The sequence below is a fragment of the Sinomonas gamaensis genome, from assembly GCF_005876955.1.
In the GTDB taxonomy this organism is placed as follows: domain Bacteria; phylum Actinomycetota; class Actinomycetes; order Actinomycetales; family Micrococcaceae; genus Sinomonas; species Sinomonas gamaensis.
The window spans coordinates 169,761-284,019 of the sequence record NZ_SSCL01000001.1 but is presented as its reverse complement, the minus strand read 5'-3'; the positions used below and the strand labels follow the sequence as shown (position 1 = coordinate 284,019).

104 protein-coding genes, 6 tRNA genes, 1 pseudogene and 1 riboswitch (1 of these 112 running past the window's edge) are annotated in these 114,259 nt (G+C 68.0%); of the genes and pseudogenes, 37 read left to right on the top strand and 74 right to left on the bottom strand.

What is annotated here, in order from left to right; all coding sequences use genetic code 11:
- Positions 1-94 precede the first annotated feature (94 nt).
- Entirely contained in the window at positions 95-766 is a 672-nt protein-coding gene (locus tag E5679_RS01345; protein ID WP_138413293.1) for a hypothetical protein, read from the top strand.
- Positions 767-2,491: 1,725 nt separating this feature from the next.
- Here E5679_RS01345 and E5679_RS20700 read toward each other — a convergent pair.
- The 17 genes and pseudogenes from E5679_RS20700 to E5679_RS01265 all read right to left on the bottom strand — a co-directional run bounded on the left by E5679_RS20700 (position 2,492) and on the right by E5679_RS01265 (position 14,169).
- Entirely contained in the window at positions 2,492-2,659 is a 168-nt protein-coding gene (locus tag E5679_RS20700; protein WP_171042198.1) for a hypothetical protein, read from the bottom strand.
- Positions 2,643-3,329 (bottom strand): hypothetical protein, encoded by a 687-nt coding sequence (locus E5679_RS01340; RefSeq protein ID WP_138413292.1) that lies wholly within the window; start codon positions 3,327-3,329, stop codon positions 2,643-2,645. Before E5679_RS01340 ends, E5679_RS20700 begins: the two co-directional genes overlap by 17 nt.
- Before the next feature lie 193 nt (positions 3,330-3,522).
- Positions 3,523-3,738: a helix-turn-helix domain-containing protein gene (locus E5679_RS01335; RefSeq protein ID WP_138413291.1), complete on the bottom strand. Its 216-nt coding sequence runs from the start codon at positions 3,736-3,738 to the stop codon at positions 3,523-3,525.
- Positions 3,739-3,970: 232 nt separating this feature from the next.
- Positions 3,971-5,383 (bottom strand): recombinase family protein, encoded by a 1,413-nt coding sequence (locus tag E5679_RS01330; RefSeq protein ID WP_138413290.1) that lies wholly within the window; start codon positions 5,381-5,383, stop codon positions 3,971-3,973.
- 11 nt (positions 5,384-5,394) lie between these two features.
- Positions 5,395-6,868, bottom strand: a pseudogene (locus E5679_RS01325) (YifB family Mg chelatase-like AAA ATPase); the annotation flags it as partial.
- Positions 6,865-7,221 (bottom strand): YraN family protein, encoded by a 357-nt coding sequence (locus E5679_RS01320; RefSeq protein ID WP_138413289.1) that lies wholly within the window; start codon positions 7,219-7,221, stop codon positions 6,865-6,867. The pseudogene E5679_RS01325 and the gene E5679_RS01320, both read right to left, overlap by 4 nt.
- 103 nt (positions 7,222-7,324) lie before the next feature.
- A complete protein-coding gene (locus E5679_RS01315) occupies positions 7,325-7,648 on the bottom strand; it encodes a DUF2469 domain-containing protein (protein ID WP_043127802.1) in 324 nt (107 codons plus the stop codon).
- Positions 7,649-7,652: 4 nt separating this feature from the next.
- On the bottom strand, positions 7,653-8,387 hold the full coding sequence (locus tag E5679_RS01310) for a ribonuclease HII (RefSeq protein ID WP_420821023.1): 735 nt from the start codon (positions 8,385-8,387) through the stop codon (positions 7,653-7,655).
- Positions 8,388-8,394: 7 nt separating this feature from the next.
- The gene (gene lepB / locus E5679_RS01305) at positions 8,395-9,162 is read right to left on the bottom strand and encodes a signal peptidase I (RefSeq protein WP_249335872.1); all 768 of its coding nucleotides are present in this window, start codon (positions 9,160-9,162) and stop codon (positions 8,395-8,397) included.
- Complete coding sequence (lepB, locus tag E5679_RS01300; protein ID WP_138413503.1) at positions 9,159-9,824, bottom strand: signal peptidase I; 666 nt, start codon at positions 9,822-9,824, stop codon at positions 9,159-9,161. Before lepB (E5679_RS01300) ends, lepB (E5679_RS01305) begins: the two co-directional genes overlap by 4 nt.
- A gap of 6 nt (positions 9,825-9,830) precedes the next feature.
- Positions 9,831-10,193, bottom strand: coding sequence for a 50S ribosomal protein L19 (gene rplS / locus E5679_RS01295; RefSeq protein WP_138413287.1), 363 nt, complete (start codon positions 10,191-10,193; stop codon positions 9,831-9,833).
- Between the two features lie 233 nt (positions 10,194-10,426).
- Positions 10,427-11,212: a tRNA (guanosine(37)-N1)-methyltransferase TrmD gene (gene trmD, locus E5679_RS01290; protein WP_138413286.1), complete on the bottom strand. Its 786-nt coding sequence runs from the start codon at positions 11,210-11,212 to the stop codon at positions 10,427-10,429.
- On the bottom strand, positions 11,213-11,749 hold the full coding sequence (gene rimM / locus E5679_RS01285; protein ID WP_138413285.1) for a ribosome maturation factor RimM: 537 nt from the start codon (positions 11,747-11,749) through the stop codon (positions 11,213-11,215).
- Between the two features lie 103 nt (positions 11,750-11,852).
- Complete coding sequence (locus tag E5679_RS01280; RefSeq protein WP_138413284.1) at positions 11,853-12,095, bottom strand: RNA-binding protein; 243 nt, start codon at positions 12,093-12,095, stop codon at positions 11,853-11,855.
- Position 12,096: 1 nt separating this feature from the next.
- Positions 12,097-12,498 carry a 30S ribosomal protein S16 gene (rpsP, locus tag E5679_RS01275; protein ID WP_138413283.1) on the bottom strand — a complete coding sequence of 134 codons (402 nt, stop codon included), beginning with the start codon at positions 12,496-12,498 and terminating at the stop codon, positions 12,097-12,099.
- A 182-nt stretch (positions 12,499-12,680) separates the two neighbouring features.
- On the bottom strand, positions 12,681-13,142 hold the full coding sequence (locus E5679_RS01270) for a hypothetical protein (protein ID WP_138413282.1): 462 nt from the start codon (positions 13,140-13,142) through the stop codon (positions 12,681-12,683).
- A gap of 136 nt (positions 13,143-13,278) precedes the next feature.
- Positions 13,279-14,169 (bottom strand): VOC family protein, encoded by an 891-nt coding sequence (locus E5679_RS01265; RefSeq protein WP_138413281.1) that lies wholly within the window; start codon positions 14,167-14,169, stop codon positions 13,279-13,281.
- A gap of 94 nt (positions 14,170-14,263) precedes the next feature.
- Positions 14,264-14,371, top strand: a riboswitch (TPP riboswitch).
- A gap of 6 nt (positions 14,372-14,377) precedes the next feature.
- On the opposite strand from E5679_RS01265, the gene thiC reads away from it, so the two are divergent.
- On the top strand, positions 14,378-16,144 hold the full coding sequence (gene thiC, locus E5679_RS01260) for a phosphomethylpyrimidine synthase ThiC (RefSeq protein ID WP_275092533.1): 1,767 nt from the start codon (positions 14,378-14,380) through the stop codon (positions 16,142-16,144).
- 105 nt (positions 16,145-16,249) lie between these two features.
- On the opposite strand, the gene ffh is transcribed toward thiC, so the two are convergent.
- Positions 16,250-17,830 (bottom strand): signal recognition particle protein, encoded by a 1,581-nt coding sequence (ffh, locus tag E5679_RS01255; protein WP_138413279.1) that lies wholly within the window; start codon positions 17,828-17,830, stop codon positions 16,250-16,252.
- Between the two features lie 88 nt (positions 17,831-17,918).
- Here ffh and E5679_RS01250 point away from each other — a divergent pair, with 88 nt between their 5' ends.
- Positions 17,919-19,424: a glucose-6-phosphate dehydrogenase gene (locus E5679_RS01250; RefSeq protein ID WP_138413502.1), complete on the top strand. Its 1,506-nt coding sequence runs from the start codon at positions 17,919-17,921 to the stop codon at positions 19,422-19,424.
- On the opposite strand, the gene E5679_RS01245 is transcribed toward E5679_RS01250, so the two are convergent.
- The 4 genes from E5679_RS01245 to E5679_RS01230 form a co-directional block, all read right to left on the bottom strand.
- Positions 19,417-19,755 (bottom strand): P-II family nitrogen regulator, encoded by a 339-nt coding sequence (locus tag E5679_RS01245; RefSeq protein WP_138413278.1) that lies wholly within the window; start codon positions 19,753-19,755, stop codon positions 19,417-19,419. The two genes, E5679_RS01250 and E5679_RS01245, sit on opposite strands and share 8 nt — an antisense overlap.
- Complete coding sequence (locus E5679_RS01240) at positions 19,752-21,158, bottom strand: ammonium transporter (RefSeq protein WP_138413277.1); 1,407 nt, start codon at positions 21,156-21,158, stop codon at positions 19,752-19,754. The genes E5679_RS01245 and E5679_RS01240 overlap by 4 nt, the downstream gene beginning before the upstream one ends.
- 259 nt (positions 21,159-21,417) lie before the next feature.
- Positions 21,418-21,756 (bottom strand): P-II family nitrogen regulator, encoded by a 339-nt coding sequence (locus tag E5679_RS01235; protein ID WP_138413276.1) that lies wholly within the window; start codon positions 21,754-21,756, stop codon positions 21,418-21,420.
- A complete protein-coding gene (locus tag E5679_RS01230) occupies positions 21,753-23,129 on the bottom strand; it encodes an ammonium transporter (RefSeq protein WP_138413275.1) in 1,377 nt (458 codons plus the stop codon). Before E5679_RS01230 ends, E5679_RS01235 begins: the two co-directional genes overlap by 4 nt.
- A 221-nt stretch (positions 23,130-23,350) precedes the next feature.
- Here E5679_RS01230 and E5679_RS01225 point away from each other — a divergent pair, with 221 nt between their 5' ends.
- A complete protein-coding gene (locus tag E5679_RS01225; protein ID WP_138413274.1) occupies positions 23,351-24,610 on the top strand; it encodes an MFS transporter in 1,260 nt (419 codons plus the stop codon).
- Here E5679_RS01225 and E5679_RS01220 read toward each other — a convergent pair.
- The 8 genes from E5679_RS01220 to coaD form a co-directional block, all read right to left on the bottom strand.
- Positions 24,566-27,871: a fibronectin type III domain-containing protein gene (locus tag E5679_RS01220; RefSeq protein WP_171042197.1), complete on the bottom strand. Its 3,306-nt coding sequence runs from the start codon at positions 27,869-27,871 to the stop codon at positions 24,566-24,568. The two genes, E5679_RS01225 and E5679_RS01220, sit on opposite strands and share 45 nt — an antisense overlap.
- A gap of 168 nt (positions 27,872-28,039) precedes the next feature.
- Positions 28,040-29,260: a signal recognition particle-docking protein FtsY gene (gene ftsY, locus E5679_RS01215; protein ID WP_138413272.1), complete on the bottom strand. Its 1,221-nt coding sequence runs from the start codon at positions 29,258-29,260 to the stop codon at positions 28,040-28,042.
- Between the two features lie 13 nt (positions 29,261-29,273).
- Positions 29,274-32,882, bottom strand: coding sequence for a chromosome segregation protein SMC (smc, locus tag E5679_RS01210; RefSeq protein ID WP_171042196.1), 3,609 nt, complete (start codon positions 32,880-32,882; stop codon positions 29,274-29,276).
- Positions 32,883-32,963: 81 nt separating this feature from the next.
- Positions 32,964-33,923: a bifunctional DNA-formamidopyrimidine glycosylase/DNA-(apurinic or apyrimidinic site) lyase gene (mutM, locus tag E5679_RS01205; RefSeq protein WP_138413271.1), complete on the bottom strand. Its 960-nt coding sequence runs from the start codon at positions 33,921-33,923 to the stop codon at positions 32,964-32,966.
- A 2-nt stretch (positions 33,924-33,925) separates the two neighbouring features.
- A complete protein-coding gene (gene rnc, locus E5679_RS01200) occupies positions 33,926-34,663 on the bottom strand; it encodes a ribonuclease III (RefSeq protein WP_138413270.1) in 738 nt (245 codons plus the stop codon).
- 28 nt (positions 34,664-34,691) lie between these two features.
- Positions 34,692-34,895: a 50S ribosomal protein L32 gene (gene rpmF / locus E5679_RS01195; RefSeq protein WP_138413269.1), complete on the bottom strand. Its 204-nt coding sequence runs from the start codon at positions 34,893-34,895 to the stop codon at positions 34,692-34,694.
- Positions 34,896-34,924: 29 nt separating this feature from the next.
- Complete coding sequence (locus tag E5679_RS01190; RefSeq protein WP_138413268.1) at positions 34,925-35,455, bottom strand: YceD family protein; 531 nt, start codon at positions 35,453-35,455, stop codon at positions 34,925-34,927.
- 103 nt (positions 35,456-35,558) lie between these two features.
- Positions 35,559-36,047: a pantetheine-phosphate adenylyltransferase gene (coaD, locus tag E5679_RS01185; protein ID WP_138413267.1), complete on the bottom strand. Its 489-nt coding sequence runs from the start codon at positions 36,045-36,047 to the stop codon at positions 35,559-35,561.
- A gap of 51 nt (positions 36,048-36,098) precedes the next feature.
- On the opposite strand from coaD, the gene E5679_RS01180 reads away from it, so the two are divergent.
- Complete coding sequence (locus E5679_RS01180; protein ID WP_138413266.1) at positions 36,099-37,295, top strand: aminotransferase class I/II-fold pyridoxal phosphate-dependent enzyme; 1,197 nt, start codon at positions 36,099-36,101, stop codon at positions 37,293-37,295.
- A complete protein-coding gene (locus E5679_RS01175) occupies positions 37,292-38,068 on the top strand; it encodes a spermidine synthase (RefSeq protein WP_138413265.1) in 777 nt (258 codons plus the stop codon). The genes E5679_RS01180 and E5679_RS01175 overlap by 4 nt, the downstream gene beginning before the upstream one ends.
- A gap of 20 nt (positions 38,069-38,088) precedes the next feature.
- Here E5679_RS01175 and E5679_RS01170 read toward each other — a convergent pair whose 3' ends face one another.
- The 6 genes from E5679_RS01170 to thiL form a co-directional block, all read right to left on the bottom strand.
- Positions 38,089-38,277 (bottom strand): hypothetical protein, encoded by a 189-nt coding sequence (locus tag E5679_RS01170; RefSeq protein ID WP_138413264.1) that lies wholly within the window; start codon positions 38,275-38,277, stop codon positions 38,089-38,091.
- Between the two features lie 32 nt (positions 38,278-38,309).
- Positions 38,310-38,693, bottom strand: coding sequence for a hypothetical protein (locus tag E5679_RS01165; RefSeq protein ID WP_138413263.1), 384 nt, complete (start codon positions 38,691-38,693; stop codon positions 38,310-38,312).
- Positions 38,690-39,301, bottom strand: coding sequence for a 16S rRNA (guanine(966)-N(2))-methyltransferase RsmD (gene rsmD, locus E5679_RS01160; RefSeq protein WP_138413262.1), 612 nt, complete (start codon positions 39,299-39,301; stop codon positions 38,690-38,692). Before rsmD ends, E5679_RS01165 begins: the two co-directional genes overlap by 4 nt.
- A 62-nt stretch (positions 39,302-39,363) precedes the next feature.
- On the bottom strand, positions 39,364-41,592 hold the full coding sequence (locus E5679_RS01155) for an ATP-dependent DNA helicase RecG (RefSeq protein WP_138413261.1): 2,229 nt from the start codon (positions 41,590-41,592) through the stop codon (positions 39,364-39,366).
- Positions 41,582-42,523 carry a DAK2 domain-containing protein gene (locus tag E5679_RS01150; RefSeq protein ID WP_138413500.1) on the bottom strand — a complete coding sequence of 314 codons (942 nt, stop codon included), beginning with the start codon at positions 42,521-42,523 and terminating at the stop codon, positions 41,582-41,584. Before E5679_RS01150 ends, E5679_RS01155 begins: the two co-directional genes overlap by 11 nt.
- 34 nt (positions 42,524-42,557) lie before the next feature.
- Complete coding sequence (thiL, locus tag E5679_RS01145; protein ID WP_249335870.1) at positions 42,558-43,574, bottom strand: thiamine-phosphate kinase; 1,017 nt, start codon at positions 43,572-43,574, stop codon at positions 42,558-42,560.
- 77 nt (positions 43,575-43,651) lie between these two features.
- Between thiL and E5679_RS01140 the strand changes: the two genes are divergently transcribed.
- Positions 43,652-44,236, top strand: coding sequence for a DUF3515 family protein (locus E5679_RS01140; RefSeq protein ID WP_138413260.1), 585 nt, complete (start codon positions 43,652-43,654; stop codon positions 44,234-44,236).
- 24 nt (positions 44,237-44,260) lie between these two features.
- Here E5679_RS01140 and E5679_RS01135 read toward each other — a convergent pair whose 3' ends face one another.
- The 6 genes from E5679_RS01135 to leuC form a co-directional block, all read right to left on the bottom strand.
- Positions 44,261-45,391 carry a D-alanine--D-alanine ligase family protein gene (locus tag E5679_RS01135; RefSeq protein WP_138413259.1) on the bottom strand — a complete coding sequence of 377 codons (1,131 nt, stop codon included), beginning with the start codon at positions 45,389-45,391 and terminating at the stop codon, positions 44,261-44,263.
- Between the two features lies 1 nt (position 45,392).
- Positions 45,393-46,400 (bottom strand): NAD(P)H-dependent glycerol-3-phosphate dehydrogenase, encoded by a 1,008-nt coding sequence (locus tag E5679_RS01130; protein ID WP_249335895.1) that lies wholly within the window; start codon positions 46,398-46,400, stop codon positions 45,393-45,395.
- A gap of 62 nt (positions 46,401-46,462) precedes the next feature.
- Positions 46,463-47,254 (bottom strand): lysophospholipid acyltransferase family protein, encoded by a 792-nt coding sequence (locus E5679_RS01125; RefSeq protein WP_138413257.1) that lies wholly within the window; start codon positions 47,252-47,254, stop codon positions 46,463-46,465.
- Positions 47,251-48,573, bottom strand: coding sequence for a UDP-N-acetylglucosamine 1-carboxyvinyltransferase (gene murA, locus E5679_RS01120; RefSeq protein ID WP_138413256.1), 1,323 nt, complete (start codon positions 48,571-48,573; stop codon positions 47,251-47,253). The genes E5679_RS01125 and murA overlap by 4 nt, the downstream gene beginning before the upstream one ends.
- 141 nt (positions 48,574-48,714) lie before the next feature.
- Positions 48,715-49,314, bottom strand: a complete 600-nt coding sequence (gene leuD, locus E5679_RS01115) for a 3-isopropylmalate dehydratase small subunit (RefSeq protein ID WP_138413255.1) — start codon at positions 49,312-49,314, stop codon at positions 48,715-48,717.
- A 32-nt stretch (positions 49,315-49,346) separates the two neighbouring features.
- Positions 49,347-50,783 carry a 3-isopropylmalate dehydratase large subunit gene (gene leuC, locus E5679_RS01110; RefSeq protein WP_138413254.1) on the bottom strand — a complete coding sequence of 479 codons (1,437 nt, stop codon included), beginning with the start codon at positions 50,781-50,783 and terminating at the stop codon, positions 49,347-49,349.
- Positions 50,784-50,902: 119 nt separating this feature from the next.
- Here leuC and E5679_RS01105 point away from each other — a divergent pair, with 119 nt between their 5' ends.
- Positions 50,903-51,622, top strand: coding sequence for an IclR family transcriptional regulator (locus E5679_RS01105; RefSeq protein ID WP_138413253.1), 720 nt, complete (start codon positions 50,903-50,905; stop codon positions 51,620-51,622).
- A complete protein-coding gene (locus E5679_RS01100; protein ID WP_138413252.1) occupies positions 51,622-52,158 on the top strand; it encodes a DUF1697 domain-containing protein in 537 nt (178 codons plus the stop codon). Before E5679_RS01105 ends, E5679_RS01100 begins: the two co-directional genes overlap by 1 nt.
- Positions 52,159-52,228: 70 nt before the next feature.
- Here the strand turns inward: E5679_RS01100 and E5679_RS01095 are convergent.
- The 8 genes from E5679_RS01095 to E5679_RS01060 form a co-directional block, all read right to left on the bottom strand.
- A tRNA-Glu gene (locus E5679_RS01095) sits at positions 52,229-52,301 on the bottom strand.
- A gap of 72 nt (positions 52,302-52,373) precedes the next feature.
- Positions 52,374-52,446, bottom strand: a tRNA-Glu gene (locus E5679_RS01090).
- 47 nt (positions 52,447-52,493) lie between these two features.
- Positions 52,494-52,565, bottom strand: a tRNA-Gln gene (locus E5679_RS01085).
- Between the two features lie 73 nt (positions 52,566-52,638).
- A complete protein-coding gene (locus tag E5679_RS01080) occupies positions 52,639-53,418 on the bottom strand; it encodes an HAD family hydrolase (protein WP_138413251.1) in 780 nt (259 codons plus the stop codon).
- Complete coding sequence (gene gltX / locus E5679_RS01075) at positions 53,411-54,928, bottom strand: glutamate--tRNA ligase (RefSeq protein ID WP_138413250.1); 1,518 nt, start codon at positions 54,926-54,928, stop codon at positions 53,411-53,413. The genes E5679_RS01080 and gltX overlap by 8 nt, the downstream gene beginning before the upstream one ends.
- A 54-nt stretch (positions 54,929-54,982) precedes the next feature.
- On the bottom strand, positions 54,983-55,771 hold the full coding sequence (locus E5679_RS01070; RefSeq protein ID WP_138413249.1) for a fumarylacetoacetate hydrolase family protein: 789 nt from the start codon (positions 55,769-55,771) through the stop codon (positions 54,983-54,985).
- Between the two features lie 93 nt (positions 55,772-55,864).
- Positions 55,865-56,977 (bottom strand): branched-chain amino acid aminotransferase, encoded by a 1,113-nt coding sequence (locus E5679_RS01065; RefSeq protein ID WP_138413248.1) that lies wholly within the window; start codon positions 56,975-56,977, stop codon positions 55,865-55,867.
- A 98-nt stretch (positions 56,978-57,075) separates the two neighbouring features.
- Complete coding sequence (locus tag E5679_RS01060) at positions 57,076-58,128, bottom strand: 3-isopropylmalate dehydrogenase (RefSeq protein WP_138413247.1); 1,053 nt, start codon at positions 58,126-58,128, stop codon at positions 57,076-57,078.
- A gap of 257 nt (positions 58,129-58,385) precedes the next feature.
- On the opposite strand from E5679_RS01060, the gene E5679_RS01055 reads away from it, so the two are divergent.
- Positions 58,386-59,351: a type IV toxin-antitoxin system AbiEi family antitoxin domain-containing protein gene (locus tag E5679_RS01055; RefSeq protein ID WP_138413246.1), complete on the top strand. Its 966-nt coding sequence runs from the start codon at positions 58,386-58,388 to the stop codon at positions 59,349-59,351.
- Positions 59,352-59,433: 82 nt separating this feature from the next.
- Here the strand turns inward: E5679_RS01055 and metG are convergent, their stop codons facing one another.
- The 6 genes from metG to ilvD form a co-directional block, all read right to left on the bottom strand.
- Positions 59,434-60,993 carry a methionine--tRNA ligase gene (gene metG, locus E5679_RS01050; protein ID WP_138413245.1) on the bottom strand — a complete coding sequence of 520 codons (1,560 nt, stop codon included), beginning with the start codon at positions 60,991-60,993 and terminating at the stop codon, positions 59,434-59,436.
- Positions 60,994-61,127: 134 nt separating this feature from the next.
- Positions 61,128-62,723, bottom strand: coding sequence for a phosphoglycerate dehydrogenase (serA, locus tag E5679_RS01045; protein ID WP_138413244.1), 1,596 nt, complete (start codon positions 62,721-62,723; stop codon positions 61,128-61,130).
- 170 nt (positions 62,724-62,893) lie between these two features.
- The gene (gene ilvC, locus E5679_RS01040; protein ID WP_138413243.1) at positions 62,894-63,919 is read right to left on the bottom strand and encodes a ketol-acid reductoisomerase; all 1,026 of its coding nucleotides are present in this window, start codon (positions 63,917-63,919) and stop codon (positions 62,894-62,896) included.
- Positions 63,920-63,957: 38 nt separating this feature from the next.
- Positions 63,958-64,470 (bottom strand): acetolactate synthase small subunit, encoded by a 513-nt coding sequence (ilvN, locus tag E5679_RS01035; protein WP_138413242.1) that lies wholly within the window; start codon positions 64,468-64,470, stop codon positions 63,958-63,960.
- Between the two features lie 3 nt (positions 64,471-64,473).
- The gene (locus E5679_RS01030; protein WP_138413241.1) at positions 64,474-66,348 is read right to left on the bottom strand and encodes an acetolactate synthase large subunit; all 1,875 of its coding nucleotides are present in this window, start codon (positions 66,346-66,348) and stop codon (positions 64,474-64,476) included.
- Between the two features lie 320 nt (positions 66,349-66,668).
- Positions 66,669-68,396, bottom strand: a complete 1,728-nt coding sequence (gene ilvD / locus E5679_RS01025) for a dihydroxy-acid dehydratase (RefSeq protein WP_138413240.1) — start codon at positions 68,394-68,396, stop codon at positions 66,669-66,671.
- Positions 68,397-68,486: 90 nt separating this feature from the next.
- Between ilvD and E5679_RS01020 the strand changes: the two genes are divergently transcribed.
- From E5679_RS01020 to E5679_RS01010, 4 genes are all read left to right on the top strand, one after another.
- Positions 68,487-68,972: a hypothetical protein gene (locus tag E5679_RS01020; RefSeq protein WP_138413239.1), complete on the top strand. Its 486-nt coding sequence runs from the start codon at positions 68,487-68,489 to the stop codon at positions 68,970-68,972.
- A gap of 97 nt (positions 68,973-69,069) precedes the next feature.
- Positions 69,070-69,201 carry a hypothetical protein gene (locus tag E5679_RS21395; protein WP_275092532.1) on the top strand — a complete coding sequence of 44 codons (132 nt, stop codon included), beginning with the start codon at positions 69,070-69,072 and terminating at the stop codon, positions 69,199-69,201.
- Positions 69,202-69,323: 122 nt separating this feature from the next.
- Complete coding sequence (locus E5679_RS01015; protein ID WP_138413238.1) at positions 69,324-70,046, top strand: hypothetical protein; 723 nt, start codon at positions 69,324-69,326, stop codon at positions 70,044-70,046.
- Positions 70,047-70,148: 102 nt separating this feature from the next.
- Positions 70,149-70,616 (top strand): hypothetical protein, encoded by a 468-nt coding sequence (locus tag E5679_RS01010; protein ID WP_138413237.1) that lies wholly within the window; start codon positions 70,149-70,151, stop codon positions 70,614-70,616.
- A gap of 171 nt (positions 70,617-70,787) precedes the next feature.
- On the opposite strand, the gene E5679_RS01005 is transcribed toward E5679_RS01010, so the two are convergent.
- Both E5679_RS01005 and E5679_RS01000 read right to left on the bottom strand, forming a co-directional pair.
- The gene (locus E5679_RS01005; protein WP_138413236.1) at positions 70,788-74,126 is read right to left on the bottom strand and encodes a response regulator; all 3,339 of its coding nucleotides are present in this window, start codon (positions 74,124-74,126) and stop codon (positions 70,788-70,790) included.
- A 7-nt stretch (positions 74,127-74,133) separates the two neighbouring features.
- The gene (locus E5679_RS01000; RefSeq protein WP_138413235.1) at positions 74,134-75,222 is read right to left on the bottom strand and encodes a SpoIIE family protein phosphatase; all 1,089 of its coding nucleotides are present in this window, start codon (positions 75,220-75,222) and stop codon (positions 74,134-74,136) included.
- Positions 75,223-75,395: 173 nt separating this feature from the next.
- Here E5679_RS01000 and gvpJ point away from each other — a divergent pair, with 173 nt between their 5' ends.
- Entirely contained in the window at positions 75,396-75,845 is a 450-nt protein-coding gene (gene gvpJ, locus E5679_RS21670) for a gas vesicle protein GvpJ (RefSeq protein WP_171042195.1), read from the top strand.
- A 52-nt stretch (positions 75,846-75,897) separates the two neighbouring features.
- Here gvpJ and E5679_RS00990 read toward each other — a convergent pair whose 3' ends face one another.
- The 5 genes from E5679_RS00990 to E5679_RS00970 form a co-directional block, all read right to left on the bottom strand.
- Positions 75,898-76,455, bottom strand: coding sequence for an NADPH-dependent FMN reductase (locus tag E5679_RS00990; RefSeq protein ID WP_138413498.1), 558 nt, complete (start codon positions 76,453-76,455; stop codon positions 75,898-75,900).
- A gap of 31 nt (positions 76,456-76,486) precedes the next feature.
- Positions 76,487-76,558 (bottom strand) — tRNA-Gln (locus tag E5679_RS00985).
- Positions 76,559-76,634: 76 nt separating this feature from the next.
- Positions 76,635-77,063 carry an Hsp20/alpha crystallin family protein gene (locus E5679_RS00980; protein WP_138413233.1) on the bottom strand — a complete coding sequence of 143 codons (429 nt, stop codon included), beginning with the start codon at positions 77,061-77,063 and terminating at the stop codon, positions 76,635-76,637.
- A 78-nt stretch (positions 77,064-77,141) separates the two neighbouring features.
- The gene (locus tag E5679_RS00975) at positions 77,142-77,564 is read right to left on the bottom strand and encodes an Hsp20/alpha crystallin family protein (RefSeq protein ID WP_138413232.1); all 423 of its coding nucleotides are present in this window, start codon (positions 77,562-77,564) and stop codon (positions 77,142-77,144) included.
- A gap of 258 nt (positions 77,565-77,822) precedes the next feature.
- Positions 77,823-77,895, bottom strand: a tRNA-Lys gene (locus tag E5679_RS00970).
- 174 nt (positions 77,896-78,069) lie between these two features.
- Here E5679_RS00970 and bcp point away from each other — a divergent pair.
- The 7 genes from bcp (at position 78,070) to E5679_RS00935 (ending at position 87,158) form a co-directional block, all read left to right on the top strand.
- Complete coding sequence (bcp, locus tag E5679_RS00965; RefSeq protein WP_138413231.1) at positions 78,070-78,555, top strand: thioredoxin-dependent thiol peroxidase; 486 nt, start codon at positions 78,070-78,072, stop codon at positions 78,553-78,555.
- A gap of 132 nt (positions 78,556-78,687) precedes the next feature.
- Positions 78,688-78,772, top strand: a tRNA-Leu gene (locus E5679_RS00960).
- Between the two features lie 100 nt (positions 78,773-78,872).
- The gene (locus E5679_RS00955) at positions 78,873-80,528 is read left to right on the top strand and encodes an ABC transporter substrate-binding protein (RefSeq protein WP_138413230.1); all 1,656 of its coding nucleotides are present in this window, start codon (positions 78,873-78,875) and stop codon (positions 80,526-80,528) included.
- A 130-nt stretch (positions 80,529-80,658) separates the two neighbouring features.
- Entirely contained in the window at positions 80,659-82,149 is a 1,491-nt protein-coding gene (locus E5679_RS00950; protein ID WP_138413229.1) for a malate:quinone oxidoreductase, read from the top strand.
- Between the two features lie 89 nt (positions 82,150-82,238).
- On the top strand, positions 82,239-85,445 hold the full coding sequence (locus tag E5679_RS00945) for an efflux RND transporter permease subunit (protein ID WP_138413228.1): 3,207 nt from the start codon (positions 82,239-82,241) through the stop codon (positions 85,443-85,445).
- A gap of 103 nt (positions 85,446-85,548) precedes the next feature.
- Positions 85,549-86,685 carry an LLM class flavin-dependent oxidoreductase gene (locus tag E5679_RS00940; RefSeq protein WP_138413227.1) on the top strand — a complete coding sequence of 379 codons (1,137 nt, stop codon included), beginning with the start codon at positions 85,549-85,551 and terminating at the stop codon, positions 86,683-86,685.
- Positions 86,682-87,158 carry a MarR family winged helix-turn-helix transcriptional regulator gene (locus E5679_RS00935; protein WP_138413226.1) on the top strand — a complete coding sequence of 159 codons (477 nt, stop codon included), beginning with the start codon at positions 86,682-86,684 and terminating at the stop codon, positions 87,156-87,158. Before E5679_RS00940 ends, E5679_RS00935 begins: the two co-directional genes overlap by 4 nt.
- A 38-nt stretch (positions 87,159-87,196) precedes the next feature.
- On the opposite strand, the gene E5679_RS00930 is transcribed toward E5679_RS00935, so the two are convergent.
- Both E5679_RS00930 and E5679_RS00925 read right to left on the bottom strand, forming a co-directional pair.
- On the bottom strand, positions 87,197-88,003 hold the full coding sequence (locus E5679_RS00930) for a transglutaminase-like domain-containing protein (RefSeq protein ID WP_138413225.1): 807 nt from the start codon (positions 88,001-88,003) through the stop codon (positions 87,197-87,199).
- A gap of 17 nt (positions 88,004-88,020) precedes the next feature.
- The gene (locus E5679_RS00925; protein WP_249335869.1) at positions 88,021-88,833 is read right to left on the bottom strand and encodes a hypothetical protein; all 813 of its coding nucleotides are present in this window, start codon (positions 88,831-88,833) and stop codon (positions 88,021-88,023) included.
- Between the two features lie 42 nt (positions 88,834-88,875).
- Here E5679_RS00925 and E5679_RS00920 point away from each other — a divergent pair, with 42 nt between their 5' ends.
- Positions 88,876-89,529, top strand: coding sequence for a DUF1684 domain-containing protein (locus E5679_RS00920; RefSeq protein ID WP_138413224.1), 654 nt, complete (start codon positions 88,876-88,878; stop codon positions 89,527-89,529).
- Positions 89,530-89,601: 72 nt separating this feature from the next.
- Positions 89,602-90,084 carry a GtrA family protein gene (locus tag E5679_RS00915; protein ID WP_138413223.1) on the top strand — a complete coding sequence of 161 codons (483 nt, stop codon included), beginning with the start codon at positions 89,602-89,604 and terminating at the stop codon, positions 90,082-90,084.
- A gap of 75 nt (positions 90,085-90,159) precedes the next feature.
- Here the strand turns inward: E5679_RS00915 and E5679_RS00910 are convergent, their stop codons facing one another.
- From E5679_RS00910 to E5679_RS00885, 6 genes are all read right to left on the bottom strand, one after another.
- Positions 90,160-91,317: a cysteine desulfurase family protein gene (locus tag E5679_RS00910; protein ID WP_138413222.1), complete on the bottom strand. Its 1,158-nt coding sequence runs from the start codon at positions 91,315-91,317 to the stop codon at positions 90,160-90,162.
- A complete protein-coding gene (gene nadC / locus E5679_RS00905; RefSeq protein WP_138413496.1) occupies positions 91,314-92,216 on the bottom strand; it encodes a carboxylating nicotinate-nucleotide diphosphorylase in 903 nt (300 codons plus the stop codon). The genes E5679_RS00910 and nadC overlap by 4 nt, the downstream gene beginning before the upstream one ends.
- A 46-nt stretch (positions 92,217-92,262) precedes the next feature.
- Positions 92,263-93,894, bottom strand: coding sequence for an L-aspartate oxidase (nadB, locus tag E5679_RS00900; protein ID WP_138413221.1), 1,632 nt, complete (start codon positions 93,892-93,894; stop codon positions 92,263-92,265).
- Positions 93,891-95,201 carry a quinolinate synthase NadA gene (nadA, locus tag E5679_RS00895; protein ID WP_138413220.1) on the bottom strand — a complete coding sequence of 437 codons (1,311 nt, stop codon included), beginning with the start codon at positions 95,199-95,201 and terminating at the stop codon, positions 93,891-93,893. The genes nadB and nadA overlap by 4 nt, the downstream gene beginning before the upstream one ends.
- Positions 95,198-95,956, bottom strand: coding sequence for an NUDIX hydrolase (locus tag E5679_RS00890; RefSeq protein ID WP_138413219.1), 759 nt, complete (start codon positions 95,954-95,956; stop codon positions 95,198-95,200). Before E5679_RS00890 ends, nadA begins: the two co-directional genes overlap by 4 nt.
- Positions 95,957-96,399: 443 nt before the next feature.
- Complete coding sequence (locus tag E5679_RS00885; RefSeq protein WP_138413218.1) at positions 96,400-96,870, bottom strand: Lrp/AsnC family transcriptional regulator; 471 nt, start codon at positions 96,868-96,870, stop codon at positions 96,400-96,402.
- A 248-nt stretch (positions 96,871-97,118) separates the two neighbouring features.
- On the opposite strand from E5679_RS00885, the gene E5679_RS00880 reads away from it, so the two are divergent.
- From E5679_RS00880 to E5679_RS00830, 11 genes are all read left to right on the top strand, one after another.
- Entirely contained in the window at positions 97,119-98,507 is a 1,389-nt protein-coding gene (locus E5679_RS00880; RefSeq protein WP_138413217.1) for an amino acid permease, read from the top strand.
- 271 nt (positions 98,508-98,778) lie between these two features.
- Positions 98,779-99,804, top strand: a complete 1,026-nt coding sequence (locus E5679_RS00875) for a thiamine pyrophosphate-dependent enzyme (protein WP_138413495.1) — start codon at positions 98,779-98,781, stop codon at positions 99,802-99,804.
- Positions 99,797-100,831, top strand: a complete 1,035-nt coding sequence (locus E5679_RS00870; protein ID WP_138413216.1) for an alpha-ketoacid dehydrogenase subunit beta — start codon at positions 99,797-99,799, stop codon at positions 100,829-100,831. The genes E5679_RS00875 and E5679_RS00870 overlap by 8 nt, the downstream gene beginning before the upstream one ends.
- Entirely contained in the window at positions 100,824-101,153 is a 330-nt protein-coding gene (locus E5679_RS00865; RefSeq protein ID WP_138413215.1) for a biotin/lipoyl-containing protein, read from the top strand. The genes E5679_RS00870 and E5679_RS00865 overlap by 8 nt, the downstream gene beginning before the upstream one ends.
- A gap of 39 nt (positions 101,154-101,192) precedes the next feature.
- Positions 101,193-102,002 carry an alpha/beta fold hydrolase gene (locus tag E5679_RS00860; protein ID WP_138413214.1) on the top strand — a complete coding sequence of 270 codons (810 nt, stop codon included), beginning with the start codon at positions 101,193-101,195 and terminating at the stop codon, positions 102,000-102,002.
- 65 nt (positions 102,003-102,067) lie between these two features.
- On the top strand, positions 102,068-103,603 hold the full coding sequence (locus E5679_RS00855) for a fumarylacetoacetate hydrolase family protein (protein WP_275092531.1): 1,536 nt from the start codon (positions 102,068-102,070) through the stop codon (positions 103,601-103,603).
- Positions 103,600-104,322 carry a GntR family transcriptional regulator gene (locus tag E5679_RS00850; RefSeq protein WP_138413212.1) on the top strand — a complete coding sequence of 241 codons (723 nt, stop codon included), beginning with the start codon at positions 103,600-103,602 and terminating at the stop codon, positions 104,320-104,322. Before E5679_RS00855 ends, E5679_RS00850 begins: the two co-directional genes overlap by 4 nt.
- Positions 104,323-104,354: 32 nt before the next feature.
- Complete coding sequence (hpaE, locus tag E5679_RS00845) at positions 104,355-105,860, top strand: 5-carboxymethyl-2-hydroxymuconate semialdehyde dehydrogenase (protein WP_138413211.1); 1,506 nt, start codon at positions 104,355-104,357, stop codon at positions 105,858-105,860.
- A gap of 25 nt (positions 105,861-105,885) precedes the next feature.
- Positions 105,886-106,980, top strand: a complete 1,095-nt coding sequence (gene hpaD / locus E5679_RS00840; protein WP_138413210.1) for a 3,4-dihydroxyphenylacetate 2,3-dioxygenase — start codon at positions 105,886-105,888, stop codon at positions 106,978-106,980.
- Positions 106,981-106,982: 2 nt separating this feature from the next.
- Positions 106,983-107,768: a 2-oxo-hept-4-ene-1,7-dioate hydratase gene (hpaH, locus tag E5679_RS00835; protein WP_138413209.1), complete on the top strand. Its 786-nt coding sequence runs from the start codon at positions 106,983-106,985 to the stop codon at positions 107,766-107,768.
- On the top strand, positions 107,753-108,598 hold the full coding sequence (locus tag E5679_RS00830; protein WP_138413208.1) for an HpcH/HpaI aldolase family protein: 846 nt from the start codon (positions 107,753-107,755) through the stop codon (positions 108,596-108,598). The genes hpaH and E5679_RS00830 overlap by 16 nt, the downstream gene beginning before the upstream one ends.
- 26 nt (positions 108,599-108,624) lie before the next feature.
- Here E5679_RS00830 and E5679_RS00825 read toward each other — a convergent pair whose 3' ends face one another.
- The gene (locus tag E5679_RS00825) at positions 108,625-109,215 is read right to left on the bottom strand and encodes a DnaJ family domain-containing protein (RefSeq protein ID WP_249335868.1); all 591 of its coding nucleotides are present in this window, start codon (positions 109,213-109,215) and stop codon (positions 108,625-108,627) included.
- Positions 109,216-109,281: 66 nt separating this feature from the next.
- On the opposite strand from E5679_RS00825, the gene E5679_RS00820 reads away from it, so the two are divergent.
- Complete coding sequence (locus E5679_RS00820) at positions 109,282-109,971, top strand: phosphoribosyltransferase (protein WP_138413206.1); 690 nt, start codon at positions 109,282-109,284, stop codon at positions 109,969-109,971.
- A gap of 120 nt (positions 109,972-110,091) precedes the next feature.
- Here E5679_RS00820 and E5679_RS00815 read toward each other — a convergent pair whose 3' ends face one another.
- Together E5679_RS00815 and E5679_RS00810 are read right to left on the bottom strand one after the other, a co-directional pair.
- On the bottom strand, positions 110,092-111,624 hold the full coding sequence (locus tag E5679_RS00815; RefSeq protein WP_138413205.1) for an APC family permease: 1,533 nt from the start codon (positions 111,622-111,624) through the stop codon (positions 110,092-110,094).
- A gap of 139 nt (positions 111,625-111,763) precedes the next feature.
- Positions 111,764-113,794 (bottom strand): primary-amine oxidase, encoded by a 2,031-nt coding sequence (locus E5679_RS00810; RefSeq protein WP_138413204.1) that lies wholly within the window; start codon positions 113,792-113,794, stop codon positions 111,764-111,766.
- Between the two features lie 113 nt (positions 113,795-113,907).
- Here E5679_RS00810 and E5679_RS00805 point away from each other — a divergent pair, with 113 nt between their 5' ends.
- Positions 113,908-114,259 carry the 5' portion of a TetR/AcrR family transcriptional regulator gene (locus E5679_RS00805; RefSeq protein ID WP_138413203.1) on the top strand. 233 nt of this gene lie beyond the right edge of the window, so only the first 352 of its 585 coding nucleotides appear in the window; its start codon is at positions 113,908-113,910; its stop codon lies off the right edge, out of view.

Genomic DNA, 114,259 nt, shown 5'->3' with positions numbered 1-114,259 from the left:
GCCACGCCAGCGGCGCAACAGCGACTTCTCAGCGGAATTATCTGGCGTGCCCCTTAGGCTGACGGAGCAGACTAGGAACTTAGACAGGACAACGATGGGGAACGGCGCGGACGACGCAAGGCTGGTGGCAGACGCGGTCACGAAGTACATCGGCAGCAAAGAGAACTGGCCGCGGTCCAGCGGCTACGGCGAACGGATTGATCTGGCGCTTATCAACGCCGTCATGAGCATTCAGGCGCGTTTTGGCAGCCAGCTTCCCGATGGGTCATTCAACGGTCTGCGCGGAGCCGTCGAGCGCTACCGCGCAGCCCACGCAGACCTGACCGGTGACTGGTTCCAGAGCCTCGCCGCCCAAGAGGAGTCAGCGCTGCTCTCCGTGCTCACCCGAAGCAAGTTCAAGACGGGCAAGACGAAGGCCGCGGCCGTCATCGAAGCCGCCCAGGCCTTCCTCGATGCCGGCTTCAAAACCCGCGAGGGGATCATCGATGATCTCGCGGGCGCAGAGAAGGCCTACCGCAGCGTCAGCGGGCTCGGCCCATGGACATTCCAGTACTTCACCATGCTGCTCGGTGTCGACAGCGTGAAGCCGGACATCTGGATCACGCGTTTCGTTTCGCGCACGGTGCGTCACGAGGTTTCCGCATCCACAGCCTTTGAAGCCGTCAGCGAGGCTGCTGAACTTCTCGAGACGACCCGGACTGAACTCGACCACGCAATCTGGGCCTACGGCAACACGAGCGGCCTACGCGATATGCCGAAGCTTTAGTCGCGCTCTTCGGCCGGTTCAGCTCAGCTCATCCGCGTCGACGGCACCTACGAGCAGCTCCCGGCCCGGGGCCTTGGCCCTCGGGCTCCAGCTCGGCCTATCCAGACCACGAGACGGCCCTCGGCCCCGGCAAGATCCTGTCCTTCACCGACGGGCTCCTTGGACCTCGACCGGGGCACGCAGGCCACCCCGGAGAGCGTCGCCGCGGTTCGCCGCGCCCATCTTCACCCACCGCGAGCCCAGTTCCCGTAGCCGATGTCCGTCCGGACGCTGGCCTGGGGAGTCGCGCCCGAGGACAACATCAGGGTCGCCGCCCTCCACCCGCCCCAGGCCCTGAGGGTTCAGAGGGCCCGCGAAGTAAATCACGACGGCGGAGCTGGAGATGCAGCTCCATATATGGTGCCGCGGTACATCGGCCGCTGCGAGATGGAGAGCCCGCCCAGGGCGATGTCTTCTCGCGCAGCATGACCTAGACGGTGCGGCGCAGCGCAGCCGCTGGGTGAGCATCGAGGGCAGGACTTCTTATAGAGCTTGTGGTAGTCGATGCTCTTCCACCCGGCGACGTGCAAGCGACATGAAGATGGGCATGTCCGCCGGCACACAGGGCGAACGATCTCTTCTCCTTCTTCAGGACAATCGGTTCCCGTCGATAGAGGCGACGAGCTCCACGAGCACGCGCCTCGACTCGAAACCTCGGAAGAAGTCGCGTAGAGCGATTCACTTTTCGAGCGAGGGCGTTTGCCCCCGCTCTAGATGGTCTCGTTCCCGGATGCACCCCGTTTCGACGAAATTCGTCGGAGCGGGGCGTGGGCCTTGAGGATCTCCCCCTACCCCTAAGCCACGAGTGCTTCATCTGTCCGGGCGCCGGTCAGCATGAAACCGTCACCCTAAGGGTTGGTGACGGACCGCCGGCCGCTTCTCCCATAGTAGGTCTCCTATCTCGTCTCAACTTGACGTTCCCCGAGAGAGAGCCAGCTCCCGTCTGCAAGTTGACGACAATGTCACGCTTAGTTCTAGAACCGGGGGGAGAGATTTTGGAAAACGGCGGGGTCCGCCGACCCCCTGCTCTCAAAAAACCCGACCCCCCTAACCCCCGATCGGCCTGCCGCGAGGGTGGTGCCCCGTCGAGGCAGGTACGGGCGGGCGTCCTTGCCTTGCGTCGCGGCAGTGTTGCCGGGATGTCGGGCCTGTAGGCCTCCGGGTGGTAAGGGGCAGGCCGAGGGCAGGGTGTGCGTGCCGCTGCGGGGCACGTGCGCCCTCGGCGCACTTTGTTGCCGGTCCCAGGCCTCAAGCTCGCGCTGGGCAAGGAATGCTGCGGCCTCCGGGGCGTCGAGGCCTCATTCTCCCCACAGCGGGCTTGGTCGGCTTCGCCTCATCCTCAGCGTCGCGGCGTCCTAAACTCAATCCGCGCATAGACGGGGCTCACGGACCGCGGCGCAGAGGAGGGCTTGGGCGTCGCGGACGGTCTGGGTGATGTCGCGCGTCATGGTTGGGTTCCTTCGAGGTGGGCGTGGATTGAATCTGCGAGGCTCCGGGCTTCATTTGCGGTGAGGGTGGAGGCAGATCCGGGTCTTGGTGCCGGTCCCGGCGACGATGGCCACGCCGGGTTCTGAACGGCGCGCCGGGGGTCCTCGAGAACCGCGGGGACGACCGGTGAGTGCGCGCCGTGCAGTCGGCTGGGATCGACGCGGTCGGTATGGGAGACGTAGCAGTCGGAGATGTGCTTCACTCCGGTTTGGGGGTCGTGGTCGGCAGGGGCGGTTCGGGGTCGCCGTGCGCGTCCGTGAGCCCGTCGAGGGGCGATGGCAGTCCAAGATCCGCGGAGACGGCGCGAGGCTTATGCGCCCGGCGACCGTTCGCGGGAGGGCGGCGGAAATCACTGGTGGGGATCATGGTTCAACTCTGGGGAATTGACCGATTGATCCGCCGCGTGGGCCATGCAGTACTGCCCGAAATTCCCGCGCAGCCAATCAGTCACGGCACCGCCGCATCCAGGAACTGAGCACACGGACTCAGGGGAAACGCCATCAGTCCAGGCACTTTCAGATCGCGAATTCCGAACCTCTCCTCTTCTTAAGCCAGTCCCGTCCCTTTCGGTTTTCGAATCGGTTAGCGATTCGGTTAGCGATTCGGTTTCCTCCCGCATGATTCCGGGGTTTTTGGCCCCTCGGGCACCCGTCCGGGAGTTGGACCGTTCGGTTATGGCCTCGCTTTGGGATTCGCTTTTCGGTTTGGTTCGCGATTCGGTTTTCGGCCGTCCGCCCTTCGAGCCGTTCGCGGCATTGACTGCCTGCTGAGCCAGTACCGCCGCCCTCGTCCTCTGGTATTTGGCGTGATGCCGGATCACGTAGTAGTCACCGTCCTCGGCCCAGAAGCCGGTGTCCAAGAGCTCGCGCACGGCCTCTGGCCGTTTCGCGTGACGCTGTATCTCCTCCTTCGGGACGCGGCAGTCCAGCAGTTTCCGGTTCGACCAGAGGAGCCCCTCGAGGTGCAGTCGGACCGCCGCGTCGCTGAGGCCCCAAGCGTCATCGGCGAAGTCGTCCGACAGTTTGGTCCAAGTCATGTCGACCTCTTCCCGGCGGGGCGGACGCCGAGCCGTGGCTCATGGTGCCGTGTCACGGCTTGCCTCCGTCCCGTTGAAGACCGCGTGCAACGTGTTCAGCTGCTCGCGGGTGAGCGGCGGTGCCGCGGCGACGATGCGGGCAATGGCTTCCTCCATTGCGCGAGCAGATACTTCTTCCTCCAGTGACCGCGGGCTAACCCTCGTCGCCATCGGCGTGGGGGGCGATCAGGCGCTCGAGTTCGGTGCGCGAGACGAAGACCTCTTTCAGGCCGGACCTGTATTTCCGGAGCTTGCCGCGCCTTATCCATTCATGAACCGTGCGGGATGTGCGCGGATAGAATTCGCCCACATGTCGGAGGGGAATGAGATCTGGATCTTGTTCCCATCTGGGTGATTTCGTGTCGTCCATAGAAAAATTGTGTGGCTTGCAGGAGAGATTTGGAAGCGAGGTGAACCATCTGTGGACGACACGCCACCGAACAAGACGTTAAAGTACACTCCACAGGTGCACCGATGCTGGGTCCTACAGTGCGAGGGGTAAGTGGTTTGGATCCCCTTACCCCTCGCCGCTATTACGGGCTTTTCCGATGCCCCCGTTCACAAATGTGAACGAATAGAAGGGAAATATCGGGAATAAAATGCTAGCGATCACCCTCATCGGCGGTCCGCCACTCAATTCCCACTGTTTCGGGTTTGAAGGTCCGCACCCCACGTCCGGGCGGATGGATAGTTACCCGCATAAGAGTATCCACGACCCGGCGTCGCCTCGCCGTGCTGAGGGAATCCCACGCCGCCTGCACGTCCTCCGCGCGCACGAGCGCGCCGAGCGCGTCCGTTCGGCCCGCGTCCCCCAGCGTGCCTTCGATCTCCGCGTCTCGCGCCCGGAGACGGGCAGTTCCTAAGCGCAACTGCTCCGCGGTCACAGCACCGTCTGCGAACGCGGCCGCCAGTTGCCCCAGTCGCTCCGTGATCCCGCTCTGCTCCGCCCGCAGCATGCCGAGGTCCGGGTGATCCTTCTGGACGAGCAACTCGCCGGCGTCGGCCCTCGAGAGGCGGGCAACGACCAGCCGTGAGACGTAGTCCTCGACTGGTTCCGCCATGCGCGCGAAGTGGCCCAGGGAAGCGGAGCACCGATAGGTGGCGACGCCTCGTCGGGCTGAGCCTCCTGCATGAACGGTCGCACCACAGATGGAGCACAGGGCAACTCCGCTCAGCAAGCGGCGGGCACTGGTGGGGCGGGTCCGGCGCTCCGGGTTGGTGAGGATCGCCTTCACGGCCTCATACGTGGCGGCGTCAACGATGGCGGGCCAGACCGCGTCGGCCACAATCTCCCCCCGGTAGGCCCGCCGCCCTGCGTTTCGGGGGTTCATGAGCACAATCCGAACGTTGCTGCGAGTCCACTCGGACGGCTCTCCCTTGTGCCCCTCGCCGTACTTCTTCTGGTCCGGCGGGAGTCCCGCCGCGTTCCAGGATCGTGCGATGGCCCCAAGGGACTCGCCCGCGAGGACAGCACGGTAGCCGGCGCGCACGGCTTCGGCCTCTGGTTCCCGGACGGTGATCCCATCCCGCTCGTAGCCGAAGGGTCGCCGCCCGCCCGAGCGAAGGCCTTTCCGCGCTGCTTGGGATTGAGCGGCCACCTGTCGGTCGCCCTTGAGCTCAATCTCGTACCGCGCAAGCGAGCCGAGGTTGTCCGCCACGAGACGGCCTGTAGCTGTGGAGAAGTCGAGTTCGGGGCCGTTGATGAGCACCAGCGTCGTCCCGGTCGTCTTGCACGCCTCGTAAAGGCGGAGTTCGTCGCGGCGGTTGCGCTGTAGCCGGGTCAGGTCCCATGCGACGACGTGCTTGGCTTGGCCGCTCACGATCGCCTTGAGCATGGCCTCGAAGCCGGGCCGCTTACGGCTCCCGCGCGCTGTGACGTCGTTGTCCTGCTCGACGGCGACGACGGACCACCCCCGCTCTTGGCACCGCTTGAGGCAGGCATCGCGCTGCCGCTCTACACCAGCCTGCTGGCCCGTCCGATCCTCGCTGATCCTTAGGTACACAATCGCATCCACATCCGCTATTCTAGCAACCAGGTGACGCGCAAGACACGGTCGTAGCCCCGCGCCGTCAGGGTCTGACGTTCCATGGCACGTTCGAGGACAGTCGTGGCACTCGGAGGGAGCCGGAGCGGGCCGCGCAGCAGGCGTCCCGGCACGTCCGAGTTTCTGTCGAGGCCATACGGGCCCAGGCGGTCCGCCTGCAATCGCCGCGCCGCGGCCACCCGCGAGGCGACGGCCTCTGAAGACTCGGCCGGCTCCCGCGCACCAAGGTCCATCATCGACACTCGCTGCACCTCAAGCTGGATGTCGACCCTGTCGAGGAGGGGCCCCGACAGCTTCGCCTTGTAGCGCCGTCGGGCCTGAGGGGTGCAGGTGCACAGGAGGGCCCTTCCCCGAGGCCTGTCCGCAGGGACACGGGTTGGCGGCGAGCACAAGCTGGAATCTCGCGGGATACGTCGCTGCGCCCAGGGTTCGGTGAATCGTGACGTTGCCGTTCTCAAGCGGCTGGCGCAGCGAGTCGAGCACCTGACGTTGGAACTCCGGAGCCTCGTCGAGGAACAGCACGCCTCGATGGGCTCGAGAGGCTGCTCCGGGCCTCGGAATTCCGGAGCCACCGCCGATCACTGCAGCGGCACTCGCGGTGTGATGCAGGCTCTCAAACGGAGGCCGGCGGATCAGTTCCCGCATGCTGCTGGGGTGGTTCGAAAGCGAATGGATGGCCGTCACCTCCATCGCCGCCTCGTCATCAAGGTCCGGCAAGATGCTCGGCATGCGTTCCGCGAGCATCGTCTTGCCCGCACCCGGCGGGCCCAGCATGAACAGGTGGTGCCCCCCGGCCGCGGCCACCTCAAGCGCAGCTCTGGCATCGTGCTGGCCTGCAACGTCCCGCAAGTCAGGCTGGGCGCCGCTACGCTGCTCGTCGCCGGCCTCGTCGCCCATGGGACGGCCGTGGCGGATACCGCTCGCGGACAGGACGACCTTCTGCGGATCGGCGCCCAGATCCAGGGCGAGCTTCCCGAGACTTTCGTAACCGCTGACGCGCGCCCCGGGGACCAGCCGGGCTTCTGGAAGGTTCGCCGCCGCGACGACGATCTCACGGTAGCCTGCGCGCACCGCCGCCATCACCGCTGGGAGCATTCCCTGCACCGGACGCAGGCGCCCATCGAGACCCAGCTCCGCGATGAAGACTGTGTCAGCCGGGGGCCGGATGTCGCGTGCCGCCGCGAGGGCCGCCACAGTGATGGCCAAGTCGAAGGACGTGCCGCGCTTCGGCAAGGACGCCGGGGTCAGATTGACGGTGATCTTCCGACGGCTCAACGGCAGGCCAGAGTTCTGGGCCGCCGAGCGGATACGCTCCTTTGCCTCGTTCAGGGATGAATCCGGGAGGCCGAGCAGCACGAACGCGGGAAGGGTCTGACCGATATCCGCCTCGGCCTCGACCACGTAGCCGTTCAGTCCCACGAGTCCGATGCCCAGAGCGCGCCCGACGCCGCTCACGCGACGCCCCTCAGATGCTCGAGAAGAGGGCTTTCCTTCTCCGGCCCGGTGACCGCAATGACATCGACCCGGCGCGCCGCGTGCCGAAGTCCATGTTCGCGCGCCCACGCTGCGGCGAGCCGAGCAACACGGGCCAGCTTAACGCCGTCGACCGCTTCGAACGGGTGCCCGAAAGCCCAGGATGTCCTGGATTTCACCTCGACGGCAACGAGCACGCCGCAGTCAAGCGCCACCAGATCGAGTTCGCCGTCTCGGCAGCGCCAGTTCCGGTCAAGGATCCTCGCACCCGTTGCCTTGAGATAGTCCTCCGCGACACGCTCTCCGCGCTGCCCGAGACTGTCTTTCGCCCTCATGAATCCAGCCTGCCCGCAGCAGTTCCTTGGGGCGGGTCGGAGCGGATCCTATGTGGACGACGCGCCCAGAAAGGCGTTGTGGAGGACCACCCAGCGCGGGACGTTAGGTCCCTAGGCCGTCCTTGGGCAGCGCTAGGTCCTCGACCTTGGGGAGCTCCTCGACATTCACGTCCTTGAAGGTGATGACACGGACACTCTTGACGAAACGGGCGCTCCGGTACACGTCCCAGACCCACGCGTCTTGAAGCGTCAGGTCGAAATACACCTCGCCGTCAGCCGAGCGGGCCTGCAAGTCCACGTGATTGGCCAGATAGAACCGCCGCTCGGTCTCCACGACATAGCTGAACAGCGAGACGACGTCGCGGTACTCGCGGTAGAGCTGCAGCTCCATATCCGTCTCGTAGTTCTCGAGATCTTCAGCGCTCATTGTCCTATCCTCCATCACCTTCGAGAGGCTCGGAGGCGCCCTCGAGATTCCAGCTGCGCCGGTGCCACGTGCTAGCCCCGTACTCGATGAGGGCGGCACGGTGCTCAGCCGTCGCGTAGCCCTTGTTGACCGCCCACCCATACCGGGGGTCGTCCACCCCGATCTGCATCATGATCGCATCGCGCTCGACTTTGGCGAGGATGCTTGCCGCAGCGACTGCCTGGCATTTGAGGTCCGCCTTGATCATGGTGTGGACCGGGATTGCTGGCACAGCTGCAGCGTCACCGAACAGCGACTCCTGCCCTCCGCGGCCAAGCCAGTCGTAATTGCCGTCGAGGTGGACAACATCCGGCACAACTCCGGCCGCCGCGATCGCCTCAAGCGCCCGCGTTCCGGCCAATCTCAAAGCCTCCATGAGGCCGAACGCATCGATTTCGTCCGCGCCCGCATGGCCGACGGCACTCGCAACCCCCCACGAGCGGACCTTGGGAACGAGTTCGCGACGCCTCTCAGGGGCCAGCAGCTTGCTGTCGCGGAACATCGTTCGCGTGCGCACGGTGCGCGCGTCCACCACCACGATGCCGACGGAGACCGGGCCCGCAAGCGCCCCTCGTCCAACCTCGTCGCACCCTGCAACGAGCGGGCCGTACTCGGCAGCAAGCTGGCGGACGTAGCGCAGCGTCGCCGGCGCAGGGGCGCGCCGAACAGCGGTCGGCCTTTCGATGATGGGCTGGATCACGGTCATATCAGTGAGAGGCGGGGATGGACGCGAAGGTGCTGGGATAGCTGCCCAAGGATCCAATGCGGTTGAGCGGCCATGCGATGACGACAGCTTGGCCCTCGATATCGCTTTCGTCAACAAAGCCGTTGCCCGGCTGAGACGCGTTGTGGAAGCGGGAGTCCGACGAGTGGTTGCGGTTGTCCCCCATCACCCAGACCTTGCCGTCGGGAACGGTCACGTCGAAGGGAACAGGCCGCGGGACTTCGGCGGGATTGACATAGGGCTCAGTCAGTGCGACGCCGTTGACGGTCATCTTCTGCTGTGCGTCGCAGCAGACGACGTGATCCCCCGGCAATCCGATCAGCCGCTTGATGAGGTGCTGCTGCGACATGTCGGGCAGGAGGCCGATGAACTCGAGGCTCTGCTGGAACCAGTTCTGATTGCCGTCCGGTGACGGCGGAAGCCAGCCCTTCGTATCTTTGAAGACGATGACGTCTCCCCGATGGAGCGCGAAATTCCGCGGCACCATGAGGTTCACGAAGATCCGGTCGTTCTCCTCGAGCGTGGGGACCATGGACTCGGACGGAATGTAGAACGCTTTGAAGAAGAGAGTCTTGATCACGAAAGAGATCGCGATCGAGATGACCAGAATGAGCGCTATCTCCCGGAGCCAGCCGAGGATCCCGCTGCGCCGCTGCCGGCGGCCATGGCCCGAGTCCGTGCTTCCCTGTGAGTTCGGGGCATCAGGTCCGGTCTCTGCCCCATGTGGCCCTGTCTCCGCCCCGTGCGTCACTGGGCCTCCTTCTGAGTGCTGCTCATCGCGCCCAATCTATCAAGCGGCCAGAGGATGGCGATGGGCTCACCGATAACGCGGTCGGTGCGCACGAGTCCGCCGCCTGGTGCCCCCAGAAGAGAGCGCGAGTCCACAGAGTCCGCGCGGTGGTCACCGAGCAGCCAGAGGCGGCCGGGAGGTACGACGACGTCGAACGGCTGAGTGCTGGGAGCGTCGCCGGGGTAGACATAGGGCTCGTCGAGAGGTCTGCCGTTGACCGTGAGGTGCCCGTCGGCGGTGCAACATGTCACGTGGTCTCCGGCCACGCCCAGAACACGCTTCACGTACACCGTCTCATTCGGCACGATTCCGAACCACTCGCCGACTCCGCGCACAGCATCCCCCAACCACCCGCGTCCGCTGTCGAGGGGCGCGAAGGAGCCACGGCCGTCGAAGACCACGACGTCTCCGCGGGCGATGGGGCTTCCTGAAAACGCCACGCGTGACACGGCTATCCGATCGCCCGGCTGGAGCAGGGGCTCCATCGAGCCGGAGGGAATGTAGTAGAGGTCTACAAGGAAGGCTCGCACAAGTCCGCAGACCAGAATGGCCGCGATCAAACCGAGAAGCGCCGAGCGCCAGCCCAGTAGCCTGGGCCGGCGCTCGGTACGGAAGCCTTGCAGCAAGGCTTACTTGGAGGAGTTGCTGTAGTCGCGCTTCTCCTTGATCTTCGCGGCCTTGCCGCGGAGTTCGCGCATGTAGTACAGCTTCGCGCGGCGGACGTCGCCCTTGGTCACGACCTCGATCTTGTCGATGATCGGGGAGTGAACGGGGAACGTGCGCTCCACGCCCACACCGAAGGAGACCTTGCGGACGGTGAACGTCTCACGGACACCGAAGCCCTGGCGGCCGAGCACGAAGCCCTGGAACACCTGGATACGCGTGTTCTTGCCTTCGATGATGTTGACGTGCACCTTGATCGTGTCGCCCGGTGAGAACGAGGGAACGTCCGAGCGGAGGGACGCGGCGTCAACGTTGTCGAGAATATGCATGATGCTTCTCCTGGCGACTGCCACAGGTCAATCGCTTCAGTCGCGGGCCATGAGGCCCGTGCTCTCCCCCGCGCACCGGCTGACCCGGCGGCGGGGCGCCCCGACCGTTGGCAGGCTCCCCTGTGGCAGAGTCCAAGCCCGGCGGGCGCAACGCTCTATTCTGCCATGATCCCGCGCGCCAGCGCGAATCCCACCGGCCGGTCACGGCGAGCGGGACGGCATCCGCCAGAGCATCACTGCCGCACGAGGCGACCGTCGACGACGTCGTACCCCAGCTCCCGCAGGACCTCCCGCTCCCGCCCGGTGAATTCTGCGGGATCAGCGCCTTCGAGGAGTTCAGGCCGGCGCGCGGCAGTGCGGCGGAACTGCTGCTCGCGGCGCCAGCGCGCGATGAGCCCGTGGTTGCCGCTCAGAAGGACGTCGGGGACGTCGTGGCCCCGCCACGACGAGGGCTTCGTGTACACCGGGTACTCGAGGAGGCCGTCGGAATGCGACTCTTCCACGAGTGATTCGGGGTTCCCCACGACGCCGGGCAGCAGCCGCCCGACCGCTTCAACCATGGCCATGACGGCCACTTCACCGCCGTTGAGCACGTAATCGCCGAGGCTCACGGGCCGCACACGGAAGTGCTCCGCGGCCCACTCGAGGACACGTTCGTCGATGCCCTCATACCGGCCGCACGCGAAGGTCAGGCTCGGTTCCTGGGCAAGTTCTTCCGCGAGCGCCTGGGTGAAGACCTCCCCCGCGGGCGACGGCACGATCAGTGTGGGCGCCTCGTTCGTCTCGGGAAGCTCAGCCAGGACGGCCTCCAGCGCGAGCGCCCACGGCTCGGGCTTCATGACCATGCCGGCGCCACCGCCATACGGGGTGTCGTCCACCGTCCGGTGCCGGTCAGCCGTGAAGTCTCGCAGATCGTGCACCGAGAGCTGAAGGATGCCGTCCTCCTGCGCCCGGCCGAGCAGAGAGAGCCTGAGCGGGGCAAGATACTCGGGAAAGATGCTGACGACGTCGACCCGCATCTACGCTTCCTCGCCTTGCTGCGCCTCAGACTCGGTATTCAGCTCGAAGAGCCCGGGCGGCGGGACAACGACGATGAAGCCCCCTTCGACGTCGACCTCGGGAACGATCTCCTCGACAAACGGGACCAAGACCTCGCCAGAGGGCGTGTCCACGACGAGGAGATCCTGGGCAGGCATGACCTGGAGAGCCGAGACAGTTCCCGCTGCCTCGCCGTCGACACGGACCTCGAGACCCACGAGCTCATGCTCGTACCAGCCCTCGTCGTCCTCGTCGTCAACGTCCTCCGTGTCCAAGAAGAGCGTGGCCCCGCGCAACTCCTCCGCACGGTTGCGGTCTGCAACTTCTTCGAACCCGAGGACGAGGATGTCCTTGTTCCACCGCGCTGAGCGCACGGTGAGGGAACCATGGGAGACGGGCTCGACGTCGAACTCCGCGCCCTGGATGAAGCGATCCTCGGGCGAGTCCGTCAGGACCTGCACCGTCACCTCGCCTCGAATGCCATGCGGCTTGCCGATGCGTGCGACCCGAACCTTCATCTCTTCCTCTCATCGTGTTCGCAGAAATCGTGGGGCAGAAAAGGCTCCGGCCCCTCAGCCTATCGGCGGAGGGGCCGGAGCCTCGTGCTGGTGCGCCGGGGCGTCAGCGGCGTCTGTCGGTGTCGACGACGTCGACACGAACCGCATCGCCCTCGGCCAGGGCCGCCACAACGGTGCGAAGCGCACGCGCCGTTCGTCCCTGTCGGCCGATCACCCGGCCCAGATCGTCCTGATGGACGCGGACCTCGAGGATATCGCCACGGCGGCCGCTCTTGGCCTCCACGGTGACATCGTCCGGGTTGTCCACGATGCCGCGGACCAGGTGCTCGAGTGCGTCGGCCAGCAAGTTACTCAGCCTCGGCCGTCTCGGCAGGGGCCTCGTCGGCAGCCTTCGACGCCTTGGGCGCCTCGGGGACGATCACGGAGTCCTTCTCGGGGGCAACGAATGCAGCCTTGCCCTTGGGGGCCTTGAGCGTGCCTTCCTGACCCGGGAGGCCCTTGAACTTCTGCCAGTCGCCGGTGACCTTGAGGAGCGCGAGCACCTGCTCGGTCGGCTGGGCGCCGACGGAGAGCCAGTACTGGGCGCGCTCCGAGTTGACCTCGATGAACGAGGGATCCTCGATCGGGTGGTACTTGCCGATCTCCTCGATCGCACGGCCATCGCGCTTGGTGCGCGAGTCGGCGACGACGATGCGGTAGAACGGCTGGCGCATCTTGCCGAAGCGCTTGAGACGAATCTTAACGGCCACTGTTGTGGTCACTCCTGTTTCTGCAAAGGGTCGAACCCGCGCTTTCTGCACCCGTGGGGCGAGCCATACTCGGGCCGGTTCTTGTGGACACGACGCGCGCGGAGAGAGGGGCCACGCGGATCGGGTACCTGTCTATTGTGCCAGATGCTCGGGCAGCATTGCGATTCGCAACGCAGTCAGGATCAGGAGCCTGCCCAGACGAAGAGTTCCTGCTGGTCCGATTCATCGACGTCTGCGGCGAGCTTGGCCAGCTGCTCGACGTACCCATACGCCTCTTGGGCGTTGAACGGCAGGTCTTCCTGGTCCACCCAGGCCGCGGCGACACGCTCGACGGCGTCGCCCTCGCCTTCGTCGGACTCATACGCGAGAAGCTCTGCTAGCGCGCGGACCATGGCCGACGGGACCGCCAGGAGTGTATCGCTGGCCACGTCCACCATGACGAGCTCGTAGTCGGCGCCGGCAGCGTGCACCGCCGCCCCCACGAGTCCGCCTAGCTGCTCGATCTCATAGTCCGAGACGCCCGGGATGCGCACCCCCTCGCCGTCGACGTCGGAGGCGGAGCCGGCGTCGAGGTCCGCGGCCCTGCGGAGCGCCTCGGAGTGAGTTGACACGAATACTTCGGCGAACGGGTTGGGAGCTGACAAGGGATCCCCCTCGATCGGGCGGGCGCGGGGCCAGGCCAGCCCCGGCGACGGACTGCTGAACGGACAACGTGCCCGCGGGGACCGCGGACACGTTGAGCGTAGCGCAGGAGGGAACGCGCTGCCACGAAGCGCAGGGTCAGCGCTCCACCGCCAGCCGGATCCTGTTCCGCCACGGGTCGTCGAACCGGAGCTCGAGCCCAGTGTGCTCGGTGGCAACTCCCGCAGACTTGAGGCGGTCCGCGGCGGCGAGGAGATCGTCGTCGCCCGGAAGGTGGATGAGGACCTCGCCGAGGCCCAGCGTGTCCTTGCGCGGGCCGGCCCCGCGGCTGTTCCACACGTTCATCGCCATGTGGTGGTGGTACTTCCCCGCGGCGACAAAAAGGGCCTGCCCATGCCAGCCCGCGGTCTGCTCGAATCCGAGCGTGTCCACATAGAAGCGGTGCGCAGTGGGAACGTCACCGACTTGGAGGTGCACGTGGCCGACGCCGGCACCCGACTCGGTCTGGAGGCTCACCGCTTCTTCGGTGAGGTTCGCCTGGAGGAAGCCCTGCGGCGGAAGTGGGAGGCTGTCCATGACGACCCGGTCCCCCTGCCATTCCCAAGTACTGCGCGGCTTGTCGAAATACAGTTCGACGCCGTTGCCTTCAGGGTCGGTGAAATAGAAGGCCTCGGAGACCAGATGGTCGGCACTCCCAGCGAAGAGGCGTGGGTCATACTGGGCCGCCGTCGCGACCGTGGCTGCAAGATCGGACCGATTCTCGAACAGGATCGCCGTGTGGAAAAGCCCAGCCTCCCCGCGCCCGGGGATCTGCAGTCCGGCAGCGGGGCTGAGGTGGATGATCGGAAGGCCCTTGCGTCCGAGGTACACGCCGCCGAGCGACTCCGAGATCGGCACGAGGCCCAGGGCGCGCTGGTAGTAGTCCAGCATGAGTGTCATGTCCCCGACTTTGAGCATGACCGTGCCCATGCTCAGGTCCGCGGGCAGGAGATCTTTGCTCGACGCCGACAGGCTGGATGGTGTGGTCATGGCTGCTCCTCGTATCTGGTGATCTCCTTCCATCGTACATTTACTTGAAGCTTCAATCAAGAAGGAATATCCCGGTCGTCGTGCTAGCCTGCGTGACTGTCCACACGGGTGCCCTCGCAGGGGCTGAGATCAGGCTGACGCGGCCTGCGACCGTCGAACCTGTCCGGGTCATGCCGGCGTAGGAAGTGAGAATCCCTTGGGAAACACTGTGAGCACCCCAGCAACTGCAGAACAGCACCCCGCCCATTCGCTCGTGTTCGTCGACGACGCAGAGCATGGAATGAGAGTGCCGGTCACCGAGATTCGGCTCGATCCTTCCCCCAGCGGCCTGCCGAACCCGCCCCTGCGCGTCTACCGGACCGCCGGGCCCGGCAGCGACCCAGTGGTAGGCCTACCGCCCTGGCGCGCATCCTGGATCGAGGACCGCGGAGACACTGAGGCCTACGAGGGTCGCGGGCGGAACCTGCTCGACGACGGCCGCTCGGCGCAGCGTCGCGGCGCCGCCTCAGCCGAGTGGAAGGGCGCCAAGCCAGTCCCCCGACGCGCCAAGAACGGCCTCCGCGTCACACAGATGCACTACGCCCGCCGAGGCACGATCACGCCCGAGATGCGGTTCGTCGCACTCCGCGAGAACTGCGACGTCGAGCTCGTCCGGAGCGAAGTCGCGGCAGGACGCGCCATCATCCCCAACAACATCAACCATCCCGAGTCCGAGCCCATGATCATCGGCAAGGCGTTCCTTGTGAAGATCAACGCGAACATCGGCAATTCCGCTGTGACGTCATCGATCGCGGAGGAGGTCGACAAGCTCCAGTGGGCCACGAAATGGGGCGCGGACACCGTCATGGATCTCTCCACCGGAGACGATATCCATACGACCCGCGAGTGGATCATCCGCAATTCGCCTGTCCCGATCGGCACCGTGCCGATCTATCAGGCGCTCGAAAAGGTCAATGGCGACGCCTCGAAGCTCACGTGGGAGATCTTCCGGGACACCGTGATCGAGCAGTGCGAACAGGGCGTCGACTACATGACGATCCACGCCGGCGTGCTCCTGCGCTACGTTCCACTCACCGCGAACCGGGTCACGGGGATTGTGTCCCGCGGCGGATCGATCATGGCCGGCTGGTGCCTCGCGCACCACGAGGAGAACTTCCTCTACACCCATTTCGATGAGCTGTGCGAGATCTTCGCCAGATACGACGTTGCCTTCTCCCTCGGCGACGGCCTGCGGCCCGGTTCGACGGCGGACGCGAACGATGCCGCCCAGTTCGCCGAGCTCGACACGCTCGCGGAGCTGACCAAGCGCGCGTGGGAGTTCGACGTGCAGGTCATGGTCGAGGGCCCCGGCCACATCCCGTTCCACCTCGTGCGCGAGAATGTCGAGCGCCAGCAGGAGCTGTGCGACGGGGCACCGTTCTACACGCTCGGACCGCTCGTGACGGACGTCGCCCCTGGCTACGACCACATCACATCGGCCATCGGGGCAACCGAAATCGCCCGCTACGGCACCGCCATGCTCTGCTACGTCACCCCCAAAGAGCATCTGGGGCTCCCGAACAAGGACGACGTCAAGACCGGGGTGATCACCTACAAGATCGCCGCCCACGCAGCCGATCTCGCCAAGGGGCACCCGGGCGCCCGGGAGCGCGACGACGCCCTCTCGAAGGCCCGCTTCGAGTTCCGCTGGAAGGATCAGTTCGCGCTGTCCCTCGACCCCGCGACGGCCGAGGCCTTCCACGACGAGACCCTCCCGGCCGAGCCGGCCAAGACCGCCCACTTCTGCTCGATGTGCGGGCCCAAGTTCTGCTCGATGCGCATTTCCCAGGACATCCGGAACGAGTTCGGCTCCCGGGAGGCTCAGGAAGCGATCGCCGGGATCGCGGACGGCATGAAGGCGAAGAGCGCCGAATTCCTCGCTCAGGGCGGAAAGGTCTATCTGCCGGAGACCATCTCCGTCGGCGTACCCGAATAGGTCCCCTGGCCGACATCGGGCCTTACGACGCCGAGGTCGGGGCGAGAAGCCCCGACCTCGGCGCCACCCGGCCCGACCTCGGCGGTCGTGGGAGGGTGCAGACGGCTACTTCCCGAGGAACTTCTCGAAGCCCTTCGGGAGGTTCAAGGACGCCGGGTCGAAGTCCGACGGCGCCTGCTGGCCGAACGCGGAGCCGGACTTGGCTGCGTTCGCGGCTCCGGCCGCACGCCGCTGCTCCGCCTCGCGCAGCTGCTGCGCCGCCTTCGCAGGGTTCCCGGAACGGGCCTTCTTCTTGCCGTTCTTGCCCGCGGGTTTCCGCGAGCCTCCGCCCATGCCGGGCATGCCCGGCATCCCGGGGATGCCGCCGCCCTGCGCCATCTTGCGCATCATCTTCTGCGCCTGGCCGAACCGCTCCAGCAGGCCGTTGACCTCGGAGACGTGGACGCCGGAGCCACGGGCGATGCGGGCGCGGCGCGAGCCATTGATGATCTTCGGTGCCACCCGCTCGTGCGGGGTCATCGATCGGACGATCGCCTCGACACGGTCGATCTCGCGCTCATCGAACTGCTCGAGCTGCTGCCGGAACTGGGCCGCACCCGGCATCATGCCGAGGAGCTTCTTCATCGAGCCCATCTTGCGGATCTGCTGCATCTGGGTCAGGAAGTCCTCGAGCGTGAAGTCCTCCTGATCGGCGAACTTCTTCGCCATCCGAGCGGCTTCGTCGCGGTCCCAATTCTTCTCGGCTTGCTCGATGAGCGTCAGGACATCGCCCATGTCGAGGATGCGGGATGCCATTCGGTCCGGGTGGAACAGCTCGAAGTCGTCCAGGCCCTCGCCTGTGGAGGCGAACATGACGGGACGACCCGTGACCGAGGCGACCGAGAGGGCGGCGCCGCCTCGGGCATCGCCGTCGAGCTTGGTGAGGACGACGCCGGTGAAGTCGACGCCCTCCTCGAAGGCCTTCGCGGTGTTGACGGCGTCCTGGCCAATCATCGCGTCGATGACGAACAGGACCTCGTCGGGGTTGACGGCGGAACGGATGTCCGCGGCCTGCTGCATCAGTTCGGCATCGATGCCGAGGCGTCCGGCCGTGTCGACGATGACGACGTCATGCAGCTTGCGGCGGGCCTCCTCGACGCCTCCGCGGGCAACGCCGACCGGATCCCCGCTGGCGGCCTCGAATTCGGACTGGACGCCGGGGTGCGGAGCGTATACCGGGACGCCTGCCCGCTGCCCGACGACCTGAAGCTGGGTGACGGCGTTCGGACGCTGAAGATCTGCAGCGACGAGGATCGGCGAGTGGCCTTGGCCCTTGAGCCACTTGGCCAGCTTGCCAGCGAGCGTGGTCTTGCCGGCACCCTGCAGACCGGCAAGCATGATGACGGTCGGCGGGTTCTTCGCGAGCCGGATGCGCCGCGTCTCGCCGCCGAGGATGTTCACGAGTTCGTCATTGACGATCTTGACGACCTGCTGGCTCGGATTCAGGGCGGCGGCCACCTCCGCACCCAGAGCCCGCTCGCGGACGCGCGCCGCAAAATCGCGCACGACGGGAACAGCTACGTCGGCGTCGAGGAGAGCGCGGCGGATCTCGCGGACGGTTGCGTCGACGTCGGCCTCGCTCAGGCGGCCCTTGCCGCGGAGATTCTTGAACGTCGCAGTCAGACGGTCCGAGAGGGAGTTGAACACGTGACGGAGTCGCTTTCAGTCCTGTGAGTTGCCCGCCAATCGGCGGATCTGCCATTCCCAAGGGTATCAACGGCACGTGTCCGGTGGCATGCTGGGCACCGTGACGACCCAGACCTCAGATCCGAAGCCCGCCCCGTCACCGACTTCCGAGCCGAATCGGCATCGGGGACAGGTCCGAACCCTCCTCATTCTCGGCGCGTCGGGAGACCTCACCGGGCGCCTCCTGTTCCCCGGGCTCGCCCGGCTTCTCGCGACGGGCCGGCATACTGGCCTGGCCGTCATGGGAGCTGGCCATGAGGACTGGACCGAGCAGCAGTGGGCCGCGCGTGTCCATGACGCGACGGAGGAGGCGCTGGCCGATGCCAGCCCGGAGGGACGCCAGGAACTGGAGCGCATCCGCCGCGAATCGACGTACCAGCAGCTGGACGTCACGGCCCCGGGGGTCCTTGCGAGGGTCCTCGGGACGCTGCCGTCGCCCGTCGCGGTCTACTTCGCCCTCCCGCCGCAGATCACGGAGAAGGCCTGCGAGGCCCTCTCTGCGGCCGACCTCCCGCCAGGAACCCGCCTAGTGCTCGAGAAGCCGTTCGGCAGGTCCGAGGCCTCGGCCGAGTCACTCAACGAGACCCTCCGCAAGCTCGTTCCCGAGCAGCAGATCCACCGGGTGGACCATTTCCTGGGCAAAGGCACCGTCCTCAATGTCCTCGGGCTGCGGTTCGCCAACAACTTCCTCGAGCCGGTGTGGAACCGTGACCACATCGAGAAGGTCGAAATCTTCTTCGACGAGGACCTAACCCTTGAGGGGCGCGCAGGCTACTACGACCGTGCGGGCGCCCTCCGGGACATGATCCAGAGCCACCTGCTCCACGTTATGGCGGTCCTTGCCATGGAGACGCCGGCAAGGCTCGACGAGCGCGATCTGCGGGACCAGATCAGTGCCGTGCTGCGGGCCGCCCGCGTCGAGGAGCCGTTCACCGAGACGACGCGCCGCGCGCGATACACCGCTGGCCGCATCGGGAACCGTCAGGTGCCGGACTACACGTCCGAACCCGGAGTCGATGCGACAAGGGGAACTGAGACACTTGCGGAGGTCACCGTCACGCTCGCCAATTGGCGCTGGGCGGGCGTCCCCTTCGTCCTGCGCTCGGGGAAGGCGCTCGGAGCGAAGCGGAAGGAAGCGGTCATCACGTTCAAGCCGGTTCCCCATCTGCCAGAGGGATTCACCGGCGTGGACGAGCCGAACCGCCTGCGCATCGGCTTCGGTCCCGACGTCCTCCAGCTTGACGTCGACGTCAATGGGCCGGGAGACGTCCTCACCCTCAATCGCGTCACGCTCGACGCAGACCTCAGCGCCACGGACCTCCTCCCCTACGGCGAGGTTCTCGACGGCGTACTGAGCGGCGATCCCCTGCTCTCGGTGCGCGGGGACACGGCGGAGAGCTGCTGGCGGGTCGTGGACCCTGTGCTCGCCGCCTGGGCCGCCGACAAGGTGCCGATGGAGACCTACACGGCCGGAAGCATGGGACCGGAGAGGTGGGCCACGTCGTCGCGCGAGGAGGACGGGACGGAAACCGGCAGGGACGAAGGCGTCAGATAGCGTCCGTTCCGCGCTCGCCGGTGCGGACCCGCACCACGTCGTCGACCTGAACGGTCCACACCTTGCCGTCGCCGGCCTTGCCCGTGTTGGCCGCCGCGACGATCACGTCGAGGATGTCCTCGGTCTGCTCGTCCGAGGCGAGAACCTCGACGCGGATCTTGGGCACGAGGTCCACCGTGTATTCGGCGCCGCGATACACCTGCGTGTAGCCGCGCTGGCGCCCGTAGCCGCTCGCCTTGGTCACGGTGAGGCCTTGCACCCCGTAGGACTCGAGGCCCTCCCTGATGGTGTCGAGCTTTTCGGGACGGACGATCGCAGTAATGAGCTTCACGAGGAAACTGTAGCCGCGCCGCGCGCGTCGACGAGCTCCCGTCCAACAGACTCGCCGACGCCGTCGTGAGCGTGAACTGGCCCCTGCAGGTGGGCGACGGGGAGCTTGGCCGCGAGCGGATGGAATCCGCTGGCCGAGGACGAACCGGAGTGATAGGCCGTCTCGGCGTGGATCGCGATGTCGACCCCCGCTTCCTCGACGTCAGCGGAGACCCGGAAGCCCATGACCGCCTTGATGGCGAGGCCGAGCGCGATGGAGACCGCAAACGAATAGACGAGCACGGCTCCGGTGCCGAGGGCCTGCTTGCCGAGGAGCTCGAGGCCGCCGCCGTAGAACAGACCTCGGCCGGCGAGTGGAGCATCGGGGCTCGCGGCGAGGCCGATGAAGAGCGTCCCCACGATGCCGCCCACGAGGTGCACCCCCACCACGTCGAGCGAGTCGTCGTAGCCGAACCTGTACTTGAGGCCCACGGCCAGCGCACAGACGGTTCCCGCGACGAGGCCGAGGACAATGGCCCACAGCGGCGTCAAGGAGGCGCAGGACGGTGTGATGGCGACTAGGCCGGCGATAGCGCCGGACGCGGCCCCGAAGGACGTAGCGTGACCGTCGCGGAGCTTCTCGACCACGAGCCAGCTGAGCACGGCAGCGCACGGTGCCACGAGCGTGTTGATCCAGACGAAGCCCGCGGTGCCATTTGCCGCGAGAGCCGAACCGGCGTTGAAGCCGAACCAGCCGAACCAGAGGAGGCCGCAGCCCAGCATCACGAGCGGGAGGTTGTGCGGGCGGTGGTTGGGGTCCTTGCCGAAGCCGAGCCGCTTCCCGAGGACAATGGCCAAAGCCAGGCCCGCAGCGCCGGCGTTCACTTCCACGGCCGTTCCCCCGGCGAAGTCGATGAGCCCGAGGTGGTTGAGCCAGCCGCCGATGAACGTGCCGTGGGAGTCCGACTTTGCGTCGAACACCCAGTGCGCGACCGGGAAGTACACGAGGACGCCCCACAGGGCGGCGAACACCATCCAGGAGCCGAACTTGGCGCGGTCAGCAATCGCGCCGGAGACCAGCGCAACCGTGACGGTCGCGAACACACCTTGGAAGCCCACGAACACGATCTCCGGGATGCTCCCGACCAGCGGCATGTCCTTCCCGGTCGACAGGAGGCCGTGGAGACCGAAGAACTCGAAGGGATTCCCGAACAGGCCCCCGAACGCGTCATCGCCGAACGAGATGGAGTAGCCGATTGTCACCCAGAGGACGCCGACGATGGCGAGGGCGCCAAAGCTCATCATCATCATGTTGAGCATGGACTTCACGCGGGTCATGCCACCGTAGAAGATCGCGAGTCCGGGCGACATGAGCAGCACGAGCGCTGCGGAGACGAGTACCCAGGCGGTGTCGCCAGCATTCATGGGTCGTGGGCCTTCCGAGGGGGAAACGGTCGGTTTCCAGATTCCTCCCCCGGTGTTTCCAACTTCGGGCGCCCATGTTGCCCCAGTGTTACAACAGAGCCACGGACGTTAAGAGTCCGTCACCAGGGTGTTAACGCCATGTTTCCTCGTGCCGGGTTCCGCCCGGGTTGTCCGTCCTGAGGAAAGCGGACGACGGCGGGGTCCTCCCGCCGTCGTCCGCTCCCCTGCTTGGGTGGGCCGGCCTGCTTGGGTGTGCTGGCTAGATCGCGGCTGCCCCGCGCTCGCCAGTCCTGACCCTGATGGCCTCGTGGACGTCAACCGTCCAGACCTTGCCATCACCGGCGCGGCCCGTGTTGGCCGTCGTGATGATGACGTCGAGGATGTCGTCAGTCTGCTCGTCGGTCGCGAGGATCTCGACCCTGACCTTGGGGAGGAGGTCCACGCTGTACTCCGCGCCGCGGTACACCTCGGTGTAGCCGCGCTGCTGGCCGTAGCCGCTCGCCGTGCTGACGGTCAGGCCCTGGACTCCGTAGGACTCGAGGCCTTCTCGGATCGCGTCAAGCTTCTCGGGCCGAACGATCGCGGTGATGAGCTTCATGAAGTGACCTTCCCTGCCTTGGTGGACTCAGTGAGCAGATCGTCCGCGTTGAACCCGGAGATCTCTTCTGCGGCGCCCTTGGCACCCAGTGGGTGGAAGCCGTTGCCGCCCGACGCGGTCGAGGAGTACGCCGTCTCGGCGTGGATCGCAATATCGACGCCAGCCTCCTCCGCCTCGCTCGAGACGCGGAACCCGATGGTCGCCTTGATCAGGAGGCCGATGAGGAGCGAGACCAGGAACGAGTAGCCGAGGACCGTGAAGGCGCCGATGGCCTGCTTCCCGAGAAGGTCGAAACCGCCACCGTAGAACAGGCCGGTTCCGGCCGACGGGGCACCCGGGCTGGCCGCAAGACCGATGAAGAGCGTGCCCACGAGGCCGCCCACGAGGTGGACGCCCACGACGTCGAGCGAATCGTCGTAGCCGAAGCGGTATTTGAGGCCCACGGCGAGGGCGCAGACGGCACCCGCGAGGACGCCGAGGATGATGGCGTAGAGCGGGGAGATGGCCGCACAGGCCGGGGTGATCGCAACAAGGCCTGCCACAGCGCCGGAGGCAGCGCCGAGGGAGGTTGCGTGACCGTCGCGGATCTTCTCGACGATGAGCCAGCCCAGGACGGCGGCGCACGGAGCGACGAGCGTATTGATCCAGGCGAAGGCAGCAGTTCCGTTGGCGGCGAGCGCCGAACCTGCGTTGAAGCCGAACCAGCCGAACCAGAGGAGGCCCGCGCCGAGCATCACGAACGGGAGGTTGTGCGGGCGGTGGTTCGGATCCTTGCCGAAGCCGCGACGCTTGCCGAGGACGAGGGCGAGCGCGAGACCCGCCGCGCCGGCGTTGATGTGGACGGCAGTACCACCAGCGAAGTCGATCACGCCGAGGTGGTTGAGCCAGCCGCCGATGAAGTTGCCGTTCGCGTCCTTATTGGCGTCGAACACCCAGTGCGCCACCGGGAAGTAGACGAGGACCGAGAACAGGGCCGCGAACACCATCCACGAGCCGAACTTGGCCCGGTCGGCGATCGAGCCGGAGACGAGCGCAACAGTGATGATCGCGAACACGCCCTGGAATCCGACGAAGGCGAGTTCAGGGATGGTGCCGGCCAGCGACATGTCCTGTCCGGTCGAGAGAGCCCCGTGGAGGCCGAACTTGTCGAGATTGCCGATGAGGCCGCCGAAAGCGTCGGTGCCGAACGACATCGAGTAGCCCACGGTGGCCCACAGGACTCCGACGAGCGCGATGGCTCCGAAGCTCATCATCATCATGTTGAGCACAGACTTGGCGCGGGTCATGCCGCCGTAGAAGAAAGCAAGCCCGGGCGTCATGAGCAGCACGAGCGCTGCCGAGGCGAGGACCCAGGCGGTATCGCCAGCATTCATGGTGATTGCCTTTCGAGGGGTGGAACAGAACGGAATCGTCTGGCCCGTCGCCGCCGCTTCTCGACGGCCCGATCGGACCACTGAGACCAGATTGCTCCTCCGGTGTTTCAGCCGCTCGCGACCCAAATTGCCCGGTTGTTACAACTTCATCCCCCGCGTTAAGGCAGCATCACCGGCACGTTAACGCTGTGTTTCAGAGCGCTCTTCCATAGGGTTGGGACATGCTCCGCCTGTTCCCCCGCGCGGCGGTCCGCCGCCCGGGCGCTCCCCGCACCGCGATCCCCCGCGATGTCTGGGTTCTCGTTGCGGCCGCCTTCGCGATCGCCATCGGCTTCGGTCTTGTCGCCCCGGTCCTGCCCCAGTTCGCAGCGAGCTTCGGTGTCGGTGCCACAGCCGCGTCCGTGATCGTGAGCGCATTCGCGTTGACCCGACTCGTCCTGGCACCCACCGCGGGCGGCCTGGTGAACCGGCTCGGGGAGCGCCCGGTCTACGTGATCGGTGTCCTCACAGTCGCGGTGTTCACCGGCGCGTGCGCGTTCGCCGGAAGCTATTGGCAACTCCTGCTCTTCCGGGGACTCGCCGGGATTGGCTCCACGATGTTCACCATCTCGGCATCGGGGCTCATCGTGCGGCTCGCTCCACCCGAGGCGCGCGGGCGCGTGAGTGGCCTGTACGCCTCCTCGTTCCTCCTGGGGAACATCGCCGGCCCGCTGGTAGGCGGCCTTCTCGCCGGCCTCGGGCTGCGGGTCCCGTTCCTCGTGTACGCCGGGACACTCGTAGTCGCGGCATCGATCGTCGGCATCATGCTCGGGCGCGGACGGACTGCCGAGGTCCGGACCGCGCTGCCTCCGCTGCGCCTTTCCGAGGCACTGTCCGTGGCCCCGTACCGCGCCGCCCTGGTCTCCAACTTCGCGAACGGATGGGCCACGTTCGGCATCCGCATGGCTCTCGTCCCGCTCTTCGCCGCCGCCGTGCTGCACGCCGCCCCGGCGGTGGCGGGCCTTGCGCTCGCCCTCTTCGCCCTCGGCACTGCGGGTGCCCTGACTTTCTCGGGGCGCCTCGTGGACACCTGGGGCCGGCGGCCGCTGGCCCTCGCGGGGCTCGGCATCGCGGCCGTCGGCACGGCCCTCATGGGCGTGAGCGGCAGCAACGGCGTGCTCTTCCTGCTGTCGGTGGTGGCTGGTTTCGGCTCAGGCCTCCTCAGCCCCGCCCTCCAGGCCACCGTGGCGGACGTCATCGGCCGAGAGCGGAGCGGGGGTGCTCCGCTGGCGGTCTTCCAGATGGTCTCGGACGTCGGAAGCATCGTGGGGCCGCTGCTGGCTGGCCTTCTCGCCGACAGCGTGGGCTACGTGTGGGCCTTCGCCGCCTCGGGGGCGTGCCTGCTCCTCGCGATCCCGGCGTGGGCCGGACGACGGCATCGGATCAGCGCCGAGAGATCACGCGTGCTTGAGAACGAGGACGGCTGCGAGCCAGACCGTTGAAGCGCCCGTTGAGAACGCAGCGTTAGACGTGGCGCCGGAGGCGGTCAGCTGATCCTCCGCCAGGAACTCCATATCCGGGGTGGGCGAGACATTGATGCGAGCGGTGAAGCCCGATCCGGACGCCAGCGTGTCCCCGAAGCCCGAATCGGCGTAGAAGCCGACCGCGAGTTCATTGGCCGCGCTGGCTGCAGCGGTGGGCCCCGAGGCGACTGTCGCGGCCCTCGTTCCTGTGGTTCCCGTGGCGTGGGCCTGGACATCGACGGCGCCGCTTCCGGCCGCAGTGGAGAGGCCCGAATATTCGAGGACCCCGAGGCCAATATCAGCCGGAGAGGTCGTCTTTGCCGTGACGGTGACCGTCGAGCCGCCCCCTCCCGTGATCGGGGCCGTCCAGACGCTCATTTCCGTGTGGTCCGAGGCGGTGAAGTGCGTGAGCTCGGTGTAGGTGTTGCCAGCAGAGTCGGTGACGCTGCTCGCTGTGGCGTTCGAGGAATTCCACACACCCATTTCTACGACGAGCCTGTCCCCCGCGGTGACCGCGCGCCCGAGCGTCACGGTCGTCTGCGGCGAGTTGGCCACGTGGGCGCTGCCCTGCTGGACGAATGCCGGCACGACGACGGGGCTCGGCGTCACGCTGTTCGACGGGGCCGACGCGGGCGATGTCCCGACGGCGTTCGTCGCCGTCACCGTGAAGGTATACGGAACGCCGTTCGTCAGGCCCGTGATCGCCGCCCCTGTTGGTGCCGGGTTGCCCGTCACCGTTGTGGAGGCCTGCGCTGCCCCGCCCGTCCACGGAGTGACGGTGTACGACGTGATGGTCGAGCCCCCGTTATTCGGCGCGGTCCACGTGACGTTGGCCGAGGCGTTTCCTGCCGAGGCCGTCACTCCCGTTGGCGCGGCCGGAGCGTTCGACGGCGGCGCGACGTGAACGGTCGCGGCGAGGGAGGGCACCCCGCTTCCGTTGACGATGAAGAGCATGTAGTTCCCCGGAGGCGCGTAGGCGCCGGAGACAGGAGCCTGTACAGCCAGGGAGCCCGAGCCGGCCGTGAAGGTGAGCGGGACAAAGTGCTGGTCCATGTCGGCTTGATGCGTATCGGCTGCGAACGAGGCGAGGTTGATGGCGCTGATGGAGGCGGCATCGGGGCTGCCGAGGGTAAAGCTCGAGCCGTAGGCGATCGTCCCGGGCGCGGATGAGATCGTGGGCCGGGTGCCACCGAACGAGTACGACGGCGAGTAGATCTGCGCACTGTACTGCCCGGGGTTGCTGAGCGAATCCTCGTGGCCACCGCCGGCGACCAGCACCGTGCCGTCGGGCTGGAGCACGGCTGTTGAGTGGTAGTTGCGAGCGGCCGCGATCTGGCCGATCACGCTCCACGCGCCTGTTGCGGGATTCCAGATCTCGGCTGGGAGGACCCCGCTCGTGACTTGGGTCTGATCTGAGCTGGGCTCTCCCCCCACGGCTAGCACGCGGCCATCGGCAAGGGTAGTGAGCGTGTGGTAGACGCGCGGGTAGTTCATGGGCGCGATGGGCTTCCAGACGGGCGCGCTCGCGGTGAGGTCAATCGTCGCGGCACCCGCCACGGCCGTCGTTGTTGACGTGACACTGGGCGCGCCCCCGCTGTAGAGGATCTGGCCCGGCCGGTACATGACGGACGAGCCGTTCTTCAGGCCGCTGGCCCCGACTGACGTCCAGGTCTGAGCGTCAGCGTCGAGCCAGTAGGAGACGTCCTCGGACGGGCCGATGGTGAAGATCTTTCCGTTGGGCGCCAGATAGGAGAACGGGTATTCCTCCTCGTGGACCTGGGAGGTGCTGATGTTCTTGAGCAACGTCCAGCTGTTCGTGGACGGGTCGTACACCTCGGGGGTGTCGGCCCACGTCGAGGCGCTTGACGAGTTGCCGCTGATGGCCACGTAGCGTCCGTCCGCGAGTTCGACAAGGTCGGGATACCAGCGCGGGACGTTCATACTCGCGAGGCGGCTCCAGGACTGAGTTGCAGGGTCGAACACGTTCGTATCGGTGAGGCCGAGGTTGCCGGTCGTCGTCACGCCGTAGCCGCCGGCAACAATGACGCGCCCGTCGGCGAGCTTGGCGTTGCCAGAGCAGAAGATGCTCGACGGCGCGGTGATGGTCGTGAACGAGCCGGTCGAAGGGTCGTAGAGAGAGGTTGGTTCGGGTGTCTGCCACCCGTCCCACTGGAGCAGCTTTCCGCTGTCCAGCACGACCGAATGCGCGGCCACGATCGGCCACGTGAGGAGGGTGCCCCATTGGCCGTTGGCGTAGGCGCTCGGCACTACCGCGTTCGAGGGCGCTGATGCAGGGCCGGTGCCGACCGCGTTCGTAGCTGAGACCGTGAACGTGTAGGTCGTGCCGTTGACAAGGCCAGTCACCGTGGCCGACGTTGGCGCCGGTGATCCCTTCACGGTCGTGGCCGGCTGCGCGGCAGTACCAACGTATGGGGTGACGGTGTACGACGAGATCTGGGAGCCGCCGTCGGAGGGCGCGGTCCAGGACACGGTCGCCGAGCCGTTCCCGGGGCTGGCCAGGACGCCCGTCGGTGCCGACGGAGCAGTGGGCGGGGGCGCGGCCGCGGTCTTGAGGACCACCGTCGCGGCGAGCCACACCGTGTTCGCGCCCGTCGTGAAGCCCGCGTTCGGCGTCGAGCCGAGGCCGACAACCGCGTCCTCGTCCACGAACTCCATATCGGAAGTCTTCGACATATTCGTCCGTACCGTGAAGCCCTGCCCACCCCCGAGGGTGTCACCGAACCCCGAGTCGATGTAGGCGCCGAAGGCAAGCTCGCCGTCGCCCGTTGTCGCCGCGGTCGGTCCCGAGGCGACCGTCCCGCTCGTGGACGTGGTGCCCGAAGCCTGCGCGTGGACGTCCATGGCCGAGATGCCGCTCGCCGTCGTCAGGCCGCTGTACTCCACGGCCGAGACTCCGACATCCGCGCTGGAGGTCGGCTTGGCCGTCACTGTCGGCCGCGTCCCGCCACCAGCTGTGATCGGCGCAGTCCAAATGCTCAGCTCGGTGTGGTCGGAGGCCGCAAAGTGAACGAGCTCGGTGTAGGTGTTCCCCGCAGAGTCGGACACACTCGCTGTGGTCGCCGAGGAGCTGTTCCAAACGCCGACGGCCACCACGAGCCTGTCCCCCGACGCCACGGCGGAACCGGGAGTCACTCCGAGTGATGCGACCCCCGCGGCGTGGCCTGAGGCCTGTTGGACGAAGGAAGGGCTGGTGAGCGCATGCGCCGGCGGCGCTTGCACGCTGAGTCCGACGGCTGCGCAAATCGCAGCCGAAGCACCGAAAAGCCGGAAACGAAGGGCGTGGCGCATCGGTACTCCCACAGCGTGGAGACCGTTGTGAAACTCCCAGCGCGAACACAGTGCGCCTTCCCCCGCCCCGAGTCAAGAGCGGGAGGCGGGGGAAGGCTGTCAGGCGAGGATCGCGTCGACGAAGCCCTCCACATCGAAGGGCGCGAGATCGTCCGGGCCTTCGCCGAGGCCCACGAGCTTGACGGGCACCCCGAGCTGCTTCTGGATCGCGACGACGATGCCGCCCTTCGCGGTGCCGTCCAGCTTGGTCAGGACGATCCCGGTGATGTCGACGACCTCGGAGAACACCTTGGCCTGGTTCAAGCCGTTCTGCCCTGTCGTGGCGTCGAGGACCAGAAGGACTTCATCCACCTCGGCCTGCTTCTCGATGACGCGCTTGACCTTGCCGAGCTCGTCCATGAGCCCCACTTTGTTCTGCAGGCGGCCGGCGGTGTCGACCATGACCACGTCGACCTCCTGCTCGATGCCGGCCTTGACCGCCTCGAAGGCGACTGACGCAGGGTCGGCGCCATCGACGTCGGACTTCACCGTCGGAACACCCACGCGGGCACCCCAGGTGGCCAGCTGCTCCGCGGCTGCCGCCCGGAAGGTGTCCGCGGCGCCCAGGATCACGTCCTTGTCCTCCGCGACCAGGACGCGCGCGAGTTTGCCGACCGTGGTCGTCTTGCCCACGCCGTTGACGCCGACCACGAGGACGACGGCGGGCTTGCCCGCCTTGCGGTCCACGTTGAGCGAGCGGTCGAGGGAGGGGTCGACGAGCTTGACGAGCTCGTCGCGGAGCATCGCTCGGACCTCGTCCGGATTCCGGCTCCCCATGACCTTGACGCGGTCCTTGAGGGTGTCGACGAGCTCAAGGCTCGGCTCGGTGCCGATGTCGGCGAGCAGCAGGGTCTCCTCGACCTCGTCCCAGACGTTGTCGTCGATGCGGTCGCTCGAGAGCAGGGCGAGAAGGCCCTTGCCGAGGACGTTGTTGCTGCGGGCGAGCCGCTCGCGGAGCCGCTGGAGCCTGCCCGCGACCGGAGCCGGGGTCTCGGTGGGCACCGCCTCGGCGACGGGCTCCTCGAACGCCTCCGGGACCTCGACGCCCGGCTCGGCCTCGAGGGTGGGTGCCGGCGGCTCGGCGACCGCGGTCGGCGCGCCCGTATCGGAACCGGCCACGTTCGGTTGGTTGGGCGCGAGGACGGGATCGTTGGCATCCCTCGTGTCCGTGTAGCGAACCCTTGAGCGCCGCCCCCGGACAAGCCCGATGACGGACCCGGCGACGATGAAGAGCACGATCACAGCAATGATGAAAGGCAGCAATGCGGAGAGGTCTGTCACGAGACCTAGTCTGTCATGACAGGCTTTCGGCGCGTTCGAGCTTCTGGCTGATGACGGTCGAGACCCCGTCGCCCCGCATCGACACGCCGTAGAGGGCGTCTGCAACCTCCATCGTTCGCTTCTGGTGCGTGATGACGATGAGCTGGCTGGACTCGCGCAGCTCCTCGAAGATCGTAATGAGCCGCCCCAGGTTCGTGTCGTCGAGAGCGGCCTCGACCTCGTCCATCACGTAGAAGGGCGACGGCCTGGCCTTGAAGATGGCCACGAGCAGCGCGACCGCCGTGAGCGAGCGCTCGCCACCGGAGAGCAGCGAGAGCCGCTTGATCTTCTTGCCCGCCGGCCGTGCCTCGACCTCGATGCCCGTAGTCAGCATGTCCTCAGGCTCGGTGAGCACCAGGCGTCCCTCGCCGCCTGGGAAGAGCCGCCCGAAGACCCGCTCGAATTGGACGGCGGTGTCCGCGAATGCCTCGGCGAACACGCGCTGCACGCGGTCGTCGACGTCCTTGATGATGGCGAGAAGGTCGCGACGACTCGCCTTGAGGTCCTCGAGCTGCTCGTTCAGGAATCGGTGCCGCTCCTCGAGCGCCGCGAACTCCTCGAGGGCCAGCGGATTGACCTTGCCGAGGGCCGCGAGGTCCCGTTCGGCCTTCTTGAGCCGCTTCTCCTGTTCGGCGCGCACGTACGGGGCCCCGCCGACCGGCTGCCCCGCCTCGTTGACTTCGACGCGGAGGGCCGCCCACTTGTCGCCCCCCGCCGCCTCGGCTTCAGGGATCGGGACCGGCAGGTGCGGGCCAAACTCGTCGACGAGCTGCTGGGCCGAAATGCCGAGCTCCTCAACAGCGCGGTCCTCGAGGGCCTCGAGGCGAAGGCCGAGCTCGGCGCGTGCGAGTTCGTCGCGGTGCGCTGCGTTGCCCAGCTCGGCGAGCTCCTTGGCGAGGGCGTCGGTCATCGAGCGCAGGCCGGTGAGCCTCTCGTCGAGTTCGGCTCGTCGCTCCTCCGCGGCGTCGCGCTCCTCGGCCGCCTCCTCCACTGCCCGGTCCATCGCCTCCACCCCGGCCTGGGCCGCGCGGGCCACGTCCGCGGCACGTGCAGCCTTGGCTGCGCGTTCCTGGGCGCGGCGCTGGGCCTCCGCCGCCGCCCGCCGCTCGCCCGCGGCGGCGCGTTCGAGGGATTCTGCCCGTGCCTCGAGCGCCCGGTGCTGCTCCTCTGCACTCCGGAGCGCGAGGCGAGCCTCAAGCTCCGCCGCACGCGCCGCCGTCGCCCGCTGCGCCAGACGATCCCGATCGCCTGAGGAGGTGGCGCCGTCATCCTCTTCAACTCCGGCCGCGGCCTCTTCGGCCGCCTCCAGGCGCTCGACGGCGGTCGCAAGAGTCTCCTGTTCGGACTCGAGCTGCGACTCGGCGGCCGCGAGGGACGCCCGGAGCCGCTCGTCCTCGGCGGTCGCGCCGCGTAGCTGCGCCCCCAAGGCGGCGAGGCGCTCGGCGACCGCCGCGAACTTCGCATCGGAGTCGTGGAGTGCGGCGAGGGCCGCGTCCGCACGCTCGGCGGCCTCCCGCACGCGGTCACGGGCGCCCATGAGCTCGAAGCCTGTGCGCTCGTACTCCGCTTGGGCGGCGGCGAGCTCCGCCTCCGCGACTTCGGCCTGCGCCTGCAGCTCCAGCGTGGACGGCGCACCAGCCGATCCTCCCCTCACCACGGCAGAGGTCAGCACATCGCCCTGACGCGTCACGACCATGAGATCCGGCTGCTCGGCGAGGATCGCGGCAGCCTCGGAGGTATCCGTCACCGCGACGACGTGGTCGAGGAGGCGAACGATGGCGGAGCGCACCCGCGCATCAGAGGTCACCACCGTGGTCAGCCAGTGGGCGTTCTCCGGCAGCGCGGGGCGGGGAGACTCCGGGCGTTCTAGCATGGGGGCGCCGCCGACGAGGAGCGCTGCCTGGCCGCCGTCATCCTCCCTCAGTCGCAAGAGCGCGCGGTGGGCCGCGTCGGCGCCGTCCATCGCAAGGCCCTCCGCGGCCGCGCCCAGCGCAGCCGCCAGGGCGGCCTCGAATCCCGGCTCGGCCTTGACCAGAGACGCAACGGGTCCGAGAACCCCATCGCCGGATGCTGCGATGGCTCCGCTGCCGTCCCGCCCCCTCAGGCCGGCACGCAGCACCTCGAGCCGCGCCTCGAGCGAACGGCGTGCAGCGTCGGCGTCGCGCCGGCGCTCCTCGATCTCGGCCAGCGCTGCCTCCGCAGCTTCCTGGCGCGCGGCGGCGTCCTCGTACTCGGCGTCGAGTCCCTCCTCGCCCTCCTCCACCCCCGCGACCTGGGATTCGAGGGCGGTGAATTCGAGTTCGGCGTCCCGGCGGCGCTGGCTCGCCGAGCCCAGTGACGAGCGGAGCCGGCCGATCTCGCCCTCCGCCGCTTCGACTCGGCTCCGCGCCGCCGCCACCGCGCCCGCGAGCCGGGCCAAGCCCTCCCTGCGGTCGGCCAGGGCCCTCAGCCTCGCGGTGTGGCGCCGGTCCTCCTCTGCAGCCTCGGCCTCGGCCTCCGCGCGAGCCTCGGACGCCTCCTCGAGGGTCTCGGCCCGCACGTCGATGGCCTCGGCCAGCACGGCGAGCTCCTCGCGCGCCTCCTCGGCCTGCCGTTCGAGGCGCTCTGGGTCCCGCCCCGAATGCTCTGGCTCATTCGTTCCGAGGAGACGGCGCCGTTCCTCGGCGACCTTGGCGAGGGATCGGAGCCGCTCCCTTCCAGACGAGAGCCGGTACCAGAGGTCGCGTGCGGCGTTCAGGCGCGGCGTCGCCACCGCGGCTGCGCGCTCCGCGTCCGCCTGTTCGCGCCGCGCGGCCTCGAGGTCCCGCTCGACCTGGGCCCGCCGTTCCATCAGCGCCGACTGGTCCGCGCGGTCCTTCTCCAGCGATTCCCTCAGGCGCACCACATCGTCCGCCAGCAGCCGCGCACGGGCGTCGCGCACATCCGCTTGGATCGTCTGGGCTCTCCGCGCCACCTGCGCCTGACGGCCCAGAGGGCCGAGCTGGCGCCGGATCTCCCCCGTGAGGTCGGCAAGGCGCTGGAGGTTGCCCTGCATCGCATCGAGCTTGCGCACCGTGCGCTCCTTGCGTCGGCGGTGCTTGAGGATCCCGGCCGCCTCCTCAATGAAGCCGCGCCGGTCCTCTGGGGTCGCATGCAGGACCCGATCCAGCTGCCCCTGCCCCACGATCACGTGCATCTCGCGTCCGAGGCCCGAGTCGCTGAGGAGCTCCTGGATGTCGAGGAGGCGGCAGGCCTCCCCGTTGATCGCGTACTCAGACCCGCCGGTGCGGAAGAGCGTGCGGGAGATCGTGACCTCGCTGTACTCGATCGGCAAGGCCCCGTCGGCGTTGTCGATGGTCAGGGAAACCTGGGCGCGTCCGAGCGGCGGGCGTCCGGCAGTGCCCGCGAAGATGACGTCCTCCATCTTCCCGCCGCGCAGCGTCTTGGCACCTTGCTCCCCCATGACCCACGCCAGCGCGTCGACGACGTTCGACTTCCCCGAACCGTTCGGACCGACAACTGCGGTCACGCCCGGTTCGAATTCGAACGTCGTGGCCGAGGCGAACGACTTGAAGCCTCGGATGGTCAGGGTCTTGAGATGCAAGGGAGCGGTGTTCTCCTGTCGCTGTGGCGGCGGTGGGCAATCCTGTTCTGCATTCTGCCACCGGGCATTGACAGTTCTCGGCTACCAGCGCGCGTTGCGGGGCGTCCGCTGGCAGTGGGGGCACCGATACGACGAGCGGTTCATGAACGGCTCGCGGACCATGATGCTGGTGCGGCCTTCCTCAGCGCAGCGCGTGCACGCCCTCCCGGCGCGCCCGTAGGCGGACAGGGAGCGGTCGAAGTAGCCGGAGGCGCCGTTGACGTTGACGTACAGGGAATCGAAGCTCGTGCCCCCCGCCTCGAGAGCCCGTGCCATGACGTCCTGCACCGCCTCGACAAGCCGCCGCGTCTCTGCCCGCCGGAGGGTGTCGGTCGCGCGGGCGTAATGGAGGCGGGCTGCCCAGAGCGCCTCGTCCGCGTAGATATTGCCGATCCCCGAGACGAGCCGCTGGTCCAGAAGCGCCCGCTTGATGCTCGTGCGGCGGGCGCGGAGCCGACGATGGAGCTCGTCCGCGGAGAAGGCCGGATCGAGCGGGTCTCGGGCGATGTGCGCAGCGTCAGCCGCGATGAGCGGCAGGCGCCCTGCTCCGAGGCCGCCCGGGCCGCCGTCGTCCGTTGGAACAAGGGGCACGACCGCGAGGCCTCCGAAGATGCGCTGGTCCACGAAGCGGAGCTCGTCAGGGAGGCCCGGAGCCGCCGAAAGCGTGAGCCGCACTTTGAGGTGCTTCTCGTCCGGCTGCTCGGGGTCCTCGACGAGGAGCTGTCCGCTCATCCCAAGGTGCGCCATGAGCGCCGTGTGCGGGAGTGCGTCGGGACTGTCAACCCGGTCGACGCTGTCAGCCAGCGGGAGCCACAGGAACTTGCCACGACGCACCGCGCCGAGGACGACCGCTCCTTCGAGCTGGCCGCGGAAGTCCTCGGGACCGAGAGTGTGGCGGCGGACGGAGCGGGGATCCAGAACCTCGACACGGTCGATCCGTCGCCCGGCGACCCAGGTCGAGAGGCCGCGGCGCACGACCTCTACTTCGGGGAGTTCGGGCAAGGCTAGACGGATCCGTCGGCGCTCGCGCGCTCGCCGGGGGAGCTGCCGAGGTCACCGGATACGTCCGGGCACAGCACCTTCCAGGCGTCGGCGGCGGAGTGCTGCTCCGCTTCCTTCTTCGAATTGCCGGCTCCGGTGCCGTAGGGGACTCCCCCGATGCTCAGAGTCGCCGTGTAGGTGCGCGCATGGTCGGGTCCATCGCCGACGACGGCGTAGTGGATGTTGCCGAGCTGACGATTCGCGGCCAGTTCCTGGATGTGGGTCTTCCAGTCGGTGCCTGCTCCTAGCACGGCGGCGTCTTCGAGGAGCGGCCCCACGAGCCGCACCACGAGGCGGCGGGCCTCCTCGAGGTCGTTGGACATGTAGGTGGCGCCGATAAGGGCCTCCATGGTGTCCGCGAGGATGGACGACTTGTTCTTGCCGTTGGTCACCTTCTCGCCGTGGCCGAGAAGGATGCACTCCCCGACGCCGAGGCGGCGCGCGATGCTGGCGAGGGCTCGGGTGCTCACGACGGCGGCCCGGCGCTTGGCGAGCTCACCCTCCGATAGGTGCGGGTAGGTGCGGTAGAGGTGATCGGTGACGGAGAAGCCCAGAATCGAGTCCCCGAGGAACTCGAGGCGCTCGTTCGTGGGGATTCCGCCGTTCTCATAGGCGTACGAGCGATGCGTGAGGGCAAGACGAAGCGTCTCGGCGTCGATCTCGACGCCGAGACGCTTCAGAAGCTCATCGCGAGCGGGCATATCGGGCGACTGGCTGTCTTCGAACAGCTCAGGCGTCGGCGACCTTGCGGCCCTTGTACTCCATGAAGAGCGCCGTGCCGGCCGAGTCGGTGACGACCTTCGCCTGGTGCGGGAGGCTGTAGGTCACGCGACCGTTCTCCACGGTCTTGACGAGGGTGGGGACGGACGCCTTCCACTGGGAGCGGCGCGCACGGGTGTTCGAGCGGGACATCTTCCGCTTGGGAACTGCCACTGCTAACTCATTTCTCTTAGGGCCAACACTTATTCATCATTCTGCCGGTCGGGCCTGACCAGATCCGCCAAGGCCGACCACCGCGGGTCGAGGACCTCGTGATGGTGGCCCGGCTCGTCTGCGAGGCGGATCCCGCACTCGGGGCACAGCCCCGGGCAGTCCTCCCGGCACACCGGCTGGAACGGCAGCATGGTTACTACTGCGTCCCGCAACACCGGCTCAAGATCGATGGAATCGTGCTCGACTCGACGTTGCTCTTCATCGTCTTCCCCCTCGGAAGGCACCACGCCCTCGAAGGAGAAAAGCTCTTGCACATCGACGTCGAGACCGTACTCGATAGGATCCAGGCACCGCCCGCACTCGCCGTTTACTTCGACGTGCGCGGTTCCCGATACCAGGATCCCCTCGTGGACGGACTCGAGCCTCAGATCGAGGTCCACGGGGGACCCTTCCCTGACGCCGATGAGCGCCACACCGAGATCACTCGGTGCGGGCACATGCTCTGTGAGTGTCCGCATCATGCCCGGGCTGCGCCCGAGATCCTTGACGTCGACCGTCAAGGGCGAACGATCTTCGCGCTTAATGAGAACTCCTGTAGAACATAGACCGACAAACAATCCTAGCCTGTGCGGCGCCGAGGCCCAAAACGGGGCACCCAGACGGTCACGCCTCGCGCCGGGGAGCCGTCGCATCGAGGCGCGCCAAGACGGCGCGCGGCACGAACTCGGACACGTCCCCGCCGAGATCGTGGACCTCTTTGATCAGGGTCGAAGAGAGGTGCACGTAGTGGGACTCCGCCGCCAAGAATACCGTTTCCACCCCTGAGAGCTGGCGGTTCATGATGGCCATGGGCAGCTCGTAGTCGAAGTCCGACGACGACCGCAGGCCCTTGACGATGGCCGACGCTCCGCGTTCGTGGCAGTACTCGGCCAGCAGGCCCTCCCCCATCGGCTCGACGAGGATGCCGCTGATCGCGCCGAGGGTCCGCCGTGCCATCTCAATCCGTTCGTCCAAACCGAATCGGTACTTCTTCGCGTAGTTCGTGGACACCGCCACGATCACCTCGTCGAACTGGTTCGCGGCACGTGCGATGACTTCGAGGTGGCCGTTGTGGATCGGGTCGAAGGAGCCTGGGCAGACGGCGCGTCTCATGCTGTCAACATACTGCACGGCGCCCGTTCGCCTGGTGGATAGCATGGGCAAATGACTTCCCCTTGGCAACGCACGGCCGCAGGCGCCAACCTCCTGAGTGCCGACGGACGGCTCGGTGTGACGATCTTCGAGGAGATGACAGGCCTCGCCGTCCGGACAGGCGCCATCAATCTGGGGCAGGGGTTCCCCGACGAGGACGGCCCGGCCGAAATGGCGGCGGCCGCGCGGCAGGCGATCGCGGACGGGGCGAACCAATACGCCCCGGGGAAGGGCCTGCCGATCCTGCGGGAAGCAGTCGCAGGCCATCAGCAGCGCTTCTACGGCCTCGACCCGGATCCCGACCGGGAAGTCTTGATCACGACGGGGGCGACAGAAGCCATCGCGGCAGCCGTCCTGGCGTTTGCCGAGCCGGGGGACGAAGTGCTGACCTTCGAGCCGTTCTACGACTCGTACGGGGCGATGATCGCCCTCGCGGGCGCACAGCACGTCACGGTTCCGCTCCACGCGCCGCATTTCCAGCCGGACCTCGGCGAGCTCGCAGCAGCCTTCGGACCCAGCACCAGGCTCGTGATCCTCAACAACCCGCACAATCCCACGGGAGCCGTGTTCGGACGCGAAGTGCTCCAGGCCGTGGTTGACCTCGCTGCCCAGCACGACGCGATCATCATCTCGGACGAGGTGTATGAGCACCTGGTCTTCGGCGAGCCGCACGTACCGGTCGCCACACTTCCCGGAGCCGCCGACCGCACCCTCAGCATCTCGTCGGCAGGGAAGACCTTCTCCTTCACGGGCTGGAAGGTCGGCTGGGTGACGGGGCCCGAGGAGCTCGTTGCGCGCGTGCGCACGGTCAAGCAATTCCTCACCTACAGCTCGGGAACACCGTTTCAGGGTGCAGTCGCACTCGGCCTCGGGCTCCCCGACGACTTCTTCACGGAAGCCGCCGCGACGCTGCGCCGCAAACGGGACATCCTGGCCGAAGGGCTCCGTCAGGCCGGGCTCACGGTCTATCTGCCCGACGGCACGTACTTCATCACGGCGGACACGTCGGCGATCGGCTTCGACGACGCTCTGGACTTGGCTCGCCGCCTGCCCGAGCTCGTGGGCGTCGCAGCGATCCCGGTCTCAGTCTTCTGCCACGAGGACGGCGCGAAGAGGACGCGGTCCCTGCTCCGATTCGCCTTCTGCAAGCAGGAGACCGTGCTCAAGGAGGCAGCCGACAGACTGGCCCGGCTGAGCGAGCTGGTGTGAGCCGCGCCGAGCGCTTCCTCGCAGGGCTCGGAACCCATGCGGCCATAGAGCCTGACGCCTTCGTTCCCGGCGCCTATGTGCTCTCGATCGGCGGTGCGGAGCAGTCCCACGTCGACCTCGCGCATCCGGAGCAGGTCTTCTACGCCTACTTGAGGCGCATGGCGACCGTCCTGGACCTCGCGCGGCCGCCGCAGGAGCCCCTGCGCGTCCTCCACCTCGGCGCGGGCGCCCTCACGCTCGCGCGCTACGTTCAGGCCACGCGCCCCGGCTCCCGGCAGATCGCCGTTGAGCTCGAGAGGGAGCTCCTCGGCTTCGTCCTCGAGCACCTGCCGCTCCCCGAGGGCACCCACCTTGAGACCCAAATCGGCGATGCGCGGTGGGTGCTGCCGGCGCTGCGGCCGGAGGCACCGTTCGACGCCGTCATCCTGGATATCTTCTCGGGTCCCGAGGCCCCCGAGCACCTTGCGAATCAGGACTTCTACGCCGAACTTCGCGAACTGCTGGCCCCCGACGGAGCGCTGCTCGTGAACATCGGCGACGACCCGCCGCTGCGCCTGGTCCGATCGCAGCTCACCGCTCTGCGGACGGTGTTCCCGGAGGTCGCCGCGGCCAGCGAGCCGGAGATCTTCGAGGCCCGCTATCCGGGCAATGTCGTGGCGGTGGCACTCACGCGGCCATGGCCTCCCGGCTGGAGCGAGGCGATAGCCTCGGTCGGGCCTCATCCCACAGAGGTACGGCGGGGCGTCGACTTGGACGGCCTCACGCAGCACTGATCGTCAGGCCGCGCTGATCCTTAGCTTGCGAGCTTCTGCTCGGCCAGTCTCTTGACCCACTCGGGAGTCTCGCGCTTGAGCCGCTCATCGAGGACCACGCGAAGCCGGGCCGCCGCGATCTGGACGCGGCGATCCGAGGCCCCCGGGCGACGCTCCTGCCGCTCGGACTCGGCCGCATGCTTCGGTGCAGGCACCTCGTGCTCGCTCATCGCTCCCCCGTTCCTGACGATTCGGGATCCTCTCATTCAGTATCCCCCGGATCCTCCTCGCCGCCCAGCTCTTCGTCGAGTCCCGCAGCCTCCGCCTCTGCGATCGGGTCGACCCACACGGCATCGAGGAGCCTGAGCTCCTCATCGCTCGCGATGAGTTCACTCTTGGCCAGGCTCGCGAGCACCATCGTGCCCATCGTCTGCATCTGGGGATCCGGGTGAACCGTCGCTTCGAGGGCCCACTCCGTGCGCCTCCAGAACTCTGCCCGACGATCGGCATAGGAGCGCTGGCGGATGGTGTTCAGGCCGACAATCGCGGCCACGACCGCGGCGGCGAGGGTCCCGATGGGGGCGAACGCCGCCAGGATGTCCCACCACTGCGGGCCGGCCGCTGCGGTCTGCTCGAGAAGCCTCACGCGCCCTCCGCGGCGTCGAGCCGCGCGGCCGCCGACTCTGCTGGCGCGGGCTCGGCGAACCAGAGGCGGGTCTCCCCATATTTGCGGTCAGCATAGTGAGTCAGCCCTTCCGGCCAGTCTGGCTCGGGCGAGCGGGCGGAGCGTTCGACGACGACGATGGCGTCGGGCGCGAGACGGAGGGCGACGGCGGAGAGCACCGCGGCGAGTTGGCCCTCTCCCAGCGGGTACGGCGGATCCATCAGGACAAGGTCCCAGTGGGGGCCGGGTGGCACCCGCTCGAGAAAGGTCGACACTTTGGAACGGCGCACGGTGACGGCGCGGCGGCCCACGGCGTCGTTGACAGTGCGCGCATTGCGCTCGCACACCTGGGCGGCCTTGGCCTCCGACTCGACGAGTTCGACGGTCGAGGCGCCGCGGCTGGCCGCCTCGACCCCCAGGGCTCCGGAGCCCGCGAAGAGGTCGAGCACCCGCGCCCGCTGAACCATGCCGAGCGCATCGAGCCGAGAAAAGAGCGCCTCCTTCACACGGTCCGTGGTGGGCCGCGTGGCCGAACCGGGAACGGACGCGAGCGGCACTCCGCCGGCGATCCCCGCGATGATCCTGCTCATGCCGCCATCCTCCTCATCGTGAACGTTCCTGTCCCGGCGTTTCAGCAAGACGTGGTCCTGTCTTACCCACGTTCGAGGAACACCTCCCTTTCTGGATCGAGGTAGTCGTCGATGGCGGAGGCGAGTTCGGGATGGTGTTTGAGCTCCGGGTCCTCGGAGACGAGTCCGAGCGCGTCGTCGCGCGCGCTTTCGATGACGTCGACGTCGCGCAGGACCCGCAGGAGGCGGAGCGTCGAGCGGCGGCCGGACTGGCTCGACCCGAGGATGTCGCCCTCGCGGCGAAACTCGAGATCCTTCTGCGCGAGCTCGAACCCGTCTGTGCTCGCCGCGACGGCCGCTAGGCGTTCGCGACTCGGGTGACCGGGCTCAAGCCTCGTCACCAACAGGCAGGTGCCCGCGTGGCCTCCGCGCCCGACCCGTCCGCGCAGCTGATGGAGCTGGGCGATGCCGAAGCGGTCGGCGTCGAGGATGACCATGAGCGTGGCGTTCGGCACATCGACACCGACTTCGACGACCGTCGTCGCGACGAGAACGCCGGTCTCGCCCACCGCGAAGGAACGCATCGCCGCCGTCTTGGCCTCGGTGTCGAGCCTCCCGTGCAGGATGCCGACCTGTACGCCCTCGAGCGCAGCTTCGGACGCGAGCTGCTCGGCGACCTCCACGACCGAGATCGGCCGGAGGTCAGGCTCGGAAGCAGAAGCCGCGAGCGCCGTTCCGCCCCACGTGGCCTCGTCAAGCGCCTCGAGGTCACCGTCATCGAGTCCGATCGCGGGACACACAACATAGACCTGCCGCCCGGCGTCGACCTCTTCCCGCGCCCGCTGCCAGATGCGTCGCTCCCACGTGGGGTTCTCGACGAGCCCCACAGTGTGCGTGGCGATGGGCGAGCGACCCGCGGGAAGCTCCCGGAGGACCGACGTCTCGAGGTCCCCGAAGACCGTCATCGCCACCGTGCGCGGGATCGGCGTCGCCGTCATGACCAGCAGGTGCGGTGTCGCGAGGCTCTTTGCCCGGAGCGCGTCGCGCTGCTCGACGCCGAAACGGTGTTGCTCGTCCACGACCACGAGTCCGAGGTCGGCGAACTGGACGTGCTCCGAGAGGAGCGCGTGGGTCCCGACGACGATTCCCGCCTGACCGCTGGCCGCGGCAAGCAGGCTTCGCTTCTTCTCCGCGGCGGACTGGGAGCCGGTGAGCAGCGCAACCTCGACGCCATCGGCGTCGCCCAGGAGGCCGTCGCGCACGAGCGGACCCAGCGTGGTGCGGATGGAGGCATAGTGCTGGGCCGCGAGAACCTCGGTGGGGGCAAGCAGAGCCGCCTGACCGCCGTCGTCCACGACCTGGAGCATCGCGCGAAGCGCCACGACTGTCTTGCCCGAGCCCACCTCGCCCTGCAGGAGGCGGTTCATCGGATGATTCTCGGCGAGCTCCCTGGCGAGGAGCTCGCCGACCTCGCGCTGTCCCGCCGTCAGCTCGAACGGCAGATTCCGGTCGAAGGCCTCGAGCAGTCCGCCCCTGCGGGCGGGACTGGGACGCGACGGGAGGGCGGCATGCTGCGCCTTGCGGCGCGCGAGCGCCGTCTGAAGGACGAGCGCCTCCTCGTAGCGGAATCGCTTCTGCGCCGCGCGCCACGCGGCATCCGTCTCGGGCTCGTGGATCATGCGGAAGGCATCCGCGACACCCGGAAGGCGGTACTTGAGCCGGAGATCGGGAGGAAGCGCCTCGGGGACGGAGTCGAGGTCGACCTGGCCGAGGACGGTGCCGACCGCCTTCGCGATCGTCCAGCTCGGGATCGAACCGGTGGCCGGATAAACAGGAATGGGGCGCCCCGCGAGCCGGGCGGCGGCTTCGGCGCTGAACTCCTCCGGGTCGAGCAGCTCGTAGATGGGGTTGGTGAGCTGGAGCTTCCCCCGATAGGCCGTCACTCGGCCAGAGAACATCGCCACGACGCCCCGGGTGAGCTGCTTCTGTGCCGAATACCCGTTGAAGAACGTCAGCGAGAGGGTGCTGGGTCCGCTGCTCGCCCCCGGCCGGTCGCTGACCAGCACCTCGGTGATGCTCCCCTTCCGGGTGTTCATCCGTCGGCTCGTGGAGGACACAACCTGTGCCACAAGCGTGACGTCCTCGTCGAGGGGCAGCTCCCGGATCGGCGTCAGCTCACCGCGCGCAAGATAGCGGCGTGGGAAGTGGTGAAGCAGGTCGCCTGCCGTGTCGAGGCCCAGCTGCTCGCGGAACTTCTTTGCGCTCCGCGCGCCGATGAGACGGTCGAGCGTGGTATTGCGGTCAGACGGCATCGGAGTGCAGTTCGGTGAAGGAGACCCGTTCGGGTTCCCCAACGCGGCGGATCTCCGCGAGGGCGGCCTCGGGATCTATGACGTGGACGTGGACCCGCCAGCGGACGCATCCCGAGTCCTCGTCCAACGTCCCCAGCGGACTCATGATGACGGACTCGCCGAGTTCGTCGAGGCGGTGCCTGAGACCCGCCGCGTCGAGCGGGCTGAGCGTGATGGTGCACATGAGTTCGACCCCCTCGGCGGGCGGCTGATCCCCATGGATGTGGGGGTCCTGCACGTGGTATCCATGCAGCGCATCGAGCACGGGCTCGGCAAGCCCCTCGCCCAGCACGGCGGACCGGAGCGCTCCGAGGACGAGGAGGAGCCCGACCGCTCCCGCATCGACGACTTTCGCGTCGTGCAGCGTGGCGAGCTGGCCCTCCGTGTCGACGACAGCGTGGACCGCCGCGTCGATGACGTCGCCCAGGACGCGGGAAAGCGTCGCGTTGCTGTCCGCCCCTGCGGCGTCCGCACTGGCGGCGGCTTCGGCCGCCGCAACAGCCGCGGACCCGAGCACCGAGAGCATGGTGCCTTCGACGGGCTCGCTCAGGGCCGACCACGCACGGATCTCGCTCCGGTGGAGTGCCTCTGCCAACAGGGGGCCCGTGAGGCGCGTCTGGCCCGCGAGCGGCACTGCGAACGCGTCGAGGAAGACGGCGAGGAGCGTCCCGGAATTGCCTCGGGCTTCCTCCATGGCCGCTCGCGCGCCGGCCGCGACGACCGTACCGAGGTCCACGCTGTCGCATTCCGCGGCCGCGGTGGCGGCCGCGTGTGCGGTGAGATAGAGATTGGTGCCGGTATCGCCGTCGGGCACAGGGAAGATGTTGATCGCGTTGAGGCGATCACTGTGGTTCGCGAGCACTGTCTCCGCAACGCCCAGCCACCGGCGCATCGCCGCGGCGTTCGACGCCGTCTTCGCGGCGTTTCTACCTGGCAAAGTGGTCCCATCCCCTCGTCGCCGCCGGCTTGCCTCCGATGGATACCGCGGACTTCCCTCCGTCGGCTGGCATCACCGAGCCTATCGCAGTGAAGCCATGCGGAAGCTGTGTTCCACTGGGGAAAGCCGCGAGGAGTCCATGGTCCTCGCCTCCGCCCAGAACCCACTCGAGCGCATCCCCTCCGAGCAGTTCGGAGGCGGGGCGCAGTGCTTCCGCCGCCGCGGCGAGGATGTCCGGATCGAGGTCGAGGCGCACGTTGCTGGCCCCGGCCATTCGCCCCGCGTCCTTGAGCAGCCCGTCGGAGAGGTCCATGAGCGCACTCGCCCCGCTCCGGGCGGCCGCGGGACCTGCCGCGAGGGGCGGGACCGGACGGCACTGCAGGGCAACGAGCGCCCGCATCGCCGCATCGAGCGCACGATACTCCGGCCCGCGCTCGAGGAGCGCGAGCCCCGCGGCTGCCGGACCGAGCGAGCCGGCGACCGCGAGCACGTCTCCGGGGCGAGCGCCGCTGCGCAGGACGGGTTCGCGCCCCTCGAGGCTCCCGAGCACGGTGGCCGTCACGGACAGCTCTTCTCCGCGGCCAAGGTCCCCTCCCGCAAGCGCGCAACGGGTAGCTCCCAGCCCGGCGACAGCTTCCGCAAGACCGTCCGCGAAGTCTTCGACCCAGCCGACCTCGGTCGCCGCCGGGAGCGTGAGGCTCACGACGATCCCGGTCGCAACACCGCCCATGGCGTTGATGTCGCTCAGGTTCTGGGCCGCGGCCTTCCATCCGACGTCGCGCCCAGTGTGCCGGTAGCCGTTGGGCCACACCAGGCGGAAGTCGGAGTCCTGGGTCTGGGTGTCGGTGCTGACTACGACGCGCCCGTCGTCGGCGGCGAGCACCGCGGCGTCGTCGCCCGGGCCCAGCAGCGCGGGCGGGCCCCCAGCGAGCCGGGGCAGGATGCGGTCAAGGAGCTCCCCCTCGCTCAGCTCGCCGACGGTCAGGGGCAGCGGGGACGTGCGCACCAGTCCAGCCTAGTAGTCTGGGGAGAGGCCCGGCTGTTCCGGACACACCCCTTCACCGTCCTGAGGAGAACGACGTCATGCGCGCATCGGCGATTCTTTCCGCCCTCGCGCTCGCAGTCTCGCTGTCCGCCTGCAGTGCCCCTGTCGCCGTCGAGCCCGCTCCTGACGCCGCCAACCCGGCCTGCGCGCCGGAGATGATTGCCGTCCCCGATTCCATCGGCGACGCATCGCTGCGCAAGACCACCAGCCAGGCGACTGCCGTCTGGGGCGACCCGGCCGCCGTCGTCCTCCGGTGCGGCGTCGCCTCGCCGGGCCCCACCACGGATCGCTGCGTCACCGTCAACGGAGTCGACTGGGTTATCCGCGAAACCTCGCCCACGGCCAGCTCCTCGCCGAGTAGGCAGGCTTCGCCTAGCGCACAGCCTCAGCCGAGTTCGCAGGCCCGGCCGAGTGCGCAGCCGACGGCGGCGGCGGACGACGGCGCGAACGGCACCTACATCCTGACGACCTTCGGGCGGACGCCGGCAACAGAACTTGTCCTCGATACGTCCAAGATCAGCTCCGCGACCGTCCTCGCGTCCCTCGCCTCGGCCGTGGCCAAGGTTCCGCAGACCGCAAAGTGCGTGGGCCAGGCCGAGGTCGCCCAGCTCCCGCAGGGCTGAGGGGCGGCGAGGCTGGTCCCGGCGCTACCGCAGGCCCGTGGGCCGTTCGAGCGCGAGCTGGATGAGCTCGTCGATGAGGTCGTGGTACGAGAGGCCCGTCGCCGCCCACATCTGGGGGTACATGCTGATCGGCGTGAAGCCGGGCATCGTGTTGATCTCGTTGATGATGAGCTCGCCCTCGGGCGTGTAGAAGAAGTCGACCCGGCTGAGGCCCTCGGCCGAGACCGCATCGAAGGCGATCGCCGCCTGCTCGCGGACCCGCGCGATGGCCTCCTCTGGAAGGTCGGCGGGGCAGCTCAGGGCGGCAGCGTTGTCCTCCACGTACTTTGCCTCGAAGTCGTAGAACGCGTGCGCCGGGCCCTGGACCACGATCTCGCCCGGCAGGGAGGTCCGGGGGGGCTCGCTCCCCCGCCCCTCGAGGACGCCGCACTCGATCTCGCGTCCCGTGATCCCGGCCTCGATGACGATCCGGAGATCGTGCCGGCGCGCCTCGGCGATCGCGGCAGCTAGGTCCTCGGGCCGCTCGACGCGACTGATCCCGACCGAGGAACCGGCCCGGCAGGGCTTCACGAAGACGGGGTATCCGAGGCGGTCGACGGCGGCGCGCACCCCGTCGGGGTCGCGGCGCCATTCCTTGTCGGTCACGGCGATGTAAGGGCCCACCGTCAACCCGGCAGCCTTGAACGCGACCTTCATGAAGTGCTTGTCCATGCCCACGGCCGAAGCGAGGACTCCCGCGCCGACGTAGCGCACATCGGCCAGCTCGAGGAGTCCCTGGACGGTGCCGTCCTCGCCGAAGGCGCCGTGGAGAAGGGGGAACACGACGTCGACGTCGCCCAGCTCCCTCGGCACTTCGTTGGGGCGGGTCACCACGAGCCCCGGCCGTCCGGCGCCGCCCGCGAGCCGCACGGTCTCGGCGCCCGGCCGCACTTCGGGCATCTGTCCCGCGTTGAGTGCCCACTGCTGCCAGTCGCCGTCGCTGAGGACCCACTGGCCGTCTTTGGCGATGCCGACCGGCACCACCTCGTACTTGTCCTTGTCGATCGCGTTCATGACGCCCGCGGCGGTGACGCAGCTGACGGCGTGTTCGCTCGACCGCCCTCCGAACAGGAGCGCGACGCGGACCTTTCGCCCGGACGATGCAGGGAGGGACACGCTATCCGCCTTCCGACTTGAGCTCCCGCGCGAGCAGGAGCGATTCGAGCTGGTTCACCTCGAGGTGCCCGGCGAGCACGCCGACCACCGCTTCGGTGATGGGCATCTCCACGCCCACGCGCCGCGCGAGCTCGCGCACGGCTGGCGCGGACTTGATGCCCTCCGCCACCTGGGTCATGTGGCTGCCGAGTTCTTCGACGCTGAAGCCCTGCCCGAGCAGGGTTCCCGCCGTGTGGTTGCGCGAGAGCTTGGAGGCGCAGGTCGCCACGAGATCGCCCAGACCCGCAAGGCCGGCCAAGGTCTGGGGGTCCGCGCCGAGGGCCACGGCCAGACGAGTGGTCTCGGCGAGGCCGCGCGTCATGACGGAGGCCTTCGTGTTGTCGCCCATGCCCTTGCCCTCGCAGATCCCGACACACAGGGCGATGACGTTCTTGACGATGCCGCCGATTTCCGCCCCGACGACGTCGGTCGAGGTGTAGGGGCGGAAATAGGGTGCGGTACACACGCGGGCGATGCGAAGCGCGAGGCCCTCGTCCGAGCAGGCGACGACCGACGCGGTGGGCTCGCGCCGCGCTATCTCCATGGCGAGGTTCGGACCTGAGAGAACGGCGATGCGGTCGGCGGGCACCCCTGCGACCTCGGTGATGACTTCGCTCATCCTCAGATCGCTGCCCGCCTCGAGGCCCTTCATGAGTGACATCACCACGCCACCGGAGGGAAGGAGCCCACGCCATTGCGCGAGCTGACCCCGCAGTGACTGGGCGGGAACGGCGAACACCACCAGCCCCGCGCCGGCCATCGCCTCGGCCGGGTCCGTGGTGGCGACGATGCCGTCGGGAAGCTCGATGTCCCCGAGGTATCGCTCATTGCGCCGGCGGTTGATGTCCGCGATCGTCTCCGGATTGCGGCCCCAGATGGTGATCCGGCGGGTCACGCCGCTCGCTGCCGCGGCGTCGGCGAGCACCTTCGCAAACGTCGTCCCCCAGCTTCCCGCGCCGAAGACGGCGATGGTCCCGAAGTCCGGGCCCCCTTTGCCGTGGGGCGCGGCAACGCCGGAGGCGAGGCCAGCGCTCACGCGGAGGCTCCGCCGTCGTTCGCGGGGCTCTCCGTGCCGCGTGCCACGTCCCGGCCGTGGCGCGTCTGCTGATGCGCCGAAGGATCCCACCGCTCGGCAGGCGGCTGCTCGCCGCGAAGCTCGGCCAGGAGCGCCGTGATCGCGTCCATGATCTTCTCCGTGGCCGCGAGGAGAGTGGTCTTGTCCAGCGGGCGACCTTCGAACTCGGTCAGGTCCACAGGATCTCCGACCAGAACCCGGACGCGCTTCCGGGGCCAGACGTGGAACCGCTTGGCGTACCGCGGGAAGACCTCTTGGGCGCCCCAATGGGCAATCGGGACCACCGGAGCTCCGGTCTTGAGGGCGAGCCGGGCCGCTCCGGTGTGCCCCTTCATGGGCCACAGATCGGGATCACGGGTGAGAGTGCCTTCTGGGTAGATCAGGATCGCGCCGCCGTCCCCGAGCACCTCCCGCGCGACTTCGAGGGACTGCCCCGCCCCCGTGCCGCTGCGGTCCACAGGAATCTGCTTCGTGGACCGCATGATCTGACCGACCACGGGAGGCTTGAACAGGCCCGCCTTGGCCAGGAAGTGGGGTGGGCGGCCGTTGTTGTACAGCATGTGGCCCACGACGAGCGGGTCGATCTCCGTGCAGTGGTTGGGGCAGGCAATGAAGCCGCCGTCGGGCAGCTTCTCCGTGCCGAGCCACTTCCTGCCCATGAGCGCGTTCATGAGGGGGCGCACCACGGCGCCGGCGATCGCGAAGGCGACGCGCTCGCCGGCGCTTTCCGCCGTCGTCGCCCGGGTCATGCCGCTTCCTCGAGGTCGAAGTCCGCGCCGAGCGCTGCCAGCTTGTCCGTGAAGTGCTCGTACCCGCGCTTGATGACGTCGACGCCCGACGCGCGGGAAATGCCCTGGGCTGCGAGAGCGGCGATGAGGTGGCTGAAGCCGCCCCGCAGGTCCGGCACGTTGAAGTCCGCACCGTGCAGCTCGCTGGGGCCCGAGATGACGGCTGAGTGGAGGAAGTTCCGCTGCCCGAAGCGGCACGGAACGCTGCCGAGGCACTCGCGGTGGACTTGGATCTGGGCCCCCATCCTGCGCAGCGCCTCGGTGAAGCCGAAGCGGTTCTCGTAGACCGTCTCGTGGACGATCGAGACCCCGTCCGCCTGGGTGAGTGCCACCACGAGCGGTTGCTGCCAGTCGGTCATGAAGCCCGGGTGCACGTCGGTCTCGAGGACGAGCGGCGAGAGCTTCCCTCCCTTGTGGAAGAAGCGGATCCCGTCGTCCAGGATCTCAAGGCCCCCACCGAGCTTCCGGAACGTGTTGAGGAAGGTCATCATGTCCCGCTGGAGGGCGCCTTCGACGAAGATCTCCCCCTTGGTCACGAGAGCGGCGGAGGCCCACGAAGCCGCCTCGTTGCGGTCGGGAAGGGCCGTGTGGACGTAGCCCCCCAGTGTCGGAACGCCCTCGATCCGGATCGTCCGGTCCGACTGGATGGAGATGAGCGCACCCATCTTCTGCAGGACCGCGATGAGGTCCACGATCTCCGGCTCCGTCGCTGCGCCTGTCAGCTCGGTGATGCCCTCTGCGCGGGTGGCGCTCAGCAGGACCTGCTCCGTGGCGCCGACGCTCGGGTAGGGCAGCGAGATCTTGGCGCCCTTCAGGCCCTTGGGCGCGGAGATGCTGATGCCGCCCGGGCGCTTGTCCACGACGGCCCCGAACTCGCGGAGCACATTCAGGTGGTAGTTGATGGGGCGGTCCCCGATGCGGCAGCCGCCGAGGTCCGGGATGAAGGCCTCGCCGATCGCGTGGATGAGCGGGCCGCAGAAGAGAATCGGGATGCGCGAATCGCCGGCGTGAGCGTCGATGTCTGCGACCTGAGCCGTGCGGGCATTGGCGGGGTCAAGGGTCAGATCCCCCGCCGCATCCTTCCTGATGCCCACGCCGTGCAGCGCGAGGAGGTTGGTGACGACCTCCACGTCCTTGATCTCAGGCACGTTGCGGAGGATCGACGGCTCGTCACCGAGCAGCGCGGCGACCATCGCCTTCGGGACGAGGTTCTTGGCCCCGCGGACGGCAACCCGTCCCGAGAGCGGAACGCCGCCGCGGATGGTCAGGACACTGCTCATCGAATGTGCTTCCTCACTGCTCGCCTGCCCCACGGCGTGGCCGCGGACCTTGCTAAGCATAGAAGCTCGCGAGGTGGGCCGCGAAACGCCAAGCGGGCGCGCCTCCCCTCAGGGACGGTACGCCCGCCGAGTTCGGCCAGGTCAGGACTTGGCCGGGAGGGTGGTGGGCTTGAACGACGGCCGCGTGGCCTCGTAGGCGGCGATCTCGTCCTCGTGCTGGAGGGTCAGGCCGATGTCGTCGAGGCCCTCGAGGAGCCGCCACCGCGTGTAGTCATCGATCTCGAAGGGGGCCACGATGTTCCCGCAGGTCGCCGTCTTCGACTCGAGGTCCACGGTGATCTGGGTGCCCGGGTGGTTCTCGAGCTCCTTCCAGATCAGCTCGATGTCGTCCTGCGCCACGACGGCGGCGAGGAGGCCCTGCTTGCCGGAGTTGCCGCGGAAGATGTCCGCGAAGCGGGACGAGAGGACTGCCCTGAACCCGTAGTCCTTGAGAGCCCACACGGCGTGCTCCCGCGAGGAGCCGGTGCCGAAGTCCGGCCCCGCCACGAGGACCGAGCCGCGGTTGAACGGCTCCTGGTTGAGGATGAACTGCTCGTCCTTGCGCCACGACGAGAACAGGGCGTCCTCGAAGCCGGTGCGGGTGATCCGCTTGAGGAAGACGGCGGGGATGATCTGGTCGGTGTCGACATTGCTCTGGCGCAGCGGCACGCCGATCCCGGTGTGGGAGGTGAACTTCTCCATGGTTTTCTCCGTAATGTCTCGGCGGGGCCGGCTCAGGCGGCGCTGCTGGCGGCGGTGGCGGGCACGGGATCGAGGTCCGACGGCGACGAGAGGGTTCCGCGGATCGCGGTCGCCGCTGCGACGACGGGCGAGACAAGGTGGGTCCGGCCGCCCTTGCCCTGACGGCCCTCGAAGTTGCGGTTCGAGGTCGACGCGCACCGCTCGCCCGGGGCGAGCTGGTCCGGGTTCATCCCCAGGCACATGGAGCAGCCCGCGAAGCGCCACTCGGCGCCGAAGTCCTTGAACACCTGGTCCAGGCCCTCCGCCTCGGCCTCGAGGCGCACCCTCGCCGAGCCGGGAACCACGAGCATGCGCACGTTCGGATCCTTCTGGCGCCCACGGATGACGTCTGCCGCAGCCCGCAGGTCCTCCAGGCGGGAGTTGGTGCAGGAGCCCAGGAACACGGTGTCCACGCGGATGTCCTTCATCGGCGTGCCGGCCTCGAGCCCCATGTACTGCAGGGCCCGGCGGGCGGCGGCCTTCGAGTTCTCGTCGGCGAATGCCTCGGGGTCCGGGACCGCCTGCGAGAGCGAGACGCCCTGGCCGGGGTTGGTGCCCCACGTGACGAAGGGCTCGAGCTCGTCCGCGTCGAGGAACACCTCGGCGTCGAAGACCGCGTCCTCGTCCGTGTGCAGCGTGTTCCAGTACTCGACGGCGGCGTCCCAGTCTGCACCCTGCGGGGCGTGCGGGCGGCCCTTCATGAAGGCGTAGGTGGTCTCATCCGGCGCGACCATGCCGGCGCGGGCACCGGCTTCGATCGACATGTTGCAGATCGTCATGCGCGCCTCCATCGACAGCGCGCGGATGGCGGAACCGCGGTACTCAAGGACGTAGCCCTGGCCCCCGCCGGTGCCGATCTTCGCGATGACCGCCAAAATGATGTCCTTCGAGCTCACGCCCGGCTTGAGCGTGCCCTCGACGTTGATGGCCATCGTCTTGAAGGGCTTCAGCGGCAGCGTCTGGGTGGCCATGACATGCTCGACCTCGGAGGTGCCGATGCCCATCGCGAGCGCGCCGAAGGCGCCGTGCGTGGACGTGTGCGAGTCGCCGCACACGATCGTCAGGCCAGGCTGGGTCAGGCCCAGCTGCGGCCCCACCACGTGGACGATGCCCTGCTCCTTGTCCCCGAGGGGATGCAGGCGGACGCCGAACTCCTGACAGTTCGCGCGCAGCGTCTCGATCTGGGTCCGGCTCGTCGGGTCCGCGATCGGCTTGTCGATGTCCAGCGTCGGGGTGTTGTGGTCCTCCGTGGCGATCGTCAGGTCGGGGCGACGCAGGCGGCGGCCGGCAAGGCGGAGCCCTTCGAACGCCTGCGGGGAGGTCACCTCGTGCACAAGGTGCAGGTCGATGTAGAGAAGGTCGGGCTGGCCAGCCTCGCCCTTGCGCACAACATGCGCATCCCAGACCTTCTCGGCCAGAGTGCGTCCCATGGCCAGCTCCCTTCGTTCGCTCGCGCCTTCAGCGCCTGTCATACCAGTCCAGCAGGCGGTTCGCCCTGCGGCCACTCCATCGACTTGCATCTCAGATATTGAGACGGCAATATCAATCTATGGACAATTCTAGTGGCGTCGGCGTGATCGACAAGGCCGCAATGGTACTTGATGCCCTCGAAGCCGGGCCGACCACGCTCGCGCAGCTCGTGGCGGCCACTGGTCTCGCCCGCCCGACTGTTCACCGGCTGGCCCTCGCTCTTGTCCACCACCGCCTCGTGGCCCGCGACATCCAAGGGCGGTTCGTGCTCGGTTCGCGCCTCGTGGAGCTCGCATCCGCAGCCGGAGAGGATCGCCTCATTGCCGCCGCCGGCCCCATTCTCGTCCAACTCCGCGACGCCACGGGCGAAAGCGCCCAGATCTTCCGGCGCCAGGGCGACTGGCGCGTCTGCGTCGCGTCCGCCGAGCGGCCGGTCGGACTCCGCGACACGATTCCGGTGGGCACCCAGCTCACCATGAAGGCCGGATCCGCTGCGCAGATCCTCGTGGCTTGGGAGGATCACGATCGCCTCCTCGAGGGCCTCAACAACGCCCGCTTCACCCCCACCGTCCTGGCCGGCGTACGACGGCGGGGCTGGGCCCAGTCGCTCGGCGAACGCGAGCCCGGGGTCGCCTCAGTCTCGGCACCCGTGCGGGGGCCTTCCGGCCGCGTCATCGCAGCCGTCTCGATCTCGGGTCCCATCGAACGCCTGACCCGGCAGCCCGGACGCCAGCACGCCGAAGTCGTGTGCAGCGCTGCGCGCCTCCTCAGCGAGGCACTCCGCAAGGGCAACGACTGATGACGCCCTACGCGGTCTTCCTGAGGGGGGTCAATGTCGGCGGCATCAACCTCAAGATGGCCGACGTCCGCACCGTGATCTCCCGTCTGCCGGTCAGCGACGTCTCCACGCTGCTCGCGAGCGGGAACATCGTCCTTCGTTCCGAGCTGGGCGCGGCCGAGCTCAAGGACACGATCCAGACTGCCCTGCGCACCGAATTCGGGTACGACGCGTGGGTCATCGTCATGACCGCCGCGGATGTGGCCGCCACAATTGATGCCTGCCCGTATCCCTCCGACGACCCTTCGACGCATTCGTACGTGACCCTGTCCTCGGACCCCGCCGTGCTGGATGAGCTCTGGGCGCTGGCCGCCGGCGGAACCGAGCAGACCCGCCTCTCCCCCTTCGCGACCGCGTGGCTCGCCCCCGTGGGAAGCACGCTCGACAGTGCCATGTCGAAGGAAACGGGGAAAGCCAGGTTCAAGGCCACAACGACCACCCGAAATCTCCGAACGATGCTGAAGGTGAAAGCCGCCGCAGCCAAACTCGCCACGTGACCGCTGCGGCAGATCGACCGTGAAAATGAAAGAGCGCCCCGGCCTTGAAGACCGGGACGCTCTTTCGCAGTGACCCCAGCGGGATTCGAACCCGCGTTACCGCCGTGAGAGGGCGGCGTACTAGGCCGCTATACGATGGGGCCTCTTCACTGCTGACGCCTTTCCGAAAAAAGGCTTTCTCGAAAATAGCTGCGGATTACTCCGCAGCCATTCCGTGACCCCAGCGGGATTCGAACCCGCGTTACCGCCGTGAGAGGGCGGCGTACTAGGCCGCTATACGATGGGGCCAGTACTTTGACCGTCAGACCCGCCAATCGCTCACGGGGCGTCAGGAGCTGGGATACCAGGACTCGAACCTAGAATGACGGTACCAGAAACCGTAGTGTTGCCAATTACACCATATCCCAAGGCGTGTTCCGGGCCGGCGTCCCTGAACCATCGGTTCAAGTCCCTCCGTGCCCCTCAGCACGAGTAATTACTTTACTGGAACACTCGCCCGCCTGCCAAATCGCCGGCGCCGTCCGTCGCCGAGAGTGAGTCCAGGCCGATGAGGGCAGGCAACTCGGTCAGGCTGGAGATCTGCTCGCGCACCAGAGGAGCGAGATCTTCGGGAAGCGACCGCCCGAGGCGATTGAGCCAGACCCCGCGCAGCCCAGCAGCCTCCGCCCCGAGGACGTCGTGGTGCGGGTTGTCGCCCACGTAGACAGTCTGCTCTGGAGACGCATCCACGAGCCGAAGTCCTTCGTGGAAGATCGCGGGATCCGGCTTGGCCGCTCCCACAGCATCGATCCCCACGAGGATCTTGATCCGCTGGAGACCCGCGTGGTCGAGCTTTGCCCGCTGGTAGTCATGGACGTTGTTGCTCACGGCCCCAAAGGCGATTCCCGCAGCCTCAAGCGTGTCGAGCAAGGGGGCCACGTCATCGAACGCGCGCACATAGCGCGGCTGAGCCGTCTCGTACGCCTCAAGCCACGCCCGCGCCGCCGTCTGGTCCACGAAGGCCGCCCCGGCGTTGGCGAGGCATCGCTCGGCACGCAGCACGCGCTGCTCGGCGAAGGTGATCTCCCCCGCCACGTACTGGTCGTAGATGTCGTCAGAACCGCGGGTGAAGGTATGGCAGAACGCGGCCCATCCAGCCTCGTCGAGGTCGACGTAGGCGGCCGTGACCTCTCGCAGGGCGCGGTGCATCGCCCCTTCAAGGTCCACGAGCGTCTCGTCGATGTCGAGCAGCACCGCGGCCACCCGGGCAGCGTCAGCCACGGAAGGCCTTGAGGCGGGCGAGCGAGGACTCTTTGCCGAGGATGACCATCGACTCGAAGAGCGGCGGCGACACGCGGCGGCCGGAGACAGCCGTGCGCACTGGGCCGAAGGCAAGCCGCGGCTTGATCCCCAAGCCGTCGACGAGCGCCGACCGCAGCGCCTCCTGGACTGCTTCGGCCGTCCACTCGGCCAGCGGTTCAAGGGCCCCGATCGCGGCATCGAGCACCTCGGTGAGGTTCTCGGGGAGGCCCTTCCGCGCGTCCTCCTCCACGGTGATCGCTGAATCGTCGGCGAACAGGAAGCCGAGCATGCCGGGAGCCTCGCCGAGGAGCGTGATGCGCTCCTGGATGAGCGGAGCGGCTTCCATGAGGATCTGCTCCTCGCGCGACGTCAGGGTCTCGCCCACTATCCCCGCGGCGCGCAGGTATGGAAGGAGCCGACCCCGGAAGTCCTCGGGCGCCAGCAGGCGGACGTGCGTGCCGTTGATGGCTTCCGCCTTCTTCTGGTCGAACCGCGCGGGATTGGGCAGCACGTCCTTGATGTCGAAGTTCTCGATCAGCTGCTCGACCGTGAAGATGTCCTCATCGGCGGAGAGCGACCAGCCGAGCAGGGCCAGGTAGTTGAGGAGGCCTTCCGGGATGAAGCCGCGGTCCCGGTGGTGGAACAGATTCGACTGGGGGTCGCGCTTCGACAGCTTCTTGTTGCCCTCGCCCATGACGTACGGCAGGTGGCCGAAGAGCGGCATGTAGGCGGCGACCCCGACCGCATGGAGCGCGTGGTAGAGGGCCACCTGACGCGGCGTCGAGGACAGGAGGTCCTCCCCGCGCAGGACATGGGTGATCCCCATGAGCGCGTCGTCCACGGGGTTGACGAGCGTGTACAGCGGCGAGCCGTCAGCACGCACCACCACGAAGTCCGGCACTGTGCCGGCCTTGAAGCGGATTTCCCCGCGGATGAGGTCGTCGAAGACCACGTCCGTCTCCGGCATGCGGAAGCGGAGCACCGGTTCGCGCCCCTCGGCCCGGAACGCGGCGATCTGCTCGGGGGTCAGGTCCCTGTCGGAGTTGTCGTACCCGAGCTTGGGATCGCGCCCCGCGGCCCGATGCCTCGCCTCGATCTCGTCGGGAGTCGAGTAGGACTCATAGAGGAAGCCCGCCTCCTTGAGCTTCCCGGCGACCTCCTTGTAGAGGTCCAGACGGCGAGACTGACGATACGGCTCGTGAGGGCCGCCGACGTCGATGCCCTCGTCCCAGGTCAGCCCGAGCCAGCGGAGCGCTTCGACGATCTGCTCGTAGCTCTCCTCGGTGTCCCGCTGCGCGTCGGTATCTTCGATACGGAACACGAACGTTCCTCCCGTGTGGCGCGCGTAGGCCCAGTTGAAGAGGGCCGTGCGGACCATGCCCACGTGGGGCGTGCCGGTCGGCGACGGGCAGAAGCGGACGCGGACAGGGGTGTCCGGAGTGACGGAGGGAATGGCGTTGGCGTCGTGCAGCTCAGCGGCGGAAGTCATAGTGACCCTATTCTAGGCCGCTGGCGAAGCTCCTCCCCCGACCCTCAGAGGCGGTCAGCGGCGCACGATCGGGTTCGAGAGCGTGCCGATGCCCTCGATTTCGACGTCGACCCGGTCCCCCTCCGAGACGAGGCCCACGCCCGCCGGCGTGCCGGTCATGATCACGTCGCCGGGGAGGAGGGTGAAAGCCTGCGAGACGGCCGCGACGAGCTCCCGCACACCGAACACCATGTCCGCAGTCGTCCCATCCTGCACCACGTTCCCGTTGAGGCGTGTCACGAGCGAGAGGTCCTCGGGATCGAGTTCCGTTTCGATCCACGGTCCGAGCGGCGACGACGTGTCAAAGGACTTGGCTCGAGCCCACTGCACGTCGGAGCGCTGCTTGTCCCGAGCCGTGAGGTCGTTGCCCACTGTGTAGCCGAAGATCACATCGTCCGCCTTCTCAGCGGGAACGTCCTTGCAGATCCGGCCGATCACCACGCAGAGTTCGCCCTCGTAGGAGACCTCCTCGGTCCACTCCGGCAGCACCACCGGGTCGCCGGGTCCGACGACGGCCGTGTTCGCAACGAGGAACATGGCCGGTTCCGTGGGGAGCTCGTTCCCGAGCTCCTTGGCATGGTCCGCGTAGTTGCGCCCGATGCCCACTACCTTGCTGCGGGGAATGATCGGAGCGAGAAGCCGGACATCCTCAAGACGGTGGGTCTGTCCCGTCGGAGTGACTCCCTGGTAGAAGGGGTCGCCCTTGATCACCGCAACCTGCTCATTGCCGGGATCGCCGTGGACGACTCCGTAGACGGGCGCCGCATCCGCAGCAGAATCAATGACAAAACGGGCGATGCGCATGGCCTCACCCTATCGCGGTCCAGCACCCGGACGACGACGGCGCCTCCCCAAACCGGGGACGCGCCGTCGTGCGTTGCGTAGGCGAGCCGATGCCTAGGCGAGCCGTGTCAGCCAGCCGTGGAGGTCCTCCACGGTGCCCGTCTGGATCCCGAGAAGCTGCTCGCGGATGCTCATGGCCACCGAGTCCGGGCCCGGCTGCGGTGACACCAGCGAGCCATCGGCCGTCTTGAGCTCGCTGATCGGCGTGATGACCGCGGCTGTGCCGCACGCGAACACCTCCGCGAGGGTGCCATCGGCCACCGAGGCGCGCCACTCGTCGATCGTGATCTTGCGCTCCTCGACGGAGAGCCCGCGGTCCGACGCAAGCTGGAGGACCGAATCGCGCGTCACTCCGTGGAGGATGTTGCCGTTGAGCGCGGGAGTGACCAACCGGCCGTCGGTGAACACGAAGACGATGTTCATCCCCCCGAGCTCCTCGACAGCGTTGTCGTTGTACGGGTCAAGGAAGATGACCTGCTTGCAGCCATGCTCCTCGGCCTCCAGCTGAGCCGCGAGCGACGCCGCGTAGTTGCCGCCGCACTTCGCCTCGCCCGTGCCGCCGTGGCCTGCCCGCGCAAAGTGTTCCGACAGCCAGATGGACACCGGCTTGAGCTCTCCGCCGAAGTAGTTGCCCGCCGGCGATGCGATCACCCGATAGGAGACTTCACGTGCCGGGCGGACTCCGAGGAAGGCTTCCGTGGCGATCATGAAGGGCCGAAGGTACAGCGCTTCACCCTCGCCGCTCGGCACCCAATCCTTGTCCACCGAGACCAGCTGGCGCAGGGACTCGACGAACAGCTCCGGCGGGAGCTCGGGCAGGGCGAGGCGGCGGGCAGAGCGGTTGAAGCGGTGCGCGTTGGCCTCAGCACGGAAGGTCCAGACGCTGCCGTCGGCGTGCCGGTAGGCCTTGAGGCCCTCGAAGATCTCCTGGCCGTAGTGGAGCACCGCCGCCGCCGGGTCCATGGCGATCGGACCGTACGGCTCAATCCGCGCGTCGTGCCAACCCCCACGCCCCTCGGCGTCTACCGACCAGTCGACCACTGCAGTGTGATCAGTGAAGTAGTTGCCGAAGCCCGGGTCCGCGAGGATCGCGGCGCGCCGCTCAGCGCTCGTCGGGTTCTCGGTGAGCCGCTGCGCGAAGTCAACGCCGACGGCGTTCTGAGTCATTGGTCCTCCACATCAATCGGGGCTTTGATCCCGTCTGTGCCCGTTCATTCCACGGCACTCCCCCGGGGCACGGCCCCGGGCTGCCTACAGCTTACGCCTCACAACCGGGCCGCGATCGCGTCGCCGATCTGCGACGTCGTGCGCTGTTCGCCCGCGGTGCGAGACTCGACGTCGGCCCGAACGGCCTCCTCGATCCGCGCGGCCGCTTCGCCTTGGCCCAGGTGGTCGAGCAGCAGCGCGGCGGAGAGGATCGCGGCCGTCGGATCAGCCTTCTGCTGGCCGGCAATGTCCGGCGCCGAGCCGTGGACGGGCTCGAACATGGACGGCGCCGTGCGGTCGATGTTGATGCTGCCCGACGCGGCGAGGCCGATTCCGCCCGTCACAGCCCCAGCGAGATCCGTCAGGATGTCGCCGAACAGGTTGTCGGTCACAATGACGTCGAACCGTGACGGGTCGGTAACGAGGAAGATCGTCGCTGCGTCGACGTGGAGATAGTCGTGCTGGACCTCAGGGAACTCGGCCGCAACAGCCTCGACCGTGCGCTTCCACAGGTGACCCGCGTGGACCAGGACGTTGTGCTTGTGCACGAGTGTTACCTTCTTGCGCAGCCGCTGCGAGGCACGGCGGAAGGCGTCGCGGACAACTCGCTCAACGCCATAGGCCGTGTTGACCGACACCTCGGTGGCAATCTCGTGCGGGGTGCCGACGCGCAGGGCACCGCCGTTGCCGACGTAGGGACCCTCAGTGCCCTCGCGCACCACGACGAAGTCGACCTCGCCGGGCTCGGTCAAGGGGCTCCCAACGCCTGCGTACAACCGCGAAGGACGGAGGTTGACGCAGTGGTCGAGGGTGAAACGCAGCTTCAGGAGCAGCTCCCGCTCGATGAGCCCCGACGGGATGCGGGTGTCACCAGGGGCGGCGCCCACCGCGCCGAAGAGGATAGCGTCCCTGCCCCGGATGTCGTCGAGGACGTCGTCGGGGAGCGTCTCCCCCGTGGCGAGCCAGTGCTGGGCGCCGAGGGTGTAGTGCGTCTCCTTGACCTCGACACCCGTGCCGTCGAGCACCGAGCGGAGGACTTTCAGGGCCTCAGTGGTGACCTCAGGGCCTATGCCGTCGCCGGGGATCACTGCAAGGTCGAGAGTCTGCGTCATGGAGCCACCTTAGCGGCGTCATCCATATGCTGGGCATTTGGTCTCGCTATCCGGACAGCCTTCGCCGAGGTCGGGTCGTGTGACGCCGAGGTCGGGCCCCCTGCCGCCGACATCGGGCCCCCCGCCGCCGAGGTCGGGCCCCCTGCCGCCGAGGTCGGGCGAAGCAGTTACTCCCCCACATAGCAGACCTCCCGATGTTATCCACATAGGAACGCGAACGACTCTCCCCGCCAGCGCTCCCGCTGAAGACTCAGGACATGCACCTCAATCTGGATCCCAAGTCAGCGCGAGCCCTCAAAGCACTAGCCGAGCAATCGCCGTCGGCCACTCCGATGTTCCTGCGGTCGGAACTCGTAGCAGCAGGGGTCGACGGGAAAGCCATCCGGAATCTGCTCGAGGACGGCTCACTTGTCCGGCACGAGCGTGGGGTCTATGCCGCGAACGTCGGAACCAGTGCAAGCCCCGAGCTTGTGAGAATCCAGGCGCACGATGCTGCATCGTCAGGCCAATCACATATCTACACCCACACCTCCGCAGCCCATATTTGGGGGCTGTCGGTGTGGCGGGCACGCCCGTTGGTGCATGTGGCACACGCGAGCCGCCGCGGCGACGGCGGACCTCTCGGCGATGTTGTCCGGCATAATCAGCGAATCCCGGCTCGCGACGTCCGTCTGGTGGGCGCGCTCCGGGTGACTTCGCTCGAACGGACAATCGTCGATTGTGCGCGGCTTTTACCGTTCGAGCAGGCCGTAGTCATCGCCGATTCCGGCCTATCCCGGGGCGCTGACGAAGCGGTTCTCCAACGGCTCGTCAGTGAAGGAAAAGCGACTCGAGGAATCCGCAAGGTGCGTGAGGCGCTGCTCGCGGCCGACGGTCGCTCCGAATCACCAGCCGAGAGCCGATTTCGCCTGCTGCTCGCCGAGTGGAACCTCCCAGAACCGGAACTCCAACTCTGGATCCAGACCGCGACAGGCCACGAACGAGTGGATTTCGGGTGGCCGAACCGACGGATTGTCATCGAGGTACACGGCTACGGGAAGTACTTCGATTACCTCCCGATAGACGAGAAGGTCGCTCAGCAGCAGGCGCGCGAGGCGCGGCTGCTTGCGGCCGGCTGGCGCGTTCTCAACGTGTATTGGCCGGAGCTCGACGACCCCATCACGTTGGGCGCGAAAGTCAAGGCCTTCGTGAGGACACCTCACGCAGCTGTGCAGCTGCCGTAACGGCGGCCCGACCTCGGCGGCACACGGCCCGACCTCGGCGCCACACCACCCGACCTCGGCGGCACATGGCCCGACCTCGGCCTCAGGCTTCGGTCGGCTCCTCGTACTTCGGGAAGATCGGCACCGGCGCGGGCAGCGTTGTCCCCGGGAGGATGCGCGCTCCGAGCGCCGAGAACTGTCGGGCGTCACCCTGCGGCTGGCCGAGGGCGTCGAGGAGCTTCCCGGCGGACCCGGGCATGACCGGCTGAACCAGCACCGACACGATCCGCAGAACTTCGAGCGTCACGTACAGCACCGTGGCCATGCGGGCGGGGTCGGTCTTGCGCAGCACCCAGGGGGCCTGCTCGGCGAAGTACGCGTTGGTGTCGCCGAGCACACCCCAGATGGCCTCGAGCGCCCGGCTGAACTCCTGCTTCTCGAACGCGGCGCGTGCGGCCTCGAGCAGTCCGTCGGCGGCCTCGAGCAGGGCCTCGTCGGCGGCTGTGAACTCCCCCGGTTCCGGTACGACGCCGTCCAGGTTCTTGGCGACCATCGACAGCGACCGCTGCGCGAGATTGCCGAGATTGTTCGCAAGGTCGGCGTTCATCCGCCCCACGATGGCGTCGTGGTTGTAGCTCCCGTCCGCACCGAACGGCACCTCACGGAGGAGGAAGTAGCGCACCTGATCCAGGCCGTACTGGCTGGTGAAGTCCCGCGGCGCGACGACGTTGCCGAGCGACTTGGACATCTTGACACCGTTGTTCTGCAGGAAGCCGTGGATCATGACGCGCCGGGGCACCTCGATCCCGGCGCTCATGAGGAATGCAGGCCAGTAGACCGCGTGGAAACGCGAGATGTCCTTGCCGATCACATGCACGTCCGCGGGCCAGAACTTCTGGAAGGACTCGGAGTCGACGTCGGGGAACCCGACGCCGGTGAGGTAGTTCGTGAGGGCGTCGACCCACACGTACATGACGTGCCCAGGGGCGTCGGGAACCGGGATTCCCCAGTCGAAGGTCGTGCGGGAGATCGAGAGGTCCTCGAGTCCACGCTTGACGAACGAGATGACCTCGTTGAACCGATACTGCGGGGCACCGAACTCCGGCTGCGCCGCGTAGAGCTCGAGGAGCTTGTCCTGATAGGCCGAAAGCCGGAAGAAGTAGCTCTCCTCGGCGGTCCAGGTGACTTCAGTGTCGGTCTCCTTCGAGTACCGCACACCGTCGCGCACGATGGTCTCGTCCTCGGTGTAGTACGCCTCGTCGCGCACGGAGTACCAGCCCTCGTACTTGTCGAGGTAGATGTCCCCGTTCTCCTCCATGCGCTTCCAGATCGTCTGGGCGGAGGCATAGTGATCGGCGTCGGTGGTGCGGATGAACCGGTCATAGCTCACCCCAAGCGCCGCGTGGGTCTCCTTGTAGAGTTCCACGTTGCGGTCCACCAGTTCCTTGGGCGTCATGCCCTCCTTCTGGGCGGACTGCGCGATCTTGAGCCCGTGCTCATCGGTGCCCGTGAGGAAGAAGACGTCGTAGCCGTCCAGCCGCTTGAAGCGCGCCATCGCGTCCGTCGCGATGTACTCGTAGGCATGGCCGATGTGCGGCTCGCCGTTGGGGTACGTGATGGCGGTGGTGATATAGAACGGTGTCTTCTCAGCTGCGGACGTCACCCTAAGAATTTACCGGATCCGCGGGACCGGCGCGGCGAATGCGTCGACGGACGACGGCGGGCCTCACCGCATGCGGTGAGGCCCGCCGTCGTCGTGCGTGTCAGGATGAGCTGGCTCGTCTGGCGAGCTCAGGCCTAGTCCTCGAGGTCGATCTCCCGCACCGCGGTCGCGCCGATCTCGCTCTTCACGGTTTCGAGCACGTTGGCCGGGATCTTCGAGTCGACCGTGAGGAGCGCCATCGCCTCGCCGGCCTGCTCGGCGCGGGCCACCTGCATGCCGGCGATGTTGACGCCGTTCATGCCGAGGATGTGGCCGATCGTTCCGATGACGCCGGGGCGGTCGGTGTAGGTCATCACCACGAGGTGCTCCGAGACGGGGATCTCGAGGTCGTAGCCGTTGATGCCCACGAGCTTCTGGATCTGCTTCGGACCCGTCAGCGTGCCCGCGACCGAGACCTGGCTGCCGTCGGTGAGCAGGCCGCGAATGGTCAGGACGTTCCGGTAATCCTCTGCCTCGGACGTGGTCAGCAGACGGACCGCAACACCGCGCTGCTCCGCGAGAACCGGCGCGTTGACGTAGGAGACCTTCTCCGAGACGACGTCCGTGAATACGCCCTTCAGCGCGGCGAGCTCAAGGGACTTGACGTCGAGCGAGGCGATCTCGCCCGCGACCTCGACATCGATCTGCGCCACCGGCTCGTGGCTCAGGGCGGTGAAGATGCGGCCGAGCTTCTCGATCAGCGGAATGCCCGGGCGCACGTCGGGGGCGATGACCCCGCCAGCGACGTTGACGGCATCCGGGACGAGCTCGCCGGCGAGGGCGAGCCGCACCGACTTCGCGACCGAGATGCCAGCCTTCTCCTGGGCCTCGTCCGTCGAGGCACCGAGGTGCGGCGTGACGACGACGTTCGGGTACTCGAAGAAGGGGAGATTGGTGCTGGGCTCCTTCTCGAAGACGTCGATGCCCGCGCCCGCGATCTGCCCGGCCTCGAGGGCCTTCGTGAGCGCGTCCTCGTCGACGAGCCCGCCGCGGGCCACGTTGACCACGTATGCGGTCTTCTTCATCTTCTCGAAGGCGTCCGCTCCCAGCATGCCGACGGTTTCCGGGGTCTTCGGCATGTGGATCGTGATGAAGTCGCTCTGTGCGAGGAGTTCGTCGAGGGTGACGAGCTTGACGCCGAGCTGAGCTGCGCGCGCCGAGGTGACGTACGGGTCGAAGGCGACCACATTCATCTCGAACGCCTGCATGCGCGCGGCGACCAGCGCCCCGATGCGGCCCAGGCCGATCACGCCGAGCGTCTTGTCGAGCAGCTCGATTCCCGCGAACTTGGACCGCTTCCACTCGCCGCCCTTGAGGGAACCGTTTGCGGCGGGGATGTTGCGGGCGAGGCTCAGGATGTGGCCGCACGTGAGTTCGGCGGCGGACACGATGTTCGACGTCGGCGCATTGACCACCATGACGCCCGCCTGCGTGGCGGCCTTGATATCGACGTTGTCCAGGCCGACGCCTGCGCGGGCGATGACCTTGAGCTTCTTGGCTGCTGCGATCGCCTCGGCGTCCACCTTCGTGGCGGAGCGGACGAGGATCGCGTCGACGTCTGCGATGGCGGGAAGAAGCTGGGAGCGGTCGGCGCCGTCGGCGTGACGGATCTCGAAGTCGGGGCCGAGGGCATCGATGGTGGCAGGCGAAAGTTCCTCGGCGAGGAGGACGACGGGCTTCTCGTTGGACACGGGCGGGGCCTCTCCGGTCAATGGGGCGGATATGGGCGGGGCGGGGACGGGCGGCCGGGTGCGGGCGGGCGGATCAGCACCTGGGCCGGGATGTGTGGCGGTCGTCAGGGGGTGGGCGATGACAGCCGGACGCGGCGGGCGCACGGGGCGCCCGCCGCTTCGGTCGGCGACTAGCGGGCGACGGAGCCCTCGGTGTAGTCGTCGTTCTGCTTGATCCACGAGAACAGCTTGCGCAGTTCGCGGCCCGTGGCCTCGATCGGGTGATCCTCGCCCTTCTTGCGCAGCTCGAGGAACTCCTTCGCGCCGTTGGCCTGATCGTCCATGAAGCGCTTGGCGAACGTGCCGTCCTGGATGTCCGCGAGGACAGCCTTCATGTTCTCCTTCACGTGCGGGTCGATCACGCGCGGGCCGGAGACGTAGTCGCCGAACTCGGCCGTGTCGGAGACGCTCCAGCGCTGCTTGGCGATGCCGCCCTCGACCATGAGGTCGACGATGAGCTTGAGCTCGTGCAGGACCTCGAAGTACGCGATCTCGGGCTTGTAGCCGGCCTCGGTCAGCGTCTCGAAGCCGTACTGGATGAGCTGCGACGCGCCGCCGCAGAGGACGGCCTGCTCGCCGAAGAGATCCGTCTCGGTCTCCTCGGTGAAGGTCGTCTCGATGACGCCGGCACGGGTGCCGCCGATCGCCTTCGCGTAGGAGAGCGCGAGCTCCTTGGCCTTGCCAGAGGGGTTCTGCTCGACGGCGATGAGGTCCGGCACGCCGCGTCCGGCCTCGAACTCGCGACGCACGATGTGGCCCGGGCCCTTGGGGGCGACGAGGGCGACGTCGACATCGGCCGGGGGCTTGATGAAGCCGTAGCGGATGTTGAAGCCGTGGCCGAAGAACAGGGCATCGCCGGCCTTGAGGTGATCGGCGATGGACTCGGAGTAGACCTTCGCCTGGACCTGGTCCGGGGTGAGGATCATGATCAGGTCGGCTTCCTCGGCGGCCTCGGCCACCGGGACGACGCGCAGGCCCTCGGCCTCGGCCTTGGCCTTGGACTTCGAACCCTCGGCGAGGCCGACGCGCACGTCGACGCCGGAATCGCGCAGGCTGAGCGCGTGGGCGTGGCCCTGGCTGCCGTAGCCGATCACGGCGACCTTGCGGCCCTGGATGATCGAGAGATCGGCGTCGTCGTCGTAGTAGAGGTGAGTCACTTGATTTCTCCTTGGTACTTCACTGGGAAACTTGCTTCTTAGCTTGCGCGCAGCGCGCGGTCGCTCATCGACCGCGAACCGCGTCCGATCGCGAGCGTGCCCGACTGCACGATCTCGCGGACGCCAAACGGCTCAAGAACGGTGAGAAGCGCATCGAGCTTCTCGGTCGTCCCGGTCGCCTCGACGACGACGGCGTCGGTCGACACATCCACGATCGACGCGCGGAAAAGCTCCACGGCCTGGGTGACCTGAACTCTGGTCATCGAGTCCGCGCGGACCTTGATGAGGACGTGATCGCGACGGACTGAGTTCTCGGGCAGCAGCTCGACGATCTTGATGACGTTCACGAGCTTGTTGAGCTGCTTGGTCACCTGCTCGAGGAGGTCGCCCTCCGCATCGACGACGACGGTCACCCGCGAGATCCCCTCGACCTCCGTGGGGCCCACGGCAAGCGAGTGGATGTTGAACGCGCGCCGCGCGAAGAGGCCGGCGACGCGCGTGAGCACGCCCGGCTTGTCCTCGACCAGCACGGACAGGGTGTGGCGGGCCATGCCTCAGTCCTCCTCTTCCCACACAGGCGTGGAATTGCGGGCCACCTGGATCAGATCGTTGCTCACGCCCGAGGGAACCATGGGCCAGACCATGGAATTCGGGCTCACCACGAAGTCGATGACGACCGGACGGTCGTTGATCTCGAGCGCCTGCTTGATGACGTCGTCGATCTGGTCCTCCCGCTCCACACGGAACGACGCGCAGCCGTAGGCCTCGCCGAGCTTGACGAAATCCGGGACCCGCAGCGTCTCAGCGCCCGTGTGCAGGTCTGTGTTCGAGTAGCGGCCCTCGTAGAAGAGCGTCTGCCACTGGCGGACCATGCCGAGGGACGAGTTGTTGATGACCGCGACCTTGATCGGGATGTTGTTCAGCGTGCAGGTGGCGAGCTCCTGATTGGTCATCTGGAAACAGCCGTCACCGTCGATCGCCCACACCACGCGCTGCGGATTGCCCACCTTCGCGCCCATCGCGGCGGGCACCGAGTAGCCCATCGTGCCGAGCCCGGCCGAGTTGAGCCAGGCGCGCGGCCGCTCGTACTTGACGAACTGGGCAGCCCACATCTGGTGCTGGCCGACGCCCGCAACGTAGACGCCCTCCGGGCCGGTGAGTTCGCCGATCCGCTGGATGATCTTCTGCGGCGCGAGGAGCCCGTCCTCGGGCTCGGTCCACCCGAGCGGGTAGTCGTCACGGAGCTTGTTGAGGAAGGCCCACCACGGGGCGAGGTCGACGCCGCCGTCCTTCTCCTGGAGCGCGCGCACGGCTTCGGTGAGCTCGGGGATGATCTCCTTGACCGACCCCACGATCGGGACGTCAGCCGCACGGTTCTTCGAGATCTCCGCGGGGTCGATGTCGGCGTGGATGACTTTGGCGTTCGGCGCGAACGAGCTCAGAACACCCGTCACGCGGTCGTCGAACCGCGCGCCCAGCGTGATGAGCAGATCGGCCTGCTGCAGGGCGGTGACCGCCGAGACGGAGCCGTGCATGCCGGGCATTCCCACGTGCTGGGAGTGCGAGTCAGGGAAGGACCCGCGTGCCGTGAGGGTGGTGACCACGGGAGCGCCGGTGGTCTCGGCCAGCTCAAGAAGCTCCTTGGAGGCGTCCGCCTTGACCACACCGCCGCCCACATACAGGACCGGCTTCGACGAGGCCGCGATGAGGCGGGCGGCCTCGCGGACCTGCTTGCTGTGGCCGCGGGTCACGGGGCGGTAGCCCGGGAGGTCGATCTTGGGCGGCCAGCTGAATGTCATCGGGGACTGCTGCGCGTCCTTCGTCACGTCCACGAGGACGGGACCGGGACGGCCCGTCGAGGCGAGGTGGAAGGCTTCCGCGAGGGTGCGCGGGATGTCCTCCGCCCGGGTGACAAGGAACGAGTGCTTGGTGATCGGCATGGTGATGCCGACGATGTCCGCTTCCTGGAAGGCGTCGGAGCCGATGACGCTGCTCGCGACCTGGCCGGTGATTGCGACGAGGGGGACGGAGTCCATATGCGCATCGGCGATCGCGGTCACCAGGTTGGTGGCGCCCGGACCGGACGTGGCAATGCAGACGCCGACACGTCCCGTGACCATCGCATACCCTTGGGCAGCATGGCCGGCGCCCTGCTCGTGGCGCACCAGAACGTGGTTGATCTTCGAAGCCATCAGAGGGTCGTAGGTCGGCAGGATCGCGCCGCCCGGAAGACCAAAGACATCGTCCACGCCAAGTTCCTCGAGCGAGCGGACGATTGCTTCAGATCCAGTCATCCCTGTGGGCTCAACGACGCGGTTGGGCCCCAGGACGGCAGAGGCAGAGTCGACAGAGTCGACAGAATCCGCGGCCTTGGCCGCAGACGGCTTCGAAGCCATCAGCGATGGGCTGATCGGCGTTCCTTTGCTCATCAGTCTCTTCCTTAGGATCTTCGTGGCGAAGGAGCTGTGCCCAGCTCAAATAAAAACAACCCCTCAGCCTTCCGGCTCTCCGAGGGGTTGCGCGTGACAGATCGTTGCCAGTCGGGCTTCAGTGAGCCACGCGCTTGGCAAGGACGACGACATTGAGCACCATGTCGCTCCGGGCGGTCTGCATGTCCACAGTCTTCACAATCGCTTGTGAGAGTGTCAATCTGCGGCTTGCTTGTCTCACATTGCGGACGTGTATCCATCAAGTGAGACGGAGTGGCCGGGCCCTCGGAGCCGGCCACCCCTTGCTGATGATCCGAGTCCTAGCTGAGGACGGCGCCTTCGCTCGCGGAGTGCACGAGCTTCGCGTACTTGGCGAGGACACCCTTGGTGAACTTCGCAGGGATCGGCTGCCAGCCCTCGCGCCGCGCCTCCAGCTCGGAGTCGTCGACGAGCAGCTCGATGGTGCGGTTAGGAATATCGACCCGAATCCTGTCGCCGTCGCGCACAAAGGCGATCGGGCCGCCGTCGACCGCCTCTGGGGCAACGTGGCCGATGCACAGTCCCGTCGTCCCCCCGGAGAAGCGGCCGTCCGTCAGCAGCAGGACATCCTTGCCGAGGCCGGCTCCCTTGATGGCACCCGTGATGGCGAGCATCTCGCGCATGCCGGGGCCCCCCTTGGGGCCTTCATAGCGGATGACGACGACGTCTCCGGGCTTGATCTCGCCGTTGTCGAGCGCGTCGAGCGCGCCCTGCTCGCGCTCGAAGACGCGGGCCGAGCCCTCGAAGACCTCGGCGTCAAAGCCCGCGGTCTTCACCACCGCGCCCTCGGGGGCAAGCGAACCGCTCAGGATCGACACGCCGCCCGTCTTGTGGATCGGGTTGTCCAGCGCCCGGACGATCTTCCCGTCAAGGTCCGGCGGGGCGATCTCCTCGAGGTTCTCGGCGACCGTCTTGCCGGTCACCGTGAGGCAGTCGCCGTGGAGCAGACCCGCGTCGAGCAGTGCGCGCATGACGACGGGCACGCCGCCGACGCGGTCGAGGTCGTACATGACATAGCGGCCGAACGGCTTGAGGTCGCCGAGGTGCGGGACCTTGTCCCCGATGCGGTTGAAGTCCTCCAGCTCGAGCTCGACCTCCGCCTCCCGGGCGATGGCCAGGAGGTGGAGAACCGCGTTCGTCGACCCGCCGAACGCCATGACCACGGCGATGGCGTTCTCGAACGCCTCGCGCGTCATGATGTCCCGCGACGTGATGCCCTGGCGCAGGAGGTTGACGACGGCCTCGCCCGAGCGGTGGGCGAACATGTCGCGGCGGCGGTCGGCCGACGGCGGCGCGGCTGAACCCGGGAGCGACATGCCGAGAGCCTCGGCGGCGCTCGCCATCGTGTTCGCGGTGTACATGCCACCGCAGGCGCCCTCGCCGGGGCAGATCGCGCGCTCGATACGGTCCAGATCGCCCGTGGACATCTTGCCTGCGGCGCACGCGCCGACGGCCTCGAACGCATCGATGAGCGTGACGTCCTTCTCCGTGCCGTCCTCGAGCTTGACCCAGCCAGGCATGATCGAGCCGGCGTAGAGGAAGACGCTCGAGACGTCGAGGCGGGCAGCGGCCATGAGCATGCCCGGCAGGGACTTGTCGCAGCCCGCCAGCAGGACCTGGCCGTCGATGCGCTCTGCCTGCATGACCGTCTCGACCGAGTCAGCGATGATCTCGCGGGAGACCAGGGAGAAGTGCATGCCCTGATGGCCCATGGAAATGCCGTCTGAGACCGAGATCGTGCCGAACTGCATGGGGAAGCCACCCGCCGCGTGCACGCCCTCCTTGGCGGCCTTCGCGAGGCGGTCGAGCGAGAGGTTGCAGGGCGTGATCTCGTTCCACGAGCTCGCGATGCCGACCTGGGGCTTGGCGAAGTCCTCGTCGCCGAAGCCGACGGCGCGGAGCATGCCTCGAGCGGGAGCGGCATGGATGCCGTCCGTCACGACGCGACTGCGTGGCTTGATGTCCACACCGTCACGGGGCGTAAAGGGGCTTTGGCTTTGGTCGGTCATGGCCAAAGTCTATGACTGCCCGGGACGTGTCCGCCCATGGGACAACACGCGCACCATCCGTAGACTGGACCGCGGCGAAAGGAGCAGCCTGTGACGAGCCAGCACCCGCCCGGTGACGCGGGCCGGGGCCCTGCAGCATCGGACGCAGCCCTCAAGGCAGCCTTGCACCGGGTCTTCGACACCCAGATTCCCAACTACGCCTCGTACAACCTCGTCTGCTCCTCCGAGTCGGGAGGGACGGTGGACGGCACCTGGTCGTCCCAGCGCATTCCGCATGGACTCGTGCTCGGGTACCGCCGTCAGCCGATCGAACTCGTCATCGCCCCCTTCGACAGGCGCTCCCTCGCCTCGGCGGGCCGGCCGTGGACGGTCGACCTCACCAATCTCGCCTACGCCGCGGAAAGCTCTCCCGGAGCCTTCGACATCGGCACGAGCACCGGCCGGATGTTCTCGTTCACGGTCCGTCGCAGGTGCCTTATCGACAGGCCCGAGGAGCGGCCCGATCCACGCACCGTCGAGCAAGAGGACGATGCCGAGGATTTCAGCGCCTTCATGAGGCATCTCGCAGCGCTTTGACGCCGTCCGACTCTGGACACGTCCAACAGCCCGCCGTTGAATGGACCCAGGGGCGCCCTGAGGCTGGGGCACCGCCGGGCGCTTCTCGGAGGTGGCCATGGATTGGTTCGCGATCGTGCTCTCGGCGATTGCACTCGCCGCCGTGGCAGGCTGGGCCATCTTCCACAGGGACAACTCCGTCTCCGGCCGCGGCAGGCACCGCGCCCGGGTCCGGCGTCCGCCGGCCTGATCTCCCCCAGCCCCCTCCGGTTGCCCCATGCTCCGCGCGGCAGGCGCGGGCCGTCGTCGTGCGTCGCGTAAGTTGGCAGGGAGACTCTCGTTCCCGCTGGGAACCACAGGAAGGACGTGGGGATGACCGCGAGAAGAATTCTGCCCGCCGCGACTGCCGCTCTTGCCGCCGTCCTTGTCGCCGGCTGCTCGGCTGCCGCGCCGCAGGCCGCCGGTTCGAGCGCGACTCAGGCTCCGTCGTCGTCGGCAAGTACGACGGCGAACGCCAGTCCGTCGGGCAGTGCGGCTCCCAGCGGGGTTTCCAATGCGCCGACCGCGAGCGCCGCTGTCAACGTTCCCGTCGTGGCGCCCACCTTGCGGACCCTGCACATTGACGGCCCGGGCTACGAGCAGAACCTCACCGGCGAGGAGAGCCAAGCCCGCGACGCCATCTACCGCTCGCTGCCCACGCTCCTGAACGAGGCCTCGCACCGCTATTCTTCGCCGATCGGGGCGCGGGACGAACTCGCTTCCCAGGGGCTCATCACGCAGCACATGGCTGCTTCCTTCCCGATGGAGTTCACGCGCGAGCAGAAGGAAGTCAACGCGACCGGATTCACGGTCCAGACCACGGGAATGCTGTGCTCATTGCGGACGGGCGCTGGCTCAGCGCTCCAGACGGGCCGGGTCTTCTGCTACTTCAGCCGCCACTACGTGGGTCCCGACGGCTCCCCCGTGACCGACAGCCGCTGGACCACGCCCGGGGAGCCGAATGCGATCAATCCCGACGAGCTCCAGAACGCCGTGGTGACGATGGTCAAGGAGGGCGGCGCCTGGAAGGTCGACGGCCTCCAGTTCGGCGCCTGATCCCCGTCGTCGCCTCAGCCTTTCGCCTTTCGGAGCAGTGACCCAACTGAGGGACGCGTCGTACTCTGGTCGCGCACGCACGCGAACAGGAGGGCCATCGAGATGACATCCGATGCGAGGGCGGCCATCCGCCACTCGATCACACGCATCGAGTCGAGCCTGGACCGGGTCGCGCCCCGGCTCAGGGGCGGCCTCGATGAAGTCCTGACGGGGCTCCGTCACCGGCTCGACGCTCTTCCCCCGGTGGGCGAGAGCATCGGCGAGGCGGCCTCGAAGGGCGCCCATAAAGCCGAAGCCGCCGCACAGGCCGCGACCGGCCGACTGGCCGAAGCCGCCGAGCACTTGGCCGACGCGGTTTCCCATGCCCCGGTGCCGGCAACAAGGAAAGCCATCAGGGCCGGGCAGAAGGCGATCGCCGACACCGCCCGCACGGCGTCGAAGGAGCTCCGGCGGGCCTCGGGCGGCACTCGCACCGGAAGTGGTGCAGTGGCGGGAGGAATCCTGCTCGTCGCCGCGGCCGCGGCGACCTTCCTGGCACGGCGCGCCTTCCAGAGGCACGGCCGGACCTAACCGGGCCCCCATGACCGCTGGCGGCGGAAATGACTATGGATCGTCCAGCGGTTGAGCGCTAACCTAGTGCTCAAGAAGGCCCAGAACCTCAGCTCTGACAGGCGGTGCCATCACCCCTCCAAGGGGAGAGCGGAATGAGAGGTTCGAGGGCCTTCGCTATTGCGGGGGGTGCTATTCCCGCGCGTGATGCTCAAGAGACTCGAGCACTCTCTCGAGGGCCGCCTCGACTTCCGCGACGGCCTCGGCATTGGGCGCAAGCTCGCCTCGACCAGCTTCCTCGAGCTGCCGGCAGAGCTCAGCCACCTGAACGGCCCCGATGTTCCCCGCCGAGCCCTTCAGCTTATGAGCCGCCTTTGCCAGCTCGGTGCCTCCTTCATGTGCTGCTCCACGGATGGACTCCAGGATCGGCAGTGCCTCGGCCGCAAACGCCCGCACGGTCGCCTCGAGCACGCCGAGTTCCCGGAGAAGGTCTAGCCGATCGAGGTCGAGGACCCCATCCTCCTCGGGCGGCATCTCTGGAGAGACTCGCTCCTCTGCGGAGACGGTGGAGGTAGGCGATCCGGCCCAGCGGTCCAAGGCCGCCTCCAGTTCCGCGATGTTCACCGGTTTGGACAGGTAGTCGTCCATTCCGGCGGCTGAACACCGTTCCCGGTCCTCGTCGAGGACGCCTGCAGTCATCGCGATGATCGGCAGGGTTCCAGCCGGTCCTGGACGGGAGCGAATGGCCCTCGTCGCCGCAAAACCGTCCATGACGGGCATGTGGCAGTCCATCAGCACGGCGATGTACTCCCCCTGCTGGGTTGCGCGCACCGCCTCGGCGCCGTCTCCCACGATGTCAACGTCATAACCGAGCTTCTCGGCCATGCTCTTCGCGACCAGCTGGTTGACCTGGTTGTCCTCGACGACCAAGAGTCTCCCCCGGCGAGCCGCGCGCCTTGCAGGGGCGGGTGCTGGGCTGGGGTCTGTAATCGACTCGGGCGCCCGGCCGATCAGCCGATTGATCCGCTCGTAGAGGTCCGAGCTGCGGACCGGCTTGCTCAGCCACTCGCGAATCCCTGCTCGTTGAAGCTCAGCCTGCTCAGGCTGGCCGGCCGAGGTGAGGAGCACGATCGGTGTCGCGGCCAGCGCAGGGTCCCTTCCGATCTCCTGGGCAAGTTCCAGCCCGCTCAGCCCCGGCATGCACAGGTCCAAGATGGCGAGAGCGATGGGCGCGCCCTCCTCTGCCCCCGCCCGCAACCGCGCAAGGCCCGTTACCCCGTCTTCGACCACTTCGGGATCCAGTCCCCACGCAGTCAGCTGCTGCTCGAGGACGAGGCGATTCGTGGCGTTGTCGTCGACGACGAGTACTCGAGTGCCAGAGGGAAGTTCCACCTGCGGCGCATCCCGCCGTGATTCCTCGAGCTCGGCGATCGAGACAGGGATGGAAACCCAGAAGACTGACCCTTCGCCGGGCTTGCTGCTCACGCCGATCTCTCCGCCCAGCGCCTCAGCGAGGCGGCGGCAGATGGCCAGTCCGAGGCCTGTGCCTCCGTAGCGGCGGGTCGTGGAAGCATCGGCCTGAGCGAAGGCATCGAAGATCAGGCGCTGCTGTTCGCGGGTGATGCCGATGCCCGTGTCCCTCACTTCGAAGCGCAAGCGAGGGCTGACCGAGGCACTGTCGTGGATTCCTGCGTGGACCGCAACCTCGCCCTCTCCCGTGAACTTCACGGCATTCGCAACAAGATTGAGGAGGATCTGGCGCAGAGCCCGGGAGTCTCCGAGGAGGAGCTCCGGGACGTCCGGTTCGCAATGCGCAATCAATTCGAGTCCCTTGCCATGGGCCTGCTCCGCGAACAGCCCGGCCACCTCGTCGATCAGGCGCCTGGGCTCAAACGGCGTCAGGTCGAGCTCAACCTTGCCGGCCTCGAGTTTTGAAAAGTCGAGGATGTCGTTGATGAGGGCCAGGAGGGCTTCCCCTGCCGTCCTGATCCCCTCGGCGTACTGGCGCTGCGCGGCGTCCAACGGTGTCTGCAGCAAGAGCGTGGTGAGTCCAATGACGCCGTTCATCGGGGTCCTGATTTCGTGGCTCATCGTGGCCATGAACTCCGATTTGAGGCGGCTGGACTCCAGCGCAGCCTCCCGGGCGGCCACCAGTTCCTTCTGGGTGCGGAGCCGCTCCGTGATGTCCTCGCCGATGGTGGCGACGCGGTGGATGCCGTGGTCACCTCGAACGGGAAAAGCCGTGGTGGCCACCGGCACAAGGCTCCCGTCACGGCGACGACGCTCGGTCTCATACCTGCGGGTCTGCCCCTCGTTGCGCACCGCGGCGAAATTCTCATCCTCTGCCGCCCGCCGCTCCTCGGGGATCAGGAAATGGTGGTCGCGGCCCACCGCCTCGGACGCCGTGTAGCCATACACCCGTTCTGCGCCGGGGTTCCAGCTCATCACCACCCCGTCCGGGGTCTTGCTCACGATGGCTTCCGTCGAGGAATTCACGATCGCCGCGAGGCCTTCGAGTTCCGCGGTGCGCTGGGCGACCTTCTCCTCGAGGTCCCTCGTGAGGGTGACGTTCTCGAACACGATGAGGACTTGGCGGGCCACCACGAGGAACAGCAGCACGAGGCCCGTCGCCAGGAGGAAGCCTTGATTCCCCTCGGTGAGGTTCCATGAGGAGATCACGACGGCGCCGAGGACCGGGGCGTAGGGAAGCAGTTCCAGAGCGAGCGCGTAAAGAGGCCGGTCCTTCCCTGGCCGGGGCTTTCGAGGAAGCGCCGCACTCAGCGCAACGAGAAGGAAGGCCGACATCCAACCCGCCGCCAGCCAAGTTCCGGTCACGCCGGTGATTCCATCGAACGTGAGCCGAACATAGGTGCTGTCGGTGAGCGCGAGGGTCATGAGCCCTGCCCCGAGAAACAGCCACGGAAGCCGGTGCCCCGGCGGCTGGCGCATCATCAGCACGAGGACGAAGGACGCAATGGCGACATCCACGACGGGATAGCCGAGCCCCGTGAGCCGAGTCAGCAGGTCGTGGCTCTCCGAGCCGAAAATCGGGCCGAGGACCACTGACCAGCTGACGAAGAGCACGGCTGCTGCGATCACGGCTGCGTCGAGCACCGCGCGGGCAAGCCCGACGGCCGAGGCACGCAGGCGGGGGAAGGCGAGCAGGCCGATGACAGCTGGAATCGAATATGCCAAGAAGCCCGCGTCGGCGAGCGATGGGAAGGGGTAGTTGTGGTCCGTGGTCAGTCCGAAGAAGGTCCAAACCACCTGGCCCAACGTCCAGACTCCCATCGCGACGCTGATCCAGCGCCACGCGCGCGCGGCGGCGTCCTGTCGCGCCGCTGCCCGCGCACAAGTCACCGCGGCGGTCAACGAGGCCAGGAGTATTCCGAGATCGCCCAGGGTTTGGCTTCCCGCCGACCCGGGGTCTGTATCGACCGCCGCCGCAACGAGGGCGACGACGGCTATGCCCGCCGCGATCCCCCACGCCAAACGCCTCCCGTTGGCCCGCGGAACGTTCGCACTCTTCACGAAGGACTCACCTTCCCCGAGTGAGAACAACAGCCGTCACGTCGTCCTCCGCCATTTCGGCCAAGTCGAGGATTGCGTCCACTGACCCTTGAGCGCCTGACGCTCGATCGACGGCGTCCGCGACGGCGTCAAACGCCTCGTCGACTCCCGCAAACGAGTCCAGAAGCCCGTCGCTGATGAGGGCGAGCGAACTGCCAGGTTCCAGAGACACGCCGGAGGAGATCCACGACGCGCCGGGAATGAGCCCGAGTGGTGGCCCACTGCTGACAAGCCGCTTCCACGCGCCCCCGGGCTCAATCAGCAGACCCAGCCCGTGCCCGGCGTCGACGTAGTCCACGCGTCCTGTGCCGCCTTCCAGTTCCAAGTGGAGGAGCGTCACAAACGAGGCGATCCTCTCCAGATCAGCTTCGAGGGCGGCTGCGGCTTGCCCAATCATCGCTCCTGCGCCACGCCCGAGTGGTGCGGCTCTCAGCACGGCACGTGCCGTAGCTGCGACCAGCGCTGCCCCCATACCCTTCCCCATCGCATCGGCAAGGGTGACGGCCAGCAAGGCACCCTCGACCTTCCAGTCGAAGAAGTCGCCTCCGACTGCCCGGCTGGGGCGGCAGGCACCGGCGAGATCGTAGCCTTCAAGTTCAGGACTCCGCTCGGGCAGGAGCGTCCGCTGCACCCGAGCCGCCATCTCGAGTTCGCTGGCAGGGATGCTTTCGGCGTGGGGACGGCGCAGGAGGGCTTGGACCCTCGCGCTCAACTCCCGCGGGTTGACGGGTTTGGCGAGAAAGCCGTCCGCTCCCAGGCCGAGGCTCGCCAGCCGGGTTTCCTCATCGGCGCTTCCGGAGATCACCAAGATGTAGGCGTCCGTGAACACTCTGAGAGCACGGCAGACCTCGAGGCCGTCGATGTCCGGGAGCCCCAGGTCCAGGGTGATCAAATCGGGGCGACTCCAACGAGCAGCCTCGAGAGCGCTGTGGCCAGTAGCTGCATTCTCTGTGGCGAAGCCCTCCTTGGCGAGAACCGCCTCCAACAGAATCGCGACGTCCGCACTGTCCTCGACAATCAACGCACGCGGCGTCCCAACCCCGGCCCCAGCCACCATGCTTGACATTAAAGTGGAAATGCTCACACAAGAACAGTCATACGAATCGACGGCTGAAGTGCGGACGCGGTGGGATTCGCGAGAGTCAAGCCGTTCCCCCGCAAGATTCAGGGCGCCCGCCGCTGGGTAACAACAGGTGTTCGTCGCCCCAACCCACGCGAGGCATGGAAGCCATGAGCAGCACTTCCAGTGGGGGTTACCTCGACCGCCCCCATTCGAGTTCGCTGGCGGATGTCCTGAACGTGATCTTGGACAAGGGCCTCGTCATCGACGCCTACGTTGGCGTATCCCTGCTCGGAGTCCAGCTGCTGACCATTGACGCCAGGATTGTCGTCGCGAGCGTGGACACGTACCTCCGGTTCGCGGAGGCGACGAATCGCCTAGACCTGGCCAAGCATGGCGGCAAGCCCTTGACGGAGGTCTTCCAGAAGGGGTTCGAGAAAACGGTCGAGGACGTCGCCTACAAGGTCACGAGGGACAAGGCCGAAGATGCGATAGAGACTGTGGAGCAGAAAGTCGAGGACGTCGTGACGACGGTCGCCGGGAAGGTCGAGAGCGCCGTCACCAACGTCGTGGACGCTGCCGAGAAGATCGTCGGCGGCAACGGCGAGAACGTGGACTGATGACAAACGCGGACTGATCACAGGAGCCCCTAGCCAGTGATTACGGCCGGTTTCAGGGCCGGAGGGTCTTAAGGGCTCCTGCCCAGGCGACTACCTGCTCCAGCATGGTCTCCAGCTGCTCTTCAGCTGCGGGGCTGGGGGTGAAGGTGGTGTAGTCCTGGAATTCGGTCGCGAAGGGCAGGGCGACCTGTGCGCGCACGTCGGCCATCTGCAGCTCTCCGGCGATCAGCCGCAGGTTCTCTACGGCTCGGACCCCGCCCGCACTGCCGTAGCCGACGAAGCCAGCGGCCTTGTTGTTCCACTCCGCGTACAGGTAATCCAGGGCGTTCTTCAGAGCGCCGGGGACGGAGTGGTTGTACTCGCCGGTAACGAAGACGAACCCGTCGAATGGCTCCACCGCCCTCGCCCACGCCTTGGTGTGCTCGTGCTCGTAGCGGCCCAGCGAGGGCGGGAGCGGCTCGTCCAGGAGCGGGAGTTCGAAGTCTGCCAGGTCGAGGATCTCGAACTCGGCTCCCTGGAGCCCGTCGGCGCGTTTGAGAACCCAGTCTGCGACTTGCCGTCCCCGCCTTCCGGGGCGGGTGCTTCCGACCACGATCGCGATCCTGACCATCTTCTGCAATCCTCCTGTCCTTCGTGAAGCGCTCCCGGCCGTGGATTCGAACCACGATTCCTGCATCCAGAGTGCAGTGTCCTGCCGGTTGGACGAACCGGGATCAGGCGCCCTCGACGCCTGGCTCGCCCGTTAGGGCGGGCTGCCGGGTTTCGGCTGCCCGCCCATCCGAGCCCCGCTCACCCCGCTCGCTTGACCTCGATCTTCTTCTTCGCGGCGGCCTGCTTCTGCTCCGGGACCGGGACGCGGACCTCGAGGACTCCGTCTCGGTAGGTGGCCTGGATGTCCTGGTCGGTGACGCCTTCGGGCAGGGGCAGCGTCCGGGAGAAGGACCCGTAGCGGAACTCCGAGCGGTAGCCGCCCTTCTCCTTCTCCTCCTTGCGCTCCTGCCGATGGGCGTTGATCAGCAGGGAATGGTCCTGGACGCTGATGTCCACATCCTTCTCCGGGTCCACTCCGGGCAGCTCCGCCCGCACGATGAGGTCGTTGCCGTCGACGAGCTCCTCGACCCTGATCGCCCCGGGCGTGCCCCGGTCGCCCTCGAAGAGCCGCTCGAGCAGGTCGAACGGACTGCGGCGCGAATCGAACCACTTGATCAATTCGGACATGATTCATCCTCTCTGTCTCGGCTCAGGGCGCAGGCCCGGGGGCGGGGCAATGGGGGCCGCCCCCGGGCTGCGCCGCGGTCAGGCGTTGATCTCCTTCTTGGACTCGCCGGCTTGGATGGCGATCTTCCGGGGCTTGGCCTCCTCGGCCACGGGCACGTGCAGGGTCAGGACCCCGTCCTCGTAGTTCGCCTGGATCTTCTCGGTGTCCAGGGCGTCGCCCAGGATCAGTTCCCGGGTGAAGGACCCCTGCGCCCGCTCGTCCGCGACCACCTCGGCCTGCTCCGGCCGGTGGGTGCGGCGCTCGGCCCGAACGGTCAGGACGTTGCGCTCGACTCCGACATCGATCGTCTCCGGGTCAACCCCGGGCAGATCGAACTCCACGACGAATTCGCCGTCCTGCCGCCACGCCTCCAACGGCATCGCGGACGGGAGGGCGGCATTCCCCAGCACCTGCCGGGTCAGCCGGTCGAGCTCCCGGAAGGGATCTGTTCGCATCAGCATCACTGGAACCTCCTTTTCAAGAGACCCTCTGCAATACCTACGTGCTGTCCGCTCACTAAATCTACTCTTGCGGACACAGATATTTTGACTCGATCCGAGTCCGAGTGCAAGAGGGGAACGCTGCGCACGGAACCAGTGACCCATGCCGCCGAAGGGGGCACCGCGCCAAAGGGAGTGAACCGATGGGCTGCGGGACCGAGCAGACACAAAGAAACCCCTTCCCAATCCGCGTTTCCGCAGATCAGGAAGGGGTTGCTGTGCGCCCCCCGGGACTCGAACCCGGAACCCATTGATTAAGAGTCAATTGCTCTGCCAATTGAGCTAGAGGCGCATTTCGTGCGGCATCCCCGAGGCCTTCGGAAGTTCCTTTGACCTCGCGGCGTCCCCCGCAACGACATGTAACTCTACACGGTCGCCCGCCGAGAATGAAATCGGTTGAAGGGTCGGGCAAAGTGTTCTCGGTCACGCCGGAATTCTGGGGCAGGATCGGGGCTACGCTGGCGGCATGCCCGCATCGACGACGCCCCTGCGACTCTCCCCCGGCGATGTCGCACCTGACTTCTCACTGCCCAATTCGGAGGGCGGCACGACCGCCTTGTCCGACCTCCGCGGCCACAAGACCGTCCTCTACTTCTATCCGCAGGCAGACACCCCTGCCTGCACCCAGCAGGCGTGCGATTTCCGCGACAATCTCGCATCGCTCGGGGCGGCGGGTTACGCCGTCGTTGGCATCTCGCCCGATCCGGCATCGGCGGTCGTCAAGTTCGCCGCCGAGCAGGAGCTGAATTTCCCCCTCCTGGCCGACGAAGGGCACCACGTTGCACAGCTCTACGGAACGTGGGGCGAGAAGAAGAACTATGGGCGGACGTACGAGGGATTGATCCGGAGCACGTTCGTCCTCGACGAGGAAGGCCGCATAGCGATCGCCCAGTACAACGTGCGGGCCAAGGGTCACGTCGCGAAGCTCCGGCGCGACCTCGGGCTTGCGTGAGGCGTAGGTACCCGCCCCGCCCGCTAGACTGACGAAGGCCCTAGCTGTTCGGCACTAGCTGTTCGGCACTAGGTGTTCGGCACTCGGTGTTCGCACTCGATTGTTCAGCACGCAGTTGTTCGGCAGGGCCCCGCGCGAGTGGTGGAATTGGCAGACACGCAGGATTTAGGTTCCTGTGTCTTCGGACGTGAGGGTTCAAGTCCCTCCTCGCGCACCATCCTCTGACCCCGGGCCTGGCCATCAGACAGCGCCCGGGCAACCAGATCGGCACGAATGGGGAAGGGGCGCCCGGGAGGCGCGCCGAGAAAGGCATAGGCGTGGCGCGGAGCATCAGGCGCAGGGATCTGCTTCAGGCGGCTGCCGTCGCCGCGCTCCTCACGGGATGCACGGGGGCACCCGGCCCGAAGCCGGCGCCCAGCTCGAGCGCAGACGCGCCGCCCTCCGCGTCGTTCAGGTTTGCGACTCCGGCACCCCCGAGGGGTCTGGACCCCGCGGTGACGACGGACATCGAGTCGTGGCGCATCACCCGGCAGGTCCTCGAGGGTCTCCTCACCACCGATCCCGAGACGGGCGCCCCGGCGCCGTCGCTCGCGACCAAGTGGTCCCAGAGCTCGGATCTCCTCTCGTACACCTTCACCCTCCGCGAGGGAATTCGCTTCCACGATGGCACTCCATTCACGGCTGCGGCCGTCAAAGCCAATTTCGACCGTTGGTTCGCGTTCACGCCCGCCCTGCGCGCGGGCAGAATTCTGCCGTTCACGGCCGTCTTCAAGGCCCATGCCGATGCGGCCCAGCTCTCCGTCTACAAAGGGTGCACGGTCCTCAGCGACACCCAGGTGAGGATCGACCTCACGCAGCCGCTGACCAGCTTCCTCCAAGCGCTCACCACGCCGGCCTTCGCCATCTCGTCGCCAGCCGCGCTGACGGCAGGCACAGCCGACGTCGAGGACCAGTCCGCGTTCGGGTCGAAGGTCTCGCGCTACGCGATGCAACCCGTGGGCACCGGGCCGTTCCGCTTCAAGGAATGGACCCAGGACCGTGTCCTCGTGGAGTCGTCGCCCGACTACTGGGGGCCACGCGGGCAGATCGCGCAGCTCTCCTTCGTGGTGTTCGACCAAGCACAGAGCCGACTCCAAGCGCTCGTGGACGGTCGGATCGACGGCTACGACGCCGTGACGCTGGATAACATCGAGACGCTGGTCCGCAAGGGATTCCAGGTGGTCCGCCGCGATCCCTTCTCGGTCATGTACCTCGGCATGAACCAGGCGGTCCCCTTCCTGCAGAACGAGAAGGCACGGCTCGCCATCGCCTCGGCCATCAACCGGGACGCAGTAATCCGGCCGTTCTTCCTCGAGGACACGAAGCCCGCCGCCCAGTTCGTTCCCCCCAAGCTCAACGGCTTCAACCAGGCGGGCGGCTTCCCGTCCTACGACCCCGAGAAGGCCAAGAGGCTCCTCGCGGAGGCCGGCTACCACGGCGAGGAACTCAAGTTCTGCTACCCCCTCGATGTGACCAGGCTCTACCTGCCCTCGCCCGAGAAGGTCTTCGCAGAGCTCAGCGCGCAGCTGATCCGCGTGGGCCTGAACATCAAGCCCGTGCCCGTCGAATGGTCCGACGGGTATCTCCAGAAGGTCACTGCCCCGGGGGACCACGCCCTGCACCTCCTGGGACGCTACGGGACGTATGCCGACCCGGACGATTTCCTCTCGCCCCTTTTCGGCTCCAAGACCGGCGAGTTCGGCTTCTTCGACGCGCCGCTCTTCAGCAAGATCGAGCGGGCCCGCGGCCTCCCCGAGGGTTCAGACCGAACGCAGGCGTACCAGACCATCAATGCCCAGCTTGCTGGCAGCGCCCCGGCCGTCCCGATCGCCTTCCCCATCTCGGCCGTGGCGGTCTCCTCCCGCGTCGACTCCTACCCGACCTCCCCCGTCCTCAACGAGACTTTCAACCGCGTCACACTCAAAACCTCCTAGGGCTCACGGGCGGGTGTGCACGCGGGGAAAATTGGGGCGGACACCCCTTGACGCGAAGGCACGCGAGGATTTAGAGAACGGCCGTCGCGAGGGATATTCTGCGTGTGGTCCATTTGCGCAGGGAGAGTCAGTGACCTTCATATCCACCACTCGTTCCGCCGACGTCGTCCTGATCGGCGGGGGCATCATGAGCGCAACCCTCGGGGCGTTCATCAAGAAACTTGAACCGGCTTGGAACGTGGTGCTCTTCGAGCGCCTCCCAGCCGTCGGACTCGAGAGCTCGGGTCCGTGGAACAACGCAGGAACGGGTCACGCCGCGTACTGCGAGCTCAACTACACCCCACAGGCCAAGGACGGCTCGATCAGCCCCGCGAAGGCGCTGGGCATCAACGAGGGCTTCCAGCTCTCGCGCCAGTTCTGGTCCCATCTGGTGCGCGAAGGGGACATTTCCAACCCCACGCGCTTCATCCACACGGTGCCGCACATGAGCTTCGTCCTCGGGCAGGGCCACGCCGACTACCTCAAGAAGCGCTTCGAGGTACTCAAGCCGAACCCGCTCTTCGCCGAGATGGAGTTCAGCGAGGACCCCGCGCAGATCGCCGAGTGGGCGCCCCTCGTCATGGATGGCCGCGGCCCCGGCCGGGTTGCCGCGAGCCGCGTGGCCTCCGGAACTGACGTTGACTTCGGCACGCTGAGCCGAGAGCTTGTCGGCTTCCTGGCCCGCAACGGCGTCGAGGTGAACTACGGCACGGACGTAACGGACGTGACCCGGGCCCGCGGGGGCTGGGACATTGCCACGAAGCACACGGCCTCGGGCGAGCGCGGCAGCATCCACGCCAAGTTCGTCTTCGTCGGCGCAGGCGGCGGCGCGCTGCACCTCCTCCAGGCCTCGGGGATCCCCGAGAGCAAGGGCTACGGCGGCTTCCCCGTCTCAGGGAAGTTCTTCCGCTGCACCGATGAGGACATCGCGGCACGGCACAACGCCAAGGTCTACGGGCAGGCCTCCGTGGGCGCCCCTCCGATGTCGGTCCCGCACCTGGACACGCGGTACGTCGACGGCAAGCGCTCGCTCCTTTTCGGGCCTTATGCCGGGTTCTCCACGAACTTCCTCAAGAGCGGCTCGCTTCTGGACCTTCCGCTCTCGATCCGCCTGGGCAACATCGTCCCGATGCTCGCCGTGGCGAAGGACAACATGGACCTCACCGCGTACCTCGTTAAGGAAGTCGCGAAGAGCCACAGCGCGAAGATCGAGGCCCTGCGCGAGTACTTCCCGCTTGCCGACGGCGGCAAGTGGGAGCTCATCACGGCCGGCCAGCGTGTGCAGATCATCAAGAAGGACCCCCAGAAGGGCGGCGTCCTCCAATTCGGCACCGAGGTCATCACATCCCGCGATGGCTCGATCGGCGCGCTCCTCGGGGCGTCCCCCGGCGCATCCACTGCGGTGCCCATCATGCTCGAGCTCATGCAGCGCTGCTTCCCGAAGCAGTACCGCGGGTGGGAGAACCGCCTCCGGGAGATGATGCCGGGCTACGGCGTCAAGCTCAACGAGAACCCGGAGCTGCTCGCGGAGGTGTCGGCCAGCACGGCCGAGGCCCTGCAGCTCGCGGCCACCGCTCAATAGCCATCACGACGGCGGCCCGCACCACAGTGAAGGTGCGGGCCGCCGTCGTCCGTTCTTCATTATTCGGTCGATCTGGAGAGAAGACACAGATGTTCCGGCTTGCGACCCTCTCCATGGGCAACAAGGCCCTGATCGCGCTCATCACGATCTTCGCGGCCGTCTTCGGCGTGATCACGGCGGGCTCGCTCAAGCAGGAGCTGATCCCATCGATCGAGTTCCCCCAGCTCACCGTGGTGACCTCGATGCCGGGTGCCTCCCCGGACGTCGTGGACAAGCAGGTGGGCCAGCCCCTCGAGAAGGCGCTCCAAGCCGTCGAAGGGCTGGAGAGCAGCGCCTCCACCTCGCGCACGGGCGTCTCCACCATCCGCCTCTCGTTCGCCTACGGAACGAACCTCGACCGCGCGCGAAACCAGATCGACCGCGCCATCTCGAATACCAAATCGCAGCTTCCCAGCAGCGTCTCCCCCAATACGCTCGCGGGAAGCATCAGCGACTTCCCGATCGTGTTCATCGCGGCGTCGTCCGACCGCGGCCTGAGCGACCTGGAGAACCAGCTCGTCCAGCAGGTGGTGCCGAAGCTCTCGAAGATCGACGGCGTCCGCACCGTCGACATCACGGGAGGCGCCTCGCGCCACATCCAGATTCAGCCGGACCCAGCGGCTCTGGCGGCCCGCGGCGTCGACGTTGGGGCCATCCGCACGGCGCTGTCCAACAACGGCTCGCTCGTTCCCGTGGGCACGGTGACCGATCAGGGGCGCACTCTCTCGATCCAGGCGGGAAGCCCGATCGACTCGACGGACGTCATCAAGGGCCTCCCCCTCGGCGGCGCGAAGCAGCCCACGACGATCGGCGACGTGGCCGCCGTCGCCCTCCAGGACGACGCCGCCACCTCCATCACGCGGACGGACGGCAAGCCGACGCTCGCCGTGTCGGTGACCAAGAAGCCGGACGCCGATACCGTGGCCATCTCCCACGCGGTGCGCGACGCGGTGCCCGGGCTCGAATCCGGGCTCGGTTCGAACGCGAAGCTCACGACCGTGTTCGACCAGGCGCCGTTCATCGAGAAGTCCATCAGAGATCTCACGACCGAGGGCCTCCTCGGCCTCGGCTTCGCCGTGCTGGTGATCCTCGTGTTCCTGCTCTCGGTCCGCTCCACGCTCGTCACGGCGGTGTCGATCCCGCTCTCGCTCCTCATCACGTTCATCGGGCTGTTCGCGTCCCACTACTCGCTCAACATCCTCACCCTCGGCGCGCTCACCATCGCGATCGGGCGCGTGGTGGACGACTCGATCGTGGTCATCGAGAACATCAAGCGGCACCTGAGCTACGGCGAGGAGAAGACGACGGCGATCCTCACCGCCGCGCGCGAGGTCGCCGGCGCCGTGACCGCCTCGACCCTGACCACCGTCGCCGTGTTCCTTCCGATCGCCTTCGTGGGGAACCTCGCGGGCGAGCTCTTCCGTCCCTTCGCGCTCACGGTGACCATCGCGCTCCTCGCATCGCTCGCCGTCGCCCTCACCATCGTGCCGGTGCTCGCCTACTGGTTCCTCCGCACCGGCCCCACAGGCAGCGTCAACACTGCCGAGGTGGAGGCGGCCGCGCATGAGAAGGAGAAGCGCAGCCGCATTCAACGCGGCTACCTCCCGATCCTGCGAACGACGCAGAAGCACCCTGTATGGACGCTTGTGGCAGGCGCGCTCGTGCTGGTCGCGACGTTTGCCATGACTCCTCTGCTCTCCACGAACCTTCTCGGAAACTCCGGGCAGAACAGCTTCACCGTGACACAGACGATGCCTCCGGGGACGAGCCTTGACGCGACCAGTGCGGCCGCTGCCAAGGTCGAGGACGTGCTGCGGCACACCGACGGTGTCCGGACGGTTCAGGTCACCATCGGCAACTCGACCACGGGGTTCAGCGCCTTCCTGTCCTCGGGCGCCTCGAACTCCAGCTTCACCGCCATCACGGATGAGAATGCGGACCAGGCCGCGCTGGTGCAGCGCGTGCGGGACGAGGTGGCCAAGCTCGACGGCGTCGGGAAAGTCGGCGTCGGCCAGCAGCAGGGTGGGTTCGGGACGGCGTCCACCGTGGACGTCACGGTCAAAGCCCCCGACTCGGCCTCCCTCGCGAAGGCCAACGACGCCGTCGTCACCGCACTCAAGGGTGTGCCCGGGTCCACGGACGTGACGAGCAACCTCGCCGCGAGCCAGCCGATCGTGCAGGTGAAGGTGGACCGGGCCAAGGCCGTCGCCGCCGGGCTCAACGAGCAGCAGGTGGGTGCCGCGCTCGCCGCGACCGTCAGCCCGGTCCCCGCGGGAACGGTCCGGATTGACACCACCGATTACCCGGTGCTGATTGGGAAAGGCACGCAGTTCACGAGCGTCGATGCCGTGCGGTCGCTGCCCCTTCCGGGTGCCCCGGGCCTCACGCTCGGAGCGATTGCGAGCGTGACCGCCGTCGATGTTCCTGTGACGGTGACGAGCACGTCCGGCCAGCGGACCGCCACCGTCTCCGTGACGCCGGGCGAATCCAATCTCGGATCGGTGAGTTCCGAGGTGCAGAAGCGCATCAGCGGCATCGCGCTCGACGGCGGCGCCACGGCCTCCGTGGGCGGAGCGGCCTCGCAGCAGGCGGAGTCGTTCCGGCAGCTCGGCCTCGCGCTGCTCGCCGCGATCGCGATCGTCTACGTGATCATGGTCGCTACGTTCAAGAGCCTCCTCCAGCCGCTCGTCCTGCTCGTCTCGATTCCTTTCGCGGCGACGGGGGCGATCCTGCTCCTGCTGGCCACGGGAATCCCGCTCGGCCTCCCCGCGCTCATCGGGCTTCTCATGCTGGTGGGAATCGTCGTGACGAACGCGATCGTGCTGATCGACCTCATCAACCAGTACAGGAGGCCCGGACCGGGCAGGCCTGCGCTGAGCCTCGAGGACGCGATCGAGCACGGTGCGCGGCAGCGGCTCCGCCCCATCCTCATGACAGCCCTCGCGACGATCTTCGCGCTCACGCCGATGGCGCTCGGCCTCACGGGCGGCGGAGGGTTCATCTCCCGGCCGCTGGCCGTCGTCGTGATCGGCGGCCTAGTCTCCTCGACCGCTCTGACGCTCGTCCTGGTGCCCGTCCTGTATCGCCTCGTCGAAGGCCGCCTGGAGCGGCGGCGCCTGCTGCGCGACCTCGCGCGGCGGCCGGAGCCGGCCGGGGAAGCGGGCGCGGCAGGGCCCGGCGAGGACGCCGGGGCCGAACCCGATTGGACCACCGGCGCCGTCCCCAAGATCACGGGTCGGCGCGCGGCGCGGCCCTGATCCTGCCCCGATCTTTGCCCCGGGAACAAACCCGGGGCAGCTTCGGTTTCGGAGATAGATGCAAATGCATGTATCCTGAGTAAACCGAAGAAGAGAGGTCATCATGCAGTTCGGAATCTTCAGCGTCGGCGACATCACCCTCGACCCCACCAACGGTCGTATGCCAACCGAGGCCGAGCGGATCAAGGCGATCGTCCAGATCGCCAAGCATGCCGAGGAGGTCGGGCTCGACGTCTTCGCCACGGGCGAGCACCACAACCCGCCGTTCTACCCGAGCTCCCCCACGACTCTGCTCGGCTACATCGGCGCCCAGACCGAGCGCCTCATCCTGTCCACCACCACGACTCTCATCACAACGAATGACCCCGTCAAGATCGCGGAAGACTTCGCCATGCTGCAGCACCTCGTCGACGGGCGGACGGACCTCGTCCTGGGCCGAGGCAACACGGCCCCGGTGTACCCGTGGTTCGGCAAGAACCCGCACGACGCGCTCGAGCTCACGATCGAGAACTACGCGCTCCTGCGGCGCCTCTGGGACGAAGACGTGGTGGACTGGAGCGGAAAGTTCCGCACCCCGCTGCACAACTTCACGGCGACCCCGCGACCGCTCGATGGCGTGGCGCCGTTCGTGTGGCACGGCTCGATCCGGACGCCGCAGATCGCTGAGCTCGCCGCGTACTACGGCGATGGCTTCTTCGCCAACAACATCTTCTGGCCGAAGGAGCATTACATCCGGCTCATCAACCTTTACCGCGAGCGCTTCGAGCACTACGGCCACGGCAAGGCGCATCAGGCGATCGTGGGCTTGGGCGGCCAGTTCTTCATGCGCCGGAACTCCCAGGATGCCGTCCGCGAATTCCGCCCGTACTTCGACAACGCACCGGTCTACGGCCACGGCCCCTCACTCGAGGACTTCACCTCTCAGACGCCGTTGACGGTGGGCAGCCCGGCGGAGTTCGTCGAGAAGACCCTCGCCTTCCGCGACTACTTCGGCGACTACCAGCGACAGCTGTTCCTGGTGGATCACGCAGGCCTCCCGCTCAAGACCGTCCTCGAGCAGCTCGACCTGCTCGGCGAGGTGCTCCCCGAGCTCAAGGCCGGTTTCGAGGCCGGCCGTCCCGCCGACGTGCCCGAGGGCCCGACGCATGCGGCCCTCGTGGCGCAGAAGGCCAGCACAGCTGATGCCGCCACGGCCGGCACCGGGACAGTTCCCACGCCAGATGCAGAGGCGGTGCGATGAGCACTGCCACCCCGCAGCAGGCCCCGTCCGTCCGCGAGACCGCCGAGGCATGGGAGTCCCTCTTCCGTGCGCAGGTAGCCGTCATGCGCCGGCTGCAGGCCGACCCTGCCTTCAAGGAACTCGGCATGAAAGAGTACGACGTGCTCTTCACCCTGAGCACCTGCCCGGAGGGCGGCCTGAGGCTCAACGAGCTCAACGACCACGTGCTGCTGGCCCAGTCGAGCCTGAGCCGACTCGTGGAACGGCTTGAGCGGCGAGGGCTCGTCGCCAGGCGGGCGGCGCCGGACGACGCGCGGGGCATCCTGATCACCCTCACCGAGGCAGGTTTGGAGGCGCAGCGGCGGATTGGCCGCGGCCACGTGCGGGAGATCGCGCGCCTGTTCGGGAGCGCCCTCGACGGCGACGAGCTCGCCGAGCTGACTCGGCTCACCACCAAGCTGCGTCAGCACGTGGTGCAGAACCACGCGCTGTAAGAGCGCGGCTACCGGCTGCAGGGGGAACGGCTGCTCGCCTACTCGATGACGAGGAGCGCTCTCGGATCATCGTCCGGGAGCGCTTCGTCGCATTCTGCCGACACTGCAAGCCGACGCAGCACGAGACTTCCTCCCACGGTGGACAGGAACGCCGTATCCGAGGAATCGCGGCCCGCGGTGATCCGCAGCATGCCGGCGCGCGAGGCGAGCCCGGTGGGGTCGATGACGTGCCACGCCCCGTCAACGTAGGCCTCGGCGACCGCGTGGAAGTCCATCGGTCGGAGCCCTGGGGCGTAGACCGCGGTGAGCCGGGCCGGAATGTCCTTCGCCCGCAGGAGTGCGATCGCGAGGTGGGCGTAGTCGCGGCACACTCCCCTGCGGTGAAGCAGAGTCTCCACAGCCCCGTCCGTTCCGCGGGACGACCCGGCCACATACGAGAGCTGCTCGTGCACCCACGCACGGACTGCCACGACGAGCTCCGCGCCGCGCAGGGAACCGAACTGCCCGTAGGAGGTCGGCAGGAGCCGATCGCTTTCGGCATACCGGCTGGGCCGCACATACCGGATGAGGTCCATCTCGTCGACCGGCTCCTGAACGGCACGGCCCCCGATCGACGCCGAATACTCGACCTCGACGTCCGCGGGCTCGTCGAGCTCGAGGACGTGGAATCGTCCGCCGTGGCCGTCGACGAGCTCGCGCCGCGGCACCTCCCCACCCTGGGACGTGACGGAAAGCCGCTCCTCGAATGAGGAGTAGCCCGGATTCTTCGCGACGGCCACGGCCATGGCCACCTTCGTCCGCGCCACGGTGGTGAAGGACAGACGGGCGCTGACAGTGCGCAGCATGGGGCTCCAGACGGGGGCTAAGACTTCTTGGTGAACTTCAGCGACATGATCATCCGCTGCGCATCGGCGAAGTCTCCGGAGTTCCGGACGTACGCCGATGCCTGAGCAAGGTTATCGAACGACGAGAGCGGCGCAACCTTCGCCTCCGGCGCAAGCGGAGTGACCTCGAGGACGTCGGAAAACGAATAGCCTCCGATCCCCGCCGGCCCGGGAACCACGTTGTCGAGCCGGCAGGCCTTGCCGTCCTGGGCGACGGTTGCCACGCCGACGAGACCGAACGAGCCGAAGTACTTGTAGCCCTGCAGCACGCGGTACACGAAGCGCGGGGAGATCGCGGTCGGCCCATCCACGAACGGAAGGTCTACAGGAAGGCTGTTGAGGACGGTATACGGCTTGGCCTGAGCAGGGTCGCACGGCTGCTGGCTCGGCAGGGACAAACCCGTCTGGAGCGCGGCTACGAAAGTGCCGTCGGGCTTCCTCACGTCAACATGGAGGGCGCCGGACGCCGAGCCTGGGGCGGCGGGCTGAGACTGCACGATCCACGAAGCCGGCAGGTCGAAGCTGACGGTCTTGCCTGGGTCCGTGTACGTCTTCCATTCGGCCGACGTGGCACCGGGCGACGGTGTGCCGACGGCGGACGCGCTGGCCGAGGCGCCGGCCGACCGCGAGGCGCCGGCAGACGCACCCCCGGCGCCGGCACCACCGCTCTGCTGAGGCGCGACGGCGGTCCATTGCGGTCCGCTCTGGCCAGCGCCGCAGGAAGCCAGCACGAGCGCCCCCGCGAGGGCCAGCGGAGGAAGCACCAGGGGAAGGAGGCGACGAGCATCCATGCGCTTCACCCTAGCGAACACCTGCGGCTGTACTCTGGCGCCATGCTCGAACTGGACGAAGCGGTCCCCGCCCTCCCAGCCCACCAGGTCGCCGATTGGCGCGTGCGCACCTACGCCCTCTATGCCGCGGTCAGGGCGGCGGCGACCCCTGCCGAGGGGCATGCGCTCTGGTGCCGTGAGCGGGACCGGATGTTCGGCACCCACCCGGCCTCCGCCGTCGTGCATTCCGAGCGCGCGGCCTTCCGCGGCCTGCGTGTGGCGCCCTACGATCCCGCGTTCCGGTTCGAGCTGCCCCTGCTGCCGGACGGCGCTGGGACCGTCCGGAACGTGCAGACCGGGACGGACGGAGTGGTCCCGTTCGTTCGGCTGGGCACCTTCGACGTGCCACAGCTCGGCGCCCTCGCCGCATGGCGACATGCGGGTTATGGCGGTGGCATCTTTGTGCCGTTCCGCGACTCGACGTCCGGGCGCGCGGATGGTTCCTATGGTGCTGGCCGCTATCTCCTGGACACGATCAAGGGCGCTTTTCTCGGGGTGCGCGAGGCCGACGACGGCACGCCCCTCTACCTCCTCGACTTCAACTTCGCCTACAACCCGTCGTGCGCCTACGACGAGGCGTGGGCGTGCCCCCTGCCCGGGCCGGAGAACCGTCTGGCGGCGGATGTGCCGGTCGGCGAGCTGTATCCGGCGCTGTAGCCCGACGCGACGCGATCACTCTGCACGGCTGCGTCACAGCACCGGCACAGCGCCCGATGCCATGCTGACTGCATGACGCCGACTACCACGACGAACGGCCCCCGGCCGACGAATACCGCCTCCTGGCGGACGTCGCTGGAGGGGGCCGTTCGGCGTCCCGTGATCCGTCAGCTCGTGCGGTTCACGGGCGTCGGCGTCATCTGCACCGCCGCCTCGCTGGCTCTGTACGCCATCCTCCGACTCCCGTGGGGTCCGCATGCGGCCAACGCCGCGGCACTCATCGCCACCTCGCTGCTGAACACCGAGCTGAACCGCAGGTTCACGTTCCACATCCGCGAGCGTCGCGGCCTGCTGCTGGATCACCTGCACGGCCTCGTGGCGATGATGATCGCCCTCGTCCTCACGAGCGGCAGCCTCTCGGCCGTCCTCTTCGTGAAGCCGGACGTTGGAATCACGGGCGAGCTCTGGACGACGACGATCGCCGGCTGGGCCGCGACCGCCGCCCGGTTCGTGCTGCTCCGCTATTGGGTCTTCCGCCGGGCTCGGAACGCATAGTCTCGGCTCCGCCGAGCTCCCCACCTTCTGCCCCGAACTCCCCGGGACTAGTGGGGAGTTCGGCGTGATGAGGCGCTACCTGCGCGCGATGCCCGTGACGGCGGCGTAGGCCCCTTCCAGGGCGCGAGCCGCCTCGTCGAGATCCCCAGCCGTTACCGTGGCCGGAAGCGTGAACCGCACGGCGGTCTGCGCGGTCTCGGGGTCGATGCCGAGGGCGAGGAGCACGTGCGAGGGGTCGCTCGAACCGGCCGCGCAGGCCGATCCGGACGAGCAGATGATGCCCCGGCGTTCAAGCTCGAGGAGGATCGACTCCCCGCTCACGCGGGGGAAGCAGAAGGAGGCGCTGCCCGGCAGGCGGTGGACGTCGTCGCCCGTGAGCAGCGCCTCGGGGACAAGCTCGAGCACGCGCTGCACAAAGCCGCGCCGGAGCTCGGCGAGGCGCGGGGCCGCCGTCGGACGCTCGCCCTCCGCGAGCCGAAGCGCGGTGGCGAGCGCGACCGCGCCCGCGACGTTCTCCGTGCCCGACCGCGCGCCCCGCTCCTGGCCGCCGCCGTCGACGAGTGGCTCGATGCTCACCCGCCCGGCGACATAGAGCGCCCCGACCCCCTTGGGCGCGCCGAGCTTGTGGCCCGAGATGCTGAGCGCGTCGACACCGAGGTCGCGGACGTCGAGCGGGAGCACCCCGGCAGCCTGGACGGCGTCGGTGTGGAACGGAACTTTGGCGGCGTGGGCCACGGCAGCGAGCTCGGCGATGGGCTGGATCGTCCCGACTTCGTTGTTCGCGTACATCACCGAGGCCACGGCGGTGTCCGGCCCGACGACGGCGGCGAGCGCCTCAGGCGAAACGCGACCGGTCCCGTCGACTGGCACAACGTCAACCACGAAGCCGTGCAGGCGCGCGAGGCTCCGCGCGGATTCGAGCACGGCAGGGTGTTCGACGGCGCTCACGGCGATGCGGGTACGGCGTGGGTCTGCCGCGCGGCGTGCGAGCGCGATGCCCTTGACGGCGAGGTTGTCCGCCTCAGTGCCACCGGACGTGAACGTGACCTCTCCCGGCCGACAGCCGAGCACGCGGGCGACGTCGGCCCGAGCTGCCTCGAGGCCGGCGCGGGCACGCTCCCCCAGCTCGTGATGGCTCGACGGATTGCCGAAGTCGCCAGTGAGGTACGGCCACATGGCCTCGAGGACCTCGCGGCGCACGGGAGTGGTGCCGGCCGCATCAAGGTAGATCACGCGCGTCCGCCCTCCGCGGCGTCGAGCACGACGTCGAGTCCGAGATCGAGGTTCACGATCGAATGTGTGAGGGCCCCGACCGAGATCACGTCGACCCCCGCCGCCGCGATGTCGGCCACCGTGTCGAGATTCACTCCGCCGCTCGCTTCGACGATCGCCCGGCCCGCGACAATCGCGACGCCCTCGCGGAGCTGCTCGGGGGTGAAGTTGTCGAGCATGATCGTGTCGACACCCGCCGCGAGGACAGGCTCAATCTGCTCGATCGAATCCACCTCGACCTCGAAATGCGTCGTGTGGCCCAGCCTCTCGCGCGCCGCGCGCAGAACATCGGTCAGAAGCGCTGGGTCGCCCCCGGTCAGGACCGCGAGGTGATTGTCCTTGGCCATGACGGCGTCCGAGAGGCTGAAGCGGTGGTTCCGGCCACCGCCGCACCGCACCGCATACCGCTCCACCTCGCGCAGCCCCGGGGTGGTCTTGCGGGTGTCCACGATGCGCGCGTTTGTGCCCTGCGTGAGCGCGACGTAGCGTGCCGTGAGGGTCGCGATCGCGCTCATCCTCTGGACCAGATTGAGCACCACGCGCTCGGCCGTCAGGATCTCCCGCGCGCGGCCCGCAACTCTGGCCAGCACGGCGCCCGCACTGAACTCCTCGCCCTCCCCGACGACGAGGTCCACCTGCGCCTCGGGATCATGGAAGCGGAAGCCGGCCTCGATCACGGGACCGCCGGAGAACACGCCTGGGACGCGAGCACGGAGCTCCGCGGTAGCACGCGCCGAATCAGGGATCAGGACAAGCGATGTGATGTCCCCATGAGGGGCATCTTCCGCATAGGCCCGCTCAAGCACGGCCCGCAGCGCGTGAGCCGGAAGCGGGATCTGCGCAGTGTTCTGGGCTGGCATGGTTTGGGCTGGCATGGTTTGGGCTGGCATGGTCTGGGCCGGCATGTCACAGGCTCCTTCCTGCCAGCGCGGGCTGGCGGACGACAACGGTGCCCGCCTCCGCCTCGCCGCCGCCACTCACGCGGCGCTCGGGGAAGTCGAGGCGGAAGTGGGCGCCCACCGATTCCTCACGGAGGGCGGCGGAGGCAACGAGCAGTCGGGCGGCGACCAGGAGGTTCGCCACCTCGGGCTCACCGGAAGTCCATGCAGCGAGCGAGTGGCCGAGGCGCACGAGGCCGCTCGCCTCGCGCAGCACGCCGGCGTCGGCCTCCATGGCGGCGGCGAGCGCGGCCCGGCCTGAAGCACCAGCCAGCGTTAGGGCTCCCGCTTCGGGTTCCGCCGCGACCGCGAGGGCAACGGCGGTCTCGACGGCGGGGCCGCCCCACTCGTCGGCACGGCCGGCTACGAAGCGCTCGACAGCGCGCGCCGCGAACACGACGCCTTCGAGCAGGGAATTGGAGGCCAGGCGGTTCGCCCCGTGCACGCCCGTGCACGCGACTTCACCGGCCGCATACAGCCCGGGGACGCTGGTCGCCCCGTCGAGGTCAGTCGCCACGCCGCCCATCCAGTAGTGCGCGGCCGGCCCGATCGGGAGGGGCTCCCGACGCCAGTCGAAGCCCGCGGCTCGGGTCATGGCGTCCAGACCGGGGAAGCGACGGGCCAGGAAGCCGCCGCCGTGGACCGACTCGAGCTCGGTCGCATCGAGGTAGGCCTGGCCGCCTCCGGCGCGGCGGTGGAGGGCGAGCGCGCGAGAGACGGCGTCGCGGGGGGCGAGCTCGCCCAGCGGGTGATACTCGCCCACGAACCGGCGCCCGGATGCGTCGCGAATGAGTGCGCCCTCGCCCCGGACAGCCTCGGAAATGAGCGTTGAGCGGACCGTTCCGTCCGCCCCGCGGACCTGGAGCGCGGTCGGGTGGAACTGGTAGAACTCGAGGTCGCGGAGCGCCGCGCCCGCGCGGAAGGCGAGGGCTACGCCGTCGCCCGTCGCCACCGCGGGGTTGGTGGTCTGGGCGAAGAGCTGGCCCGCTCCCCCGGTGGCGAGGAGAACCGCATCGGCCTCCAGACGCCGTCGTGCGCCTGATTCGCTTGCCTGCACGTACTCCACTCCGGCAATCGCCCCGCAATCGAGCACGAGCTCGGCGGCCATCGCCCCCTCGAGAACCTCGAGGCGCCCCTGCGCCTCAAGGTCGCGCACCCGGGCAATGAGCGCCCTGCTGATCCCGGCGCCGCTCGCGTCGCCCCCGGCGTGCAGGATGCGCGGGAACGAGTGGGCGGCCTCGAGCCCGAGGAGGAGGCGGCCGTCGGGTCCGCGGTCGAACGCGACGCCGTGCGCGAGGAGCGCGTCGACGGCGTTGGCTCCGCGGGCGCACATGACGTCGACGGCGGCACGGGAACCGAGCCCCGCCCCAGCCGCCATCGTGTCCGCGGCGTGGCTCTCGACGCTGTCCCCCGGCGCGCGCTGCCCCTCCGGCAACACTGCAGAGAAGCCGCCCTGAGCGAGCATGCTGTTGCTGTCCGCGAGAGTCGCCTTCGTCAGGAGGACGACGGCGGCCCCGGCCTCCGCTGCGGAGATCGCCGCGAAGAGCCCGGCAACACCACTGCCGATGACCGCCAGACGGCGCCCGGTCGACGTGCTCACGGCCGAGCCGCCAGCATCCGTTCGAGGGCGACGCGTGCAGGCTCCGCGACGTCGGCCGCAACCTCGATGCGGTTCCGGACCTCGCCCTCGACGAGGCCCTCGAGCACCCAGGCGAGATAGCCCGGGTGGATCCGGTACATCGTGGAGCAAGGGCAGATGACCGGGTCAAGGCAGAAGATCGTGTGCTGCGGGTACTCTGCCGCGAGCCGGTTCACGAGATTGACCTCGGTGCCGATCGCGAAGACCGTGGGCACGGTCGCGGCGGCGATGGCCTTGCGGATGTAGTCGGTCGAGCCGTACTCGTCGGCCGCGTCGACGACCTCCATGGGGCACTCGGGGTGCACGATCACGCGCACGCCCGGGTACTCCGCGCGGGCCTTGTCGATCTGCGCGACATTGAAGCGGCGGTGCACCGAGCAGAAGCCGTGCCACAGGATGACCCGGGAGTCGCGGAGGGTCTCCGGATCGGTGCCGCCCCACGGCTTGCGCGGGCTCCACATGGGCATCTGCTCAAGCGGGACCCCCATGGCCTTGGCCGTGTTCCGGCCGAGGTGCTGGTCAGGGAAGAACAGGACGCGCTGGGCGCGCTCGAAAGCCCACTCGAGGACAGTCGCAGCGTTCGACGACGTGCACACGATCCCACCGTGCTCGCCGCAGAATCCCTTGAGCGCCGCCGAGGAGTTCATGTACGTCACCGGGATGACCGGAACGCGGCCCTCCGCGTCCGGCTCGGTGCCGAACAGCTCCTCGAGCTGGTCCCAGCACTGCTGGACCGAGTCGATGTCCGCCATGTCCGCCATCGAGCACCCCGCCGCGAGGTTGGGCAGGATCACGGCCTGGTCCTCGCGCGAGAGGATGTCGGCTGTCTCCGCCATGAAATGCACGCCGCAGAAGACGATCGCCTCGGCGTCGGGGCGGGTGAGCGCGGCGTTCGCGAGCTGGAACGAGTCGCCCACGAAGTCGGCGTGCTCCACAACCTCGTCACGCTGGTAGAAGTGGCCGAGCACCACGACTCGGTCGCCGAGAGTCTGCTTGGCGGCGTGGATGCGGGCGCGGAGTTCGTCGTCGCTCGCGTCCTTGTACTCCTGGGGCAGCTGGCCCTGGCGAGGGGTCGACGCCGGAGCGACGTCGGCGCTCGAAGCGCCTGGCCCGTAGGCGGGCAGACCGCGGAGGGCCTCGGCGGCGTCGAACTCCCACGGACCCTTCGCGAGGTCGGAGCTGCACGTGCTGGCAGCCGGAGCCTCCTTGGACAGCCGCTCCGCATCAGCGCGGGTGATGAGGTTGATGGCGGTGGCGACCGACGTCATGTCGTGCTCCTTTGTGCTGGGCCTGTGTAGTGGGGACCGGTGTAACGGTAGAGGCGTGGGGGCCGATGGCGGCCGCCCTCTTGGAACTGATCAGTCGGCTCGATCTGAGACACGGACTTGAGCTGGCGGCGGAAATTGGCGGGATCGAGCGGGCGTCCGAGGACCGCCTCGTAGACCTCGCGGAGCTGGGCGAGGGTGAACGTCTCGCCGAGGAAGTGGTACGCGACCTGCGCGTATTCAATCTTGTTGCGCAGTCGCCAGAGCGCGTAGTCGATGATCTCGCGATGGTCGAAGGCGAGGCCGTCCTCGTCCTCGCCGGCCGTGTCGGCGCGATGCCAGGCCACGTTCTCGGTCTCGTTCTCCAAGAGGAGCTCAGCCTCCGTTGGCCGCACGAGCGCCCAGTACACGATCGAAACAACGCGCTGGGCTCCCCGATGGGGCTTGCTCGCACGGTCAAGGCCGCCGAACGCGTAGAGCTGTTCGAGGTACTCCGGGGCGAGGCCCGTAGTCTCCCGCAGATTCCTCCGAGCGGCATCCTCAAGCGACTCCGTCGCAGTCAGCGGGCCGCCCGGAAGGGCCCACTGCCCCTTGAACGGCTCCTTCACCCGACGGACGAGCGGGAGCCACAGCGTCGGCCTGCCCGCGTCGCGGCTCGGCTTCAGGGCGAAGATTACGGTGGAGATCGCGAGCGATGGAGGGAGCTGGGCGCGCTCCGAAACGTTGGCGCCGAGGGGGCCAGCGAAAAGGGTACTCATCGCGTCTCCCTCCCTTCACCGCTAGTTAAAGTCACTTTGACCCTAAGTCATGATACGCCCCGGCGAGCGGAGGAGCAAAAGGTGACGCGCCGCCGTCGGCGTCTGGGCGCTGCCTTCCTCCCCACTTTTCAAAGCGGCAGCAGCACGACTCGCCGGCAAATTGGGGCAACTCGCCGCGAATTGAAGCCTAAAGCTGGTGAGGACGGAACGAGGGCCCTGCAAAGCTGACGGCGCAACGGGGAGCGTCAGTTGCAGATGCCGCCGCCGGCCTCTGGGGACTGCCTTCCTCCCCACTTTTCAAGGCGACAGCAGCACGACTCGCCGGTAGATCCGGGCGACTCGCCGCGGATTGAAGCCTAAAGCTGGTGAGGACGGAACGAGGACCCTGCTGACGGCGCAACGGGGTCAGCGTCGCAACGAAGCTGGCCCCGCAGCGGGGACGGTCAGCCCCGCGCGGCAGCTTCCAGCAGCGGCAGGGTGCGCCCCTCGAAGTGGGTGTTGAGGGCGATCACGCTCGAGGACCGGACCACGGCCTTCGTGGCCATGATGATGTCGAGGACCCTCTGCAGGTCTGAGTTGGAGCGGGCGGCGACGCGGGCCATGAGGTCGCTGTCGCCCGACACGGTATGGACTTCGATGACCTCGGGGATTTCCGCCAGGGTCTTGGAGACGGCGTCGTGCCCGAGATCCTGGTTGATGGTCAGGAAGCAGAACGCGACGACGGGAAAGCCGAAGGCCCGAGGCTCGGGCTCCGGCGCCCAGCGCGCGATCACGCCGTTGGCGATCATCCGGTCGAGCCGCGCCTGGACGGTGGCGCGGGCCACCTTGAGGATGCGAGACGCCTCGAGGACGGACATGCGCTGCTCCTCCGTGAACAGCCTCACGATCTTGGCATCCAGCTCGTCGACCTTCACCGCATCACTCCCCTTCGCTTGGCACCGGTGCCACGCAGACACGATGCTACAGATTGATGCCCGCATGAACATCCATTGCGCATTCTGCCCAGATCCGAACTCGCTCCACCCGCGACTCCTAGCACTCTGCTCAGAGCCGTGATCCGCGCCACACAAGGTCGGAAAATGAGGCTATCCTCGTCACCGTCCCCTTGGTCCGGCATACCCCGCCGCGGCCATCGAAGAACCGAAGAGGGTCAATGACACCTATGCAGACTGCAAACGCAGCGCACACCGAACAAGCGACTACGACAACGAAGTCGACGCTTGGGGCAGCACTCAAGCCCCGGCAGCTCACCATGATGGGGCTCGGCAGCGCGATCGGCGCTGGCCTCTTCATCGGCTCGGGAGCGGGCATCCAGGCCGCCGGGCCCGCCGTCCTCATTTCCTACCTCGTCGCAGGAACGCTCATCATCCTCGTCATGTGGGCGCTCGGCGAGATGGCTGCGGCGAACCCGAACAGCGGCGCCTTCTCCGTCTACACCGCCCGCGCCCTGGGCCCCGTGGCCGGAGCTACGGTCGGCTGGCTGTGGTGGCTCCAGCTCGTCGTGGTGATCGCGGCGGAAGCCCTCGGAGCTGCGGGCCTCCTTGCGACCGTCTTCCCCGCCCTGCCGGTGTGGCTCATGGCGCTGCTGTTCGTCGCGGTGTTGACGGCGGTCAACCTCACGCGGGTGCGGAACTTCGGCGAGTTCGAGTTCTGGTTCGCGCTCCTCAAGGTTGCCGCGATCGTCGGCTTCCTGGTGATCGGCGCAGCCCTGCTGTTCGGCTGGATCCCGGGCGTCCCGTCGCCGGGGCTTGCGCACTTCGGGGGCGAGGGCTTCGCGCCGCACGGCTTCGGCGGCATCGCCACGGCGCTCTTCGTGGTTGCCTTTGCCTTCGGCGGCACGGAGATCGTCTCGGTTGCCGCGGCTGAGACCGAGGACCCGGCCCGGAGCGTAGGCAAGGCCGTCCGAACCGTCGTCTGGCGCATCCTGGTCTTCTACATCGGCTCGATCTTCATCATCGCGGCGGTCCTGCCGTGGAATTCGGCCGGACTCAAGAGCCCGTTCGCCGCCGTCCTCGACGCCGCGGGCCTCCCGGGTGCCGCGACGGCGATCACGCTCGTGGCCGTCGTCGCCCTCCTCTCGGCCCTCAACGCGAACCTGTATGGCGCGTCCCGCATGATCTTCTCCCTCGCCGAACGCGGTGAGGCCCCTCGAGCGCTCGCGTCACTGACGACGGCACGCGTGCCGGCAGCGGCTGTCCTGGCGAGCGTCGCGTTCGGCATCGTCGCCACCGTGCTCGAGCTGATCTTCCCCGACCGCGTCCTCCCGATCCTGCTGAACATCGTCGGGTCGACCTGTCTGCTGGTGTGGGGCTCGGCGCTCGTCTCCCAGCTGGTCCTGCGTTTCCGCGCGGACCGCGAGGGCACGGAGCTCCCCCTTCGCATGGCCGGGTTCCCGGTTCTGACCGTCCTCGGCCTCGTCATCCTCGCCGCGACGTTCGCCGTCGGCCTCATCGGTGACGAGTCGCGACCCCAGCTGCTGAGCACCTTCGCGCTTGTCGCCGTGCTCGCCGGGGGAAGCGCGCTGCGCCGCCGGGCGGTCGCCAGCAAGTAAGCCGCCAGGGCAAGTAGAGCGCCCCAGGTTCGCCGCGAGCCTGGGGCGCTTTCGTGCTTTCAGACACCTTTCGTGCTATCAGACACAGTGACGAGTGACGGAGCGCACACGGCATTCGAATCTTACATTTTGTACAGTCAAGCTGTCCCCTGTTGCACAGCCTGCGCGTCGACCTTACGTTTTTGCTATGCAGACTTCACCACAGAGCACGACGGCGGCAGGCCGGGCGGGGCTGGCAGGTGCGGCGCGGGAGCAGCTCCCCGAGCTTCCCATGGTCGACCCGGTGGCACCCTCCGACCTCGTGGAGCTCTACCGCCTCATGACGGCCGTCCGCCAGCTGGACCTCGCGGCGATCTCGTGGCAGCGCCAGGGCCTCGTCCCCGCGTACGCGCCCGAGTTGGGCCAGGAGGCGGCGCAGGTCGGCTCCGCCCTCGCCGTCGACGTGTGCCGCGACTTCGTCTTCCCCACCTACCGCGAGCTCGGCGTCGCGCGGGCCTGCGGAGTGGACATGGTCGAGTACATGTCCACGCACAAGGCCATCTGGCATGGCGGCCTGTGGAACCCGGCCGAGACTCACGTCGCGCCGATCCAGGCAGTCGTGGCCGGCTCTGTGCTCCACGCGGTCGGCTGGGCTCACGGCCAGACCCTCGACGCGCACGGCGAGGTCCCCGAAGCCGGCTACAACGTCGCGATCACCTACCTCGGCGACGGGGCCTCAAGCCAGGGCGACGTCCACGAGGCCATGAACTTCGCCGCGATCTTCAAGGCCCCCGTGGTGTTCTTCGTGCAGAACAACGGTTGGGCCATTTCGGTTCCGACGGAGAAGCAGGTGGCGGGCGGCAGCGTGGCCGCGCGCGGCGCCGGTTACGGCATCCCGGCCATCCAGGTGGACGGCAACGAGGCCGCAGCCGTCCTCGAGGCCACCCGCCGTGCCGTCGCCCACGCCCGCGCCGGCCACGGCCCCGCCATCGTCGAGGCCATGACCTATCGCCGCGGTCCCCACGCGACTTCCGACGACCCCGGCCGCTACCGCACCCTCGACGAGGAGCGCGCCGACGGCGGAACCGACCCCCTTGTGCGGCTCCGGGAACGGATCCTGGCCGAGGCTGCCGCGGATGCCGCGGCCTTGGACGCGGCCGATGCGTCCGGCAAGGCCGAGGCCGAGGCAGTGCGTGAGGGCATCATGGCCCTCGGGTCCCGCCCCGGCGCCGAGATGTTCGACCTGGTCTTCCAGGAGCCCACCGACGAGCTGCTGCGACAGAAGGCCAACTGGCAGGAAGAGACCGATCATGCCTGAGACGATGACAGCCCCCGAACCGGTCATGGACACGCAGCCGAAAGCGCAAGAGCTGTCCCTTCAGGGCGCGCTCAACCTCGCGCTCGACGAGATCCTCGCCGAGGACCCCAAGGCCCTCGTCCTCGGCGAGGACGTCGGCACGCTCGGCGGCGTCTTCCGCGTCACCTCCGGGCTGGCTGCAAAGCACGGGGCGGAGCGCGTCTTCGACACCCCGCTCGCCGAGTCCGGGATCCTGGGCATGTCGATCGGCCTGGCGATGGCCGGCTTCCACCCCATCCCCGAGGTCCAGTTCGACGGCTTCGCCTACCCTGCCGTGAACCAGATCGTCTGCCAGCTCGGCCGCATGAACTACCGCAGCCGCGGCACCCTGCCCATGCCGGTCACGCTGCGCGTGCCGAGCTTCGGCGGGATCCGGGCGCCCGAGCACCACGGCGAGAGCCTCGAGGCGCTCTTCGCCCACGTCCCGGGCCTCAAGGTCGTCTCCCCCTCCGACCCGCAGCAGGGCTACTCCCTTCTCAAGGCCGCGGCAAGGATGCCCGACCCCGTCATCTTCATGGAGCCCAAGTCGCGGTACTGGCAGAAGGGCCTCGTCACCAGCACCGAGTCCCCCGCCGATGTCAGCGGCGCCCGGATTGCCCGCCCGGGGAAGCACCTCACCCTCGTCGCGTGGGGCGCCATGGTCTCCCGCTGCATCCAGGTCGCCGAGCTCGCCGCGGAGGACGGGATCGACATCGAGGTCCTGGACCTGCGCTGGCTGAAGCCCATCGACGCCGAGGCCCTGGCGACCTCCGTGGGCAAGACGCGGCGCGCCGTCGTCGTCCATGAGGCGCCGCGGACCTCCGGTCTCGGCGCGGAGGTGGCCCAGATCATCATCGAGCGCTGCTTCGGAACGCTCAAGGCACCCGTTGAGCGCGTCACGGGCTTCGACGTACCGTATCCCTCAGGCGACCTGGAGGACGAGTACATCCCGAACATCGACCGGATCCTGTTCGGCATCCAACGAGTATTGGAGTACAAGCGTGGCTGAGATTCCCTTCCCCCTCCCCGACCTCGGCGAAGGACTCATCGAGGCCACCGTCCTCGAATGGCTCGTCGGCGAGGGCGATCAGGTCGAGCGGAATCAGCCGCTCGTCGAGGTCGAGACCACGAAATCCGCACTCGAGCTTCCCTCGCCGCAGTCGGGCAAGGTGCTCAAGCTTCACGGCGCGCCCGGCGACGTGATCAAGGTGGGCGAGCCGCTCATCGTGTTCGAGGTCCCGGACGACACGGCGGGCATCGTCGGCACGGTGCCGAGCGAGGAAGCGCCCAAACGGCGCGTCCGCCTCAGCGCCAACCTCGACGACGACTGACCGAAACACGGGAGAGAACAGGGACTGATGGAGACGGCAATGGGACGGCACGCAGGCAGCCCGGTTCACCACACGGTCGAGGGCACGGACCCCGGGCTCAACGTCCAGACGCACGAGCCTGAGTCGCCGGCGCCTCTGCCGCCCGTGCTCCTCATCCACGGCTTCGCATCCTCCGTGGCGCTGAACTGGGAGCAGAGCGGGTGGATCCCGGCGCTGCTCGACGCGGGCAGGAGGGTGATCGCCGTCGATCTCCCGGGGCATGGCCTGAGCGCGGCTCCGGAGGACGTTGACTCGTACTCGCCGAGCCGCATCCGGGCGGACCTGCTCCAGATCGCCTTCGACGAGGGGGCCCGCCCCCTCGATCCCGCGCGCCCCGAGAGCGGGCTCGACGTCATCGGCTACTCCCTGGGCTCGCGGCTCGCGTGGGAATTCGGCGCAACCCAGCCGGCGCTCGTGCGGCGCCTCGTGCTCGGCGGGCCGAGCAGCCGGGATCCGCTCGCCGAGTTCGATCTGGCCGCGGCGCAGCGCTTCCTCGCCGACGGTACCCCGATCGACGACGAATCCACCGCGAACCTTGTGGCGATGGCGCTTGCCTCCCCCAACTCCGACATGTACGCGCTCCTCTCGCTCGTGGAGGCCATCAAGGAGGAGCCGTTCGACGCCGCAGAGGCTGTGCCGCAGCAGCCGATCCTCATCGTGGCGGGCGAGAAGGACGAGCGGGCGGCGGGGCTGGAGGCCCTGCACTCGCTCGTCCCCTCAGCCCAGCTCATGCTGATTCCCGGCCGGAATCACGTGAATGCGGTCACCGCGCGGGCGTTCAAGCAGGCTGCGATCGAGTTCCTGTCGTAAGCCGTTCCAATTTGCCCCTTGAGCACTTCCCCGGCTTCGTATACGATTTTCGTATACGATCCTGAATGACAGGCAGTCGGACTCCGAAGGAGAGCGCTCTCGTGGAACAGCTCACGCAGGAACAGCTGGATGGGGCCGGCAAGGTCATCGCCGTCCACCTCAACTACCCCAGCAGGGCTGCGCAGCGGGGCAGGACGCCCGAGGTCCCCTCGTACTTCCTGAAGCCCGCGACCTCGCTCGCGCTCTCGGGGGCTGACCTCGAGCGACCGCAGGGCGTCGAACTGCTCACGGTCGAGGGCGAAGTCGCCCTGGTGATGGGGGCCCGCGCCCGCCGCGTCTCCCCCGACGAAGCATGGCGCTACGTCGCCGCGGTCACCGCGGCGAACGACGCCGGGCTCGCCGACCTCCGCTGGCCGGACAAGGGCTCCAACCTCCGTTCCAAGGGCGCCGACGGCATCGCACCGATCGGCCCGCAGCTCCTCCCGGCCCAGGAGCTCGACCCCGCCGCCCTGCGGGTGCGCATGTGGATCAACGGCGAATTGGTCCAGGAGGACTCCACCGGAACGCTCCTGTTCCCGTTCGCCCAGCTCGTCGCGGACCTCTCCCGCCTCATGACGCTCGAGCCGGGGGACATCATCCTCACCGGAACTCCGGCGGGGGCCACGGTGGCGCGGCCGGGCGACGTCGTCGAGGTCGAGGTGGACGGCACCGCCTCGGACGGTTCGCTGCTCAGCACCGGTCGCCTCTCGAACCGGGTCGTCGAATCACAGGCGCTCGAGCCGTATGGCGCGATGCCGAAGCTCACCGACGCCGACCGCATCGATGCGTGGGGCTCCGCCGAAGCCGCCGGCCTGGCTCCCGCCGCGCAGCCGGATTCGCGGCCCGCCAGCGTCCTCACCCCCGCGCTCACGGAGAAGCTCCGCTCCGTCGGCACAGCCACCCTGAGCGTCCAACTGCGCAAGCGCGGCATGCAGAACTGCCACATCGAGGGCCTGATCCCCACGAAACCGGGAGCGAAGGTGGTCGGAACGGCGCGCACGCTCCGGTACATTCCGGCCCGCGAAGACCTCTTCAAGACCCATGGCGGCGGGTACAACGCGCAGAAGCGCGCCGTGGATTCGCTCCGCCCAGGCGACATCCTCGTCATGGATGCCCGCGGCGAGAAGGGCTCCGGGACGCTCGGGGACGTTCTCGCGCTGCGGGCGCAGGTGCTCGGCGCGGCGGCGATCATCACCGACGGCGGCATCCGCGACTTCGGCCCCGTCTCGGGCATGGACATCCCGGCCTGGGGCGCGAACGCCCACCCGGCCGTGCTCGGCCGCAAGCACGTGCCGTGGGCCGTCGACGAGACGGTCGCGTGCGGCGGCGCCGCGGTCCAGCCAGGCGATGTGATCGTGGGCGACGAGGACGGGCTCGTGGTCATCCCACCGCAGCTTGTCGAGGAGGTGGCGGACGACGCCGTCAAGCAGGAGCGCGAGGAAGCGTGGGTTGCGCAGCGGGTCGCCGAGGGGAATCCCGTGGACGGGCTGTTCCCGATGAACGCCGAGTGGCGCGCGAAGTACGAAGCCGAGACTTCCGGCGCCGCGGTGGTCCGGCCATGAGCGCCCCGGCGCGAAGCGCAGCGGACACCTCCGCCGTTTCCCCTGCGCTGAGCAAGTCCCAGCTCGCCTACGAGTGGCTCCACGAGCGGATCGTCTCGGGCACCCTCGCTCCCGGGGCCCGTCTGGTGCTCGCACAGGTCGCGACCGAGCTCGAGGTCTCGGTCGTGCCGGTCCGCGAGGCCGTGCGACGCCTTGAGGCTGAAGGGCTCGTAACCTTCGAGAAGAACGTGGGGGCCACCGTGGCCGGGATCGATCCGGTCGAGTACCTCTACACGATGCAGACGCTGAGCCTCGTGGAAGGTGCCGCGACCGCCCTGTCCGCGCCCGCCGTCGGCCATCAGGACCTGGCGGCCGCCCGCGAAGTGAACACGCGGATGCGAGCCATGGTCGCCGATTTCCCCGACAGCTTCGATCCCGTCCAATTCACCCAGCTCAACCACGACTTCCACAGCGTGCTGTTCGAGCACTGCCCGAACCCGCACATCCTCGATCTCGTCCACCGCGGCTGGAATCGGCTCACGGCGCTCCGCGGCTCGACGTTCAGCTTCGTCCCGGAGCGCGCGAGCGAATCCGTGGAGGAGCACGAGGAGCTCCTGCGGCTCATCGAGAGCGGGGCTCCGACGTCGGAGATCGAGATTGCCGCTCGGCGCCACCGCTCGGCAACACTCGACGCCTACCTCGCGCGGACCGACGCGCACCCGAATTTCCCGAACCTCTGACCTACCCGCCCTCCATTTTCGAAGGAGCAACCATGAGCAAGCACTTCGTGCCCGAGAACCTCCCCACGCACCTCCAGCACTACATCGGCGGCAAGCGCGTCGACTCGATCGGCGGAGAGACGTTCGAGGTCCTCGATCCCGTCACGAACACGACCTACGCGACCGCCGCCTCCGGCCAGAAGGCCGATATCGACGCCGCCGTCGCCGCCGCCACCGAGGCCTTCGAGAACGGCCCGTGGCCCCGTATGAAGGCCCGCGCCCGCGCCAAGGTGCTCTTCGCGATCGCCGACGCGGTCGAGGCCCAGGAGGACCGGCTCGCCGAGCTCGAGACCTTCGACACCGGTCTCCCGATCACGCAGGCCCGCGGCCAGGCGCTCCGCGCGGCGGAGAACTTCCGCTTCTTCGCGGACCTCATCGTCGCCCAGCAGGACAACGCCCTCAAGGTCCCCGGCAGCCAGCTCAACTACGTCAACCGCAAGCCGATCGGCGTCGCGGGCCTCATCACGCCGTGGAACACGCCGTTCATGCTCGAATCGTGGAAGCTGGGCCCCTCGCTCGCCTCGGGCTGCACCGTCGTGCTCAAGCCCGCCGAGTTCACGCCGCTCTCGGCCTCGCTCTGGGCTGACATCTTCGAGGAAGCCGGCCTTCCCGAGGGCGTCTTCAACCTCGTGAACGGCTTCGGCGAGACCGCGGGCGATTCCCTCGTGAAGCACCCCGGCGTGCCGCTCATCTCCTTCACGGGCGAGTCCTCGACGGGCCAGCTCATCTACCGGAACTGCGCGGAGAACCTCAAGGGCATGTCGATGGAGCTCGGCGGCAAGTCCCCCGCCGTGGTCTTCGCGGACGCCGACCTCGACGCCGCGATCGACTCGACCCTCTTCGGCGTCTTCTCGCTCAACGGCGAGCGCTGCACCGCCGGCTCGCGCATCCTCGTCGAGCGCAGCATCTACGACGAGTTCACCGAGCGCTACGCCGAACGTGCCAAGAACATCGTGGTCGGCGACCCGCACGACCCGAAGACCCAGGTCGGCGCGCTCGTGCACCCCGAGCACTACGAGAAGGTCATGAGCTACGTCGAGATCGGCAAGTCCGAGGGCCGGCTTCTGGCTGGCGGTGGCCGCCCCGAGAACCTGCCCGAGGGCCAGGAGAACGGCTCGTATGTCGCGCCGACGGTGTTCGCGGACGTCAAGCCGGACGCCCGCATCTTCCAGGAGGAGATCTTCGGCCCGGTCGTCGCGATCACCCCGTTCGACGACGACGACGAGGCGCTTTCGCTGGCCAACAACACCAAGTACGGTCTCGCCGCCTACGTGTGGACCAACGATCTCAAGCGCGCCCACAACTTCGCCCAGTCGATCCAGGCCGGCATGGTCTGGCTCAACTCGCACAATGTCCGCGACCTGCGCACGCCGTTTGGCGGCGTCAAGGCCTCGGGCCTCGGCCACGAGGGCGGCTACCGCTCGATCGACTTCTACACCGACCAGCAGGCCGTGCACATCACGCTCGGCGACGTCCACACGCCGAAGTTCGGCGCCTGACCTTATCTCGAAGAGGAGAGATTCCATGAGCACCATCCCCACCCCCTCCGTCCCCGCGCCGGACATCGTCCGCTGCGCCTACCTCGACCTCGTGGTCACGGACCTGAAGAAGTCACGCGACTTCTACGTCGGCCTGCTCGGCCTTCACGTGACGTACGAGGACGACGAGGCGATCTACCTGCGCTCCTTCGAGGAGTTCATCCACCACAACCTCGTGCTGCGCAAGGGCCCGATCGCCGCCGCCGCGGCCTTCGCCTTCCGGGTCCGCACCCCCGAGGACGTGGACAAGGCCGAGGCCTACTTCAAGGAGCTCGGCTGCCGGACCGAGCGCCGCAAGGAGGGCTTCGTCCGCGGCATCGGGGACGCCGTCCGCGTCGAGGACCCGATCGGGTTCCCGTACGAGTTCTTCTACGAGGTCGAGCACGTCGAGCGCCTCCACATGCGCTACGACCTCTACTCGGCTGGGGAGCTCGTGCGCCTGGACCACTTCAACCAGGTCACCCCGGACGTCCCCCGCGGCCGCGCCTACCTCGAGGGCCTCGGCTTCCGCGTCTCCGAGGACATCAAGGACTCCGAGGGCACCACCTACGCCGCCTGGCTCCACCGCAAGGACACCGTGCACGACACCGCGCTCACCGGCGGCGACGGCCCGCGCCTGCACCACATCGCCTTCTCCACGCACGAGAAGCACAACATCATCCAGATCTGCGACAAGATGGGCGCCCTGCGCATGTCGGATCGGATCGAGCGCGGGCCCGGCCGCCACGGCGTCTCGAACGCGTTCTACCTCTACATCCTCGACCCGGACGGGCACCGCGTGGAGATCTACACGCAGGACTACTACACGGGCGACCCGGACAACCCCACGATCACCTGGGACGTCCACGACAACCAGCGCCGCGACTGGTGGGGCAACCCCGTGGTCCCGTCCTGGTACACCGAGGCCTCCCTCGTGCTCGACCTCGACGGCAACCCGCAGGAGGTCATCAAGCGCGAGGACAAGTCCGAGATGGCCGTGACCATCGGCGCCGACGGCTTCTCCTACACCCGCCCCGGCGACGAATCCGGCTCCTACCACGGCGAGGCCTCCAAGGGCTTCAAGCTCGGAAGCCAGGTCTGAGCATGCTGGACGCGCGCACCATCGAGGCGATCGCGGACGAGCTCGTGGAGGCGGGCCGGACGCGCACGCCCGTCCCGCTCCTGCACACCCGCTACGACGGCATGGACATCGAAGACTCGTACGCCGTGCAGAAGCTGTGGGCCTCCCGGCTCGAGGCGCAGGGAAAGCGGGTCGTGGGCCGGAAGATCGGCCTCACGTCCAAGGCCATGCAGGCCGCCACCGGCATCACGGAGCCCGACTACGGCGTCATCTTCGACGACATGGTCCTCGAGAACGGCTCGGTCGTGGAATGGAAGCGCTACACCCATCCGCGCATCGAGGTCGAGCTAGCGTTCCGGCTCAACCAGGACCTCAAGGGCCCGGGCGTCACGCTCTTCGACGTCCTCGACGCGACCGACTACGTAGTCCCGGCCCTCGAGATCCTCGATTCCCGGATCGAGATGCAGGGCCGCACGATCGTGGACACCATCTCGGACAACGCCGCTATGGGCGCCATGGTGGTGGGCGGGCGCCCGGTGCGGCCGCACGACGTGGACCTCCGCTGGATCTCGGCGCTCCTGTACCAGAACCAGGAGATCGTGGAGACCGGCGTGGCCGCGGGCGTGCTCAACCACCCGGCATCGGGCGTCGCGTGGCTCGCCGACAAGCTCGCCCAGCACGGCCAGTCGCTCCGCGCCGGGGACCTCGTGCTCGCCGGCTCGTTCACCCGGCCCATGTGGGTCTACGAAGGAGACACCGTCTACGCGGACTACGGGCCACTGGGGACGGTGACATGCCGTTTCGTCTAGAACCCGAACGGACCTTCCGGCACGCCCTCGAACAGGCCGGAGACCACCAGAACAATCACCAGAGCACCGCGAAGATCGGCCTCTGGGTCTGCTCCGGCAGTCCACTCGTGGCCGAGATCATGGCCGGATCGGGCGCGGACTGGCTGCTCATCGACGCCGAGCACAGCCCGAACTCGCTCGAATCCGTCCTGGCACAGCTCCACGCGGTCCACGGCTACCCGGTGCTGCCCATGGTCCGCCTGCCGTGGAACGACGCCGTGCTCATCAAGCAGTACCTCGACCTCGGGGCGCAGAATCTGCTCATCCCCATGGTCAACGACGCCGAGCAGGCGCGGGCCGCCGTCGCCGCCGTGCGGTACCCGCCGCACGGCGTGCGCGGGGTCGGCTCTGCCCTCGCCCGCGCCGCGCGCTGGAACCGGATCCCGGACTACCTCGCCCGGGCCGACGAGACGATCTCGCTCGCGGTGCAGATCGAGACCGCCGAGGCCGTGGAGAACGTCAAGGACATCCTCGCCGTCGACGGCGTCGACGCGATCTTCATCGGCCCCTCGGACCTCGCTGCCTCGATGGGCTACCTCGGCCAGCAGGAGCATCCCGAGGTGACCTCCGCCGTCGAACGCTGCCTCGCCGCCGCCCAGGAGGCGGGGAAGCCCGCGGGCGTCAACGCCTTCGTCGAGGCGACCGCCCGCCGCTACATCGACGCCGGCGCGCGCTTCGTCCTGGTGGGAGCCGACGTCGCCATCCTCGCCCGCTCGAGCGAGGAGCTCGCCGCGCGCTTCGCCCAGACCCCTGGGAAAGCCGACGGCGGCGAGCGCCCCGCCAGCTACTGACGCGCGCCGCCCGGCGCGGGCAGGCTTCAGCTCTGCCCGCGCCAGAGGCGCTGCCACCACGGGCGCTGCCTCCTCAGCAGCTCCGCCTCAGCGGCGGCCTCCTCCTCAGCCTGCCGCGCCGCCGCCGTCTGCTCTTCGCGCCGCTCCCGCCAACGCTGAACCTCGCCGTCGACGTCCCTGGTCTTCGTCACGACGGGAGGGCCGCCTTCGAGCTGGCGGCGGGCGTCGACCACGCGGGCGTTGAAGTCCTCGACGGCATCGCGGACTTCCTTCTCGGTGAACAGGGCATCGAGGCGTTCGTCGAGCTGGCCGTCCTCCACGCGCAGGAGGAGCGCCTTCGGCCCAAGCCCGGTGAGATGCTCGCGCTGGATGAGCCCCTTGATCCACCAGTCGGGGTCGTGCGTTCCGCTGAGGCCCGGGATCGGCTTGCCGGCGTACTTCAGGTTGTCGAATTCCCCGCGGGCCATGGCGTCTCGGACCAGATAGTCGGCACGGCGGGCGGAATCGAACCTGAGGCGCTTCTTCCGCAGCTCCTCCTGGCGCTGCTCCTCTGTGCGCTCCGCCTCAGACAGTTCGGAATCGTTCTCCCCCGCCTGGGCGGCCCGCAGCTCCGCCAAGTGTTCGAGTCGTCTCCGGAGCTCGTCCCCTCCCCTGTGGTTCACCCCATCGACGATACTGAGATTATGGCCGCGCCGCAGGAGGACAGCGCCACCGAGAACGGCCGCTATGCCGACCGCGCTGAAGCTGGCCGTGTGCTCGCGGGAGCCCTGCGGGCCGAAATGCCCGCTCTCGCCAATGCGCTGGTCCTCGGGCTGACCCGTGGGGGCGTTCCGGTCGCCGCGGCGATCGCACGCGAGCTAAGCCTCCCCTTCGACGCGGTGCCTGCACGCAAGCTCGGGATCCCGGGGCACGAAGAGGTGGCCTTCGGAGCGATCGCCTCGTGCGACGGCCACCGCTGCGCTGATCTGGACCGCCCCCTCATCCGCCGATTGCTTGCCTCCGGCTTCAGCCCGGCGTCCCTCGACAAGGTGCGCGATCGGGAGTTCGCCGAGCTCGGACGCCAGGAGCGCGTCTTCCTGCACGGCCGCTCCCAGGGCGCGGCGGGCCGCAGAGTGATCCTGTGCGACGACGGTGCGGCCACCGGGGACACGGCGCGTGCCGCGGTGGGAGCGGTGCGCGCGGCGGGGGCCGCTGTGGTCGTCCTCGCCCTGCCCGTGGCTCCTCCCGCCGCGGTGGAAGATCTCGCGGCGGTGGCGGATCGGGTAGTGTGCCCGCGCCAGCCGCTAGTGTTCCTCTCAGTCGGCGGCGCCTACGAAGGCTTTCCGCAATGCAGCGACGAGGAGGTCCAAGACCTCCTCGCCGTACGTGGCTGAACCTGCAAGGGCCGAACCTACGTGGACTCGCCCGGTGGGCACCGCTACTTGCCCTACCGTGGCGAGTCCACGCGGTTTCATAGTGGCTGGCTCCGCAGCCCAGAGACAGGCCCTTGTGCCCTAGTGGCTCGGCTGGTCGCCGTCGTCCTCGCCCAAGTGGTGGACCGCCACGCCTTTCTCCACGCCGTGGCCGATCCGCTGATATAGCGCCGGGCTCACGCGCCGCAGGCGCAGGGCCCAGGCAACTCCGGCGATCCCCGGGAGCACAATGAGCGCCGGGAGGACGAAGCTCAAGGCACTGGGCTCGGTCTGCCCGAGCAGGACGTCGAAGTTCGCCACGATGAGTCCGAAGACGACGGCCAGGGACACTGCGCCGAGCGAGGGCGCGACGACAGCGGACCACGCGCCGCGGGCGAGATTCCGACGCCGCCGGAAGAAGCCGACAACGGCTGCGGAGACGATCGCCATGAGGAGCACGAGGCCCATGGCGCCCGCGTTGGTGAGCCAGGTGAACATCGTCAGGACGGGGTACAGCGGATCCGCGCCGGTACCGGCGATGGCGAATGCCACAGTCACGACGACGGCGATCCCGGTCTGGACGAGCGAGCCCGCCTTGGGCGCGCCGTGCCGGCTGGTGGCCTCGAGCCACGGCGGGAGGACGCGCTCGCGCCCCAGCGAGAAGAAGTACCGGGCCACGGCGTTGTGGAAGCTCACGAGTGCTGCGAAGAGGCTCGTGCAGAACAGGACCTGCGCGATGTCGGCGACGATCTGGCCAACGTGGCCCGAGAGGAACGTGAAGACCAGGTCCGGGCCCTGCTTGCCGGCCACGTCGAAGAGCTGGGACGGACCGGCGCCGATCGCCATCGCCCAGGACGACACAGCGTAGAAGACGGCGATCACGCCGACTGCCGTGTAGGTCGCGCGGGGAATCGTCCGCTCGGGGTCCTTGGCCTCCTCGCCGTAGATGGCCGCCGATTCGAAGCCCATGAACGCCGCGATGCCGAAGGAGAGGACCGCGCCCACGCCCGGGACGAACAGGCTGGCAGGAGACAGCGGTTCCGCCGAGACGCCCTCCGGCGCGACGGCGAACGAGACGACGTCGTACACGATCACCACGAGGAACTCGAGCGCCACGAGCGCGCCGAGCACCTTCGCCGAGAGATCCACCCGATTGACACCGAGGACCGCGACGACGGCGATGCAGACGACGACGGGAATCCACCACGGAATGTCGGCGCCGAAGCGCTCGGAGAGGAGCGACGAAACCGTGAAGCCGAACAGGCCGTAGATGCCGACCTGCATGAGGTTGTAGGACATGAGGGCCACGAGCGACACGCCAACACCGGCCGGGCGCGAGATCCCCTGCGCGACGTAGGCGTAGAAGGCCCCGGCATTCGTGACGTGCCGGCTCATCGCGGCGTAGCCGACGGCGAAGACGGTCAGGACGGCGCCCAGGATGAGGTACGACAGGGGCACCCCCAGAAGCCCCGTCACGGCGAACGTGGTGGTGACGCCGCCGGCCAGAACGGTCAGCGGCGCGGATGCGGCAATGATCATCATGGTCACCGACGCGACGCCGAGCCTCCGCTCCCGATGGTGCGCTCCCGTCGACGTCACCCCCTGCGCGTGGTGCGAGCCCGTCTCGATGCTCATGGTTCTCCAGTCGATGGTGGATGAAAAGGTGGATGCGGCTGCGGCCGCAGCACCATCGTGCTGCGGCCGCGTGCCGTGTGACTTGTCCCACAGCGAACGCTTCTTGTCCCCCAAGGAGCGGGTCCCCGGGAGCGGGCGCCTAGGCGTGGCAGTGACCGCCTTCGCGGGGAGCGGACGGCGGCACGTCCAGGACCGGGCTGCGATCGAAGAAGCCCTCCGGCCGGAGCCGGAAGCCCACGTGGTCGACGGGCATGATCGGCCAGTCCTCGGGCCTCGGGAAGTGGGTCAGGCCGAAGGTGTGCCACACGACGAGATCAGTGCCGTCGAGGTCGCGGTCTTGCGCCTGGTACGCGGGGAGCCCCGCGCCTCCCGAGTGCTGATTGACGAAGTCGCCGGTGGGATACCGCTCGCTCTCGTCGTAGCGCGTCACCCAGAGGTCCTTCGTTGCAAACGCGGCGCGGGCGGCGACCGACGACGACGGGTCGGCGAGCAGCATGGGCTGGCCCTGCGGGTGCAGCTTGTACCCGACCGGCTCGCCGAGGCGGTTGAGCGACGCGGGATTCGTGACGATCCAGGCGCGGCCGGCCGCCATGTCGGCGGTGCGGGCCGCTTCGGATTCCCGGCGGATCACGGTGCGGCGCCTCGTGAAGGCATTCCCGCGCTCGTTGCCCGGACCCATGGGGACGCGCACGGCGTCCTCTTCCTCGACGCGGTTCGGACCGCCGTCGAGCGCGAAATCCAAGCGCGCGCTGAAGAGGTGCTGGTGGAACGGCGCTCCCAGGCCCGGCGCCATCTCCGAGGCGTACTCGTAGCCCTTGCCCGGGTAGGCACTCGTGAAGACGACGCCCGTGGCCTTCGCCTCGAACTCGATGGTGCCGTCGAGGTAGAGGTACCAGTAGAAGCCGTAGTCGTAGTTGCCGATCGTGGTGAAGAAGCTGATGACAAGGCGCCGGTTGCGGCGCACGTAGTTCACGCCTGCCCACAGGTCGGAGTGCTTCGAGAGGATCGACCAGTCCTCCTCGTGCATGCAGATCCCGTTGCGGATGGTCCGCGGGTTGCCGAAGGCGTCGCTCACCACGGGGCTCAGGTAGGTGATCTCGCCGAGGCAGTCACAGCCGAGCTCGAGCGAGTTGGCGTACTGGCCCACGAGGTACTCCCCCGTGTCGAAGTAGTTCTGCCAAGACCGCACGGGCGAGGGGTCGCCGTAGGGAACCACCATCTCCGCGATCGAGGCGCGGTCCAGGATGCGGCGGCGACGCGCTTCCTGGTGGGGCGCCTTCTGGTGGGGTGTGACGTCGTCGAACGCGATGTTGTGGAGCACGAGGCCCTCGCGCACGTCGAAGCCGACGTCCAGGCTCCAGCGCTCCCACTCGACGTGATTGCCGCCGGTGACCGTGAAGCTCGGCCCCTCGGGCTGAGTGATCTCGATCGGCTTCTGGCTCGTGCGCAGCGGACCGGTGAGCTCTGGGTCCGTGAAGTTGCCGTGCTCGGCCGGAACCGGCACGGGTCCGAAGTCGAGGACCTGATCCACCGCGCGGTTCACGATGTCGATGTACGCCACGAGGCCGTCGACCGGGTGGGCCCACGGGAGATCCTCGGGGAACTCCTGCACGAAGGCGAGCCCGCGGAGGATCCGGCGGCCCTTCTCCTCCGGATACTCGAACACGCCCGCCGACAATGGGGCCACGCGGACTTTGGCGACGTCCAGATTGCGGGCCGCGAGCGCCGCGAGCCAGCGCTCGTCCGCGTTGAGGATCTCCTCGACGGCCTCGAACTCCTCCTCGAGCACGGGCAGCTCACCGGTGAGGGCGGTGTCGAGCTCGACGTCCCTGTCCACCTCGCGGCGGGTCACCGAGACCGTGACGTCGTGCGGGCGGGCGCCGGCGGTGTCGTGGAGGAAGGCACGGAAACGGCGGTCAACGGCGGCATGTCCGTCGGCGGCATCGGCATGGGTGCCTCGTGCCGGCTCCACGAGACCCAGGTACGCGACGCGGGTGGTCTCGCTCCACAGGCCGGCCTCGGCGAGGATCTCGCGGACTGCGCTGATTTCCTGGGAGGTCGCGAGGGCGTAGGCGCCGGCGAGCTCGTCTTCTTCATGGTCTGCGTGTTCTTCATAGTCTGGGCGCTGGTCAGCCGCATGACAGGCGTGGGCGCTGGTCTCGATGCTCATGGGTCCTCCGGAAGGCGGATGGGTTTTTTCTATAGACGTAGAGAATAAACCGCCTGTAAGCTGAATCACAACAGCTGTAGAAAAAAGACTTTTCGAATGAGGACGCAGAACCGATGCCGAAGATCGTCGACCATGACCAGCGCCGCATGGAGCTCGTGGACGCAACGTGGCGCATCATCGCCGAGAAGGGACTCGACGGCGCCACCATGCGCGACATCGCCGCCGAGGCCGGCTTCGCAAACGGCGCACTCAAGCCTTACTTCCCGTCGAAGGACCGACTTCTGGACTTCGCGTTCGAGCACATCTTCGCCCAGACCAACCGCCGTATGGACGCAGCCGTCGCCGGGCTCGCCGGGCGGGAGGCGCTGCGGGCGTACTGCCACGAGATCCTCCCGCTCGATGACGAGCGACGGAACGAGGCTCGGGTTGCCATCGCGTTCTGGCAGAAGGCGCTGCAGGATCCCG

What these genes read in the sequence shown, in the direction of transcription:
- E5679_RS01345 (WP_138413293.1), top strand. Translation starts at nt 95, where the DNA reads ATGGGGAACGGCGCGGACGACGCAAGGCTGGTGGCAGACGCGGTCACG.
- E5679_RS20700 (WP_171042198.1), bottom strand. Translation starts at nt 2,659, where the DNA reads ATGATCCCCACCAGTGATTTCCGCCGCCCTCCCGCGAACGGTCGCCGG.
- E5679_RS01340 (WP_138413292.1), bottom strand. Translation starts at nt 3,329, where the DNA reads ATGACTTGGACCAAACTGTCGGACGACTTCGCCGATGACGCTTGGGGC.
- E5679_RS01335 (WP_138413291.1), bottom strand. Translation starts at nt 3,738, where the DNA reads ATGGACGACACGAAATCACCCAGATGGGAACAAGATCCAGATCTCATT.
- E5679_RS01320 (WP_138413289.1), bottom strand. Translation starts at nt 7,221, where the DNA reads ATGAGGGCGAAAGACAGTCTCGGGCAGCGCGGAGAGCGTGTCGCGGAG.
- E5679_RS01315 (WP_043127802.1), bottom strand. Translation starts at nt 7,648, where the DNA reads ATGAGCGCTGAAGATCTCGAGAACTACGAGACGGATATGGAGCTGCAG.
- rplS (WP_138413287.1), bottom strand. Translation starts at nt 10,193, where the DNA reads ATGCATATTCTCGACAACGTTGACGCCGCGTCCCTCCGCTCGGACGTT.
- trmD (WP_138413286.1), bottom strand. Translation starts at nt 11,212, where the DNA reads ATGCGGGTCGACGTCGTCAGCATCTTTCCCGAGTATCTTGCCCCGCTC.
- rimM (WP_138413285.1), bottom strand. Translation starts at nt 11,749, where the DNA reads ATGAAGGTTCGGGTCGCACGCATCGGCAAGCCGCATGGCATTCGAGGC.
- E5679_RS01265 (WP_138413281.1), bottom strand. Translation starts at nt 14,169, where the DNA reads ATGACCACACCATCCAGCCTGTCGGCGTCGAGCAAAGATCTCCTGCCC.
- E5679_RS01250 (WP_138413502.1), top strand. Translation starts at nt 17,919, where the DNA reads ATGCTGGGCACCGTGACGACCCAGACCTCAGATCCGAAGCCCGCCCCG.
- E5679_RS01240 (WP_138413277.1), bottom strand. Translation starts at nt 21,158, where the DNA reads ATGAATGCTGGCGACACCGCCTGGGTACTCGTCTCCGCAGCGCTCGTG.
- E5679_RS01235 (WP_138413276.1), bottom strand. Translation starts at nt 21,756, where the DNA reads ATGAAGCTCATCACCGCGATCGTTCGGCCCGAGAAGCTTGACGCGATC.
- E5679_RS01230 (WP_138413275.1), bottom strand. Translation starts at nt 23,129, where the DNA reads ATGAATGCTGGCGATACCGCCTGGGTCCTCGCCTCGGCAGCGCTCGTG.
- E5679_RS01225 (WP_138413274.1), top strand. Translation starts at nt 23,351, where the DNA reads ATGCTCCGCCTGTTCCCCCGCGCGGCGGTCCGCCGCCCGGGCGCTCCC.
- rnc (WP_138413270.1), bottom strand. Translation starts at nt 34,663, where the DNA reads ATGCCCGCTCGCGATGAGCTTCTGAAGCGTCTCGGCGTCGAGATCGAC.
- coaD (WP_138413267.1), bottom strand. Translation starts at nt 36,047, where the DNA reads ATGAGACGCGCCGTCTGCCCAGGCTCCTTCGACCCGATCCACAACGGC.
- E5679_RS01180 (WP_138413266.1), top strand. Translation starts at nt 36,099, where the DNA reads ATGACTTCCCCTTGGCAACGCACGGCCGCAGGCGCCAACCTCCTGAGT.
- E5679_RS01170 (WP_138413264.1), bottom strand. Translation starts at nt 38,277, where the DNA reads ATGAGCGAGCACGAGGTGCCTGCACCGAAGCATGCGGCCGAGTCCGAG.
- rsmD (WP_138413262.1), bottom strand. Translation starts at nt 39,301, where the DNA reads ATGAGCAGGATCATCGCGGGGATCGCCGGCGGAGTGCCGCTCGCGTCC.
- E5679_RS01155 (WP_138413261.1), bottom strand. Translation starts at nt 41,592, where the DNA reads ATGCCGTCTGACCGCAATACCACGCTCGACCGTCTCATCGGCGCGCGG.
- E5679_RS01150 (WP_138413500.1), bottom strand. Translation starts at nt 42,523, where the DNA reads ATGCGCCGGTGGCTGGGCGTTGCGGAGACAGTGCTCGCGAACCACAGT.
- E5679_RS01140 (WP_138413260.1), top strand. Translation starts at nt 43,652, where the DNA reads ATGCGCGCATCGGCGATTCTTTCCGCCCTCGCGCTCGCAGTCTCGCTG.
- E5679_RS01125 (WP_138413257.1), bottom strand. Translation starts at nt 47,254, where the DNA reads ATGACCCGGGCGACGACGGCGGAAAGCGCCGGCGAGCGCGTCGCCTTC.
- murA (WP_138413256.1), bottom strand. Translation starts at nt 48,573, where the DNA reads ATGAGCAGTGTCCTGACCATCCGCGGCGGCGTTCCGCTCTCGGGACGG.
- leuD (WP_138413255.1), bottom strand. Translation starts at nt 49,314, where the DNA reads ATGGAGAAGTTCACCTCCCACACCGGGATCGGCGTGCCGCTGCGCCAG.
- leuC (WP_138413254.1), bottom strand. Translation starts at nt 50,783, where the DNA reads ATGGGACGCACTCTGGCCGAGAAGGTCTGGGATGCGCATGTTGTGCGC.
- E5679_RS01105 (WP_138413253.1), top strand. Translation starts at nt 50,903, where the DNA reads ATGGACAATTCTAGTGGCGTCGGCGTGATCGACAAGGCCGCAATGGTA.
- E5679_RS01100 (WP_138413252.1), top strand. Translation starts at nt 51,622, where the DNA reads ATGACGCCCTACGCGGTCTTCCTGAGGGGGGTCAATGTCGGCGGCATC.
- gltX (WP_138413250.1), bottom strand. Translation starts at nt 54,928, where the DNA reads ATGACTTCCGCCGCTGAGCTGCACGACGCCAACGCCATTCCCTCCGTC.
- E5679_RS01070 (WP_138413249.1), bottom strand. Translation starts at nt 55,771, where the DNA reads ATGCGCATCGCCCGTTTTGTCATTGATTCTGCTGCGGATGCGGCGCCC.
- E5679_RS01065 (WP_138413248.1), bottom strand. Translation starts at nt 56,977, where the DNA reads ATGACTCAGAACGCCGTCGGCGTTGACTTCGCGCAGCGGCTCACCGAG.
- E5679_RS01060 (WP_138413247.1), bottom strand. Translation starts at nt 58,128, where the DNA reads ATGACGCAGACTCTCGACCTTGCAGTGATCCCCGGCGACGGCATAGGC.
- E5679_RS01055 (WP_138413246.1), top strand. Translation starts at nt 58,386, where the DNA reads ATGCACCTCAATCTGGATCCCAAGTCAGCGCGAGCCCTCAAAGCACTA.
- ilvN (WP_138413242.1), bottom strand. Translation starts at nt 64,470, where the DNA reads ATGGCCCGCCACACCCTGTCCGTGCTGGTCGAGGACAAGCCGGGCGTG.
- E5679_RS01030 (WP_138413241.1), bottom strand. Translation starts at nt 66,348, where the DNA reads ATGAGCAAAGGAACGCCGATCAGCCCATCGCTGATGGCTTCGAAGCCG.
- ilvD (WP_138413240.1), bottom strand. Translation starts at nt 68,396, where the DNA reads ATGACCGACCAAAGCCAAAGCCCCTTTACGCCCCGTGACGGTGTGGAC.
- E5679_RS21395 (WP_275092532.1), top strand. Translation starts at nt 69,070, where the DNA reads ATGGATTGGTTCGCGATCGTGCTCTCGGCGATTGCACTCGCCGCCGTG.
- E5679_RS01015 (WP_138413238.1), top strand. Translation starts at nt 69,324, where the DNA reads ATGACCGCGAGAAGAATTCTGCCCGCCGCGACTGCCGCTCTTGCCGCC.
- E5679_RS01010 (WP_138413237.1), top strand. Translation starts at nt 70,149, where the DNA reads ATGACATCCGATGCGAGGGCGGCCATCCGCCACTCGATCACACGCATC.
- E5679_RS01000 (WP_138413235.1), bottom strand. Translation starts at nt 75,222, where the DNA reads ATGGTGGCTGGGGCCGGGGTTGGGACGCCGCGTGCGTTGATTGTCGAG.
- gvpJ (WP_171042195.1), top strand. Translation starts at nt 75,396, where the DNA reads ATGAGCAGCACTTCCAGTGGGGGTTACCTCGACCGCCCCCATTCGAGT.
- E5679_RS00990 (WP_138413498.1), bottom strand. Translation starts at nt 76,455, where the DNA reads ATGGTCAGGATCGCGATCGTGGTCGGAAGCACCCGCCCCGGAAGGCGG.
- E5679_RS00980 (WP_138413233.1), bottom strand. Translation starts at nt 77,063, where the DNA reads ATGTCCGAATTGATCAAGTGGTTCGATTCGCGCCGCAGTCCGTTCGAC.
- E5679_RS00975 (WP_138413232.1), bottom strand. Translation starts at nt 77,564, where the DNA reads ATGCTGATGCGAACAGATCCCTTCCGGGAGCTCGACCGGCTGACCCGG.
- bcp (WP_138413231.1), top strand. Translation starts at nt 78,070, where the DNA reads ATGCCCGCATCGACGACGCCCCTGCGACTCTCCCCCGGCGATGTCGCA.
- E5679_RS00945 (WP_138413228.1), top strand. Translation starts at nt 82,239, where the DNA reads ATGTTCCGGCTTGCGACCCTCTCCATGGGCAACAAGGCCCTGATCGCG.
- E5679_RS00940 (WP_138413227.1), top strand. Translation starts at nt 85,549, where the DNA reads ATGCAGTTCGGAATCTTCAGCGTCGGCGACATCACCCTCGACCCCACC.
- E5679_RS00935 (WP_138413226.1), top strand. Translation starts at nt 86,682, where the DNA reads ATGAGCACTGCCACCCCGCAGCAGGCCCCGTCCGTCCGCGAGACCGCC.
- E5679_RS00930 (WP_138413225.1), bottom strand. Translation starts at nt 88,003, where the DNA reads ATGCTGCGCACTGTCAGCGCCCGTCTGTCCTTCACCACCGTGGCGCGG.
- E5679_RS00925 (WP_249335869.1), bottom strand. Translation starts at nt 88,833, where the DNA reads ATGGATGCTCGTCGCCTCCTTCCCCTGGTGCTTCCTCCGCTGGCCCTC.
- E5679_RS00920 (WP_138413224.1), top strand. Translation starts at nt 88,876, where the DNA reads ATGCTCGAACTGGACGAAGCGGTCCCCGCCCTCCCAGCCCACCAGGTC.
- E5679_RS00915 (WP_138413223.1), top strand. Translation starts at nt 89,602, where the DNA reads ATGACGCCGACTACCACGACGAACGGCCCCCGGCCGACGAATACCGCC.
- nadC (WP_138413496.1), bottom strand. Translation starts at nt 92,216, where the DNA reads ATGCCAGCCCAGAACACTGCGCAGATCCCGCTTCCGGCTCACGCGCTG.
- nadA (WP_138413220.1), bottom strand. Translation starts at nt 95,201, where the DNA reads ATGACGTCGGTCGCCACCGCCATCAACCTCATCACCCGCGCTGATGCG.
- E5679_RS00890 (WP_138413219.1), bottom strand. Translation starts at nt 95,956, where the DNA reads ATGAGTACCCTTTTCGCTGGCCCCCTCGGCGCCAACGTTTCGGAGCGC.
- E5679_RS00880 (WP_138413217.1), top strand. Translation starts at nt 97,119, where the DNA reads ATGCAGACTGCAAACGCAGCGCACACCGAACAAGCGACTACGACAACG.
- E5679_RS00875 (WP_138413495.1), top strand. Translation starts at nt 98,779, where the DNA reads ATGGTCGACCCGGTGGCACCCTCCGACCTCGTGGAGCTCTACCGCCTC.
- E5679_RS00870 (WP_138413216.1), top strand. Translation starts at nt 99,797, where the DNA reads ATGCCTGAGACGATGACAGCCCCCGAACCGGTCATGGACACGCAGCCG.
- E5679_RS00860 (WP_138413214.1), top strand. Translation starts at nt 101,193, where the DNA reads ATGGGACGGCACGCAGGCAGCCCGGTTCACCACACGGTCGAGGGCACG.
- E5679_RS00855 (WP_275092531.1), top strand. Translation starts at nt 102,068, where the DNA reads ATGACAGGCAGTCGGACTCCGAAGGAGAGCGCTCTCGTGGAACAGCTC.
- E5679_RS00850 (WP_138413212.1), top strand. Translation starts at nt 103,600, where the DNA reads ATGAGCGCCCCGGCGCGAAGCGCAGCGGACACCTCCGCCGTTTCCCCT.
- hpaE (WP_138413211.1), top strand. Translation starts at nt 104,355, where the DNA reads ATGAGCAAGCACTTCGTGCCCGAGAACCTCCCCACGCACCTCCAGCAC.
- hpaD (WP_138413210.1), top strand. Translation starts at nt 105,886, where the DNA reads ATGAGCACCATCCCCACCCCCTCCGTCCCCGCGCCGGACATCGTCCGC.
- hpaH (WP_138413209.1), top strand. Translation starts at nt 106,983, where the DNA reads ATGCTGGACGCGCGCACCATCGAGGCGATCGCGGACGAGCTCGTGGAG.
- E5679_RS00830 (WP_138413208.1), top strand. Translation starts at nt 107,753, where the DNA reads ATGCCGTTTCGTCTAGAACCCGAACGGACCTTCCGGCACGCCCTCGAA.
- E5679_RS00820 (WP_138413206.1), top strand. Translation starts at nt 109,282, where the DNA reads ATGGCCGCGCCGCAGGAGGACAGCGCCACCGAGAACGGCCGCTATGCC.
- E5679_RS00815 (WP_138413205.1), bottom strand. Translation starts at nt 111,624, where the DNA reads ATGAGCATCGAGACGGGCTCGCACCACGCGCAGGGGGTGACGTCGACG.
- E5679_RS00810 (WP_138413204.1), bottom strand. Translation starts at nt 113,794, where the DNA reads ATGAGCATCGAGACCAGCGCCCACGCCTGTCATGCGGCTGACCAGCGC.